At 61.2% G+C, this 110,902-nt stretch carries 114 protein-coding genes (1 of these 114 only partly in view); 54 read left to right on the forward strand and 60 right to left on the reverse strand.

Annotated features, from left to right (window positions below; genetic code table 11):
• Positions 1-29 precede the first annotated feature (29 nt).
• On the forward strand, positions 30-542 hold the full coding sequence (locus tag BR41_RS24050; protein WP_156970594.1) for a hypothetical protein: 513 nt from the start codon (positions 30-32) through the stop codon (positions 540-542).
• Positions 543-628: 86 nt separating this feature from the next.
• The gene (locus BR41_RS07110) at positions 629-919 is read left to right on the forward strand and encodes a helix-hairpin-helix domain-containing protein (RefSeq protein WP_035054605.1); all 291 of its coding nucleotides are present in this window, start codon (positions 629-631) and stop codon (positions 917-919) included.
• An 11-nt stretch (positions 920-930) separates the two neighbouring features.
• On the opposite strand, the gene BR41_RS07115 is transcribed toward BR41_RS07110, so the two are convergent.
• Entirely contained in the window at positions 931-3,027 is a 2,097-nt protein-coding gene (locus BR41_RS07115) for a prolyl oligopeptidase family serine peptidase (protein WP_035054607.1), read from the reverse strand.
• Positions 3,028-3,207: 180 nt separating this feature from the next.
• On the reverse strand, positions 3,208-4,098 hold the full coding sequence (locus BR41_RS07120) for a LysR family transcriptional regulator (protein ID WP_084186904.1): 891 nt from the start codon (positions 4,096-4,098) through the stop codon (positions 3,208-3,210).
• Positions 4,099-4,217: 119 nt separating this feature from the next.
• On the opposite strand from BR41_RS07120, the gene BR41_RS07125 reads away from it, so the two are divergent.
• Together BR41_RS07125 and BR41_RS07130 are read left to right on the forward strand one after the other, a co-directional pair.
• Entirely contained in the window at positions 4,218-5,144 is a 927-nt protein-coding gene (locus BR41_RS07125) for a DMT family transporter (RefSeq protein ID WP_084186905.1), read from the forward strand.
• 106 nt (positions 5,145-5,250) lie between these two features.
• On the forward strand, positions 5,251-5,673 hold the full coding sequence (locus tag BR41_RS07130; RefSeq protein WP_051710409.1) for a hypothetical protein: 423 nt from the start codon (positions 5,251-5,253) through the stop codon (positions 5,671-5,673).
• A gap of 175 nt (positions 5,674-5,848) precedes the next feature.
• On the opposite strand, the gene BR41_RS07135 is transcribed toward BR41_RS07130, so the two are convergent.
• Complete coding sequence (locus tag BR41_RS07135) at positions 5,849-6,664, reverse strand: polysaccharide deacetylase family protein (RefSeq protein ID WP_051710410.1); 816 nt, start codon at positions 6,662-6,664, stop codon at positions 5,849-5,851.
• Positions 6,665-6,878: 214 nt separating this feature from the next.
• Here BR41_RS07135 and panS point away from each other — a divergent pair, with 214 nt between their 5' ends.
• Positions 6,879-7,832, forward strand: a complete 954-nt coding sequence (gene panS, locus BR41_RS07140; protein WP_035054611.1) for a ketopantoate/pantoate/pantothenate transporter PanS — start codon at positions 6,879-6,881, stop codon at positions 7,830-7,832.
• 144 nt (positions 7,833-7,976) lie between these two features.
• Here panS and eutC read toward each other — a convergent pair whose 3' ends face one another.
• From eutC to BR41_RS23530, 4 genes are all read right to left on the reverse strand, one after another.
• Positions 7,977-8,786 (reverse strand): ethanolamine ammonia-lyase subunit EutC, encoded by an 810-nt coding sequence (gene eutC, locus BR41_RS07145; RefSeq protein WP_051710411.1) that lies wholly within the window; start codon positions 8,784-8,786, stop codon positions 7,977-7,979.
• The gene (locus tag BR41_RS07150; protein WP_035054613.1) at positions 8,783-10,168 is read right to left on the reverse strand and encodes an ethanolamine ammonia-lyase subunit EutB; all 1,386 of its coding nucleotides are present in this window, start codon (positions 10,166-10,168) and stop codon (positions 8,783-8,785) included. The genes eutC and BR41_RS07150 overlap by 4 nt, the downstream gene beginning before the upstream one ends.
• A 291-nt stretch (positions 10,169-10,459) precedes the next feature.
• Complete coding sequence (eat, locus tag BR41_RS07155) at positions 10,460-11,848, reverse strand: ethanolamine permease (RefSeq protein ID WP_156970595.1); 1,389 nt, start codon at positions 11,846-11,848, stop codon at positions 10,460-10,462.
• A gap of 350 nt (positions 11,849-12,198) precedes the next feature.
• On the reverse strand, positions 12,199-13,038 hold the full coding sequence (locus BR41_RS23530) for a DUF2846 domain-containing protein (RefSeq protein ID WP_084186906.1): 840 nt from the start codon (positions 13,036-13,038) through the stop codon (positions 12,199-12,201).
• A 292-nt stretch (positions 13,039-13,330) separates the two neighbouring features.
• Between BR41_RS23530 and BR41_RS07165 the strand changes: the two genes are divergently transcribed.
• Together BR41_RS07165 and BR41_RS07170 are read left to right on the forward strand one after the other, a co-directional pair.
• A complete protein-coding gene (locus BR41_RS07165) occupies positions 13,331-13,723 on the forward strand; it encodes a DUF2946 family protein (protein WP_156970596.1) in 393 nt (130 codons plus the stop codon).
• Positions 13,724-13,830: 107 nt separating this feature from the next.
• Positions 13,831-14,802: a lipoprotein gene (locus BR41_RS07170; RefSeq protein ID WP_035054617.1), complete on the forward strand. Its 972-nt coding sequence runs from the start codon at positions 13,831-13,833 to the stop codon at positions 14,800-14,802.
• Positions 14,803-14,892: 90 nt separating this feature from the next.
• Here the strand turns inward: BR41_RS07170 and BR41_RS07175 are convergent, their stop codons facing one another.
• Genes BR41_RS07175 through BR41_RS07190 form a run of 4 tightly spaced genes read right to left on the reverse strand, consistent with a single transcriptional unit; the run spans position 14,893 to position 16,811 of the window.
• Positions 14,893-15,390 carry a TlpA family protein disulfide reductase gene (locus BR41_RS07175; RefSeq protein ID WP_051710412.1) on the reverse strand — a complete coding sequence of 166 codons (498 nt, stop codon included), beginning with the start codon at positions 15,388-15,390 and terminating at the stop codon, positions 14,893-14,895.
• Complete coding sequence (locus tag BR41_RS07180) at positions 15,387-16,244, reverse strand: class I SAM-dependent methyltransferase (protein WP_035054619.1); 858 nt, start codon at positions 16,242-16,244, stop codon at positions 15,387-15,389. The genes BR41_RS07175 and BR41_RS07180 overlap by 4 nt, the downstream gene beginning before the upstream one ends.
• Position 16,245: 1 nt before the next feature.
• Positions 16,246-16,551 (reverse strand): type II toxin-antitoxin system RelE/ParE family toxin, encoded by a 306-nt coding sequence (locus tag BR41_RS07185; RefSeq protein ID WP_035054621.1) that lies wholly within the window; start codon positions 16,549-16,551, stop codon positions 16,246-16,248.
• Positions 16,548-16,811, reverse strand: coding sequence for a YlcI/YnfO family protein (locus tag BR41_RS07190; RefSeq protein WP_035054622.1), 264 nt, complete (start codon positions 16,809-16,811; stop codon positions 16,548-16,550). Before BR41_RS07190 ends, BR41_RS07185 begins: the two co-directional genes overlap by 4 nt.
• A 136-nt stretch (positions 16,812-16,947) precedes the next feature.
• On the opposite strand from BR41_RS07190, the gene BR41_RS07195 reads away from it, so the two are divergent.
• Entirely contained in the window at positions 16,948-17,157 is a 210-nt protein-coding gene (locus BR41_RS07195) for a SlyX family protein (protein ID WP_035054624.1), read from the forward strand.
• Positions 17,158-17,286: 129 nt separating this feature from the next.
• Here the strand turns inward: BR41_RS07195 and BR41_RS07200 are convergent, their stop codons facing one another.
• Positions 17,287-18,264 carry a LysR family transcriptional regulator gene (locus tag BR41_RS07200; RefSeq protein WP_051710413.1) on the reverse strand — a complete coding sequence of 326 codons (978 nt, stop codon included), beginning with the start codon at positions 18,262-18,264 and terminating at the stop codon, positions 17,287-17,289.
• A 236-nt stretch (positions 18,265-18,500) separates the two neighbouring features.
• On the opposite strand from BR41_RS07200, the gene BR41_RS07205 reads away from it, so the two are divergent.
• The 4 genes from BR41_RS07205 to BR41_RS07220 all read left to right on the forward strand — a co-directional run bounded on the left by BR41_RS07205 (position 18,501) and on the right by BR41_RS07220 (position 22,275).
• Positions 18,501-19,100 (forward strand): short chain dehydrogenase, encoded by a 600-nt coding sequence (locus BR41_RS07205; protein WP_035054626.1) that lies wholly within the window; start codon positions 18,501-18,503, stop codon positions 19,098-19,100.
• A gap of 340 nt (positions 19,101-19,440) precedes the next feature.
• Positions 19,441-21,642, forward strand: coding sequence for a YgiQ family radical SAM protein (locus tag BR41_RS07210; RefSeq protein ID WP_035054628.1), 2,202 nt, complete (start codon positions 19,441-19,443; stop codon positions 21,640-21,642).
• A gap of 67 nt (positions 21,643-21,709) precedes the next feature.
• The gene (locus tag BR41_RS07215; protein ID WP_035054630.1) at positions 21,710-21,907 is read left to right on the forward strand and encodes a type II toxin-antitoxin system VapB family antitoxin; all 198 of its coding nucleotides are present in this window, start codon (positions 21,710-21,712) and stop codon (positions 21,905-21,907) included.
• Positions 21,904-22,275, forward strand: coding sequence for a type II toxin-antitoxin system VapC family toxin (locus BR41_RS07220; protein ID WP_035054632.1), 372 nt, complete (start codon positions 21,904-21,906; stop codon positions 22,273-22,275). Before BR41_RS07215 ends, BR41_RS07220 begins: the two co-directional genes overlap by 4 nt.
• Here the strand turns inward: BR41_RS07220 and BR41_RS07225 are convergent.
• The 3 genes from BR41_RS07225 to BR41_RS07235 all read right to left on the reverse strand — a co-directional run bounded on the left by BR41_RS07225 (position 22,272) and on the right by BR41_RS07235 (position 24,732).
• A complete protein-coding gene (locus tag BR41_RS07225; protein ID WP_051710415.1) occupies positions 22,272-23,018 on the reverse strand; it encodes an SDR family NAD(P)-dependent oxidoreductase in 747 nt (248 codons plus the stop codon). The two genes, BR41_RS07220 and BR41_RS07225, sit on opposite strands and share 4 nt — an antisense overlap.
• Positions 23,019-23,080: 62 nt before the next feature.
• Positions 23,081-23,482, reverse strand: coding sequence for an alternative ribosome rescue aminoacyl-tRNA hydrolase ArfB (gene arfB, locus BR41_RS07230; protein ID WP_035054634.1), 402 nt, complete (start codon positions 23,480-23,482; stop codon positions 23,081-23,083).
• Positions 23,479-24,732: a TIGR03862 family flavoprotein gene (locus BR41_RS07235; protein ID WP_035054636.1), complete on the reverse strand. Its 1,254-nt coding sequence runs from the start codon at positions 24,730-24,732 to the stop codon at positions 23,479-23,481. The genes arfB and BR41_RS07235 overlap by 4 nt, the downstream gene beginning before the upstream one ends.
• A gap of 222 nt (positions 24,733-24,954) precedes the next feature.
• On the opposite strand from BR41_RS07235, the gene BR41_RS07240 reads away from it, so the two are divergent.
• The 3 genes from BR41_RS07240 (at position 24,955) to BR41_RS07250 (ending at position 27,969) form a co-directional block, all read left to right on the forward strand.
• Entirely contained in the window at positions 24,955-25,170 is a 216-nt protein-coding gene (locus tag BR41_RS07240; RefSeq protein ID WP_035054638.1) for a hypothetical protein, read from the forward strand.
• A 125-nt stretch (positions 25,171-25,295) separates the two neighbouring features.
• Complete coding sequence (gene aceK / locus BR41_RS07245; protein ID WP_245615824.1) at positions 25,296-27,149, forward strand: bifunctional isocitrate dehydrogenase kinase/phosphatase; 1,854 nt, start codon at positions 25,296-25,298, stop codon at positions 27,147-27,149.
• Positions 27,150-27,234: 85 nt separating this feature from the next.
• Positions 27,235-27,969 carry a substrate-binding periplasmic protein gene (locus tag BR41_RS07250; RefSeq protein ID WP_035054639.1) on the forward strand — a complete coding sequence of 245 codons (735 nt, stop codon included), beginning with the start codon at positions 27,235-27,237 and terminating at the stop codon, positions 27,967-27,969.
• A 35-nt stretch (positions 27,970-28,004) separates the two neighbouring features.
• On the opposite strand, the gene BR41_RS07255 is transcribed toward BR41_RS07250, so the two are convergent.
• On the reverse strand, positions 28,005-28,571 hold the full coding sequence (locus BR41_RS07255; RefSeq protein WP_035054640.1) for a flavin reductase family protein: 567 nt from the start codon (positions 28,569-28,571) through the stop codon (positions 28,005-28,007).
• A 73-nt stretch (positions 28,572-28,644) separates the two neighbouring features.
• Between BR41_RS07255 and BR41_RS07260 the strand changes: the two genes are divergently transcribed.
• On the forward strand, positions 28,645-29,142 hold the full coding sequence (locus BR41_RS07260) for a M48 metallopeptidase family protein (protein ID WP_035054641.1): 498 nt from the start codon (positions 28,645-28,647) through the stop codon (positions 29,140-29,142).
• A 45-nt stretch (positions 29,143-29,187) separates the two neighbouring features.
• Entirely contained in the window at positions 29,188-30,501 is a 1,314-nt protein-coding gene (locus BR41_RS22760) for an EAL and HDOD domain-containing protein (RefSeq protein ID WP_051710417.1), read from the forward strand.
• A gap of 25 nt (positions 30,502-30,526) precedes the next feature.
• On the opposite strand, the gene BR41_RS07270 is transcribed toward BR41_RS22760, so the two are convergent.
• A complete protein-coding gene (locus BR41_RS07270) occupies positions 30,527-30,754 on the reverse strand; it encodes an RNA-binding S4 domain-containing protein (RefSeq protein WP_035054642.1) in 228 nt (75 codons plus the stop codon).
• A gap of 408 nt (positions 30,755-31,162) precedes the next feature.
• On the opposite strand from BR41_RS07270, the gene BR41_RS07275 reads away from it, so the two are divergent.
• The gene (locus BR41_RS07275; RefSeq protein WP_156970598.1) at positions 31,163-32,254 is read left to right on the forward strand and encodes a hypothetical protein; all 1,092 of its coding nucleotides are present in this window, start codon (positions 31,163-31,165) and stop codon (positions 32,252-32,254) included.
• Between the two features lie 20 nt (positions 32,255-32,274).
• Here BR41_RS07275 and BR41_RS07280 read toward each other — a convergent pair whose 3' ends face one another.
• Both BR41_RS07280 and BR41_RS07285 read right to left on the reverse strand, forming a co-directional pair.
• The gene (locus BR41_RS07280) at positions 32,275-33,036 is read right to left on the reverse strand and encodes an enoyl-CoA hydratase/isomerase family protein (protein WP_035054644.1); all 762 of its coding nucleotides are present in this window, start codon (positions 33,034-33,036) and stop codon (positions 32,275-32,277) included.
• A gap of 148 nt (positions 33,037-33,184) precedes the next feature.
• Positions 33,185-34,570, reverse strand: coding sequence for an amino acid permease (locus tag BR41_RS07285; protein WP_035054645.1), 1,386 nt, complete (start codon positions 34,568-34,570; stop codon positions 33,185-33,187).
• A 502-nt stretch (positions 34,571-35,072) separates the two neighbouring features.
• Between BR41_RS07285 and BR41_RS07290 the strand changes: the two genes are divergently transcribed.
• Complete coding sequence (locus tag BR41_RS07290) at positions 35,073-36,953, forward strand: ABC transporter ATP-binding protein (RefSeq protein ID WP_211251690.1); 1,881 nt, start codon at positions 35,073-35,075, stop codon at positions 36,951-36,953.
• Positions 36,954-37,138: 185 nt separating this feature from the next.
• Here BR41_RS07290 and BR41_RS07295 read toward each other — a convergent pair whose 3' ends face one another.
• From BR41_RS07295 to BR41_RS07315, 5 genes are all read right to left on the reverse strand, one after another.
• Positions 37,139-37,741: a phosphorylase family protein gene (locus BR41_RS07295; protein WP_035054646.1), complete on the reverse strand. Its 603-nt coding sequence runs from the start codon at positions 37,739-37,741 to the stop codon at positions 37,139-37,141.
• A 224-nt stretch (positions 37,742-37,965) separates the two neighbouring features.
• Positions 37,966-38,322 carry a cysteine-rich CWC family protein gene (locus BR41_RS07300; RefSeq protein WP_035054647.1) on the reverse strand — a complete coding sequence of 119 codons (357 nt, stop codon included), beginning with the start codon at positions 38,320-38,322 and terminating at the stop codon, positions 37,966-37,968.
• 134 nt (positions 38,323-38,456) lie between these two features.
• On the reverse strand, positions 38,457-39,116 hold the full coding sequence (locus BR41_RS07305) for a DsbA family oxidoreductase (protein ID WP_035054974.1): 660 nt from the start codon (positions 39,114-39,116) through the stop codon (positions 38,457-38,459).
• An 84-nt stretch (positions 39,117-39,200) separates the two neighbouring features.
• Positions 39,201-39,608 (reverse strand): type II toxin-antitoxin system VapC family toxin, encoded by a 408-nt coding sequence (vapC, locus tag BR41_RS07310; RefSeq protein ID WP_035054648.1) that lies wholly within the window; start codon positions 39,606-39,608, stop codon positions 39,201-39,203.
• Positions 39,598-39,849, reverse strand: coding sequence for a type II toxin-antitoxin system VapB family antitoxin (locus BR41_RS07315; protein WP_051710419.1), 252 nt, complete (start codon positions 39,847-39,849; stop codon positions 39,598-39,600). The genes vapC and BR41_RS07315 overlap by 11 nt, the downstream gene beginning before the upstream one ends.
• Positions 39,850-40,072: 223 nt before the next feature.
• On the opposite strand from BR41_RS07315, the gene BR41_RS07320 reads away from it, so the two are divergent.
• From BR41_RS07320 to BR41_RS07340, 5 genes are read left to right on the forward strand one after another with little or no spacing between them, the layout of a single operon-like run.
• Entirely contained in the window at positions 40,073-41,728 is a 1,656-nt protein-coding gene (locus tag BR41_RS07320) for a DUF2138 family protein (RefSeq protein WP_169741264.1), read from the forward strand.
• Complete coding sequence (locus BR41_RS07325) at positions 41,725-42,363, forward strand: DUF1175 family protein (protein WP_035054652.1); 639 nt, start codon at positions 41,725-41,727, stop codon at positions 42,361-42,363. Before BR41_RS07320 ends, BR41_RS07325 begins: the two co-directional genes overlap by 4 nt.
• Before the next feature lie 6 nt (positions 42,364-42,369).
• Entirely contained in the window at positions 42,370-46,953 is a 4,584-nt protein-coding gene (locus BR41_RS07330; protein WP_084186908.1) for an MG2 domain-containing protein, read from the forward strand.
• The gene (locus BR41_RS24585; protein WP_035054654.1) at positions 46,934-47,314 is read left to right on the forward strand and encodes a DUF2300 domain-containing protein; all 381 of its coding nucleotides are present in this window, start codon (positions 46,934-46,936) and stop codon (positions 47,312-47,314) included. Before BR41_RS07330 ends, BR41_RS24585 begins: the two co-directional genes overlap by 20 nt.
• A complete protein-coding gene (locus tag BR41_RS07340) occupies positions 47,311-48,105 on the forward strand; it encodes a YfaP family protein (protein WP_035054656.1) in 795 nt (264 codons plus the stop codon). The genes BR41_RS24585 and BR41_RS07340 overlap by 4 nt, the downstream gene beginning before the upstream one ends.
• Before the next feature lie 299 nt (positions 48,106-48,404).
• Here the strand turns inward: BR41_RS07340 and BR41_RS07345 are convergent, their stop codons facing one another.
• Both BR41_RS07345 and metH read right to left on the reverse strand, forming a co-directional pair.
• Entirely contained in the window at positions 48,405-48,581 is a 177-nt protein-coding gene (locus BR41_RS07345) for a YhfG family protein (protein WP_156970600.1), read from the reverse strand.
• Between the two features lie 61 nt (positions 48,582-48,642).
• Positions 48,643-52,377, reverse strand: a complete 3,735-nt coding sequence (metH, locus tag BR41_RS07350) for a methionine synthase (protein ID WP_035054660.1) — start codon at positions 52,375-52,377, stop codon at positions 48,643-48,645.
• A 183-nt stretch (positions 52,378-52,560) separates the two neighbouring features.
• Here metH and BR41_RS07355 point away from each other — a divergent pair, with 183 nt between their 5' ends.
• Both BR41_RS07355 and BR41_RS23535 read left to right on the forward strand, forming a co-directional pair.
• On the forward strand, positions 52,561-53,025 hold the full coding sequence (locus BR41_RS07355; RefSeq protein WP_035054662.1) for a MerR family transcriptional regulator: 465 nt from the start codon (positions 52,561-52,563) through the stop codon (positions 53,023-53,025).
• Positions 52,970-53,755, forward strand: a complete 786-nt coding sequence (locus BR41_RS23535; RefSeq protein WP_084186909.1) for a carboxymuconolactone decarboxylase family protein — start codon at positions 52,970-52,972, stop codon at positions 53,753-53,755. The genes BR41_RS07355 and BR41_RS23535 overlap by 56 nt, the downstream gene beginning before the upstream one ends.
• 74 nt (positions 53,756-53,829) lie before the next feature.
• Here the strand turns inward: BR41_RS23535 and BR41_RS07365 are convergent, their stop codons facing one another.
• Positions 53,830-54,075: a GlsB/YeaQ/YmgE family stress response membrane protein gene (locus tag BR41_RS07365; protein WP_035054664.1), complete on the reverse strand. Its 246-nt coding sequence runs from the start codon at positions 54,073-54,075 to the stop codon at positions 53,830-53,832.
• A 136-nt stretch (positions 54,076-54,211) separates the two neighbouring features.
• Here BR41_RS07365 and BR41_RS07370 point away from each other — a divergent pair, with 136 nt between their 5' ends.
• Positions 54,212-54,535: a hypothetical protein gene (locus tag BR41_RS07370; RefSeq protein WP_035054666.1), complete on the forward strand. Its 324-nt coding sequence runs from the start codon at positions 54,212-54,214 to the stop codon at positions 54,533-54,535.
• A 125-nt stretch (positions 54,536-54,660) separates the two neighbouring features.
• Here the strand turns inward: BR41_RS07370 and hslU are convergent, their stop codons facing one another.
• Complete coding sequence (gene hslU, locus BR41_RS07375) at positions 54,661-55,986, reverse strand: ATP-dependent protease ATPase subunit HslU (protein ID WP_035054667.1); 1,326 nt, start codon at positions 55,984-55,986, stop codon at positions 54,661-54,663.
• Between the two features lie 216 nt (positions 55,987-56,202).
• Here hslU and BR41_RS07380 point away from each other — a divergent pair, with 216 nt between their 5' ends.
• Positions 56,203-57,783, forward strand: a complete 1,581-nt coding sequence (locus tag BR41_RS07380; protein ID WP_035054669.1) for a response regulator — start codon at positions 56,203-56,205, stop codon at positions 57,781-57,783.
• 266 nt (positions 57,784-58,049) lie between these two features.
• The gene (gene ilvA / locus BR41_RS07385; RefSeq protein ID WP_035054671.1) at positions 58,050-59,567 is read left to right on the forward strand and encodes a threonine ammonia-lyase, biosynthetic; all 1,518 of its coding nucleotides are present in this window, start codon (positions 58,050-58,052) and stop codon (positions 59,565-59,567) included.
• Positions 59,568-59,710: 143 nt separating this feature from the next.
• On the opposite strand, the gene rpoH is transcribed toward ilvA, so the two are convergent.
• From rpoH to ftsY, 4 genes are all read right to left on the reverse strand, one after another.
• The gene (rpoH, locus tag BR41_RS07390) at positions 59,711-60,562 is read right to left on the reverse strand and encodes an RNA polymerase sigma factor RpoH (RefSeq protein WP_035054673.1); all 852 of its coding nucleotides are present in this window, start codon (positions 60,560-60,562) and stop codon (positions 59,711-59,713) included.
• A 182-nt stretch (positions 60,563-60,744) separates the two neighbouring features.
• Entirely contained in the window at positions 60,745-61,650 is a 906-nt protein-coding gene (gene ftsX / locus BR41_RS07395) for a permease-like cell division protein FtsX (protein WP_035054675.1), read from the reverse strand.
• Between the two features lie 16 nt (positions 61,651-61,666).
• The gene (gene ftsE / locus BR41_RS07400) at positions 61,667-62,320 is read right to left on the reverse strand and encodes a cell division ATP-binding protein FtsE (RefSeq protein ID WP_035054677.1); all 654 of its coding nucleotides are present in this window, start codon (positions 62,318-62,320) and stop codon (positions 61,667-61,669) included.
• An 87-nt stretch (positions 62,321-62,407) separates the two neighbouring features.
• Entirely contained in the window at positions 62,408-63,460 is a 1,053-nt protein-coding gene (gene ftsY, locus BR41_RS07405; RefSeq protein WP_035054679.1) for a signal recognition particle-docking protein FtsY, read from the reverse strand.
• A 158-nt stretch (positions 63,461-63,618) separates the two neighbouring features.
• Here ftsY and BR41_RS07410 point away from each other — a divergent pair, with 158 nt between their 5' ends.
• From BR41_RS07410 to BR41_RS07430, 5 genes are all read left to right on the forward strand, one after another.
• Complete coding sequence (locus BR41_RS07410) at positions 63,619-65,070, forward strand: M16 family metallopeptidase (protein WP_051710424.1); 1,452 nt, start codon at positions 63,619-63,621, stop codon at positions 65,068-65,070.
• On the forward strand, positions 65,060-66,478 hold the full coding sequence (locus BR41_RS07415) for a M16 family metallopeptidase (RefSeq protein WP_035054681.1): 1,419 nt from the start codon (positions 65,060-65,062) through the stop codon (positions 66,476-66,478). Before BR41_RS07410 ends, BR41_RS07415 begins: the two co-directional genes overlap by 11 nt.
• Complete coding sequence (gene rsmD / locus BR41_RS07420) at positions 66,475-67,068, forward strand: 16S rRNA (guanine(966)-N(2))-methyltransferase RsmD (protein WP_035054683.1); 594 nt, start codon at positions 66,475-66,477, stop codon at positions 67,066-67,068. Before BR41_RS07415 ends, rsmD begins: the two co-directional genes overlap by 4 nt.
• Before the next feature lie 3 nt (positions 67,069-67,071).
• Entirely contained in the window at positions 67,072-67,491 is a 420-nt protein-coding gene (locus tag BR41_RS07425) for a potassium channel family protein (RefSeq protein WP_035054685.1), read from the forward strand.
• Between the two features lie 199 nt (positions 67,492-67,690).
• Complete coding sequence (locus tag BR41_RS07430; RefSeq protein WP_035054687.1) at positions 67,691-67,942, forward strand: YfhL family 4Fe-4S dicluster ferredoxin; 252 nt, start codon at positions 67,691-67,693, stop codon at positions 67,940-67,942.
• Between the two features lie 440 nt (positions 67,943-68,382).
• Here BR41_RS07430 and BR41_RS07435 read toward each other — a convergent pair whose 3' ends face one another.
• From BR41_RS07435 to BR41_RS07480, 10 genes are all read right to left on the reverse strand, one after another.
• Positions 68,383-69,591, reverse strand: coding sequence for a multifunctional CCA addition/repair protein (locus BR41_RS07435; protein WP_035054983.1), 1,209 nt, complete (start codon positions 69,589-69,591; stop codon positions 68,383-68,385).
• Between the two features lie 14 nt (positions 69,592-69,605).
• On the reverse strand, positions 69,606-71,822 hold the full coding sequence (locus BR41_RS07440) for a CHASE domain-containing protein (RefSeq protein ID WP_035054689.1): 2,217 nt from the start codon (positions 71,820-71,822) through the stop codon (positions 69,606-69,608).
• Positions 71,819-72,952, reverse strand: a complete 1,134-nt coding sequence (locus tag BR41_RS07445; protein WP_035054691.1) for a M14 family metallopeptidase — start codon at positions 72,950-72,952, stop codon at positions 71,819-71,821. The genes BR41_RS07440 and BR41_RS07445 overlap by 4 nt, the downstream gene beginning before the upstream one ends.
• Before the next feature lie 163 nt (positions 72,953-73,115).
• Positions 73,116-74,102, reverse strand: a complete 987-nt coding sequence (locus BR41_RS07450) for a Gfo/Idh/MocA family protein (RefSeq protein ID WP_035054694.1) — start codon at positions 74,100-74,102, stop codon at positions 73,116-73,118.
• A 12-nt stretch (positions 74,103-74,114) separates the two neighbouring features.
• Positions 74,115-74,747, reverse strand: a complete 633-nt coding sequence (gene metW / locus BR41_RS07455; protein WP_051710426.1) for a methionine biosynthesis protein MetW — start codon at positions 74,745-74,747, stop codon at positions 74,115-74,117.
• A complete protein-coding gene (metX, locus tag BR41_RS07460) occupies positions 74,744-75,877 on the reverse strand; it encodes a homoserine O-succinyltransferase MetX (protein ID WP_035054696.1) in 1,134 nt (377 codons plus the stop codon). The genes metW and metX overlap by 4 nt, the downstream gene beginning before the upstream one ends.
• Positions 75,874-76,896, reverse strand: a complete 1,023-nt coding sequence (locus BR41_RS07465) for a glycosyltransferase family 9 protein (protein WP_035054698.1) — start codon at positions 76,894-76,896, stop codon at positions 75,874-75,876. The genes metX and BR41_RS07465 overlap by 4 nt, the downstream gene beginning before the upstream one ends.
• On the reverse strand, positions 76,893-77,708 hold the full coding sequence (locus BR41_RS07470) for a glycosyltransferase family 2 protein (protein ID WP_051710429.1): 816 nt from the start codon (positions 77,706-77,708) through the stop codon (positions 76,893-76,895). The genes BR41_RS07465 and BR41_RS07470 overlap by 4 nt, the downstream gene beginning before the upstream one ends.
• A complete protein-coding gene (locus tag BR41_RS07475) occupies positions 77,705-78,916 on the reverse strand; it encodes an O-antigen ligase family protein (RefSeq protein ID WP_035054700.1) in 1,212 nt (403 codons plus the stop codon). Before BR41_RS07475 ends, BR41_RS07470 begins: the two co-directional genes overlap by 4 nt.
• Complete coding sequence (locus tag BR41_RS07480) at positions 78,913-79,785, reverse strand: glycosyltransferase family 2 protein (RefSeq protein WP_035054702.1); 873 nt, start codon at positions 79,783-79,785, stop codon at positions 78,913-78,915. The genes BR41_RS07475 and BR41_RS07480 overlap by 4 nt, the downstream gene beginning before the upstream one ends.
• 150 nt (positions 79,786-79,935) lie before the next feature.
• Here BR41_RS07480 and BR41_RS07485 point away from each other — a divergent pair, with 150 nt between their 5' ends.
• Positions 79,936-80,694, forward strand: a complete 759-nt coding sequence (locus BR41_RS07485; RefSeq protein WP_035054704.1) for a glycosyltransferase family 2 protein — start codon at positions 79,936-79,938, stop codon at positions 80,692-80,694.
• An 85-nt stretch (positions 80,695-80,779) separates the two neighbouring features.
• On the opposite strand, the gene aroG is transcribed toward BR41_RS07485, so the two are convergent.
• From aroG to BR41_RS07500, 3 genes are all read right to left on the reverse strand, one after another.
• Positions 80,780-81,835, reverse strand: a complete 1,056-nt coding sequence (gene aroG, locus BR41_RS07490) for a 3-deoxy-7-phosphoheptulonate synthase AroG (protein ID WP_035054706.1) — start codon at positions 81,833-81,835, stop codon at positions 80,780-80,782.
• 195 nt (positions 81,836-82,030) lie between these two features.
• The gene (gene dksA, locus BR41_RS07495) at positions 82,031-82,447 is read right to left on the reverse strand and encodes an RNA polymerase-binding protein DksA (protein ID WP_035054709.1); all 417 of its coding nucleotides are present in this window, start codon (positions 82,445-82,447) and stop codon (positions 82,031-82,033) included.
• Between the two features lie 144 nt (positions 82,448-82,591).
• Positions 82,592-82,906 carry a c-type cytochrome gene (locus tag BR41_RS07500; RefSeq protein WP_035054711.1) on the reverse strand — a complete coding sequence of 105 codons (315 nt, stop codon included), beginning with the start codon at positions 82,904-82,906 and terminating at the stop codon, positions 82,592-82,594.
• Positions 82,907-83,059: 153 nt separating this feature from the next.
• Here BR41_RS07500 and BR41_RS07505 point away from each other — a divergent pair, with 153 nt between their 5' ends.
• The 7 genes from BR41_RS07505 (at position 83,060) to BR41_RS07535 (ending at position 88,237) form a co-directional block, all read left to right on the forward strand.
• Positions 83,060-83,914 carry a TonB family protein gene (locus tag BR41_RS07505; RefSeq protein ID WP_051710431.1) on the forward strand — a complete coding sequence of 285 codons (855 nt, stop codon included), beginning with the start codon at positions 83,060-83,062 and terminating at the stop codon, positions 83,912-83,914.
• 12 nt (positions 83,915-83,926) lie between these two features.
• Entirely contained in the window at positions 83,927-84,448 is a 522-nt protein-coding gene (gene ruvC, locus BR41_RS07510) for a crossover junction endodeoxyribonuclease RuvC (RefSeq protein ID WP_035054713.1), read from the forward strand.
• A gap of 76 nt (positions 84,449-84,524) precedes the next feature.
• Entirely contained in the window at positions 84,525-84,821 is a 297-nt protein-coding gene (locus BR41_RS07515) for a TFIIB-type zinc ribbon-containing protein (protein WP_035054715.1), read from the forward strand.
• Positions 84,822-84,933: 112 nt separating this feature from the next.
• A complete protein-coding gene (gene ruvA, locus BR41_RS07520) occupies positions 84,934-85,533 on the forward strand; it encodes a Holliday junction branch migration protein RuvA (RefSeq protein WP_035054717.1) in 600 nt (199 codons plus the stop codon).
• 3 nt (positions 85,534-85,536) lie between these two features.
• Positions 85,537-86,130 carry a phosphatase PAP2 family protein gene (locus tag BR41_RS22765; protein ID WP_051710433.1) on the forward strand — a complete coding sequence of 198 codons (594 nt, stop codon included), beginning with the start codon at positions 85,537-85,539 and terminating at the stop codon, positions 86,128-86,130.
• 104 nt (positions 86,131-86,234) lie between these two features.
• The gene (gene ruvB, locus BR41_RS07530) at positions 86,235-87,266 is read left to right on the forward strand and encodes a Holliday junction branch migration DNA helicase RuvB (RefSeq protein WP_035054719.1); all 1,032 of its coding nucleotides are present in this window, start codon (positions 86,235-86,237) and stop codon (positions 87,264-87,266) included.
• A 218-nt stretch (positions 87,267-87,484) separates the two neighbouring features.
• Positions 87,485-88,237 (forward strand): substrate-binding periplasmic protein, encoded by a 753-nt coding sequence (locus BR41_RS07535; protein WP_051710436.1) that lies wholly within the window; start codon positions 87,485-87,487, stop codon positions 88,235-88,237.
• A gap of 9 nt (positions 88,238-88,246) precedes the next feature.
• Here BR41_RS07535 and BR41_RS07540 read toward each other — a convergent pair whose 3' ends face one another.
• The 5 genes from BR41_RS07540 to BR41_RS07555 all read right to left on the reverse strand — a co-directional run bounded on the left by BR41_RS07540 (position 88,247) and on the right by BR41_RS07555 (position 91,451).
• Positions 88,247-89,143, reverse strand: a complete 897-nt coding sequence (locus BR41_RS07540) for a metal ABC transporter substrate-binding protein (RefSeq protein WP_035054721.1) — start codon at positions 89,141-89,143, stop codon at positions 88,247-88,249.
• A gap of 133 nt (positions 89,144-89,276) precedes the next feature.
• Positions 89,277-90,149 (reverse strand): metal ABC transporter permease, encoded by an 873-nt coding sequence (locus tag BR41_RS07545; protein ID WP_035054723.1) that lies wholly within the window; start codon positions 90,147-90,149, stop codon positions 89,277-89,279.
• Positions 90,146-90,898, reverse strand: a complete 753-nt coding sequence (locus BR41_RS07550) for a metal ABC transporter ATP-binding protein (RefSeq protein ID WP_035054725.1) — start codon at positions 90,896-90,898, stop codon at positions 90,146-90,148. The genes BR41_RS07545 and BR41_RS07550 overlap by 4 nt, the downstream gene beginning before the upstream one ends.
• Positions 90,895-91,017: a hypothetical protein gene (locus BR41_RS25400; protein ID WP_281174000.1), complete on the reverse strand. Its 123-nt coding sequence runs from the start codon at positions 91,015-91,017 to the stop codon at positions 90,895-90,897. Before BR41_RS25400 ends, BR41_RS07550 begins: the two co-directional genes overlap by 4 nt.
• Entirely contained in the window at positions 91,014-91,451 is a 438-nt protein-coding gene (locus tag BR41_RS07555) for a Fur family transcriptional regulator (protein WP_169741265.1), read from the reverse strand. The genes BR41_RS25400 and BR41_RS07555 overlap by 4 nt, the downstream gene beginning before the upstream one ends.
• 252 nt (positions 91,452-91,703) lie before the next feature.
• Between BR41_RS07555 and tolQ the strand changes: the two genes are divergently transcribed.
• The 9 genes from tolQ to queC all read left to right on the forward strand — a co-directional run bounded on the left by tolQ (position 91,704) and on the right by queC (position 99,542).
• Positions 91,704-92,381 (forward strand): protein TolQ, encoded by a 678-nt coding sequence (gene tolQ / locus BR41_RS07560; RefSeq protein WP_444541686.1) that lies wholly within the window; start codon positions 91,704-91,706, stop codon positions 92,379-92,381.
• 11 nt (positions 92,382-92,392) lie between these two features.
• Positions 92,393-92,818, forward strand: a complete 426-nt coding sequence (gene tolR, locus BR41_RS07565; protein WP_035054729.1) for a protein TolR — start codon at positions 92,393-92,395, stop codon at positions 92,816-92,818.
• Positions 92,819-92,824: 6 nt separating this feature from the next.
• Positions 92,825-93,688, forward strand: a complete 864-nt coding sequence (locus tag BR41_RS22770) for an energy transducer TonB (protein WP_051710440.1) — start codon at positions 92,825-92,827, stop codon at positions 93,686-93,688.
• A gap of 28 nt (positions 93,689-93,716) precedes the next feature.
• A complete protein-coding gene (gene tolB / locus BR41_RS07575; RefSeq protein WP_035054731.1) occupies positions 93,717-95,021 on the forward strand; it encodes a Tol-Pal system beta propeller repeat protein TolB in 1,305 nt (434 codons plus the stop codon).
• Between the two features lie 97 nt (positions 95,022-95,118).
• A complete protein-coding gene (gene pal / locus BR41_RS07580) occupies positions 95,119-95,664 on the forward strand; it encodes a peptidoglycan-associated lipoprotein Pal (RefSeq protein WP_051710442.1) in 546 nt (181 codons plus the stop codon).
• Positions 95,665-95,735: 71 nt separating this feature from the next.
• Entirely contained in the window at positions 95,736-96,467 is a 732-nt protein-coding gene (ybgF, locus tag BR41_RS07585) for a tol-pal system protein YbgF (protein WP_035054735.1), read from the forward strand.
• Positions 96,468-96,708: 241 nt separating this feature from the next.
• Entirely contained in the window at positions 96,709-97,353 is a 645-nt protein-coding gene (queE, locus tag BR41_RS07590; RefSeq protein WP_035054737.1) for a 7-carboxy-7-deazaguanine synthase QueE, read from the forward strand.
• A 180-nt stretch (positions 97,354-97,533) separates the two neighbouring features.
• Positions 97,534-98,856 carry a chloride channel protein gene (locus BR41_RS07595; RefSeq protein ID WP_169741266.1) on the forward strand — a complete coding sequence of 441 codons (1,323 nt, stop codon included), beginning with the start codon at positions 97,534-97,536 and terminating at the stop codon, positions 98,854-98,856.
• A complete protein-coding gene (gene queC / locus BR41_RS07600; protein WP_035054739.1) occupies positions 98,853-99,542 on the forward strand; it encodes a 7-cyano-7-deazaguanine synthase QueC in 690 nt (229 codons plus the stop codon). The genes BR41_RS07595 and queC overlap by 4 nt, the downstream gene beginning before the upstream one ends.
• A 510-nt stretch (positions 99,543-100,052) precedes the next feature.
• Here queC and BR41_RS07605 read toward each other — a convergent pair.
• The 9 genes from BR41_RS07605 to msrQ form a co-directional block, all read right to left on the reverse strand.
• Complete coding sequence (locus BR41_RS07605; RefSeq protein WP_035054741.1) at positions 100,053-100,382, reverse strand: DUF2845 domain-containing protein; 330 nt, start codon at positions 100,380-100,382, stop codon at positions 100,053-100,055.
• 24 nt (positions 100,383-100,406) lie between these two features.
• Entirely contained in the window at positions 100,407-100,733 is a 327-nt protein-coding gene (locus BR41_RS07610) for a DUF2845 domain-containing protein (protein WP_051710446.1), read from the reverse strand.
• Positions 100,734-100,758: 25 nt separating this feature from the next.
• Positions 100,759-101,097, reverse strand: coding sequence for a DUF2845 domain-containing protein (locus tag BR41_RS07615; protein ID WP_051710449.1), 339 nt, complete (start codon positions 101,095-101,097; stop codon positions 100,759-100,761).
• 108 nt (positions 101,098-101,205) lie between these two features.
• The gene (locus BR41_RS07620; RefSeq protein ID WP_035054743.1) at positions 101,206-102,489 is read right to left on the reverse strand and encodes an HAD family hydrolase; all 1,284 of its coding nucleotides are present in this window, start codon (positions 102,487-102,489) and stop codon (positions 101,206-101,208) included.
• A gap of 241 nt (positions 102,490-102,730) precedes the next feature.
• Positions 102,731-103,975, reverse strand: a complete 1,245-nt coding sequence (locus BR41_RS07625) for a hypothetical protein (protein ID WP_035054745.1) — start codon at positions 103,973-103,975, stop codon at positions 102,731-102,733.
• Between the two features lie 145 nt (positions 103,976-104,120).
• Positions 104,121-104,885, reverse strand: a complete 765-nt coding sequence (locus tag BR41_RS07630) for an outer membrane lipoprotein-sorting protein (protein WP_035054747.1) — start codon at positions 104,883-104,885, stop codon at positions 104,121-104,123.
• 139 nt (positions 104,886-105,024) lie between these two features.
• The gene (locus tag BR41_RS07635) at positions 105,025-106,416 is read right to left on the reverse strand and encodes an ABC transporter permease (RefSeq protein WP_035054749.1); all 1,392 of its coding nucleotides are present in this window, start codon (positions 106,414-106,416) and stop codon (positions 105,025-105,027) included.
• A complete protein-coding gene (locus BR41_RS07640) occupies positions 106,413-107,108 on the reverse strand; it encodes an ABC transporter ATP-binding protein (protein WP_035054751.1) in 696 nt (231 codons plus the stop codon). The genes BR41_RS07635 and BR41_RS07640 overlap by 4 nt, the downstream gene beginning before the upstream one ends.
• Positions 107,109-107,364: 256 nt before the next feature.
• A complete protein-coding gene (msrQ, locus tag BR41_RS07645) occupies positions 107,365-108,000 on the reverse strand; it encodes a protein-methionine-sulfoxide reductase heme-binding subunit MsrQ (RefSeq protein ID WP_084186912.1) in 636 nt (211 codons plus the stop codon).
• A gap of 116 nt (positions 108,001-108,116) precedes the next feature.
• Here msrQ and proB point away from each other — a divergent pair, with 116 nt between their 5' ends.
• Positions 108,117-109,238, forward strand: coding sequence for a glutamate 5-kinase (proB, locus tag BR41_RS07650; RefSeq protein ID WP_035054753.1), 1,122 nt, complete (start codon positions 108,117-108,119; stop codon positions 109,236-109,238).
• A gap of 75 nt (positions 109,239-109,313) precedes the next feature.
• Here the strand turns inward: proB and BR41_RS07655 are convergent, their stop codons facing one another.
• On the reverse strand, positions 109,314-109,913 hold the full coding sequence (locus tag BR41_RS07655) for a CNP1-like family protein (RefSeq protein WP_035054755.1): 600 nt from the start codon (positions 109,911-109,913) through the stop codon (positions 109,314-109,316).
• A gap of 390 nt (positions 109,914-110,303) precedes the next feature.
• Between BR41_RS07655 and BR41_RS07660 the strand changes: the two genes are divergently transcribed.
• Together BR41_RS07660 and pyrC are read left to right on the forward strand one after the other, a co-directional pair.
• Complete coding sequence (locus BR41_RS07660; RefSeq protein ID WP_035054757.1) at positions 110,304-110,531, forward strand: sulfurtransferase TusA family protein; 228 nt, start codon at positions 110,304-110,306, stop codon at positions 110,529-110,531.
• A gap of 26 nt (positions 110,532-110,557) precedes the next feature.
• Positions 110,558-110,902: the beginning of a dihydroorotase gene (pyrC, locus tag BR41_RS07665; protein WP_035054759.1), read on the forward strand. 690 nt of this gene lie beyond the right edge of the window; 345 of the gene's 1,035 nt are visible here — the first part of the coding sequence; the start codon lies at positions 110,558-110,560; the stop codon falls past the right edge of the window.

A 110,902-nucleotide genomic window follows, 5' to 3' on the forward strand; every position in this document is an offset into this window, starting at 1 on the left:
TTCTACATCAATCTTCAGGATTAGCGAAAATGAAAACAAGGCACTTAATAGCTCTCGTGTTTTTAGTTCTGTGTGGATGTGTTTCTACGCCCAAATATGTAGAACCAACACAGAGCGATGCAGCAACACTACGATTTATCAATAAATCGGACGGGTATTTCGCCCCATTGTGGTTTGTTAATGCAAAAGACTGTTCTGGCGGGATACAAGGCTTTACCACCGATGCGTCCAAGGTACTCATAGGCAAAAATTCATTCAAAGCAATGAAAATCGAGCCTAATAAAGCATTCTCTTTTTGGATTTCCTATACAACCAAACCTGGCATGGCGACACTTCCAGACAAAGACAAAATGTATTGCAAAATCATTGGAACGTTCACACCAAAATCAAGTGGCTCTTATTCAGCAACGGTAACATCCACTTCAACCACCTGCTCAGTATCACTTACAGAAACTGTTGATGGCGTAGAAAGACCTGATCCTTCTTTCGAAAAAAGAGCCTGGAAAGAAGCGTTAAATGGTGCGGGCTCACATTGCCAATAATGTGATAAAGCGTGAGTTATCAGTAACCTGCGCATAACTCACGCAAGTAAACATCCCTTTCCACAGTATTCTGAATACTACTAGCTGTGCTCGCAGACCAATCCCACACCACCAAACTCGAAGACCTGCCCAATATCGGCAAGGCAGGTGCGGCCGATTTGCGTTTGCTTGGCATTCATGACCCGCAGCAACTCATCGGCCGACAGCCGTTCGAGATGTATGACGCGCTCTGCGCGAAAACCGGCACGCGGCACGATCCCTGTGTGATCGATGTGTTCATGGCGGTCGTTGCCTTCATGGAAGGCGGCCCGGCGTTGCCGTGGTGGTCGTTCACGGCGGAGCGCAAAAGGCTCGCCGAGCAACGCAAGGTGGGTTGAACACAGCGGCATCAGCGATGCGTATCGGGCGCTGCACCACTCAGGCAAGACCACAAAAACTCGTACACCATCGCATCATGCCTTGCGTGCTCGAGTGCATCAGAACCGCCGCCGTGCCCGCCATCCGTCTGCTCCCGGTACCACACGTGTGCATGTCCGAGCGCCTGCATCCGCGCGACCATCTTGCGAGCGTGTCCGGGGTGGACACGGTCATCGCTGGTGGAGGTTGTGAACAGCACGGGCGGATAAACCGCAGCGGCCGTCACGCGATGGTATGGCGAATAGGCGGCCAGGATGCCAGCGTCACCCGGATCATCAGGGTCACCGTACTCGTCGAGCCAGGAAGCGCCCGCGTGCAACAAGTGATAACGGCTCATGTCGAGCAGCGGCACTTCGCTGACGACTGCGCCAAACAGATCAGGGCGCTGCATCATGCACGCGGCCACCAGCAAGCCGCCATTGCTGCCGCCCTGGATGCCGAGTTGCGCCGCAGTGGTCACACCATCGGCAATCAATGCCTGCGCAACCGCGATGAAGTCGTCGAACGCGCGTTGTCGATGCTCCCCTTGCGCCGCCTGATGCCATTTCGGCCCAAACTCACCGCCCCCGCGAATATGCGCGAACGCAACCACCCCGCCCCGCGCCAGCCAGCCGATGCCCAGGCCGGTCAGATAGTGCGGTGTGAGCGGTATGCCAAAACCACCGTAGCCGGTCAGGTAACAAGGCCGTGGCACTTGCACGTCCCCCGACGCTGAGCGTGGTGCAATCAACGTCCACGGCACTTGCGTGCCATCTGCCGACTGCGCATAGCCACGTTTCACCTCGTAGGGGGTCGAGTCGAACTGGGTCGGCCAGCGGTCGATCAACTCCCATTCGTCCAACGCATCACGCGCCAAATCGGCCAGCCAGTACCCTGGCGGGAGCAGGTAATCGCTGGCAGAGACATACACCTCGTCGTCAAGCGTCGGTTCAAGCGCAGAGACTTCGATCTGCGAACCTTCGCGCGTCGGGAAAGCCCGCGATTTCCAATCCCAACGGCCATCTTCGGACTGCGTGGGCTGCCAAAGCATCGTGCGGCTCTGCACGTCATCCAGATAAGACACGATCAGGTAATGGCGCGTATGCCCCCATCCGCATTCCGACATTCGCGCCGTTGGCTTAAAGAGTGGGACAAAGCTGCGGCCACCGGTTAGAAATTCGGCTTCCCGCATCGCCAGCAAGGCACCGCCCGAATAACACACGCCGCCACACTGCCAGTCGAGTCGCGGCTGAAACAGCAACCAGCCGCGCCACGCGCTCACCGTGACGTGCGTGGGGATGTCGTAGCGGTGCCAAGTGCCTGCTGCATCGGCGTAATACGCGTGGCTATCGAAAGTGTCGACACCGCGATACGCAGCATGACGCTGTTCGATCGGGTCGTAGACCGCTACAGCGTAGTCATCGTCGAATTCGCCGCTGAACACAACCGGCGCAGATGCGAGCGCAGTACCGCGTACCCAGCGCCGTGCTTCGCGTGGGTAGCCGGAGCGCGTCAATGTCGCGCCGCCGTTATCCCATCCGAGATAAACCGTATTTCGGTCGATCCAGGAGATCGTGTGCTTGCCCGCTTCACTGATGACGAACCCGTCTTCGACGAAGCATTGCCGCTCTAGATCGAATTCACGTACCACGGTCGCGTCGGAACCACCGGGGGACAATGAGATCAACGCGCGATCGCCATCGGGATACAAGATATACGTGCCGACACATACCCACGACACACCCTCCGCAACGCCAAGCGCATCGATGTCGAGCAGGTTCTGCCAGACGGATTCACCGCTGCGCCAACTCGCCCAGGGCATGCGCCGCCAGATGCCTTTCGGATTGTGCTCATCCTGCCGGAAATCGTAGGCCCAGCCTTGCCAACGGCTCGGGATCACGGGCTGCTCATGCGGCAAGTAGGCATGCGCCAAGCGCTGTGCCAGCGTCTCGAAGCTCGGCTTGCTGCACCATGCAGCAAGCGTGTTTGCATTTTGCTGCTCAACCCATGCCAATGCGGCGGGATCATTGAGGGTTTCGAGCGACAGGAAGGGATCGGGCGATAAGGGCCAAGGGTCAGAACGCGGCATAGCGACACCTCATAAGTGCAGGGGAAGTGCCTGACCTTGCAGGAAAACCGTGTCCCACACACGCCAGAATTTACTATCTCGGTTCGCGGAACCTATCCAGCAAGCGAAACCGATCGACGGCGGATAGGCGCATAGATGCCCTCCGCAAGCAGGCTGAGGACGACCGTGCTCTCCCCCTCATCACACATCCGCCAGCACATGCCGTTGCACCAGCTCCAGCACGAAATCACGGATCGCCAGCACACGCTGGCTGGCTTTCAGATCACGGTGATAGACCATCCATAACTCGCGGTTGGTCGACATCTCTTCGTTGCACAGCCGGCGCAAGCCGGGGTCGGCGTCGCCGACGAAGCGCGGCAGCATGGTGGCGCCCAAGCCGCTGCGAGCGGCCATGTACTGCGCCTGGATGCTGTTGGTGCGCAAGATGGGTTCCTTCCCGGGGAATAGCGCCGTCAGCCATTGGCCCATCGGCAAGTTCATGCCGGCTTCATCCCACGAGATGTAATCCAGCTCGCGCCAGTGCGCGACATGCGTGAGCGCGTGGGGCGCGCAATAGAGGCCGAAGCGAAACGCGCCTAGATGGTGGGCGATGTAATCCTGCTCGCTGCCGCGTACCTCCGGGCCGACGGTCCGCAGGGCCAGATCGGCTTCGCGGCTGGAGAGATCGGCAAGCTTGAGACTGACCACCAGCTCGACCTGCACCTGCGGATAGCGGCGGGTGAATTCGACGAGGTTGGGGGCGATCAGATAGGTCGCCAGCGTTTCGGTGGTCGCCAGTTTGACCCGCCCGGCCACTTCGCCGCCAAATTGACCGCCATTGCGCTCGACCGCCTGCATGGCCCGCTCGACTTCCGCCACGTGCTCGAACAAGGCGCTGCCCTGATCGGTGAGCAGATAGCCACGCTGCTGCCGCAGGAACAGGCGCGCGCCCAGCCGGGCTTCCATTGCATCGATATGGCGGGAAACCGTCGAGGCGCTGGTGCGCAGCGCGATGGCGGCCGGGGTCAGACCACCGCCACGGGCAACAGCAAGAAAGTATTTGAGATCATTCCAATCGAGCATATTACTCATTGCTTTCTCATTTCCATATCTGGCAAATGGTTTTGCATATTCTCAAAATTCTTTGCGAATCTGGAAAATTATAATCGCCTCATAGCAGTTTCATCCGGTTTCAAGAAAGGGGAACGATCATGGGCAATACAATGACTTGGCTGCGCTTGGGCCTGAGCACTTTCTTCTGGGCGATGATGTTCCATCTGGGCAAGTACGCGGTGGCGTACGTCCACCCGGTTGCCGTCGGCGGCTGGCGCTTCCTGTTGGCTGGCCTGATCCTCTTGCCGCTGGTGGGATTACGCGAAGGTCTGGATTTCAGCGCGATGCGGCGCAACTTCCTGCCGCTGCTGGCGATGGCTTTTGTCGGCATCTGCGGCTTCAATATCTCGCTGTTCTATGGCCTGAAATCCACGTCGCCGGTGAATGCGGCGCTGATCATGGGGCTGAATCCGGCGCTGATCACACTGTTTTCTGCCGTACTGATTGGTGAACGCATCAACGGCCGGCAACTGGTCGGCCTGCTGCTGGGCTTGGTTGGGGTAGCGACGGTGGTGAGCGGCGGGTCACTGCATACGCTGTTGTCGTTGTCGTTCAAGCACGGCGACTTGCTGGTGCTGCTGTCGGCCATCGGCTGGGCGATCTATTCGATCATTCCGAAGCGCTTCATCCAGGGCATGGCGCCGCTGCAAATCACCGTGGCGACCATTGTGATGGGTGGCCTGTTGATGGGTGGTTTTGCCACTGCCATTACGCCAGACTTCATGGCCGTGCCGCCCATCGGCGTGATCATTGCGGTGATCGTCATGAGCGTGTGCGGTTCGGTGCTGGCCTACATGTGGTGGAACGACGGCGTGCGCAAGATCGGCCCGGCCAAGGCGGGGGTCTTCATGAATCTGGTGCCGATCTTTGCGACCCTGATTGGCGTGGCGCTGGGGCAACCGGTTGCGCTGGCGCAGGTCATTGGCGCGGCATTGGTCATCGGTGGTGTGCTGTATTCGTCCTACAAGCCGGGTGGGGTGGCAGGCGCGGTGCCGGCGGCAGTGATGCCCGCGACTGGGCGCTGATTCTGACGCTGGGGGGTAGCGAAACAAACGTTGAGCTAGCGCTGCAAGGGCTTACCGGCATGAGCACCTCCCTTTTTGCCTCATCTCTTTTGAAAGGAAAGTACATATGAACCGCCCACTGCTCGCCGCCGCGCTCCTCGCCTCGTTCACTGCCGCATTGCATACCTTTGGCGGCACGCCGGAAATTGAAGGCCCGCTATTGCAATCAGGCTTGAAGCCCGAAGTGAGTCTGTTGCTGTTGGCCTGCTGGCATTTAGTAACGGCGGCGCTCACTCTCTCGGCCATTACTTTGGGACTCGCGCTACGACCGTCAGCGGTGCGGTCGACGGCCACAGTCACGCTGGTGTCTTACTTGTGGCTGGGTTTTGGCGCGGTGTTTGTTCTCGTTGACCTGATTTACGCCGGGCCGCATATGCTGCTCCAGTTGCCGCAGTGGGCTCTGCTGCTACCCGTCGGCGCACTGGGACTGTGGGGTGCAAGACTCGAAATAGACCGTCGACCGCCTACCGCCCATAAAACGGCAACTTAAATCTACGTGCGCATCTTTGATGCGCACAGTGATGGATTCGCACGGCACAGGAGAGGAATAACGGTGCCGTCATCCCCTATGGCTAGTTACCAAATGCCAAGCCTCCATGCGTAAGGATGGTGCGGCGCAATGCCCTTTGGGGATTGCGCCCTACACGCTGTGCTAGCAGCTGCACTCACTGATAAGGCTTGGCCCCAATCAGCTGATCGACCGTGACGAACTCGTAGCCCTGCTTCTTGAGCGCCGGAATCAGCATATCGACCGCATCGACCGAGTCCTGCCGGTAACCGCCGCCGTCATGCATCAGGATGATGGCCTCGTCGTGGATATGCTCCTGCACGGTCTTGAACAATGAGTTGGCTGCCCCAAAGCGCTGCGCCACGTACCAGTCCTGCGTATCGATCGACCACAGGATGAGCTTGAAGCCTTTGTCCCGCAGCGTTTCGACCTGCCCATCAGTGAGGAAGCCATAGGGCGGGCGGAGCAGGGCCGGTTTGATGCCGAGCGTTTTCTGGAAGATGGCCTGGGTGCGGCCGAATTGGTCGTCCCAGAATTGCGTCGGGCTGAGCTTGGTCAGGTAGGGGTGGTCGTAACTGTGGTTGGCGAGGGTGTGGCCGGCTTTGAGCGTGGCGCGGGCGATGTCGGGGAATTCTTCGATATGCACGCCCATGACGAAGAACGTGGCTTTCACGCCGTATTTATCCAGCACCTTGAGCAGCTGCGGCGTATAGAGGCTGGGGCCGTCGTCGAAGGTCAGCGCGATGCGCTTGGTGTTGTGCAGCCCTTCCAGAAAATAGCTGCCGCGATACTTGGCGGCTTGCCTCTCCAGGTCTTCCAGCGGCACCTGCTCCCAGTTCTTGAGGAATTCGGTGCGCACTTTCTGGACGGGCTTTTCATCGGCGGGCACGGCGGCGAACACGGGCCTGGTCACATACAGACTCGCTGCGATCAACAGCATCGACAGCCAGGCAAGGCGTTTCAGGTGGCGCATGGGGATTGCTCCGGTTTTTTCAAAGGCGGCGATACACGGAGGCTAGAACAGCGTGCGGATTCCGTCGTGCCGAAATGGCAGGACGTTTGTGCGCAGCCGCAATGACTGCCGGAAGGCCGAAACGCCCGCTCATCCCCCTGTCCATCCAGTAACATGGCCGGCTGCCCCTGCAGCCAGCCACCCAGCCGACCAGCCCATCAAGGAGAGCCACCCTTTGCTTGCCAAGATCACCCGCCTGTTTCCGCTCTGGGCCATCCTGTTATCGACAGTGGCCTACTTCACCCCAGCCCGCTTCACGCCGATCCTGCCGCATACCGGCTTGATGCTGTCGGTGATCATGTTCGCGATGGGGCTGACACTCACGCCGGCCGACTTCAAGCGCGTGCTGACCCGGCCAGCGCCGGTGGCCGCCGGCATCGTGCTGCACTATCTGGTGATGCCCTTCGCGGCGTGGGTGATTGCCAAGAGCTTCCATATGTCACCGGAACTGACCACGGGCATGGTGCTGGTGGGCAGTGTGGCCAGCGGCACGGCCTCCAACGTGATCATTTATCTATCGCGTGGCGATGTGGCGCTATCGGTGACGATTTCGTCGCTGTCCACGTTGGTCGGAGTGGTGGCAACGCCGCTGCTGACGCGCTTTTATGTCGATGCATCGATTGCGGTGGATGTAACCGGCATGCTCACCGGCATCCTGCAGATCGTCATCCTGCCGATTGGTTTGGGGTTGCTGGTGTTCCGCTGCTTTGCCAAACAGGTCAAGCGCATCGAGCCGTGGCTGCCGCTGATCTCGATGCTGGCCATCGTGACGCTGATCGCCGCCATCGTGGCCGGCAGTCAGGCCCATATCGCCCAAGTGGGCCTGCTGGTGATCGTGGCGGTGATGCTGCACAACGGCATCGGCCTGTTGGGTGGCTATTGGGGTGGGCGACTGCTGGGCTTCGAGGAATCGGTGTGCCGCACGCTGGCAATCGAGGTCGGCATGCAGAACTCCGGGCTGGCGGCGCAGCTAGGGAAAACCTACTTCACCGTGCTGACTGCGTTGCCGGGCGCGCTGTTTTCGGTGTGGCACAACATTTCCGGGTCGCTGCTGGCGGGGTATTGGCAGGGGAAGCCGGCGGGGGTGCGGGCGGAGGGGGTGTTGCAGACTGCACCGGCCAAAGAATAGCCACTGCAAGATTTTTGTTCCCTCGCCCATTTATGGGAGAGGGTTAGGGAGAGGGTGGTGAGAAGGAAGTTGCTCTCGGCACACACCCTCACCCCCGGCCCCTCTCCCATAAATGGGCGAGGGGAGAAGAACAGCGGCCCTGCTTCACTCCACCGCAATCGCTAGGCGTGACTCCGCCGCAGCCAACGCCGACCCATCACTCTCATCCTTCAGCCCCACGCCAGTCAGCCCCAGCCGGCGACTGGCATCCAGCAACCATGCCAGCTTGCGCGCCGCAGCGGGGTAATCCAGCCCTTCCGGGCGCACGTTGGAGATGCAGTTGCGCTCCGAATCCATCCGCCCAACCCGTGGCCCGTGGGTGATGTAGATGCCCATGCTGTCCGGCGACGAGAGCCCCGGCCGCTCGCCGATCAGCATCACGACGATGGTCGGCTTGAACAACTCGCCCACTTCGTCCGCCAGCGCCACACGTGCTTGTTTCGCGACCACGACCGGGCCGATGCGCCAGCCGGAGGTTTCCAGATACGGCCGCAATTCGATCAACAAAGGCAAAGCATTGCGCTCTATGGCGCGGGATGACAGGCCGTCGCCAATCGTGAACAGGATGTCACACGGCATTTTGGGCAAGTCGGCGAGCGCATTGCGGCTGGCCGGGTCGAGCCGACGACCGAAGTCGGGGCGCTGTAGGTATTCGGTTCGGTCATGGGCACGGCTATGGGCTGGCAATGCCACGAATCCAGCTTCTTCCAGCGCATCGCTCAACGCGCCGACATCCAGCGGCGTATGCACTGCATCACGCGCTTGGGCGTGGGCGAGGGCGAATCCCAATGTTTCGGCCGTCGGCAGGCTGCCGCCACAGCGGCCGAGCGCAATCCGGGCGGCGGTATGGCGGGATAGCTCGGCCCACGGGTCGGGCGTCAGCGCTGGTTTTTCTTCGTCCATCATCGCGCTCATGCGGCCCCCGGCATCATCGCCAGCAGCGGTTGCTGCGCAGTCTGTTCCAGCAAGCGGCCGTTGAGGCCGGTGATGCGCATCGCTTCCAGCCAGGCCTCGAATTCCGGCGCGCGTTGCAGGCCGAGTAGCTGGCGCACGTACAGCGCATCGTGAAACGAGGTGCTTTGGTAGTTGAGCATGATGTCGTCCGCCCCCGGCACGCCAATGATGAAGTTGATGCCGGCGGCGGCCAGCAGCGTCAGCAAGTTGTCCATATCGTCCTGATCGGCCTCGGCATGGTTGGTGTAGCAGATATCGCAGCCCATCGGCAGGCCGAGCAACTTGCCGCAGAAATGGTCTTCCAGCCCGGCGCGGATGATCTGTTTGCCGTCGTAGAGGTATTCCGGCCCGATGAAGCCAACAACGGTGTTGATCAGCAAGGGCGAGAAACGCCGCGCCACCGCGTAGGCGCGCACTTCGCAGGTCTGCTGGTCGACGCCGTGATGTGCGCCGGCCGACAACGCGCTGCCTTGGCCGGTTTCGAAATACATGACGTTGCTGCCGACCGTGCCGCGCTGTAATGACAGCGCGGCCTCGTGCGCTTCCTGCAGGACCGCCAGACTGACACCGAAACCGGCATTGGCCGCTTCGGTGCCGGCAATCGACTGGAACACCAGATCGACCGGCGCGCCACGGCGGATCAGCTCGGTGGTGTTGGTCACGTGGGTCAGCACGCAGGTCTGGGTGGGAATGGCAAAGCGCTCGCGCACTTCATCCATCAGCACCAGCAGATCGTGGATGGCGGCCAGACTATCGCTGGCCGGGTTGATGCCGATGACCGCATCGCCTGCGCCGTACAGCAGGCCATCGAGCATCGCCGCTGCAATGCCATGCGGATCGTCAGTCGGGTGATTGGGTTGCAGCCGCACCGCCAACCGCCCCGGCAGTCCCAGCGTGTTGCGAAAGGCAGTCACCACCCGGCATTTCGCCGCGACCAGGATCAGATCCTGATTGCGCATCAGCTTGGACACCGCCGCCGCCATCTCGGGCGTAATGCCCGGGGCGATGCGCGTGAGTACTCCAGTGCTGGCGGCATCGGACAACAGCCAGTCGCGGAAGTCGCCAACCGTCAGGTGCGAGATCGGCGCGAAGGCGGCGGCATCGTGGCTATCGATGATCAGCCGGGTAACTTCATCGACTTCGTAGGGAATCAGCGCTTCTTGCAGGAAGGCCTTGAGCGGCACCGCTGCGAGCGCCATTTTGGCGGCGACGCGTTCTTCGGTGGTCTCCGCAGCAAGCCCAGCGAGGCAATCACCCGAGCGTAGTGGTGTGGCCTTGGCCAGCAAGGTTTTCAGGTCAGCGAACCGATAGGCCCGCGCGCCGACGGCGTGGGTGAAGGTCATTGGCGTTCTCCGATACTTACGGACTCGTTGAACTCAGCCAAGACTTTGAGTCCAGCGACGTCAAAATCTTGTTGAGCTGTTTGTTGAAGGCGCTGCAGATTTTCACCGCCCCCTTTTTTGCCGTGCGAATCGTTGATTCGTTCAGGTAGAGGGGATTGAGGGGGATTTCGACGTCATTGCAATTTGACGATGCCGCAGAAATCCCCCCTAGCCCCCTTCAAAAAGGGGGGAATAGAAACGCCGACTGTTGCTCTCATAGACCTTGCTTGAGCCCATTTCGGCCTCGGCCAATTACTCCGCTTGCACCGCCGCACTCAACAACGCATCCGCTGGCGCAGCATCGCGGTGATGCGAAGTCAGGCGGAAGTAACCATATCCAAAGGCAAAGAAGCCCGCAAAAATCGCTGCCAGCAACAAGTTGTAATACACCATAGCGACCAGACTCACGCAGGCCAGCACCAATGCGATGGCCGGCACGATCGGGTAACCCGGCGCGCGAAACGGGCGTTCCAGCGCGGGTTCGGTCTTGCGCAGTTTGAACAGTGCCAGCATCGAGATGATGTACATCACGATCGCGCCGAACACCGACAGCGTGACGATATTGGCCGTCAGCGGTTGGCCACCGATCACGATCAGGTTATCGCTGAAGATGGCGGCGATGCCAATCACGCCACCCGCTAGAATCGCCAGATGCGGCGTCTTGAAGCGCGGGTGGATCGTTGCCAGCACTGGCGGCAGGTAGCCGGCGCGACCCAGGGCGAACAGCTGGCGCGAGTAGCCCATGATGATGCCGTGGAAGGAAGCGATCAGGCCGAACAACCCCAGCCAGACCAGCATGTGCAACCAGCCGCTGCTTTGGCCGACGATCATCTTCATCGCCTGCGGCAACGGGTCGTTAATGTTGGCAAGCTTGTTCCAGTCGCCTGCGCCACCGGCAAAGATCATCACGCCGACCGCGAGCACCACCAGCGTGAGGATGCCGGCGATGTAGGCAACGGGAATGGTGCGCTTGGGGTCTTTGGCTTCTTCCGCAGCCATCGCCGCGCCCTCAATGGCGAGGAAGAACCAGATGGCAAACGGGATCGCCGCGAAAATGCCGGAGATCGCACCCAGGTGGAAGCCATCCTGACCGGCCCAACCAGCGTGGGTAAAGTTGGCCCAGGAGAAGCCCGGCGCGACCACGCCCATGAACACCAGCAACTCGAAAATCGCCAGCAGCGTGACGAACAGCTCGAACGCCGCGGCGATGCCGACCCCGGCGATATTCAGCCCCATGAAGATCACATAGGCGCCGACCGCCACCCACTTCGGGCTGATGTCCGGAAACTGCACGTTGAGATAAGCGCCGATCGCCAGCGCAATGGCCGGTGGCGCGAAGACGAATTCACACAAGGTGGCGAAACCGGCGATGAAGCCACCAGTCGGGCCGAACGCTCGCCGCGCATAGGCAAACGGGCCGCCGGCGTGGGGAATCGAGGTGGTCAGCTCGGTAAAACTGAAGATGAACGCGGTGTACATCACCGCGATGACCAGCGAGGTAATCAGAAAGCCCATCGTGCCGGCTTGCGCCCAGCCGTAGCTCCAGCCGAAATACTCGCCGGAAATCACCAGCCCGACCGCGATGCCCCAGAGTTGCCAGCTCCCTAATGTCTTGGAAAGTCCATGTCCTGCGTTGCTCATCATTTGCTCCCCGACGGATTTGATCCGCATTTCCGGATTAATTGGAATGATTGGCTGCATGCTCAAAATGGCCAAAATGACATACCGCGTCATCTGGTCGTCTGTGATCTGCCAGCACGTTCCATGCCAAATTGCATGTCACTGGGGATGTCATTGGTAAACGGCCGTTTCAGCGGGCGGAGGGGCAAAGATATGGAGAGAAAGCAGCGGAACCAGCACCAGGATCAAACTCGCTAACCAGCGCCTTGCACCAACAGCGGGCGCAGGCCGCTTGCCAATCGATCCACGCTGGTCACAAAAGCAAACAGCCCGTCGTGACGGGCTGTTTGGGTGGCGGTGTTCCAGCGAAATCAACTCGGGTTGCAAACCCCGTAGGAGCAAATCGCCGAGAACGGTTTGGCGTTAGTGCAGTACACGCGATACAGCTGCCCGCCGTCGCGCTCGGCCAGCAGCCATGCGCCACTGCCTTGGCAGCCTTGCTCGTGCGCCAGTTTTTCGACCACGTACGACCATTTGCCCAGCTTGCGCTCGGCTTGGTCTGGTGCGCTGGATAGGGCCGGTTCCGCGGCGGTTTGCACCGGTGCCGGTTCGGCTTGTTTGCTTGGCGCAGCTTGCTTGGCGGGTGCGGCCGGTTCTGGCATGTCGTCCTGTAGCGGGGTGGTTACCGCAGCGGGGGCGACGGCAACGGCGGCGGGCTTGGCATCGGATTTAGCCGCAACGGATTGCGACCCCATGCCAACGCTGGGCAAGGCGTTGTCCACCATCGTGCACTCGCGCACGCCCTTCTGGCCGGTGGCCTCGTCCACCAGATGCAGTTTGTTGCGCGCCACCAGCACACCCAACTTCACTTCCTGCCACACGTAATAGGATTTGCCGGCCTCGGCATTGAGCACCAGCGAATCATCGTTTTCGGCTTTGCTGAGCACGTTCTGGAAGCCGGGGTTCACTTCGAAGGCCATATAGGTTTTGCCGTTGGTAAAGCCGGCTTTCTGGCCATTCAGATTGACCTGCATCGGGATCGCGAAACCCATGAATTCGTTGCGGTAGACGTAGATATTCGCTTTGCCCGGCGTCACGGTGAAGGTCTTGGCTTTTACATCCAGCCCGGCGGGCACTTTGGACGTCGAGGCACACGCCCCGAGCAAGGCAAGCAGCCCGAAGGCGATACAGCAGCGCAGCAATTTCATCATGTCCCCAATCGGCAAGGTTGTTCCGGTTCCCGCCCGGAATTCGGCTTGGCTGGTTTTTAACAAGCAACCGCCGGCATTGCAAGCACAACGAAAGTTTTCATGCTGTTTGTGTATTTTCTGGCTACGGATGTGTGCGCAGCCATATCCAGTGATGTCTTCATTCATTCAACGTTTGCAGCACGGTTGGCTCAGGGCGTGGACGTAAGCAAAGTAATTACCTATGAATTAGCCAAAGCTGTCAGCGCAAAACCAGCAGGCCATGACGTTGTATTTGCCGCTAGAATCCAGCCCCATGAAGCGGCGAATCGTCCATTACCTGACGCTGCTGGGATTGCTGTTCCATTTGCTGATCCCGGCCAGCGTGCATGCCCACCCGCAACAAGTGGGCAGCGGGTCATTGCATGCGCTGTGCTCGACGATGATGGGCCAGTCCAAGGCAGCCAAGATCGACCTCGGCGCGCCCGCGCAACAAGACGAGCACGATTGCTGCGCATTCGGCGATTGCTTGATTTGCACCCATGCCGTTGGCGCTGAGCTGGTAAATAGCCACGTCATCGTTGTTGCGCCCATTCTGGCGAGCGGCCAATGGATTCCCGCTTTCATCGCCACGGCTGCGCCGCCATCGTCTCCCTTGCGGGCTAACCAGCCGCGTGCCCCGCCTGCCATCCGCACCGTTCTGCTCTGATTTCCAGTTCATTTCCTGAATGACGGCCTCACCGCGTTCTGCTTTGCGAAGCAGCGGCGGGCAGGCCATTGCCTCCCGCACGGACGCGGGAGCTTGCGAGGCATCTCATGTTTTCCAGTTCCTTCAAACCCTCCTTCCACCCACTCATGCTGACCGCTGCGCTGGCTGTCACCCCTGGCTGGGCGCTGGCTTGCTCCAGCTGCGGCTGCACCCTGAGTTCCGATTGGGAAAGCCAGGGCTTTGCCGCCAAATCCGGCCTGCGTTTCGATTTGCGTTATGACTATCTGGACCAGGGCCAGCTGCGCACGGGCACCGGCACGGTCGACAAAGGCAGCATCAGCCTGCCAACCGACCGCGAGATCGAGCAGTGGACGCATAACAACTACGTCACCGCCGGCATCGATTACAGCCCGAACCCGGACTGGGGCGTGAATCTGCAAGTGCCGTTCATTGATCGGGCGCACCAAACCATTGCGGCGGGCGATACCGATGTATCCGGCTCGCATACTTCCAATCTGGGCGATATCAAGCTGATCGGCCGTTATCAGGGCTTTAGCGGCGAGAAAAACTGGGGCATCCAGTTCGGCCTGAAACTGCCCACCGGCAACATCCACGAGACCTTCGATAGCGGCCCGCAAGCGGGTCAGGCGCTGGATCGCGGTCTGCAACCGGGCACCGGCAGCACCGACCTGATCTTGGGCGTGTATCACTTCAGCCCCCTGAACCAGAACTGGGATTACTTCGTGCAGGGCACGGTGCAGACGCCACTGGCCACGCGCGAGGATTTCCGGCCGGGCAATGCGTTCAATGCCAATGTCGGCGTGCGTTACATGGCGAACGACACCTTCATTCCGCAGCTGCAGCTCAACGCCAAGCACGGCCGGCCGGATTCCGGTGCGAATGCCGATACAGACAACAGCGGCGGCACGCTCGTCTATTTCAGCCCCGGCCTGACCGTGAAACTGAGCAAGCAATTGAACGCATTCGGCTTTGTGCAGGTGCCGCTGTATCAGAACGTGAACGGCTACCAGCTCGCGCCACGTTGGACGGCTTCGGTGGGGTTGCGGTACGTGCTTTGAGTGACTCTCGTCCCCTCACCCCCGGCCCCTCTCCCGCTATTGCTGAGCAAGGCAACAGCCTTGCACGCCAGGGCGAGGGGAGAACAGAAGCTATTTGAGCAGCGGCAGAACCGTGCTTTCCAACGTCGCCGCATCGATCAGCGTATCGCCCTGCCAGCCGTTGGTGCGGACGATGCCTTTGCGGTCGATGACAAAGGTGAGCGGCACGCGCCAGATGCGGCCGTAGCCGCTGAAACTGGCGTCGTCACTCATCGCAATCGGGTAGGAGACAGCCTGTGCCAAGGTCTTCACCAGCGGCAGATCGGCGTTGTCGTCCACGCTGACGCCGATCACTTCCAGTCCTTCCGCCTGATGCTGGCGATAGAAGGCATCCAGCGCGGGCATTTCCTGCCGGCATGGCGAGCACCATGTCGCCCAGAAATTGATCACCACCACTTTGCCGGCCAGCACCGCCAGATTGATCGACTTGGCAGCAAGCGACTTCGCCGTGAAGGCGGGCGCGGGTTTGCCGGCATCGATGGCGTAGCTCGGAATGGCAGTTGCGAGGCACAGCGCGGCGATGGCTAGCCAGTGGGCGTGGCACTTCATGCGTCGATGCTGCTCGGTGCGGTGTAGAAACGCTGCTGCAACGCCGCCAGCCCCAGCTCATCCAGCACGGCATGCAAGCGTTCTGCTGGCTTGCGACGCGGCAGGTTCTTGTAGCTGGCGACGATCAGCTCGTTCTTCATCGAATGTTCCCAGCCAACCAGTTCGGTCACGGTCACTTGATAGCCATGTGCTTCCAGCTGCAGGCAGCGCAATACATTGGTGATCTGGCTGCCGAATTCACGGGTGTGGATGGGGTGACGCCACAGCTCGGCCAGCGGGTTTTTCAACGCCTGTTGCTTGTTCTTGCGCAGCTCGGCGGCGACTTCGGCTTGGCAGCAGGGCACCAAGACGATGTGCTTGGCACGTTTTTCCAGCGCGAAGCGAATGGCGTCGTCAGTGGCGGTGTTGCAGGCGTGCAAGGCGGTCACGATGTCGATCTGGTCCGGTAGCGCCTTGGAGGTGATCGAATCGGCCACCGACAGATTGAGGAATTCCATCCCCTTGAAGCCGCAGCGTGCCGCCAGTTCCTGCGAGTGCGTGACTAGCGCTTCACGCGTTTCGATGCCGTAGATATGACCGGCCGGCGCGTGCTCCTTGAAGAACAGATCGTAGAGGATGAAGCCAAGGTAGGACTTGCCCGCGCCATGATCGACGAGGCTCACCGCCGGATGCTGCGTGAGCACGTCCTTGAGCAGCGGCTCGATGAAATTGAACAGGTGATACACCTGCTTGAGCTTGCGGCGGCTGTCCTGATTGAGCTTGCCGTCCCGCGTGAGGATATGGAGTTCTTTCAGCAACTCGACCGATTGGCCGGGGCGGATGTCATGTTTTTCAGTTGCGTGTTTTTCAGGCATTTCAGTAGTAATCCTCTTCCCTCTGGTGGCGCACAGCCAAGATGGAAACAGTCGCGTCGTTGTCGATTTCAAACAGCATCACGTAGCCGTTGCGACCGAACGGAATCAATAACTCGCGCAATAAGGGATGCTGCTCGGCACCCCGTGCCTTGCGGCAGGCGAAGGGGAAATCTTCCAGTAGCTGCAGGGCTTTTTGTACTGCGGCCAGCGCGCTTTCTGCCGCCGTCACATCCTGTTCAAGCAGGAAATCATATAAACGCAATAGATCGGCTTCAGCCTCGCGGGTAAAACGGATGCGATAGCTCATGCGTTACGTTTGGCGTCGAGCTTGGCTTGCATTTGCGCCAGTACCGCATCGGCGGGCACGTAATCATTGCTTTGCTTTGCTGCGGCTGCAGCGGCGAGGCCACGCTCGATGAACGCTTGCTGGGTTTGGCGCGACTCGATCTGTTGGCGCACGGCGGCTTCGACAAAACCGGAAACGGTTTCACCGGGCTGCAGTACTGTCTCTAGCGCGTTGCGTAGTTCCGGCGCGACCCGTAGCGATGGCAGTGTGGCGGTTTTCATTGGCATTCCAATGCGTTGCATTTGCAACACATTTTGGCATGTACCTGCGCCACGCGACAAGCGCACGCTGCTATCATCGCCAGCCCGCGTCGCCGCTGATCGCCCACCACTGGGCATTAAACAGGATGGAGCAGCCATGGAAGACCGCATCACCGAACTCGAAATCAAGCTCGCCTTGCAGGACGATCTGCTCGATACGCTGAACAGCATCGTTGCCACGCAACAGCAGCAGATCGATCGGCTGCAGCTCGATTTGCGGGCACTGGCCAATCACGTGCGCAATATGGAATCGCCGGGCGAGCCGGGGCGCAGCAAGCCTGAGGATGAGGTTCCGCCGCATTATTAAAATGCGCTGGCGAGCTTTGAATCAGTCAACCGCAGGATGTTGTTGGTAGGAGCGAGCTTGCTCGCGATGACACTGGTGAATTCGATGTCGCCATCGCGAGCAAGCTCGCTCCTACAGAAGTCACAGATCTCAGTGCGACTCTCGCGCGCCCAGCAGCGCCTGCTGTTGCGGCTGCATGAACCATTCCAGCAGAAAATCGATCAGCGCCCGCACCTTGGCTGGCTGCGGCAAGCGTTGCGGATAGACGAGATAAAGCGGCTGCCCCGTCAATTCGAAATCGGGCAACAGCCGGATCAACCGCCCGGCCGACACATCGGTTGCGGCCAGATAGTCCGGCAGGCGCGTGATGCCGGCCCCGGCCAACGCCAGATTGCGTAGAAAGTTGAAGTCGTTCACCCGCAGCGCGGCATGCACATCGACGGCATGCAGTTGCGCGCCTTGGCTGAAGGCCCAATGCGCAGCGTTGCGGAAGTGGCTGTTGATCAGGCAGGGCCAATCACGCAATCCCGCAGGCATGTGCGGCGGCGGCTGATCACCGAACAACGCCGGGCTGGCAACGACCCATTCCCGCATCACACTCAAGGGGCGGGAGACGAGCCGATCCGGCACGATGGCATTGGAGCGGATCGCCAGATCCCAGCCTTCCGCCTCCAGATCGCGCTGGATGCTGCTGAGATCCAGCTCCACTTCCACTTGTGGATAGCGGGCGCGAAACGCGAGCAACGCCTGCGCCATGAATACACCACCGAAGCTGGTCGGTACCGTCAGCCGCACCAGGCCGGCGACCTCCTCACGCAATTCCATCACCGCCTGCCGCGCCGCGCTGACCCATTGCGGCCATTGGCTGCAGTGCGCGAGATACACCCGGCCGGCTTCGGTGAGATGCAGGCGACGGGTGGTGCGAAACAGCAATTGCGCACCCAGCAACGCTTCAAGCTGCAACACCTGTTTGCTGGCAAGCGCCTTGGAGCAGCCGAGCACATCGGCCGCCTTGGTGAAGCTGCCATGCTCGACCACGCTGGCGAAGGTGATCGCCCATTGCAGCTGCTGGTTCAGGGTATCCGGCGACGGATGGGATGCTGGGTTGGACGAGGTGATTGTCTTCATAGGATTGACAGTGAATCCAATATTGCCCGGATTATCGGCGAATCCGATCGGGATAGGATAGCGTCCATGCACAGTTCAGTGCCGGGAGCCGTTCACAAAACCCTGCTGGCTGCGTTGTACTCGCTTGCCGTACGACTTGTACTGTCTGCGCTTCGTACGTCTTGCCAGCACCGCTACGCTGGATTTTGTGAACGGCTCAGCTCGCTATCCCAGTCAATTCACAAAGGAGCAACACCATGAAAATTCTTCTCATCGGCGCCAACGGTACTGTCGGCAAGGCAGTCGCAGCTGAACTCGGCACGCGGCATGAAATCATCGGTGCCGGTCGCAATAGCGGCGACTTGCGCGTCGATATCGAAAGCCTCGCCAGCGTTGAAAAACTGTTCAAGGAAGCCGGCCCGGTCGACGCGGTGATCGCCACTGCCGGCAGCGTGCATTTCGGCCCGCTGGCCGAGTTCACGCCCGAGCAATACGCCATCGGCCTGAACAACAAGCTGATGGGGCAGGTGAATCTGGTGCTGGCCGGCCAGAAAGTATTGAACGATGGCGGCAGCTTCACGCTCACCAGCGGCATCGTCACTCGCGATCCGATCCGTTACGGCAGCAGCGCCAGCATGGTGAATGGTGCAGTGGAAGGCTTTGCCCGCTCCGCCGCCATCGAATTGCCGCGCGGCCTGCGCATCAACGTGGTCAGCCCGAATGTGTTGGTGGAATCGCTGGCCGGGTATGCGCCCTATTTCCGCGGCTTCGAGGCAGTGCCAGCAGCACGCGTGGCGCTGGCGTACAGCAAGAGCGTGGAAGGCGCGCAGACCGGGCAGGTTTACGAGGTGCATTGATTGTTAAACCGAAAATCTTGAACCACAGAGGGCACTGAGAACACAGAGGTTCACAGAGAAAACCAAAACCGCTTGAGAGGAAAACCTGTAGGAGCGAGCTTGCTCGCGATGGCGTCGTTTGATTAACCATCGCTATCGCGAGCAAGCTCGCTCCTACAGAGACCGCTCTCCACGTTGCCTTTCTCTGTGCGCTCTGTGTTCTTACTGTTCTCTGTGTCTACAGGTTTTCGTCTTTCCGGCGTGCACCACTCATCACCCTATCCCGATGAAAAACAAGGCTTTTTTGGATCGAACCGGACAAATCTGCGACAATGCGCGATTAGTCTGACTCATCATCCGCATGAACGCCGCTCCAACTCCGATCTACGCCTACCCGAAACCCACCACGCTGCGCCCGCCCGCGCCCTTCCTGCCAATGAGCCGGGATGAGATGAACGCACTGGGTTGGGACGAGTGCGACATCATTCTGGTGACCGGTGACGCGTATATGGATCACCCCAGTTTCGGCATGGCGCTGGTCGGCCGCCTGCTGGAGGCGCAAGGCTTTCGGGTCGGCATCGTCAGCCAGCCGGAATGGGATAGCGCTGAATCCTTCAAAGCGCTGGGCCGGCCGCGGCTGTTCTTCGGCATTACCGCCGGCAATATGGATTCGATGATCAACCGCTACACGGCCGACCGCAAACCGCGTTCGGACGATGCCTATACCGCCAATGGCGTGGGCGGACGGCGACCGGATCGGGCGGTAACGGTCTACTCGCAGCGTTGCCGCGAAGCCTTCCCCGGCGTGCAGATCATGATCGGCAGTATCGAGGCTTCGCTACGCCGCATCGCCCAGTACGACTACTGGAGCGACAAGGTGCGCCAGTCGGCCCTCGTTTATGCCAAGGCGGACATCCTCTTGTTCGGCAATGCCGAGCGCGCCCTGGTGGAAGTTGCCCACCGCGCCAATGCCGGCGAAAAGCTGCGCGACATCCGCGATGTGCGCGGCACGGCGTTCATGACGTCGCACGGCTGGTTGCCGGCGCGGGATTGGGCGGTGCTGGATTCGTCCACTGTCGATACGCCGGGCCGGGTCGATCCGCACCCTGATCCGTATGCGATGGAAAGCGAAAAGCAATCCGGCGCGGCCTGTGATACGCCCGCTGATCCGAATGCGCCCAAGCCAATCCGCATTGTCTCGAAGGCTGAGCGCATCGCCGCCAAGCAGGCCGAGCGCCAAAAGACCGTAGTACGCATCCCGGCCTATGAAGCCGTCGCCTACGACCCGGTGCTGTACGCCCACGCCAGCCGCACGCTGCATCTGGAATCCAACCCGGGCAACGCCCGCGCGATGGTGCAGCTGCACGGCGAGCGCGATGTGTGGCTGAACCCGCCGCCGATTCCGCTGGAAACGCCGGAGATGGATTACGTCTACGGCCTGCCCTATGCCCGCCAGCCGCACCCGAGCTACAACGGCGCGCGCATCCCTGCGTGGGACATGATCAAGTTCTCGATCAACATCATGCGCGGCTGCTTTGGCGGCTGTACTTTCTGCTCGATCACCGAGCACGAAGGCCGCATCATCCAGAGCCGCTCGGAAGAATCGATCCTCAACGAAATCGTCGAGATTCGCGACAAAACGCCGGGCTTCAAGGGGCACATTTCCGATCTGGGCGGCCCGACCGCCAATATGTATCGGCTGGCCTGCAAAGACCCGGCCATCGAGCAATCCTGCCGCCGCCTGAGCTGCGTGTATCCGGGCATCTGCGAGAACCTGAATACCGATCACAGCCATTTGATCCAGCTCTACCGCAAGGCGCGGGCGATTCCAAGCGTGAAGAAGATCACCATCGGTTCCGGCCTGCGTTATGACATCGCGGTGGAATCACCCGAGTACATCAAGGAGCTCGTCACGCACCACGTGAGCGGCCTGCTGAAGATCGCGCCGGAACACACCGAGGACGGCCCGCTCTCCAAGATGATGAAGCCGGGCATCGGCACCTTCGAGCGCTTCAAGGACTTGTTCGATCATTACTCGAAGCAGGCCGGCAAGGAGCAATACCTAGTGCCGTACTTCATCGCCGCCCATCCGGGCACGACCGATGAGGACATGCTCAATCTCGCCTTGTGGCTGAAGAAACACAACTTCAAGCCCGACCAGGTACAGGCGTTCACGCCAACGCCGATGGCGCTCGCCACCACCATGTGGCACACCCGCCGCAACCCGCTCAAGAAGCTGGGCCGCTCGTCCGAGAAGGTCGAGATCATCAAGGACGCCAAGCAGCGCACGCTGCACAAGGCATTCCTGCGTTACCACGATCCGAAGAACTGGCCGATCTTGCGCGAAGGTTTGATCGCGATGGGCCGGCAGGATCTGATCGGCAACGGCCCGCAGCATCTGATTCCGCTGCCGACTGCGGCCGACCTCGCCAACGGCGAAAAACGCGTGCCGCACCGGCAAGTCGCCAAGCCGGCATCACAAGCGCGGGGCGCGCAGCGCAAGCTGGTGCTGCCGGGGCAGGGCAAGGGGAAGAAGACGGGTGGGAAGGCGCGGGGGCGGTAACGTCGGCACGGATTTCCGCATCAGACGGTGCTAAAATCGATGCCTGAATCGCACTCTGGAGCACCCCATGCGCACGACAATTGCCCTTGATGATGATCTGCTTTCCCAAGCTCAAGCCATGACCGGGCTTTCCGAAAAGTCCGCCTTGGTGCGCGAGGCGTTAAAGGCACTCATCGAACGCGAGAGCGCCCGACGCTTGAGCCGGCTCGGCGGCACCGAGCCAAATCTGGAGCCGATCGCGCGCCGTCGGCCGGAATCCGCATGATCCTGGTCGATACGTCCATCTGGATCGACCACCTACGCACCGACGACGCGACGCTCGCCACACTGCTCGAGCAGAACCGTGTCCTGACTCATCCATTCGTGATCGGTGAGATTGCGCTTGGCAGTCTGCGGCAGCGCGATATGGTGTTGGGAGCGTTAAGTGCACTTCCTCAAGCAACGGTCGCCCTCGATAACGAAGTGTTTCGCATGATTGGGGACGAAACGCTGCATGGCGTCGGAATCGGCTATATCGACGCGCACCTTTTGGCGGCGGTCCGGCTCACACCAGGCACCGCACTGTGGACACGGGATCGCCGGCTCCAGGCAGTCGCCGAGCGTTTGGGCATTGCCGCCCGCACCGCCCACTAGGCGTCTTCTTCCTGACCATTAATCAGATTGGGCAAACCGTCTTCCATGTCATAGCGGGCGCCGTTCTCCGCACACGCGACCACCGCAGCGATAAATTCCGCCACAGATTCCGGCGTACGCAACTTGCCGTGCTTCTTTCGTGCAATGAAACGGCCAACGTCGGGAAAATCGGTGGCGCTGGTCGAACGGATTTCTCCCTGCATGCGCGTATCCATCACATCCGGGTCAACACTGATGCAGGTAAACGGCTGAATTGCCTGCGCCTGCTCGACGGCCAGTGCGCGGATGAAGTTATCCATCCCGGCCTTGCCGGCACAGTACAGGCTCCAGCTGCCATAGCCGCGCTGCCCGGCACCGGAGGAGATTTGCACAATCGTCTTGCGGCACGGATGCGTATCGAACGCTTGCACAAACGCGGTGATGAGGTGGATCGCCGTCAATAGATTGACGTTGAGATTGGCGGTGATCGCCGCCGCATCCAGCCGCGTCACGAGCAGCAGCGGTGTGAGCACGCCCGCGTTGTTGATCAGCGCGATCTCGTCCCACGCTTGCCCGGCCAGATCGGTAAACAGTGGCTGGATCACGGCCAACGTCTGCGCCGGATCAGCCATATCGACCGAGACATGAGCTTCGCCTTGGCCGCTGCGCGATAGCTCCAACACGTGCCAGCCACGTTGCTGATAAAGCGCGACCAATGCCGCGCCCAAACCGTGTGATCCACCGGTAATCAGTGCCAGTTTCATACTTCAAGAATCCTGTTCAGATCGATTCGTGCGGCCACAAGCCACGCTGCGGGAATAACAACTCAATCGCCAACCTTCCCCCGCAACGACTTGATCTCGCCCCGCTTCGTCTTGCCATCCACGCGCCGGCGTTGCGAGGCGCGTGTCGGCTTGGTGGCGCGGCGGATGGTTGGCTCGACGGTCACGCTTTCCAGCAACACCATCAACCGCGCCAGACCGTCTTCGCGATTCTTTTCCTGGCTGCGGTATTGCTGCGCCTTGATCACGATCACGCCGTCCTTGCTGATACGGGCATCGTTTAGCGCCAGCAGGCGTTGCTTGTAGATATCCGGTAGCGATGAAGCATTGATGTCGAAGCGCAGGTGCAGCGCGGTCGAGACCTTGTTGACGTTCTGCCCGCCCGACCCTTGGGCGCGAATGGCGGACCATTCGATTTCATCGTCGGGGATAACCAGTTTTTTCACGGTTGGCTCGCCAGCCAATCCAGCACGCCCTGCCCCGCAGCACGGCCGGTCGCAAAGCAGGCGGTGAGCAGATAGCCACCGGTGGGCGCTTCCCAATCGAGCATCTCACCAGCGCAAAACGCACCCGGCAACGCATTCAGCATCAGGTGCTCATCAAGGGCGTGGAAAGTCACGCCGCCGGCCGTGCTGATCGCCTCATCCAATGGGCGAGCGGCAACCAGCTTGATCGGCAGGCTTTTGATGGCATGGGCCAGTTTAAGCGGGTCGTTGAAGTCTTCTTTGGATACACACTCGCGCAACAAGCCCGCTTTAACCCCCTCGATACCGACCTTGCTTTGCAGATGGCTCGATAGCGAACGGCTGCCGCGCGGCGCGGAGACTTCGCGGATCACGCGCTCCAGATCGCGATCCGGCACGAGGTCGAGGTGGATGGTCGCACTGCCATTAGCGGCAATCGCATCGCGCAAACCGGCCGAGAAAGCGTAGATCAGACTGCCTTCGACACCGTGCTTGGTCACGACGAATTCACCGCGTTTGTGCACTGTCTCGCCGTTCTGCGGAGTGAATGACAGCGCGATCGACTTGAGCGGGCTGCCGGCAAATTTGTCGACCAGGAATGGCGTCCAGTTCACGTCGAAGCCGCAGTTGGATGGCTGCAGCGGCGCGATATCGACACCACGCGCAGCCAGCAACGGTGCCCATGCGCCATCCGAGCCGAGCTTTTGCCAGCTACCGCCACCCAGCGCGAGCACGCTTGCGGCTGCATGCACAGCGATCTCGCCAGCCGGTGTGGCAAAGCGCAATGCGCCGTCATCCGCCCAGCCGAACCAGCGATGCCGCACGTGGAATACCACGCCTGCCGCCTTCAACCGTGCCAACCACGCACGCAACAAAGGCGCTGCTTTCATTTCCTTGGGAAAGACGCGGCCACTGGTACCGACAAAGGTCTCGATCCCCAGCCCGTGAATCCACGCCTGTAACGCGGCGGGATCAAAGTTGCGGATCAGCGCTTCCAGCTGCGGGCGGCGCGTGCCATAGCGGCCCAGAAAAGGCTCGAGCGCTTCGGCATGCGTGATGTTCATGCCGCCCACTCCGGCGAGCAGGAATTTACGCCCTACCGATGGCATGCCGTCATACACCGCGACGGATACACCGGCATCGGCAAGCACTTCTGCCGCCATCAAGCCGGCCGGCCCTCCGCCAATGATGGCGACGTGAGCGGTGAGCGGATGGGCTTTGGAATCAGTCATGGCGTAATCAGCAAGCAAAACGCCATTTTACGCTGCTAAGCACGGCAGCCGTGTCGACAACGCGTAATCAGGTCTGCGGCTTGAAATATAAGCGTCCAGTGATGGACATCACTATGTCACACGCATTATTTACTATTACTACGTAGTTGCACTACGCGTTTTAAATGTATAAACTACGTAGCAATACTACTTAATTAATCAACTTAACCAGGAGATAAAGCCATGACTACCCTCATTGCTGCCCTCTACGACCGGTTCTTCGGCACCACCGAAAACATCGTCGTGAATGCCCGCGTTAACCGTATCGCTGGTATCGAAGCTAACGAAAAGATTGATGGCCGTGTCCTCAAGCTGGACGGCGACCGCGCCAAGGTGTGCTGGCCGCGTGGCGAGAAGACCATGGAAAACGTGCGCAATCTGGTGCTGATCGCTGAATAAGCGCCACACCAGGCAACACACGTAGCAAGTCAGTCAAAAGCCGGGATCAACCCGGCTTTTTGCTTTTTGGCCCGGTCAATTTCATCGGCGATCCTTTATAAGCACGGCGGCGCGGGATTTTCCGCATGCGAAAGCGCCCCCCGCAAGCGCTACAGTGCAGTGTGAGCCACGTGCAAAAAGGACACGCCATGCTGCAGCAGACCCTGATCGCGGAACCACCGCATACCGAATTCGTGCCCGATCACGACGTCACCGCGACCGTAGCACGCGCCATTCTCGATGGCTTCGACCGCCACTACCGGTTGTTCCGCAATACCAGCCGCGTCGCCAAGCACAATTTCGAAGCCGCCAAAGTGCACGCCCAGCGCGATGCCGTCCGCTCGCGGATCGCCTTTTATGATCAGCGCGTGATCGAAACCACCGCCCGGCTCAAGCATGAGCACGATGCAGAGCGCCTTGATGACGCCACTTGGGTACGCATCAAGCTCGCCTACATCAGCCTGCTGATCAACCACAAGCAGCCGGAGCTGGCCGAGACCTTCTTCAACTCGGTGTGCTGCCGCATCTTGCACCGCACCTACTTCCACAACGAATTCATCTTCTATCGCCCGGCCGTATCGACCGAGTTCATCGAAGCCGACCAGCAGCCGGCCTACCGCACCTACTACCCGACCCGCGCCAATCTGGCCGCCACCCTGTCGGACATCGTCACCGACTTCGGCTGGAGCCTGCCCTTTGTCGACCTGCAGCGCGACATGAAACGCGTGCTGCGCGCGCTCTACCGCCATTTGGGCCACTGGCCGGAATTCGCGCTCAATACGCAGATTCAGGTACTCACGTCGCCGTTCTTTCGCAACAAAGCGGCTTATCTGATTGGCCGGGCGATCAATGGCGATCTGGAAATCCCCTTTGCGCTGCCGATCTGCCGCAGCCATCGCGGCGAGCTTTATCTCGATGCCGCTCTGTTCGCCCACGCCCACATCCGCAGCCTGTTTTCGCTGTCGCGCGCGTATTTCATGGTCGATATGGAAGTGCCGTCCGCCTTTGTGCAGTTCCTGCACGAGCTGATCCCGGACAAGAGCCGCGCCGAGCTGTACACCATGGTCGGCCTCGCCAAGCAGGGCAAGACGATGTTTTATCGCGAGCTATTCCATCACTTGCGGCACACCACCGACAAATTCAGCTTCGCCCCCGGCATCAAGGGCATGGTGATGATCGTGTTCACGCTGCCGTCCTTCCCCTTCGTGTTCAAGGTGATCAAGGACGTAATGGCCCCCCCCAAGGAAGTGACCCGTGAGCTGGTACAAACCAAGTACCTGATGGTGAAGCGCCACGACCGGGTCGGCCGCATGGCTGATTCGCTGGAGTTCTCCAACGTGGCCTTGCCACGCGAGCGCTTCGACGAAGGCCTGCTGGATGAGCTGCGCCGGCTGGCGCCCTCCATCATCGAAGAAGAAAACGACACCGTGGTACTCAAGCATCTCTATATCGAATGCCGCATGAAACCGCTCAACATCTTTCTGGATGAACACCGCGGCGAAGAAGTCGAAACCGCGGTGCGCGACTACGGCAACGCCCTGCGCGAACTGGCCATCGCCAATATCTTCCCCGGCGACATGCTGTTCAAGAACTTCGGCGTCACCCGCGCCGGCCGCGTGGTGTTCTACGACTACGACGAAATCGAATACATGACCGACTGCGACTTCCGCCGCATCCCCCCTCCACCGTCGCCCGAGTTCGAAATGAGCGGCGAACCGTGGTACACCGGCCACAAGGGCGAGGTCTACCCGGAGGAGTTCGGCACCTTCCTCTTGAGCCGGGCCGATGTACGCGCCGCGTTCATGAAATACCACGCCGACCTGCTCACTGCCGAATTCTGGCAACGCGCCAAGGCACGCATCAGTGCTGGCATCGTGGAGGATTTCTTTCCTTATCCGCAGGCGTTGCGGTTTGCACAGCGTTACGGCAAGACCGGTTAACGGAACGCAATTCACCCGGCCATTCACAAGCTCTGGTCGCCTGCTACTTTGAATGAATCATTTCACCAGCGATGAAGGCTGACCGATGCGAGCCCTGCTTCTGATTGCCGCATTTCCCCTGATCGCCCACGCCGCCGGCCCGATCCGCATCTGCGCGGAGGACGACTGGGCGCCGTTTTCCTTCATCGAAAAAGGCCACGCCCAGGGCGCTTCGGTGGATTTGGTGAATGCCGCGCTGCATAGCGAGGGGATGGATGTGCAGTTCGAGAGCGGCACCTACAACCGCTGCCTGAATCTGACCCGCCAAGGCAATTACCACGCGCTGGTGGATGTGGCGCAGAACAAGGAGCGGCGGCCACAGTTCCTTTGGCCGGAAAAACCGCTGTTGATCATGCGTTTGCACCTGGTGGCCCGCAAGGGACTCGCGGTGAAGACACCCGGTTACGCCGCCATGGCCCGGCACCGGGTGGGGATCACCAGTGGCTATGAATATCCGGATGTGATGCTGGGGCAACCGGGGTTGATGAAGGTCGAATCACATAGCGAGCTGGGCAACTTGCGCCAGCTGGCCAATGGCAAGATTGACTTCATGCTGCTCTCCGAAGGCACGATTGCCAGCTTGCGCAAGGAGCTCACCGAAGATGAACGGCAAGCGGTGCAAGACTTGGGCGAGATCGACCAACTCGCGCTCTACGTGGCCTTCAACAAGGATGCCCCGCAAGCCGCGGCCTGGGCGCAAGCACTGGATCGCGGCTTGACGACGCTGGGCCGCAACGGCGAGGCGCAACGCATCATGGCGCGCTGGAAAGCGGTGCCCTGATTCGCGCCACCTTGGCTAGATGCCCGCTCGACAATCTAGCCGCGCTGGCCAACGTTGAACGTCTCCCCGGTCTCGAAAAACGCGCCACCCGCCACGTAATGAATGCTGCGCGGCGCATCGGCCTCCAGATGCCAATGACCATCGTGGAACACACCCGGCTCTGCCCAGGCCGCGACCACTTCGCCAATGAATAAATCGTATTGCTGCTGATTATGCGGCTCGGGGATAACCTTGCATTCCAGCCAGGCCAGGCAGCCTTCCAGGAGCGGTGCGGCAATCTGCTCAGCCGCGAAAGTAGCCAGCCGATGCTCGGCAAACTTGTCGTAGTCCCGGCCCGAGGCCGAACCAACGGCAACTGTCGCTTCCGCCAATGCACGCGAAGGAATGTTCAGCGCGAATGTACCGCTCGCTTCGATCAACTCGCGGGTATAGGTGTTCTTGTCGATTACCACGGCGATTTTCGGCGGATCGAAGTCCAGCGCCATATTCCACGCCGCAGCCATGATATTGCGGCGCTCGCCGTGGGCGCTGGTCACCAGCACGGTCGGGCCGTGGTTGAGCAGGCGGTAGGCTTTAGGGAGGGGGACGGAAACCGGGGACATGGTTGCTCCTTGGCTTAGGGTAGGCTCCGAGGATAACGCGACATGCCGCTTTGGCGCTTTTACAATCGCACCCATGTCCCCCCTCAAATACCTCACCGGTTATCCGCCCCATCTGCTCGACCGCGTCCAGACCTTGCTCGATCAGGGCGAGCTTGGCCCGATGCTGGCGCGCAAATATCCGCAACGTCATGCCGTGCAGACCGATAAGGCACTGTACGACTACGTGAGCGGGCTAAAGCAGCAGTACCTGAAAAACGCCCCGCCGATTGCCAAGGTGTTGTACGACAACGCGCTCGATCTGGTCGGCGGCACGCTTGGCACCAACACCTTTGCGGCGCGGGTGCAGGGCAATAAGCTCAAGCGCAAGAACGAGATTCGTATCGCGACGCTGTTTCGCGAGGCACCGGCGGAGTTCCTGAGCATGATCGTGGTCCATGAGCTGGCCCACCTGAAAGAGAAGGATCACAACAAGGCCTTCTATCAACTGTGCTGCCATATGGAGCCGGACTATCACCAGCTGGAGTTCGATTTGCGGGTCTGGCTGATCTGGCGCGAGGCCGGCCAGACGTAGCGCAGTGGCTATGATGAATGAGTAAGCCACCACCGATGCCGCGCCATGTTCAAGCGCTTGAGGGGCTGGTTCCAGGCTGATGAACAGCCAGCGACAACGCCCGTCGTTCCAGAATCCACCACAGTACCGACCGCCGCCAGAACGGGCGGGCAGGGCTTGCTGCGTCGCCGCATGGTGCTCGATGCGCGGCGGCGAACGGTAGCGTATGCGATCTCGCTACGCCCCCTGCACCATGCCTTGGATAGTATCAACCAAGCGATGCGTGACGATGAAATCCTGTTGCACGAGCTGGCCGGCCAGCAAGAAGGCGCAGGGCCGCTCAAGCGCCCGATCTGGCTGGAACTGGACTGGCACTCGCTCGGGCCATCATTGTTGGCGCAACTCCCGGCCGGGCATCCCTACACCATTGTCGCGCATGGCATCCCGGCACTGCCGGGGGAACAACTGCTGGCACAGCTGGCACCGCTGCTTGGCGTTGTGCCGGTTGGCCTCGTGGTCGACAAGACCAGCCTGAATTATCCCGGCTTGTTACGCCGCATGAAGCTGCTGGCCTTGCCGGTCGATACGCCAGACATTGCTCAGTTCTCGCGGATATTGGCGCGCTGCCGTACCTTGGCCCCGGAAGCGGATATCTGGTGTGTCGGGCTGACCAGCCATGAAGCCAGCGAAGCCTGCCTCTCGCTGGGGGCCAATTATGTTTCCGGGCAATTGTTCACGGAGGAACTGCACCAGCCCATTCAGCTGCCGCTGCACTTCCTGCGCTTGAACGAAGCGCTGCAGCTGGCGCGCCGCGCGGCGCCGTTTGACGATATCGCGGATGCCATCCGCGTTGATCCGATGCTGAGCGTGCGGCTGCTGCGCTATGTGAATTCAGCCGGCATGGGCTTGTCGCGCCAGGTCACCCAGCTGGATCAGGCGCTGATTCTGCTCGGGCACACGCGCATTTATCGCTGGTTGTCTTTATTGCTGTTCGCGTCGGCCACGCCACGGCCGCTGGACGACACGGTGCTGGAAGCCGCCCTCACCCGTGGCCGGTTGATGGAGTTGGCCGGTGCGGTGCGACTGGATGCCAAGGACGGCGAAGCGCTATTTCTGATCGGCCTCTTTTCCTTGCTGCATTTCCTGCTGGGTGCGCCGCGTGAGCAATTGCTGCAGGAATTGCACCTGCCCGAAGCGGTACACGACACGCTGGCCGGCCAGCCGACGGTTTACGCGCCCTACCTGCTGCTCGGGGAGGCCAGCGAGCTGGGCCAAGACCCCGATCCAGCTTTGCTCACGCAATGCGGCTTGAACGAATACAGCTTCAATCGCATGCAATTCGAGGCGCTGAGCTGGGCGCTGATTACGCTCGCGAGCTGATGCCGCCCACGTCATCGACGCAGTATCAAGCCTCGGCAGCGACCACGCGAATTTCCACGTCATCCGCCACCTGCACCACCATGCCGGGACGAATCTTGTTGGTCTTGCGCAGCTCCTGCACGCCGTTCACGTTCACGACACCACTGGCGACCAGCGCCTTGCCGGCCCCGCCGCTATCGACCACACCGGAAATTTTCAGCAGGTCGTTCAGGGCGATGTATTCGGTGGAGATTTCGACTTCGAGGATTTGCATGGGCAACTCAGTATCCGACGGCAAAAGGGGATGGGGAAAAACGGCTTATCTTGCAAAGGCAGCGGCAGCCGCCATGCGAAATGCATACGAACGATACGAAATGGACTACAAATCGAGGTTGAGCCGCCCTGCATTGTCCTGCGGCAAGGGCATTGAAACAACACTCGGCCAACACACGGCGGCGAGCCAACGGATTTTTCGACAATGAGTTCTTCTTCGGGCAACGGGAATAACGGGCGTATGGGCCCGGCGTCCTCGTCTCAATCGCGGCTGACCCAGCCGACGCAATCCTCCGCGAACAAGCGGGTGACATCGTCGTCTTCATCCTCTCAAGCCGCTACCCCAACCCAGTCTGCCCTCCAACCGGCCGCGAAGCCCGGGCCCCGCAAGCCCGCCAAGCTGGCCCCGATGCAATCACCGCCGCAACCCAAGCCCGTCAGTCCATCCGCCAGCGCCTTGCCCGGGCCAGCGTTAGCCAGCGCTTCATCGTCAAGCCAGCCCGCCATGCAAGGCGGCCGCATGCGCGGGGTGAACAACGCCGACAAGGCCCGCCGCAAGCAGATCAAGTTTCCCGCCAACATCGACATGCAGCCCGGTGACCGGGTCTACGGCATCGATGCCACGCGTTCCTCGCTGGTCACCAGTTATGGCAACCAGCACAGACACGATGTCGATAGCGCCAATAATCTGGTCAGCGATAGCCAGCTCTCGCCGATGATCATCAACCCGCTCAACGACGCCCTCCTCGCCAAGTCCAAGGGGCTAAAAGATCTCGCGGCCAAGCGGGCAAAACCGTTCAAGGCCGAATTCAATCGCTACGAAACAGCCCTGTCGCAGATGCAGGAAGTACAGCAGCAGATGGCTCAGGTCAGTTCGTCGAGCTCAAGCGTCGATGCACGCAAGGATGAGAATGCCCGCCGCAGAACATTTGGCCTGCTGAGCAAGGGCGGCATCAATTTCGCCCATAACGAGGGAAGGCATATCTATTACGGGCTGGACGACATGGCCGTGGACAATGCCTTCAACCCCAGCGCGCCGCACTATCCAACCGTTTCATCCCAAGAGATTCGCCACATCCACGCCAACCAGGCCGTGCTGGCGCCCAACAACACGCTTGCGACACCCGCTGCCGGTTCCGCACAGACCACCGCGGCCAATACCGTGCGCTTTATCCGGGGCGGAGCGGAAGTCACCCCGAATGACGTGTTCCACGGGATTAACCCGGCGCTGGCGCAACGTCGCCTGTCTTATGGCGAGCTGGCGCTGCCACGGCCAGCGCAGCCGGTCGCCCCACAGGCCCTCGCCCCGGCCCAATCATCGGTGGGGGCGTTGCCATCGGTCCACGTGCCAGCGCAGGCATCGTCGTCCAGCAGCGCCATGCCCCATTCACCACAACAACCGCCGCCGCAATCACCACCGGGCATGCGCGCCCAAAGCAGCGTATCGTTCCCGCCGCTGCATGCGCCATCGGCCAACGTTCGGGACAAGAACGGGCAGTAAGCGCCGAGGGGCGGTGCGGACTAGGACGCCTTGTTCTTCACCCGCGCCACCATCGCCCGCAATGCCTGCTGGGTTTCCGGCGCGAACCAGTCATCGGTGAAGCGGTCCAGCTTCAACCCGGCCGGGTTGGCATAGGCGGCGATGATGTCAGCACGGGAAATAGCCCGGGTTTCCAGCATGGCACGACGTGGTACGGCCAACAGCGTCTGCAACCACTCCAGCGCCCGTGGCACCACCTGCTCGACGTCGACCAGTTCATCCACCATGCCGATCTCATGTGCCTGCTGCGCGGTGATCATCGCCCCCGCCACTAGCAAGCGTTCAGCGCGATAACGACCGACCAGGCGGCGCAGGCCGACCTGCACGCAATCCGGCGGCACCAACCCAACTTGCACCTCATTCAGCCCGATACGGAACGCGCCATTCGCCATCACGCGGTAATCGCAGAACACCGCCATCACCGCGCCGCCCGCTGGGCTGTGGCCGGTAATCGCCGCCACAACCGGGATGGGTGAGCGGGCCAATGCACCAAAGATGCCGAAGAAGTCCGTCCAGACGGCATCCAGCTCGGCTCGCTTCAATTCGAGCAGACTGGGCACATCCAGCCCGGCGCTGAACATGCCCGGCGCACCGGACAACACCAAGCCCTGCACACCGTCGGCAGGGGCAGTTTCGATGGCTTGGCGCAGGGCGCGGATCAGCGCTGGATTCATCGCGTTGACGGGCGGCAGCGCCATGCGCAATTCGCGGATGCCGTTGGCGTGGTCGATGGTTTGCAGCATGAGTTTCTCTGATAGCGGATGGGATACTGGATTATCGGCGTTGCTTTGCCATTGGCATGGGCGGGGCTTTCCCGAGCGGTAGCGTTTGAGTCCCTCAGAAACAAAACAGGGCGCGAAATTCGCGCCCTGTTGCTGATCTGGCTAGCGTTTATTGGCCTCCGGCTCCGGCCAGCGCCAACCGCGCCGCCGACCGCCGCTTCCACGCATAACCAATCCACATCAGCCCCAGCCACACCGGAATCGCCCAGACCGAGATCGACATCCCCGGCGTCATGGCCAGGATGTACAGGATCACGCCCACCCAAGCGATGCAGACCAGATTGCTGAATGGATACCACAGCGACTTGAATACCAATTTGGTGCCCAGCTTGGTCATCGCCTGACGGAATTTGAAGTGGGTCAGGCTGATCATCGCCCAGTTGATGACGAGCGCGGCCACCACGATGGACATCAGCAATTCCAGCGCCTTGTCCGGCAGCACGTAGTTCAGGATCACGCAAGCAAACGTCGCCAGTGCGGACAAGCCGATCGCCAGCAGCGGCACGCCGCGCCGATCCACATTCAGCAACGCCTTGGGGGCATTACCCTGATCTGCCAAGCCATAAAGCATGCGGCTTGTGGCGTAGACACAGCTGTTGTAGACCGACAGCGCCGCAGTCAGCACCACCAGATTGAGCGCGTTGGCGGTAAAGCCGGCACCGATCTGCGAGAAGATCATCACGAACGGGCTGCCGCCAGCGGCCACCTTGTTCCACGGGTAGAGCGACAGCAGCACCACCAGCGAGCCGATGTAGAAGATCAGGATGCGGAACAGCACCTGATTGACGGCCTTGGGGATGCTCTTTTGCGGGTCATCCGCCTCGGCGGCGGTCATGCCGATCAGCTCCAGCCCGCCGAACGAGAACATGATGATCGCCAGCATGGTGAACAGGCCGTGGAAGCCGTGCGGAAAGAAGCCGCCGTCGTTCCACAGATTGCTGACCGAGGCCTGCGGGCCGCCGTGGCCGCTTACCAACAAGTAGCTGCCGAACAGGATCATGCCGATCACCGCCAACACCTTGATGAGCGCGAACCAGAACTCGGTTTCGCCATACAGCTTCACGTTGGCGAGGTTGATGCCATTGATCAGCACGAAGCACACCAGTGCCGAGATCCAGGTCGGAATCTGCGGCCACCAGAACTGCACGTATTTCCCCACCGCCGTCAGCTCGGCCATGCTCACCAGCACGTACAGCACCCAGTAATTCCAGCCGGACATGAAACCGGCGAAATCGCCCCAGTACTTATAGGCAAAGTGGCTGAACGAGCCGGCCACCGGCTCTTGCGCCACCATCTCGCCCAGCTGGCGCATGATCATGAACGCGATCAGGCCGCCAATGGCATAGCCCAGAATCATCGACGGCCCGGCCGCCTGCAGCACGCTGCCCGAGCCAAGAAACAGCCCGGTGCCCACCGCGCCGCCCAGCGCAATCAGCTGGATATGCCGGTTCTTCAGCCCGCGTTTCAGGCCGTCTTGCTGTTGTGGATTGTTCATGATGTGAGTCCCACTGTTTTTGGCACCGATCAGGCACCGATTGCCAAGGCCATATGCCGACCTTGGCGCGAAAAACCACGGATTCTACTGGGGCGGGCCCGCCGGCTATACCGGGGAAATACGCAAGGGCACGGCTTGCCGCGCTGACCAGTGCTGTATGGACTAACTCAACCCGATTTGTGCCTTGCCGATGCAGTCAGGCAAGTCCAAGATAGCTGCCCACTCCACATGACATCGGTTTTATCCCGATTCGTCCCTTGGAGAGAACCATCTTGAATAAAGTCTTAGAGACTGTTCAAAGTCTCGCAAACTGCCAACTTGATGCGCCACAAGGTTTTACCTCCCCCTTTTCGAAGGGGGATTGAGGGGGATTTCGACGTCGGTAGATATTGAGATGCCGCAGAAATCCCCCCTAGCCCCCCTTCAAAAAGGGGGGATGGCAGCGTGACCCGTTGCCAAAAAAGACTTTGAACAAGCTCTTAGAAGCCGCCGGAGAACCATCTTGAAATCCACCCTGTTCAACTGGTTTGAAAAACGGGTCCAGCCCTACCCTGACGCCCCGCCCGCGCAACCGCCCAAAGGCTTCTTCGCCTTCGTCTGGGCCGGCACCACAGGCATGCGCGGCCTGATCCTGGCCGTGGCCTTGCTGACTGCCGCCACGGGCGCATTCGAAGCCTTGCTGTACAGCATGATGAGCACGGTGGTGGATTGGCTGAGCAAGGTGCCGCCAGCGCAGCTATGGGCGCAGCAGCAGACCAATCTGCTGATCCTGGCCGCCGTTCTGCTGGCCAGCCCGCTCGTCGTCGCGTTGCAGTCCTTGTGCAAATACCAGGCGCTGTCGGGCAACTTCCCGATGCGCCTGCGCTGGAATTTCCACCGCCATCTGCTCAACCAAAGCATGAGCTTCTATCAGGACGAATTCGCCGGTCGCGTCGCCGCCAAGGTGATGCAGACCGCGCTGGCCGTGCGCGAAACGGTGATGATCCTGACCGACATCATGGTGTTCGTGCTGATCTACTTCGTCACCATGCTGGCCGTGGTCGGCCACTTCGACCTGATCCTCGTCCTGCCTTTCCTCGGCTGGATGGTGCTGTACGGCGTGGCGGTCTGGTACTTCGTGCCGCGCCTGGGCAAAGCCGCCAGCGCGCAGGCGGATGCCCGCAGCCTGATGACCGGCCGCGTGACCGATGCCTATTCCAATATCGCCACCGTGAAGCTGTTCTCGCACGCCCAGCGCGAAGCCAGCTTCGCCAAGAGCGCGATGCAGGAATTCATGCAGACCGCCTACCGCCAGATGCGGCTGATCAGCGGCTTCGAGGTCGTCAATCACACGCTCAACATGTTGCTGATCGTCTGCACCACCGGCATGACGCTATGGCTGTGGAGCCGTGGCGAGGCCAGCATCGGCGCGGTCGCCGCCGCGACGGCGATGGCCTTGCGCCTGAACGGCATGTCGCACTGGATCATGTGGGAAATGGCCAGCCTGTTCGAACAGGTCGGCACGGTGCAGGACGGCATCAGCACACTCTCCCGCCCGGTGGCCGTCACCGATCGCAGCGACGCCAAGCCGCTTGAGGTCTCACGCGGCGAAATCCGCTTCGAGGACGTGCGCTTCACCTACGGCAGCCAGGATCGCAACAAGCAGCCGGTGGTAAACCACCTCAACCTCACCATCCGCCCCGGCGAGAAGGTCGGGCTGGTCGGCCGCTCCGGCGCGGGCAAATCCACGCTGGTCAATCTGCTACTGCGTTTTTACGACGTGGAACAAGGCCGCATCCTGATCGACGGGCAGAACATCGCCGACATCACCCAGAACAGCCTGCGCGCGCAGGTGGGCATGGTCACGCAAGATACATCGCTACTGCACCGCTCCGTGCGCGACAACGTGCTCTACGGCCGGCCGGATGCTGCGGAGGACGCCATGATCGCCGCCACCCGCCGCGCCGAAGCGTACGACTTCATCCAATCGCTCACCGACCCCAAAGGCCGCAGCGCCTTCGATGCCCACGTCGGCGAGCGCGGCGTGAAGCTCTCCGGCGGGCAACGCCAACGCATCGCCATCGCCCGCGTGATGCTCAAGGACGCGCCGATCCTGTTGCTGGACGAAGCCACCAGCGCGCTCGATTCGGAAGTGGAAGCCGCCATTCAGGGCAGCCTGTATCGCTTGATGGAAGGCAAAACCGTCGTCGCCATCGCCCACCGCCTCTCCACCATCGCCGCGATGGATCGGCTGATCGTGCTGGACAAGGGCGTGATCGTGGAGGAAGGCAGCCATGCCGAGCTGCTGGCACACGGCGGCTTGTATGCGCGCCTGTGGGCGCATCAGAGCGGCGGTTTTCTGGGGGAAGAGGCGGAGGATGGTTCGGTGGTGGTGCCGGCTTGATCGGATAGAGGCAAAACCCGAATCTTGAACCACAGAGGGCACAGAGAAAGGCAAGACGTGAGGTTTTTGTAGGAGCGAGCTTGCTCGCGATTGCATCGTCGATTGATGCGCGCCATCGCGAGCAAGCTCGCTCCTACATAAGACGATGCCTTTCTCTGTGCCCTCTGTGGTTCAAGATTTGGGGTTTATTGTCTTTGCGCCAGCAGGAAATCGATCAAGGTATCCACGCCCTGCGTGAGATTACGGATCGAGGTTTCGAAATCCCAATCGTCGTGTTCCAGCTTCACGTCATTGGAAATCGACCGCACTTCATAGAAGCGCTGCCCGGCCTGCAGGCAGGCGTGGAAGAACGCCGCGCCTTCCATGTTTTCCACATCCACGCCCTCCGTCGCCACGAACGGGGCAATGGCAGCATTCATCGAATTGCTGTGCGCCAAGGGCAGCGGCGGCTTGGCCGGAAGGTGCGGGCAATGCAATTCCGCACTCACTTCAAAATCCATATCCAGATCGAGCTTGGAAAGATGGCGGAAACCAGCCGGCGTGAAGAAGCCCAAGTCCGCCTCGCGTTCGCTCGCCACCAGCACGGTATCGCCGATCTTGAAACGGGAGCCCGGATACACGCCCGCAATCCCGGCCATGATCAGCACATCCGGTTTGCGCTCGTGGATCACCCTGCCAGTCGCATAGGCCGCCGATGTCAGCCCGACGCCGCAAAACGCGACCTCCGCCGCTGGATGATTGAAGTACTGCGCTTCGGTCTTGGTGGGGAAGAGGACGATGATTTTCATGGGCGTGGAATGGAGGCGGCAAAGTCGCCATTCTAGCCATAGGGCGGCAAGGCCAAGCGTCTCAGAAGCTATTCACGATCTTTTGTCCCCTCGCCCACTTGTGGGAGAGGGTTAGGAAGAGGGTACTAAAAAGGACATTGCCTTGGCATGCCCCTCACCCCCGGCCCCTCTCCCACAAGTGGGCGAGGGGAGAAAGGTGGCCGGCAAGAGATCGTGATCGGCCCTCAGGAACCAGATGCCTGCAGTTGCAGGCGCAAGCAGGTCGGGCAAAGGCAATCGCCCGCGCCGGAAATCGGCAACTCATGCGGCAAATCAGCGCACCAACATCCACCTGCTTCGCCGCCCGTCCCGCAACTGAACGATGACCCGCAACGCGAGCAAGCCTTGGCTTTAACGACCATCGGCAATGCCAGCAGCCGCTGCCACACCGCGAATTTCCCCGCCTCGCTCATCTGCGACCACGCGGCAATCTCGTCGATGGTGCGTCGGCAGCCGGTGCAGGTTTGCCCGGCATCGAGCGCACATTGGCCGATACAGGGCGACGGCACCGGTGTGGGTGGATCGGAATTGAAATGAGTCATGAAGGATTGAGGCATGAGCGCGGGGCGAATCCCATCTTGCCAGAGTCTGCGCTGTATCAAAAAAAGGCCTCGCCTGACGGCGAAGCCTTTTCTGTAATCGAGATGACTGATTCCCGGATACCTAGGTCATTCACTCAAGACTCGGCCTGACCGGCAATCTGCCGCAATGCATTGGCAAACACCTCGGGCGGCTGGCCACCGGAAATCAGGTACTGATCATTGATGATCACCGCCGGCACCGATGAAATGCCCTGCTGCTGATAGAAGTACTCCTGCTCACGCACTTCGGCCGCGTAACGGTCGCTCGCCAGAATCGCGTGCGCCTCATCAGCATCCAACCCCACCGACTGTGCCACCGCCACCAAGGTCGGGTGATCGCTCGGGTTCTGGCCGTGGCTGAAATAGGCCGCAAGCAGCGCCTGTTTCAGCGCCAATTGCTTGTCGTCACCCAACTCACCCGCCCAATGCAGCAAGCGATGCGCATCGAAAGTGTTGTAGATGCGGCTGCGCTGGCCCATGTCGAACGTGAAACCCAACGCCGCGCCGCGTTGGCGAATCGATTCCTGACTCTGCTTGAGCTGTTCATTGCTCATGCCGTACTTGCCGATCAGATGCTCGGCAATATCCTGCCCCTCTGCGCCCATCTGCGGATTCAGCTCGAATGGATGGAAGTGCAGCGATACGGCGACCTCGTCGCTTACCTGGGCTGCCGCTTTTTGCAGCGACTGCAGGCCAATGGCGCACCACGGGCAGGAGACGTCGGAAACGAAATCGATTTTTAGCGTGGTGGTCATGGCTGTGCTCGGTGCAAACGAGGCTGCCGGAGTGGCGGCCTGCAATGTATGGAACATTTGGCCGAGTGGGGCGGATTCAACTCACTAAGCGGACCGATCAACAGCAGCCAGCCGCAGCGCGGTGCATTCGGCAATCGACTGAAAATCCCGATCCTTGGTGAGCAGCGTTATTTGATCTCGCAAACAAAGCTGGGCGATCAGGCAATCGATCGTCGAGCGAATGGTAAAACCCTTGCTGCGACACAGCCGGTAGATGCGGGCGGCTGCCACATAGTCCGCATGCTGCGGTTCCAGCAACCGATCAAATGCATCAAGCAGATTGGCAATACGCTCGGCCTGCGCGTCAGTTTTGAGACCCAAAAGGATTTCGGTCAGCACCACACCCGGCACGACAATACGCTCGCCATCTGCAATGGCGGCGGCCAAACGATCTGCAGCAGGTGATTCATAACCGTTGAGAAAATCGATCCAGACACAGGTATCAACCAGCATCGTCAGCTGCCCGGTTGCTGCGCAACTGTTCTAAATCACCCTGCCACTGCACCTTGCCGCGCAAGGCGAGCAACTGTTGGCGTTTCAGGGTTTTGGCGAAGTCTGCCAGGGCAGCGTGAATCGCCGCTTTCTTGGTCGGGAACTGACCAAGCGCAATGACCTGCGCGAGCAAATCATCATCCAGTTCGACATGGGTTCTCATGGGATTCATCCAATCAAATTCATGCACATAGATTGCCATTATTTATGCACATAAAAAATCAGATTTTTCTGCTGAGATCAACAAATTGAGGATGACTGAAATAGAACGAACTGCTCCCGCTCCCTCTACCCGTCACTGTGCCTGCAATTTGATTACCCGATCCTTCATATTCTTGCCAGCTTCCGATATGAACTCACGCTAGAATCCTGACCACCCCAACCAGAACCGCCCCGATCCCAACGGGCATCCCGGATTGATCACCTTGCTCAACAAGAAAAAATGGATTGCCGCCGCCACGCTGCTTGCTGTCGCCGGTGCAGGCGGCTTGTGGTGGCACTGGCGGCCCCATGCGCTGCCGCCGAAGCTCGACACCCCCATCGTCAGCCTGCCATCCGACCTGACCGCCCCCGATGCGGTGATTGCCACGCCCAGCCTTGCCGAATTGCCACGTGCGCTGCTGGCAGTACCCTTCGCCAAGAAGGTGCTGACCGAGGATATGGTCGATTACTACGAGCACCACCCGGACAAGCTGGCGCTGGAAGGCAGCCTGCGCCGCATCGCGTTCGAACACGAGCTGACGCTGCAAGACCGCCTGCTGCAGCATCTGCTGGATAAACCGGCTGAGTTGGCACTGTGGAAAAGCCCGGATGGCAAGCTGCGGCATTGGGTCATCCGCATGCAGCGTGACGGGCTGGACGCCATGCTGGGCTGGGTCGCCAAGGCGGCGGCCAGCGATCGCCAGTTGAGCGAGGATGGCACCCTGCGCGTTGGCTCCGACACCGTACCGCTCTACAAGGTGGCCTACGGTGCGGACGAAACGCTGTGGTTTGCCGCGCATGGCCAGCAACTGCTGGTGCTGTCCGACAAGGACATGCTGGCGGGCGACCATCTCGGCCCGGCCAAGAAATGGACCGGCGTGTTCGGCAAATTGCTGGCCGATGGCAGCAACCCGCTGTTGCAGCATTACGGCATTCAGGCCGCCCAAGAGGGCCATGCCATGGTGCTGGGCGCACGCTACCTGTCCTTTGGTTATCAGCAGCTGTTCCCCAGCTTGCGGGCCGTACGTCTGGACGTGAACCAGAGCAGTTGGTTTACCCACGTGCTGATCGCCGGCCCGACGGCAGGCCAGACCCAATGGAATGCCGCGCCGTTGCTGGCCGCCGCCCCGGAGGGCGCCGCGCTGTGCCTGTCCGCCCCGGTGGAGTGGAGCAAGCTTGCCAAGACCAGCGAGGCCGCCGACGTGAAAGCCGGCTGGTTGAAGCAACTGGAACCGGCGGCAGCCATCTGCTGGTATGCCGACACCTCCCTTTACAGCCCGCTCCTGCTCGCCCGCACGCACGACCCGCAAGGCTTCGCCAAGCACGCTGCGACCTTGTTCGACTGGCTGATCGGCGTGCGTGAAGCCGGGGTCGATACCGACGAGCGCAAGTTGCCAGTCCGCCGCAGTGACAAGAATGGTGTGTTGTTGCTGCAACGTGCCGTGAGTGCCGACGACGGCGAGCTGCCCGTCACCAGCGAAGCGCACAAGCAGGCGTTTGGCCGCGTCGAACGCTACTTCGACGTCAGCATGGCGCAGGCTGGGCCGAGCATCGTGTTCTCGCCCAGCGCCAAGCTGGTGGAAACCGCGCTGTCAGTCCAGGCGAAAAGCTGGCCCGCGCTGGCCGATAAACTCGATCACGACGCAGCGCTCCAAGGCTACATCGCCCCCGCCGCCCTATCGGCCCTGCTGGAAAAAGCCACCGTCGCCACGCTGCCCGGCAAGCAGGAATCGCTGCTGCGACAAGCCGCCGTCAACTACCTGCTGCCCCATGTGAAGGCGCTGGGCGAGTTCGACCCGGTAGCGCTGAGCCTCGCCCCATCCAGCGACAAGCGCCAGGACCAGCACTGGGAACAACTACAATGGCGTAGCGCGAAATGAAGCGACGCCTTGCCTTGCTTAGCCTGCTGACTGCGCTGTGCCTGCCCGCCGTTCACGCAGCAGATGCGGAGCTGGATGCCACGCAAGCCCACGCCTTCCGCGCCTGGTTCGTTCGCCTCGTCAGCGAGCAATTGCGTCAGGGGCCAACGCCGCGCTGGCAGCAACGTGATTGCGCCGGTCTGGTGCGCTTCGCCGTGGCCGAAGCGCTGCGTGAACACGATGCCCGCTGGCGCAAGCAAAACGGCATCGGCCTCGCCAACCTGCCACCGGAAGTCGAACTCTCGTCCGGCCAGCGCCAAGCACTGCGTCACAACTGGGTCGGTAGCGATGCCAAACGCTCGGCCTATGTGCCGGCGTTTGCGCTGATCCAGCACAACAGCCAGCTGGTCTCGCGCGACATCAATCAGGCCCAGCCGGGTGATCTGCTGTTCTTCGATCAAGGCGACGACCAGCATCTGATGGTGTGGACCGGCCGCTACATCGCCTACCACACCGGCACGGTCACGCCCAAAGACAACGGCATGCGCGCCGTGCGGGTCGATCAGTTGATGAACTGGCAAGACAGCCGCTGGCGGCCCAGCAGCGACAACCCCAACTTCGCCGGCATCTATCGCCTGGCGTTTCTGCCCGCCTGATCCGCCATGCCAGTCACCACACAAACTTCCGCGCCCCTCACCGCCGCCCAAGGATTCGCAGTGCGCTCCAACTTCTTCCTTTCTGTCTGGTTCCGTTGCTGGGCCAGCGCCATCGTGCTCATGTTGTGCAGTTTCATCCCGGCACAGGCGGCCCAATTCGCCGAACCGGGCGCGTCGTTCTATCTGCTGGCCGATTCCGCTTTCGCCAGCAAGGACGAAGCCACCGTGCGGCTGGAAGCCGATACCGACGCCGCGAAGCGCTACGGCGGCGTGGATATGGTGGTGTATCGCGTGCCCGATGCGATGGCCTTTCTGAAGAAGCAGAAAGACCTGCACAAGCTCGACCTGAAAGGTGATTTCCGTGGCGATGGCGCGGCCAATGCCGCCGCCTTCCTGTGGGATGAGTGGTACGTGCGCTCCCGCCGTGCGTGGCAGCGCGTGTTCTCCTCAGACAGCCGCACCGCAGTCACCAAGGCCGCGCCGGCCCTGAAAGCGCCGGCCCTGGGCCACCAGCAGCATATTTATAAAGCGGTGCGGCAATACAAGCTGCTGGACGGCTTCGAGCTGGTCAGCGAATTCCGCTACCCCTTGCAGGTGGCCCAGCCGATCGATCCGAAGCAGGAAGCCCGCCTGCCCGGCAGCAGCAGCGAGTTCCTGCGCACCGTCTCCGGCAACGTGCGCATCCCGCTGGGCAAGCTCGCGCCGGGGCTGTACATCGTCGAAGGCTATATGGGCACCTATCGTGCGGTCACGCTGCTGTTCGTGTCGGATACGGTGTTGGTGACCAAGGTCTCCGGCGAACAGATGCTGGCGTGGACAGCACAAAAACAAACTGGCACGCCCGTCGCCAAGGCGGAGCTGGCGTGGAGCGACGGCAACGGCGTGCTCAAGTCCGGCAAGACCGATGAGCATGGCGTGCTGATCATGGAAAAGCGCGCCCCCGAGCAGAACAATGTGTTCGGCGTCGATCCGCAAGGCGGCGTGTTCATCGCCGAGAACTTCTACTACCCGGCCGAGGTGTACAACGCCAAGCTGTACATGGTGACGGACCGCCCGCTCTACCGCCCCGGCGATACCGTGCAACTGGCGGTGCACGCCCGCGAATTCACCAGCGCCCGCAAATCGACCAAGATCAAGCCGGCTACCGGCACGCTGGCCCTGCGCGACCCGGCCGGCACCGATCTGCTGTCGCAAAGCATGTCGCTCAGCGAAGACGGCGGCGTAGCCAGCGTGGTCATTCCGGATAACGCCGTGGCCGGCGGTTACGATCTGCGGCTGAACTATCGCGGCAGCATCTACGCCGCGCCGATCCGCGTGGCCGAATACACCAAGCCGCATTACGACATCGAGCTGACGCTGGATCGCGATGCCTACAAAGCCGGCGAAGCGCCCGGCGGCATCATCAAACTGCGGCAGGCCGACGGCAGCCCGGTCGGCAATGCCAGCGTGGATCTGATCCTGCGCAGCCAACGGCTGTCGATGGTCAATGGCGAACCGCAGTACCAGAGCGCTTTCCCGATCAAACTCAAGCAGGACACCATCACGCTGGACGCGCAGGGCCAAGCCCGTTTCACCCTGCCGGCGGCGACCGAGCCGAGCCGCTACGTGATCAAGGCCATCGCCAGTCAGGACGGCGCTTACCCGGTCAGCACCAGCCGCGAAATCCAGATCGGCAGCGCCCAGTCACGCTACCGCCTGCAGCCGGACAAGCTCTACACCGCCGAGAATGAGCCGCTGAAGGTGCAGCTAATGAGCGATTGGCCAGGGCAAAACCGCCCTGCCAAGTGGAGCGCCACCCGGCTGGAAGATCGCAGCCAGACCGGTAGAACCCTGGGTGGCACCATCACCGGCGACACCTTCACCGCCAGCTTCGCCAAGGCCGGCAGCTACCAGATCAACGTGACCGATGCTGCCGGCGTGCAACTGGGCCAGCTCAGCCACAGCGTCACCGGCCCTAGCCTCAAGACCGCCCCCGGCGCGATCTCCATCCTGTTCGACCGTGAGCGTTATCAGGTCGGCGATACCGCCAATGTCACCCTCACCTTCCCCGAAGACGTGAACGATGCCCTGCTCACCATCGAGCTGGAAAACGTCCAGCAAGTCGCAACGCTGCAAGCCGGCGCGGACTGGCTGAAAGCGGAGAAGATCAACGCCCGGCAATGGCGGCTGCGGCTGCCGGTGAGCAAGGATTACCAGCCCAACGTCACCTTCTCGGCCCTGTTCGTGAAGAACGGTGCGCACGTGTTCGCCAACCGTGGCTTTGCCGTGGCGCAACCGGGTGTCGAGCTGGCGATCAAGCCGGATAAACCGGTGTACAAGCCGGGCGACACGGTCACGCTCAACATCAGCACCCGCATCGACGGCAAAGGCGCGCCGGCCCGGCTGAGCCTGGGCGTGGTCGACGAGATGGTTTACCTGCTGCAGCCGGAAATCACGCCGGAGATCAGCGACTTCTTCTACCACCCGCGCCGCGATGCGGTGCGCACCAGCGCCAGCCTCAATTTCTATGGCTACGATCTGGCGTTCTCGCCGCGTATCCGCGAGGACGACGGCATGCGCTACAACAACCGTTCGCAGAAAATGCTGGTCCGCCCGCGCCGGGACAACATCGACACCGCCTACTGGAACGGCCAGCTCAAGACCGATGCCAACGGCCAGCTGCAGATCAAGTTCCGCATGCCGGATGCGCTCACCCGCTGGCGCATGACCGCCCGCGCCATCGACGACGACGGCGTGGTTGGCCAGCGCGTGGGCTACATCCAGTCCGATCTGCCGGCCTATCTGCAATGGAACGCCCCACAGCGCTACCGCGAAGGCGATGCCCCGGCGCTGACACTGGCGGTGCGCAACCAGGTGGACAAGGCCAGCTACACGCTGGTGGTACGCGCCGGCAACGGCCCGCAGCAGGAAAAGCCCCTGACGCTGCCACGCGGCACCAGCTACGTGGGCATCGACCCCGGCCCGCTGCGCAACGCGCAACTGGTCGCCGAGCTGAAGCAGAACGGCAAGCTGATCGACCGGCTGATTACCGATCTGCACCTGCAATCCGCCAACCCGGAACGCGGCGTCACGCAGCTGCTGACACTCAATCAGGGCGAGGCCAAGCTCAGCCTGCCGGCCGATGCCAGCCAGATTCGCCTGCGGCTGCTGGATGGCGAAGGCGCGGCGCTGAGCAAGGTGATCGACCAGTTGATCGACTACCCCTACGGCTGCGTGGAGCAAACCGCCAGCCGCCTGCTGCCGCTCACGCTGGCGTGGGATCGCCTCAAGGATCAACCGGCACTGCAGCAGAACCTGCGCGCCAACATCGCCCAGGCCCGCCTGCGCCTGCTGCGCATGAGCGGCCCGGATGCCAACTTCAGCTGGTGGGGCGACGAAACCGCCGGCGATCCACTGCTGAGCGCTTACGCCCGTCTGGCCGAGCAACGCGCCGCCGTTGCGCTGGGCGTGCCGCGCCGGCTGGAGCAAGACAAATCCTTCCTGCAGCTCTACGCCAAGCAGGCCGCCACCATGCCGGTCGCGCAACAGGCGCTGACGTTGTGGCTGGCGCAGGAAAGCGGTCAGGCGATCCGCACGCCGCTGCAAGGGCTGCTCGGCCGCTTGAACCCGTTGCCCGCGCCCAAGGCAGACAGCAGCTACCAATCGCTGATGAATACACCGGATTCGGGCTTAGGGCGTGCCACTGCATTTGCGCTGGCCGGCAAGCTGGCCGCCGTCCAGAAACTGCCACTGCCGCCGCAAACCGATGCCAAGGTGCAAGCCAGCATCGCCCTGCTGCAAAGCAGCCCGCAACCGTGGCTGCAAGCACTGGCGGGCTATGCCGGCGGCAAGAAAGGCGATAGCGCGGCGCTGCTCGGGCAGATCAGCGAAGACGCGCCGACGCTGGAACGCTCCCTCGCCCTGCTCTGGCTCGCCAGCGACAGCAAGCCGGCCAAATCCGGCATTGCGCTCACTGGCAACTGGCGAGTTCAGGGCACGCGTAGTGGCGACAAGCAATGGCTATGGAGCGGCAAGCCGGAGGCCATCAGCCTCAAGGCCACCGGCGCACCGGATACGCTGCAGGCGGAACTGCGCTACACCACCGCCGCACCATCGACCGGCACGCTGCCAGTCAAAGTCACGCGCCGCCTGTACGAGCTACAACCGGCCGGGGATGACGCCAGCTACACCGCCAGGAAACTGGAGTGGAACGCCAAGCTCTCCACGCAGCGGCTGTATCTGGACGAAATCGAACTGGAATCCGCCAAACCGCTCCGCTATGGCCTGATCGAAGCCGCGCTGCCGCCGGGTGCGCTGGTGGAAGAACAGCACTTCGGCCTGCATATCGCCAATCTGCCGGGCCAAGCCAGCTACACCGACAACGATGGCAACGAACAACCGCTGCTGCAGGTACAGCCGATGCAGGACATTCCACTCGGCTATGCCCAACCCGTCGCCCTGCTGGATGGCAAAGTCGTGCTGCGGCAGATCGTGCGCTTCACGCAGGGTGGCCGCTTCACCCTGCCGGCGGCGCGACTGTTCGGCATGTATGCGCCGCAGGATGTGGCCTACGACAACGAGGGCAAGCCACGTGCGCTGGAAATCCGTTAACCGTTTTGTCGTACTCGCCGCCGCACTGATCGCAGCCCAGGCCGGCGCAGCCAGCCGGCCCTGCACCCCCGCGCCGGAGATCAGCGCCCGGCTGGCGGAACTGGCCCGGCAATGGCAACCACGCCTGCAGCAAGAAGCTGGCTACGCGCCGGTCGGGCCGGTAACCGTCTGCCTGATCAGTCACGGCCGGCCGTTTGCCGACAAGGTGCTGCAACGCGTTTACGTCCGCCCCCTCACCAGCCTCGACGCCCAGATCACTCTTGCACACGAATACCTGCACCTCGCCTTTGCTCATCATCCGCATGGTGATGACGAGGTCTGGGTCGAATCGCTGGCACGCCAACTGGTAGAACAACCATGAACACATCCCTGCCCCTGCTTGCCAGCCTGCTGCTCGTCGCAACCGCCGCCGTCGCAGACGACGGGCTGCAACTGGATCAGCCCACCAGCGGCTGGCGCAACACGTCCGGCAAGACCGAGCGCTACACGCAAGCCGTCACTTACCCGGCCAACTTCGTCAACACGCCAGCCGGGCAAAGCCAGCTGGCGCTGATTCGCGGCCACATCGGCCGTCACCCGAAAACCGACGACAAAGGCAAAAACATCGAGCAACCGTATCGCCTGCTGGTCAACGGCGTGCCGATGCCGCTGCGCATCGACGAAGACGGCAGCTTCTCGCGCCCGTATTCATTCGGCAGCGGCAGCAACAGCGTGGAAATCCACAGCCCGGACGGCAAAGAAAGCGCCAGCGCGCAGTTCTACGACAGCAACAAGGACAAAGTGCAGCCCAAGCTGCGCGTGGTGCTGTCCTGGAGCACCAACGACACCGATCTGGACCTGCACGTGGTCAGCCCGGATGGTCAGCACTGCTATTACGGCAATCGGGTAGTGAAGAACGGCGGCGCGCTCGATGTGGACGTCACCAGCGGCTATGGCCCGGAAATCTACGCCAACCCCAGCCCGCCGCCCGGGCGCTATCTGGTCTACGTCAATTACTACGGCGGTTATGGTCGCTCGCAAAATGACATCACCATCGCGCAGGTCAGCATCATCAGCAATGAAAACACCCTGCACGAAAAGCAGCAGCTGGTGCGCGTCCCGATGCGCCGGCCGGGGGAATTGACGCTGGTGGGGAGTTTTGTTTATCCGTAGGAGTGACAAGCCGCTTCACTTAAAGCAAAAGCACCGCTCTCCATTTAGGAAACGCGGTGCTTTTTCCGTCTGGCAGGCCATTGTAGGAGCGAGCTTGCTCGCGATGGCGATGGTGAATGAAACAGTGCTATCGCGAGCAAGCTCGCTCCTACAGAAGGTCGCTTCGCAAGTCCGGCAGCCACGTAGGTTGGATTGAGCATAGCGAAGCCGAACATATCGCAGCGTCACCATTGTTGGGCTTCATTTCATTCAACCCAACCTACAAGTGTCGCCGCACGGCCCTTCGCCATACTTATCGATCACGGCTTTTGTGTGTATTTCAGTACCAGCTGCGCCTTGGCGATCGACAGTTCAGCACTGTTAACCACACGCGCAGTCGATGGCGCATAGCCTTCCAGTTGCAGGCTGGCGTTGTAGTTTGCCAACCGGGTTTGTGCGACGTAAGCACTTTTGAGTTTGTTGGGCGATTTGGGCATTTCGCTGCCCCACTCAAGGATCATTTCAATATATCAGCCGCGCCAAAAGGCGCGGCGATCATCACGCGTTGTACCCCAGATTCGGCGCCAGATCGCGCTCGGCTTGCACCACGCTCACGCCACGCCGCTTGGCGTATTCCTCGACCTGATCCTTGTTCACCTTGCCCACCGCAAAGTACTGCGATTGCGGGTGGCTGAAGTAGAAACCGCTGACCGCCGCGGTCGGCAGCATGGCGTAGCCTTCGGTCAGGAGCATGCCGATGCTGTTGGCGTCGAGAATCTCGAACAAACCCGTCTTGGCGGTGTGGTCCGGGCAGGCGGGGTAGCCGGGTGCCGGGCGGATGCCGCTGTATTTCTCGTCGGTGAGATCATCTACGCTTAGCTGCTCGTCGGCGGCGTAGCCCCACAGTTCCTTGCGAACTTTCTCGTGCATGTATTCAGCAAAGGCTTCGGCGAAGCGGTCGGCCAGCGCCTTGACCATGATGGCGCTGTAGTCGTCGTTGGCTTTTTCGAAGCGTTCCACGTGCGGGTCGATGCCGATGCCACCGGTGACGGCGAATGCGCCCAGATAGTCCGTTTGGCCGGATTCCTTGGGGGCAACGAAGTCAGCCAGACACCAGTTGGGCTTGCCGGCCGCCTTGATGTTTTGCTGGCGCAGGTTGTGCCAGGTCATCAGCGTGTTGCCGGTGGCCGGGTCGTAGATTTCGATGTCTTCGCCGTTCACGCTGTTGGCCGGGAACAGGCCGACGACGCCGTTGGCGCTGACCCACGCGCCGGCGATCATTTCCTTGAGCATCTTTTGCGCATCGGCGAACAGGGCGCGGGCGGATTCACCGACGACGGCGTCATCGAGAATCTTCGGATACTTGCCGAACAGCTCCCAGGCGTTAAAGAACGGGCTCCAGTCGATATATGGCGCGATGTCTTGCAGCGGCACGTTTTCGAACTTGAATACGCCGAGCTGCTTGGGCTTGGGCGGGATGTAGCTGGCCCAGTCGAATTCGCCTTCCGGTTTGAAACGGTTGTCTCGCGCGGCAGCGATGGACAGGAACTTGGTCTTGTCCTTGTTGGCGTGGATGGTGCGGATGTTGTCGTATTCGGCGCGCACCTTTTGCACGAAGTCCGGCTTGAGTTCATCGCTGAGCAGGTTGGAGCACACGCCGACGGCGCGGGAGGCATCCGGCACGTAGATCACGTTGCCGCTCGGATAATTCGGCTCGATCTTCACGGCGGTGTGTACTTTGGAGGTGGTCGCGCCGCCGATCAGCAGCGGAATATCGAAACCTTGCCGTTCCATTTCCTTGGCGACGTGGGCCATTTCTTCGAGCGATGGGGTAATCAGGCCGGATAGCCCAATGATGTCCGCGCCGATTTCGCGGGCGGTATCGAGAATCTTCTGCGCCGGCACCATCACGCCCAGATCGGTGACCTGATAGTTGTTGCAACGCAGGACAACGCCGACGATGTTCTTGCCGATGTCGTGCACATCGCCTTTCACCGTCGCCATCACGATCTTGCCCTTGGCTGGCGCATCGGCCAGACCCATGCGGATCTTTTCTTCTTCGATGAAGGGTTCGAGGTGGGCCACAGCGGCTTTCATCACGCGGGCGGATTTGACCACTTGCGGCAGGAACATCTTGCCGGCGCCGAACAGATCGCCAACGTGGTTCATGCCGGTCATCAGCGGGCCTTCGATCACGTGGATCGGGCGCTCGGCGGCCAGCCGCGCTTCTTCGGTGTCTTCAACGATGAAGGTGGTGATGCCTTTGACGAGGGCATGGGTGATGCGCTCTTGCAGGCTGCCGTTGCGCCAGCTCAAGTCCTCGCCCTTGGCTTGGTTGGCATCGCCACGGAAGGATTCGGCGAGGGTAATCAGGGCTTCGGTAGCAGCGAGCGGGTCCGGGCCTGCATCGCGCATCAACACCACATCTTCAATGCGGTCGCGCAATTCGGCCGGCACTTCCTCGTACACTTCCAGCGCGCCGGCGTTGACGATGCCCATGGTCATGCCGCGCTGGATGGCGTGGTAAAGGAACACGGCGTGGATCGCTTCGCGCACCTTGTTGTTGCCGCGGAACGAGAACGACACGTTGGACACACCGCCGGAAATCTTGGCGTGCGGCAGGTTCTGCTTGATCCAGCCGGTGGCTTCGATGAAATCGAGACCGTAGCGGGCGTGTTCTTCGATACCGGTAGCAACGGCGAAAATGTTCGGGTCGAAGATGATGTCCGCCGGCGGGAAGCCGACTTCATCGACCAGAATGCGGTAGCTCTTTTCGCAGATTTCGATCTTGCGGGCATAGGTGTCGGCTTGGCCGACTTCGTCGAACGCCATCACGATCACCGCCGCGCCATAGCGGCGCAGCAGGCGGGCCTGTTCGATGAATTTATCGACGCCTTCCTTCATCGAGATCGAATTGACGATGCACTTGCCCTGCACGCATTTCAGGCCGGCTTCGATCACGTCCCACTTGGACGAGTCGATCATGATCGGCACGCGGCTGATGTCCGGCTCGGCGGCGATCAGGTTAAGGAAGGTGACCATGGCCTTGTGGGCGTCCAGCATGCCCTCGTCCATGTTGATGTCGATGATCTGCGCGCCGGCTTCGACCTGCTGGCGGGCGACGTCCAGCGCGGCCGGGTAATCGCCGGCCAGGATCAGCCGCGCGAACGCCTTGGAGCCGGTGACGTTGGTGCGCTCGCCCACGTTCACGAACAGGTCGCTGTCGCCGATGTTGAACGGCTCCAGACCGGACAGGCGGCATTTGGGTTCGATCTCGGGCAGACGGCGCGGGGGGAGGTCTTTCACCGCCGCGTAGATGGCGGCGATATGGTCCGGCGTGGTACCGCAGCAGCCGCCGACGATGTTGATCAGGCCGGATTCGGCCCATTCCTTCACGTTGACCGCCATTTCTTCAGGGCCAAGGTCGTAGCCGCCGAAGGCATTCGGCAGGCCGGCGTTGGCGTGGACGGAGACGAAGGTGTCGGAAATGCGCGCCATTTCTTCCACGTACGGGCGCAGCAGATCGGGGCCAAGCGCGCAGTTCAGGCCGAAAGAAATCGCATCGGCGTGATGCAGCGAGTTGTAGAACGCCTCGGTGGTCTGGCCGGTGAGAGTGCGGCCGGATTGGTCGGTGATGGTGCCGGAGACCATGATCGGCAAGCGTTCGGTTTCCGGGTGATCGTCGAAGTATTTGTGGATCGCGAACACCGCCGCTTTGGCGTTGAGCGTGTCGAAGATGGTCTCGACCAGCAGCAGGTCCGCGCCGCCTTTGACGAGGCCATCGATGGCTTCGAGGTAGCTGGTGACCAGCGCATCGAAGGTCACGTTGCGATAGCCGGGGTCGTTCACATCCGGGCTGATCGAGCAGGTGCGGTTGGTGGGGCCGAGCACGCCGGCGCAGAAGCGCGGCTTGTCGGGGGTGGCGGCGGTCTGCGCCACGCACAGGTCTTTCACCAGCTTGGCGGCAGCGAAATTCAGCTCCCACACCAGCGATTCCATTTCGTAATCGGCCATCGCGATGGAGGTGCCGTTGAAGCTGTTGGTCTCGATGATATCCGCGCCGGCATCGAGGTATTGCTGGTGGATGGCGGCGATGATCTGCGGCTGGGTCAGCACCAGCAGGTCGTTGTTACCCTTCACGTCGCACTGCCAATCGGCAAAACGCTCGCCCCGGTAAGCCGCTTCGTCCAGCTTGTATTGCTGGATCATCGTGCCCATACCGCCGTCCAGAATCAGGATGCGGTCATTGAGCAGGGATTGGATGTATTCGAAACGCGGGGTGGGGCGGGTCATGGGTAATTCCAGTAGCGAGCCGGGGTGCCAGGCGAATTTATCTTTTGGATAAATTTATCAAAAGATAAACCGGCGATTCTAGCATGCGCATTTCCGTGGCTTACGGCCGCTGGGCAGCGGTGGGCATCCAACAGATATAGCGCTTGCGTTAGAGTGCACTCTAACTTTTACGCTGGGTGCCACATGATGCTTTCCATACGCGAAGTCGCCGCCCTCACCGGCCTGACGCCCCACACCCTGCGCTATTACGAGTCGATCGGCCTGATCGACCCGATTCTGCGCCGCAGCGGCCAACGCCAGTATCGGGATGCCGATCTGCGCTGGCTGGAGTTCCTGCTGCGGCTCAAGGCCACCGGCATGGGGATTGTCGACATGCAGCGCTATGCGATGTGGCGGCGCGAGGGTGCAACGGCCGAAAGTCTTGCCAACCGGCAGGCGCTGATGGAAACCCACGCGGATGCGGTCGAGGCGGAAATTGCGCAATTGCAGCAGCATTTGGCGTTGCTGCGCGACAAGATCGCCTATTACCGCGAGCAGTCTGCTGCGCTGGAAGCATCGTGTTCCCTTCAACCTGCGGTTTCAGGAGCACACGATGTCGAACACGAGCAACAGCACAACCTATCAATCCGGCCTGGCTCGGCTGCGTGAAGTGGATGCCGAGGCGGGCGATAAAGTCATCGCCAGCCTGGCCGGCATCGCCCCCGATCTGGGGCGCTACATCATCGAGTTCGGCTTTGGCGAAATCTACCGCCGGCCGGGGCTGTCGGTAAGCCAACGCGAACTCGCCACCGTGGCGATGCTGGCGGCGCTGGGCACCGCCACGCCCCAGCTCAAAGTGCACCTGACTGCCGCGCTGAACGTCGGGCTGACGCAGGAGGAGCTGATCGAGGTGCTGATCCAGACCGCCCTTTACGCCGGCTTCCCCGCCGCACTCAACGCCATATTTGCCGCTCGTGAAGTGTTCGATAGCTACCAGCCGCCCGCGCCGCCCCTGGCCCCGGTCCCGGTGGCTCGTGCCTTTGTCGCCAGCATGCAGGCTGGTACTCCGGCATTCGATTTACTGGCAGACGAGGTGATCTGGCAGGTGCCCGGCGATGCCGCGCAAGTGCCGTGGGCTGGCGCACGACACGGGCGGGACGGCGTTGCGAGCTTCTTTGCGCAAATCGCCGCCGCTGGCGAAGCGTTGCATTTCTCGCCGCAGCGTTGGTACGAGGGCGAAGATGAAGCACTGCTGCGCGGGCGCATCGGCTATCGCTATCGCAATGGTCACGTTTATGAAGGCGACTTCGTGATGCGCTTCGTTGTCGTAGATGGATTAATCAGGCAGTACAAGATCTTTGACGACAGCCACGGTATTGCACAGGCATTGCAGGCGTAAACCGTATCGCCCAAGCCGTATCGCCCAAGAAAAAGGGCCACCTCAAACGGGCGGCCTTTTTCGTTGCGGCCCATTCAAGCCCGCTTGATCGCCCGGATGATGGCGAGCAGGATCACCGCCCCCACAGTGGCGACCAGCACGCTACCAATGAAACCGCCGCTGGCATGCAACCCGAAATGGCTGAACACAAAACCGCCGACCATCGCCCCGACGATACCGACGCCAATATCGCCAAGCACCCCAAAACCACCACTGCCCATGATCTTGCCCGCCAGCCAACCGGCGACGAGGCCGACCAGAATGAAACCGATGAATGCCATTGTTTTCTACTCCCTTTAAATAACAGCCCGTTGCCAAGTCACTGAGCTGATTGAATTTTCCGTTGGTCTACTTGCGGTTTCCCCGTCTGTAGCGCGGCGTATGATGAATCAATGACGTGCAAGCGGAGGCATCGCCATGGACAGCATCAGCAACGTAACAACGAGTCTTCTGCAAAGCGTGCAGCCGCAGGCCAATGTACAGAACACGCCTAAACCAGCACCCGAAACGACCAAACCGACCACCGAGAAAGTCACGATTTCGAACCAGGCGCAGCAGCTTGCGCTCAACGCCAACCCGACCGCCACCACGCCAACCGGAAACGTCGGCGCGACAACCGGGCTCAAGACCACCCAGACCGTGCAAGGCCATGCGGCCACGGCAGCTGTCGCAACCTATGCGCAGCAGCAACCGGTGGAAAAACCCAAACCCGCAACCGGCGGCGTCAATCTGAAAGTCTGATCTGCTTCAAGCCATATTCAGCATACGGGCCGCTTTAAAGCGGCCTGTTTCTTTGCTGCCCTTCACCGTTGGCACACGGTGTCGGGTGGGTAGCCCTTTAGGGCTACCCACCCGACAAAAACTCATCAGAGCACGTAACGCGCCAAATCCTCGTTACCCGCCAGATCGCCCAGTTTGGCATCCACCGCCGCGCCATCCAGCGCGACCTTGCCGGATTTGGCATCGAATGAGAGGTCTTCCAGCAGCTTCTCCATCACCGTGTACAAGCGGCGTGCGCCGATGTTCTCGGTGGCTTCGTTCACCTGGAAGGCAATTTCCGCCAGCCGCTTGATGCCGGATTCGGCAAACTCCAGCTCAACATCTTCCGTCGCCAGCAGCGCCTGATACTGCCGCGTGAGGCAGGCATCGGTGCCGGTGAGAATCTGCGCGAAGTCCTCTACCGAGAGCGACGACAATTCAACGCGGATCGGAAAGCGGCCCTGCAATTCGGGGATCAGGTCAGACGGCCGAGTGAGCTGGAACGCACCACTGGCGATGAACAGGATGTGGTCGGTCTTGATCATGCCGTACTTGGTGGTGACGGTCGTGCCTTCCACCAGTGGCAGCAGGTCGCGCTGCACGCCTTGACGGCTGACTTCGCCACCGTTGCCCTCGGAGCGGCTGGTGACCTTGTCGATCTCGTCGATGAAGACGATGCCATTCTGCTCGACCGCTTTCAGCGCTTCGGCTTTCAGCTCGTCGTCGTTCACCAACTTGGCGGCTTCTTCATCGGTGATCAGCTTGAGCGCCTCGGGCACTTTCAGCTTCTGCGGTTTTTTCTTGTCGGCAAATGCACCCTTGAACAAGCCTTGCAACTGGCTGGAGAGGTCTTCCATGCCCGGCGGGCTGAAGATTTCCATGGTTGGCGCAGCGGCGGCGACTTCGATCTCGATTTCCTTGTCGTCGAACTTGCCCTCGCGCAGCATCTTGCGGAATTTCTGCCGCGTTTCCTTGCCCGGCTCACTGTCGTCGGCCGAGGCGTAGGGGCTCTTGGGCGGCGGGGGCAACAACACATCGAGGATGCGTTCCTCGGCGGCGTCTTCGGCACGGATGCGGTTGCGCTTGATCGCCAGATCGCGGGCGCTCTTGATGGCGATCTCAGCCAGATCACGAATGATGCTGTCCACGTCCTTGCCCACGTAGCCCACCTCGGTGAACTTGGTGGCTTCCACCTTGATAAACGGCGCATCGGCCAGCTTGGCCAGACGGCGGGCGATTTCAGTCTTGCCGACGCCGGTCGGGCCGATCATCAGAATGTTCTTAGGCGTAATCTCTTGCCGCAGCGGCTCGGCCACTTGCTGACGACGCCAGCGGTTGCGCAGCGCAATCGCGACCGCCTTCTTGGCCGGCCCTTGGCCGACGATGTGCTTGTCGAGTTCATGAACGATTTCGTGCGGGGTCATGGTGGTCATTGCGATTCCAAGCGTTACGCGTAGAGGGCGAAGATGATGGCGGCCGGTCGGATTTAAAGCGGCGACGATCGGCAGAATATTCAATTCATCGATCAATTCCGGCCGGTAAGCTCGTTCCGCCTGCGCAATGGAGTCGCGGGGCGGACAAGCGTCATGCAAACGCGAACATCTGGGGCCTATACTGGTATTCCTCGTAAGCAGATCGGAATACCGACGATGTCACAGGACGATGACTGGCTGATCGACGATAGCCATGAAGCCCCCGCCGAGGAGGCAGATAGTTTCTGGAATGTCCTGATCGTTGACGATGAACCAGACATCCATCGCGTCACGCAGCTGGCGCTGACTGGTATTAACTTCCTCGGTCGACGGCTTAAATTGCATTCGTGTTATTCAGGCGCAGATGCGCTTGCCTATCTGTCGCAGCAGAACGATATCGCGCTGATCCTGCTCGATGTGGTGATGGAAACCGAGGATGCCGGCCTGAAAACCGCGCGGGCGATCCGCGAGGAACTCGGCAATCGGCAAGTCCGCATCATCCTGCGTACCGGCCAGCCGGGCGTCGCGCCAGAACGCGAGGTCATCGAAAGCTACGATATCAACGATTACAAGGCCAAGACCGAGCTGACGCGCGACAAGCTCTACACCGCCGTGCTCGGCACCTTGCGCTCGTATCACGACATCATGCTGATCGATCAGCAACGCCAGATGCTCGATGCCAACCGGCGTGGCTTGCTGAAGGTGATCGAGGCATCGCGGGTGATCTTCCAGAAGCCGTCGATCGAGCAACTGGCGCAAGGTGTGCTCGAACAGCTGCAATCCTTGTTGTTCTTTGAGCAGGATGCGCTGTATGTGGTGGTTCACGGCAGCGTTGCGGCGCTCTCCGAGGATGAGCAGCAGGTCAAGGTGCTCTACGCAACCGGTGGCTACACCAACTTGCGCGGCAAGACGCTACCCGCCGCCGAACTGGCACGTTTCCGACCAACCATCGATCAAGCAGTCTCCGGCCAGCAGAGCATTTACGCTGATGACCACTTCATCGGTTTTTTCCGCACGCCGCACGGCCCAGTGAACCTGTTCATCATCGAGGGGCCGGTTTCCTTGTCGCATGGCGACCGGGACTTGATCGACATGTTCTGCCGCAATGTCAGCATCGCATACGAGAATCTGATGATGGCGCGCGAAATCGAGCACGCCCAGCGCAGCATCATTTATCAGCTGTCCGAGGTGGTGGAATACCGCTCCAAGGACACCGGCAACCATATCCGGCGGATGTCTGAATACGCGTATCTGCTTGCGTGTGAGCTTGGCATTCCGGATGAGGAAGCTAAGGAAATTCGCACTGCGGCGCCGCTGCACGATATCGGCAAAGTCGGCATTCCAGACCGTGTCCTGCTCAAACCGGGGCCGCTGGATACCGAAGAACGCAAGGTCATGGATCAGCACGCCAGCATCGGTTACGACATGCTGAAGGAAGCACGGCCACGCATCTTGCAGATGGCGGCAACCATCGCCCATCAGCACCACGAGAAATGGGATGGCAGCGGTTATCCGCAAGGCTTGTCGGGCGATGCCATCCACATCGCCGGCCGCATTACCGCGCTCTGCGATGTGTACGACGCCCTGTCGCAGGCGCGTTGTTACAAGGAAGAGTGGCCGCGTGAAGCCGTCCTCGACGCGATCCGCGCCGGCAGCGGCAAGCATTTTGATCCGAGCGTCGTCGATGCATTCTTCCGCATCCTGCCGGAAATCGAAGCGCTGAGATTGCTCTACCGCGACGACGCACCGCACTCCTGAACGACGCATTGAGGGCTACGGACAACCCGGCAACCTGACTCAGGGTTGTCCGCCCCATGCAAACCAAGACGTGGCTGGATTTGCGACCAATTCCCGCATGGCGCTACCAAGCTGGCGGCGCGGGCCGATCGGCGCTAAAGTCTGGGGTTCCCCCATCGATAAGCGCCTGTTTCGACAGTGATTCGTCATTGATTGCCGCCCATTGCATCAATTGGCGGCAATTGGCAGCGAATCCCTCGTAAAGACGGGCCCAAGGTCAAAGCCCAATGCCACTCAACGACTATCTTGAACGCATCCTCTCCGCCCGCGTGTACGACGTGGCGGTGGAAACCCCGCTCGAACTCGCCCCCAATCTGTCCCGCCGTGTCGGCAACCAGATTTACCTCAAGCGCGAAGATATTCAGCCGGTGTTCAGCTTCAAGATTCGTGGCGCCTACAACAAGATGGTGAAGCTCTCCCGCGCCGAGCTGGATCGTGGCGTGGTCTGTGCCTCTGCCGGCAATCACGCACAAGGCGTGGCGTATTCAGCTGCCCACCTCAAATGCCGCGCCATCATCGTCATGCCCGCCACGGCACCGCAGATCAAAGTGGATGCGGTATCGCGGCTCGGTGCGGAAGTCGTGCTGATCGGCGAGTCCTACTCGGATTGCTACGCCCACGCGATCAAGCTGTGCGAAGAAAACGGCATGACCTTCGTCCACCCCTACGACGATCCGGAAGTGATCGCCGGCCAAGGCACGGTAGGCATGGAAATCCTGATGCAACACCCGGACCCGCTCGACGTGATCTTCGTTCCTGTGGGCGGCGGTGGCCTGATCGCCGGCGTGGCGGCGTATATCAAGCGCTTGCGGCCAGAGGTGAAAATCATCGGCGTGGAGCCGACCGATGCCAACGCCATGTATCTGAGTCTGAAGCTCGGCGAGCGCGTGAATCTGCCGCAAGTCGGCATCTTTGCCGATGGCGTGGCGGTGAAGCAGGTTGGCGAAGAAACCTTCCGCCTGGCGCAGCAGTTCGTCGATGACGTGATCCTGGTCGATACCGACGCCATGTGCGCCGCCATCAAGGATGTGTTTGAAGACACCCGTTCGATCCTGGAACCTGCTGGCGCGCTGGCCGTAGCGGGCGCCAAACTGTGGGCGGCACGGCAGAAAGTCGAAGGCCAGACGCTGGTCGCCATCACCTCCGGCGCAAACATGAACTTCGACCGGCTGCGTTACGTGGCTGAACAAGCCGAAATGGGTGAAGAGCGCGAGGCGATCATCGCCGTCACGATCCCGGAAAAACCCGGTGCGTTCCGTACCTTCTGCGGCCTGATCGGCGCACGCAATGTGACCGAGTTCAACTATCGCTACGCGTCGGACGACATCGCGCATGTCTTTGTCGGCCTGTCGATCCAGAACCGCTCCGAAGTGGCTGATCTGATCGAGAAGCTCGCAAACGAAGGCATCATCGCGCTCGATCTGACCAACAATGAGCTCGCCAAGCTACACATCCGCCACCTGGTCGGCGGCCGTGCGCCACATGTGGACAACGAGCGCTTGATCCGCTTCGAATTCCCAGAGCGCCCCGGCGCGCTGCTCAACTTCCTCACCGGCATGAACGTGGGCTGGAATATCTCCCTGTTCCACTACCGCAACCACGGTGCCGATTACGGGCGCGTGCTGGTCGGCATCCAGGTGCCGGCGGAAGAAGATGCAGCGTTTGGCGACTTCCTGAAGAAGCTCGGCTACCCGTTCTGGCTGGAAAGCGGCAATCCGGCTTATCAGTTGTTCCTCGGCGCGTAGTTTTTTGTAGGAGCGGGCTTGCTCGCGATGGCTTCGTCGATTCGAGGCAAAGCGATCGCGAGCAAGCTCGCTCCTACAATGTTTTCAAGGCAAACAAAAAGGGCATCTTTCGATGCCCTTTTTGTTTGCCCGGGGAGACCGGATTACGCCGGTACCAGCGCCTGCTTCATCTTCTGCAGCGCCTTCACTTCGATCTGGCGAATCCGCTCGGCGGAAACGTTGTACTCGGCTGCCAGCTCGTGCAGCGTCAGCCCTTCGCCTTCATCCGCCAGCCAGCGTGTTTCCACAATGCGACGGCTACGGGCATCGAGGCTATCCAGCGCTACACCGATGCCTTCGGATTGCAAGCGATCATGGGCACGGCGTTCGATCGTGCGTACCGGCTCGTTGTCATGGTCAGCCAGCCAATCGATCGGCGCGAAGCCATCTTCATCGCCATCGTCGGCCATCAGCGCGACATCCTGACCGGACATGCGCGTTTCCATTTCCAGCACTTCTTCCGGTTTCACGCCGAGATCATCGGCGATTTCCTTGGCTTGTGCGGTGGTCAACGCGGAGAAGCTGGTTTTCATCGAGCGCAGGTTGAAGAACAACTTGCGTTGCGCCTTGGTGGTGGCGACACGTACCAGCCGCCAATTGCGCAGAATGTATTCGTGGATTTCAGCCTTGATCCAGTGCACGGCAAAGGAAAACAGGCGCACGCCGCGATCCGGCTCGAAACGCTTCACGGCCTTCATCAAGCCGATATTGCCTTCCTGAATCAGATCCGCATGCGGCAAGCCATAGCCGTTGTAGCCACGGGCAATCGACACGACGACGCGCAGATGCGACAGCACGAGCTGACGCGCCGCATCCAGGTCTTCCTCATCACGGAAGCGGGTAGCGAGGTCGGTTTCCTGCTCTTGCGTGAGCATCGGCACGGCATTGACGCGCTGGATATAGCTTTCAATGCTGTCGCCGGCAGTGATAACCGGCAAAGCCAGACTGGTTCCCATCGATGACTCCTTTCAACGCTTGAGGCCGCCAAGATCATTGGCGGCCATCAGATATTAGCACTCGCGAGGTTGGAGTGCTAAACCATGTGTCAGTTCCATCGATTCAAGCAGAAACAGTGACACTGCGCATGGCAATTATTCCTATGTCCTGAATAGTGCCGGGCTATGAGGCTAGCGCTGGGTCAGTGGTATTTGCGCAAATGGCGGCGTACTGCCAGCCCTGCGCCAAGCATGCAGAGCAGCAACGTAGTCGCGCAAACCGCCGCCACTTCCAGCGGGCCGGGCAGCGTCAACTGGAATTGCTGGCCATAAGCCGCAGCCAGCCCGGCGACGGCCGGATTGAGCCAAGCCACGCCGCCCGCGACAATGCCGCAAGCAATCAAGCCACCCAGCAATCCTTGGCCGATCGCGAAATAGAAGAATGGTCGGCGGATAAACGAATCCGTCGCGCCGATCAGCTTGGCGACTTCGATCTCGTCGTGACGGGTCAAAATCTGCATGCGGATCGCGTTGCCCGTGAGCAGTACCAAAGCCGCCGCCAGCAACGCCGCCAAGGCTTGCAGCACGTGCTGGCCCAGACTGATCAATTGCTGCAAACGTTGTGCCCAGGCCGAATCGAGCTGTGCGCTCTCCACCGCCGGATTGGCTGCCAGTTCCTTCTGCAAGGCATCAAGCCGCTCCACCGAGGCATCCAGCTTCGCCTTGACGACAATGGCATCCGGCAGCGGATTGTCGTCGAGCCCAGCCAACAGGTCATCCACACCGACCGCCGCCTGCATCTGTTTCAGCGCCTCGGCCTTGGGGACGAAATGTGCCGCCTGTACTGCCGGATCGGCCTTCAACTTGGCTAGCAGCGCGGTGCCGGTATCCGTCGGTGCGTCCGCCTTCAGGAAGATCGAGAGCTGTGGCTCGACCGGCAGCTTTTGCGCCACGCCGGCCAAGCTCACGATCACCATGTAGAGCCCAAGCGGAAACGCCGCCGCGATGCCGATCACCAGCAGATTCATGCCGTTGGAAAACGGCTGCCGCAGCAACGCTTTGACCGTACGGGCAAAAGCGAGGCCGTGGAGGCGGAACCAATGTTTCATGCGTTGCGCCCCTGCATCAAGCGGTGAATTGGCCGTTTTTCAGCCGCAGGATGCGGCGGCCATAGTCGGACATCAGGGTCTCGTCGTGCGCGGAAATCACCAGCGTCACGCCAACCTGATGGAAGGATTTGAACAGTTCGAGGATGTCATGCGCGTTGTCGCGATCCAGATTCGCCGTCGGCTCGTCCGCCAGCAGGATTGCCGGCCGGTGTACTACGGCGCGGGCGATGCACAGTCGTTGCTGCTCGCCGCCGGAGAGCGAAATCGGGTTCAGCTTTTCCTTGCCCGACAGCCCCACCTTATCCAAGGCCGCCTGCACACGCCGCCGTGCCTCTCGGCCGTCAAAGCCGATGATGTCGAGCGGCAGCTTCACGTTCTCATACACGCTGCGATCAAACAGGATCTTGTGATCCTGAAAGATCAGCCCGAAATGGCGACGCACATAGGGCAAGCTGGCGCGAGAGAGGCGCGCCACGTTCTGATTGTTGACCAGCACCGCCCCCGCCGTCGGCTTCTCAATCCCGGCGATCAACTTGAGCAGCGTCGATTTACCCGCGCCGGAATGGCCGGCAAGGAACAGCAGTTCGCCGGCCTGGATTTCAAAGCTCAGGTTGCGTACAGCCTCAAATCCGCCGGGATATCGCTTGGTGACTTGCTGGAACTGAATCATTGGCGTGTGAGGGGTAAGGCGTGAGGGGTGAGGTGTAAAGGCAAAACGTCCTTTGCACCACGCAGACCTGGCCGAACACCTGTCTCCTTATTCAAACAGTGCGTCCACATAGTCTTTGGCCGCGAACGGCCGCAAGTCATCGATGCTCTCGCCGACGCCGATAAAGCGCAGCGGCACCGGGCGTTGCTTGGCAATCGCGGCGATCACGCCGCCCTTGGCGGTGCCGTCGAGCTTGGTCAGTACGAGCCCCGTCAGGCCCAATGCGTCATCAAACGCCTTCACTTGGTTGAGCGCGTTCTGACCGGTATTGGCATCGAGCACCAACAGGATTTCGTGCGGGCCGGTTTCATCGGCTTTTTGCACCACGCGCTTCACTTTCTTGATTTCTTCCATCAGATGCAACTGCGTCGGCAACCGGCCAGCGGTATCGACGATGATCACATCCACACCCCGTGCCTTGGCGGCGTTGACGGCATCGAATGCCACAGCGGCGGCATCGCCCGATTCTTGGGCAATCACCTGCACACCATTGCGCTCGCCCCAAACGACGAGCTGCTCACGCGCAGCAGCGCGGAAGGTGTCGCCAGCAGCTAGCAGCACGCTCTTGCCTTGCGACTGGAAATACTTGGCAAGCTTGCCAATGCTGGTGGTCTTGCCCGCGCCGTTCACGCCGGCCACCATCAGGATGAAGGGCTGGTGGGTAGAGATATCGAGCGGCTTTTCCAGCGGGCCGATCAGCTCGTTCAACGAGTCTTTCAGCGCATCCTTCAGCTCGGCCGCATCCTTGAGGCCCCGCAGCGACACGCGATTGCGCACGTCGGTCAGCAGATGATTGGTGGCATCGACACCCATGTCGGCAGTCAACAGCACTGTTTCCAGCTCGTCGTACAGGTCTTCGTCGATCTGGCCGCCACCGAACAGACCAGCCAGGCTCTTGCCCAGTTTGTTACGCGTTTTGGCGAGCCCGGCCTTGAGTCTTTCAGTCCATGACAGGGTCGGGCGCTCTTGCGGCTGCGGTGCGGACGGGGGCAACTCGGCGGACTGAACGATCTCGGGGGTGGCTTCTGCGGGCGCGGCGATCGCCTCGTCAGGTTTCCCGACGGGCGGCGACGGGGTTTTCTTTTGGAAGAAACTGAACATTGCTCTGGGTTGGCTCCGGATTGGGGCGCGATACGCGCCGGGCAAAATTCTACCACCCGGTCAAGACTTGCCGGGACGATCCGATAAAACGTCATGTTTCAGTTAATATTCCACACTGTTTGGTTTTGCCTCTTGAAGTCATTGCGCGCGTACATTCCATGAATCTGTTTTCCTCTTTGGGCCTGGCAATTGCCTTGGCTTGCACTTCAAGCGCTTTCGCAGGCGGCAGCGGACACAAAGACGCGCCAGCCACATCATCAGAAGCTTCCGCCCCCAGCGCGACCGCCACCCCCATAGCTACCGCACCCGCCCCCGTTGCCGCACCGGAAGCCTTGCTCGATACCACGCTCGACAACGGCCTGCGCGTCGTCATCCAGCCCGACCACCGCGCCCCCATCGCCATGGTGCAGATGTGGTACCGCGTCGGCAGCATCGACGAGCCGACCGGCAAGAGCGGCCTGTCGCACCTGCTGGAACACATGATGTTCAAGGGCACACCGACCGTGCCGGCCGGGCAGTTCTCGTTCAAGACCAGCAAGATCGGCGGCTATACCAATGCCGCTACCACGCAGGACTACACCTATTACTACAACCAGCTGCCGGCGGCCAAATTGCCGGAAGTACTGGCGCTGGAAGCCGACCGGATGCAGCACCTCACCTTCGATCCGGAGTTGTTCAAGCGCGAAAAAGCCGTGGTCGAGGAAGAACGCCACTGGCGGGTCGATGACAACAGCTGGGGCGAATTCACCGAGAAGCTGGCAGCGGCCACGCTCAAGACCCATCCCTATCGCAACCCGGTGCTCGGCTGGCCGGCCGAGTTCGACACCATCACGCTCGACGACACCCGTAACTGGTATCAGGCGTGGTACGCCCCGAACAACGCGGTGCTGGTCATCCTCGGCGACGTCAACCCGCAAGCTGCACTCGCCGAAGCGAAAAAGCAGTTTGGTGCCATCGCCGCCAAAACACTGCCGGAACGGGTAAAGACCGACGAACCCGCGCAAACCAAACAACAAAAGCTGACCATCCCGGTGCCCGCGGATCGCGCCACCGTGGTGTTGCGCTGGCGCGTGCCGACGCTCACGCCGGGCCAGACTGATCGCCGCCCCTACACGCTGATGATGCTGGCCAATATGTTGAACAACGACCCTTACGTGGTCGACTCCAGGCTCTCTGATGTGGCCGACGAGGTTGGCGCGCTCTACGACAGCATGGGCCGCTCGTTTGGCGAATTCACGGTCTGGGCCACGCCATCGAAAGGCAAGAGCGCAGAGGACGTTGCCTCGGCCATGCTCACGCAGGCATCCCACCTGCGTTCGGTCTCGCTACATCAGGAAAACCTCGATAACGGCAAGCTCAACTGGGCCGCCAGCCAGGCGTTTTCCAACGACAAGATGTCCGAACGCGCCACCGCCATCGGCCAGCGGCTGATCTACGGCTTCCCGGCGAATTTCGATCTGACCGAGCTGGCGGAAATCCAGAAGGTCACGCTGAACGACATTGAAAATACGGCAGATCAACTCTTGGACGACAACACCGTGACGGTTGGCATCCTGCAACCGACGCCACGCGATCCGAAAGCCAAGAAGGGAGCGATCCATGTCCGCTAATCGCCTGCCTACCCTCATCGCTGTGCTGATTGGCAGTGCGCTGGGCCGCGCCGGTGCGATGCCACCCATCGAACACTGGACCACGCCGGAAGGCACGCAGGTCTATCTGGTACAGACCCCGAGCCAACCAACACTCGACCTGAAAATCGACTTCGACGCCGGTGAAGACCGCGCGCCGGTCAAGGAAATCGGCACCGCCACCTTCGCCGCCTCGGAGCTGCTCGACTACTCGTTTACCATCGACAGCAACGAAATGCGCACGCCGTTTGAAAAGCTGCGCGGCGCGGGCGCGCATTTCAACGTGTCCGTCACCACGGACCGTGCCAGCCTCTATCTGAGTGCGCTGTCGAGCCAGAAAGAAGTCGCCATTGGCATCCTCGGCAAGCAACTGACCGATGCAGCCTTCCCGCACCTGAATCACGATTGGCGGCGCAAAGCCTGGGTGACCCAGCTTGAGGCCAACTATGGCAAGCGCAATCAGGGTTCCACCGCCAGCATGGCCCGCCTGTTGTACGGCAGCCATCCATATGCGAATGCAGACCTGATCGGGGCGGATACGGTGGATGACATCGGGAGCCGCGATGTGCTGCACTTCCAGCGCCGTTATTACCGTGCTGCCGGCATGGTCGTATCGATGGTCGGCAATATCGACCGGCCCGGTGCCGAGCGCGTGGTCCGTCAGCTGATCGAGCACCTGCCCAAGTCGGATGCCCCCCCCGAGCTGCCCCCCCTGCCGTTACCGGCAGCCAAGCCGGGCCAGCTGAAGCTGATCAAGGACGATGGCGCGGCGCAGAGCCACATCCAGCTCGGCCAGCTATTGCCGCCCAGAAGCGATCCCGATTACCCGGCACTGGCGCTCGGCAACTACATCCTCGGTGGTGGCGAGTTCGAATCACGGCTGATGAACGAGCTGCGCGTCAAACGCGGGCTGGTGTATGGCGTGGATAGTTCGTTGACCGAACTGCGGCTGGGCACGGAATGGAATGTCGATGCACGCACCCGCCGCGAACAGACCGATGAGGTATTGGCGCTGATGAAAGACACCATCAGCAAGTTTGTTGCCGATGGCCCGACTGAAGAAGAAATGACGCTGGCCAAGGATTACTACCGCCACCGCATCCCGTTCTGGACCGACAGCAACAAGGCCACGCTCGAATGGCTATCGCGGCTGGGCTATCACAACCTGCCGGTGTCCTACCTCGACGACTACCCGAAGGTGCTGGAACAACTCACCGCCGCCGATGTAAAGGCAGCGTGGCAGCGCTGGCTGAAGCCAACCCAGCTCGCCACGGTGATTGTCGGCGGCCAGCCCAAGGTCGATGCCCCAGCCACACCGGATGCATCGAAAAAGGCCGAGACGGCCGCAGCAACCAGCGATACAGCGAAGCCGGAAAGCACCAAGCCATGACGTCGGCAGGTCACAAGAGCGGTCAAAAAAGCGCCCACAAGGGCAGCAACCAGATCCGCATCATCGGCGGTGAATACCGCCGGCGCGTGTTGCCGTTCCCGGATGGCGACGGCCTGCGCCCCACGCCGGATCGCGTGCGGGAAACGCTGTTCAACTGGCTCGGCCAGGAGCTGACCGGGCATAGCGTGCTCGACCTGTTTGCCGGCAGCGGTGCGCTGGGTTTCGAGGCAGCCAGCCGCAATGCGGCGCGGGTGGTGATGGTGGAAAAATCCAAACCGGTCCATGCCGCACTCGCCGCCAACAAAGCGCTACTGAAAGCGGAACGGATCGAGCTGGTCTGGGCCGATGCGCTGAGCTGGCTTGCCCGCTCAACCGAGCAATTCGACCTCATCCTGCTCGACCCGCCCTATGCCTCGGACTTGCTCGCACAGGCATTGCCGCTGGCCGCAGCCCACCTCACACCCGATGGCATCGTTTACGCCGAGTGCGCGGGCTGGTCGCAATTGGGCGCTGCGCTGACCGGCTGGGAAGTGGTCCGCGAAGGCAAAGCCGGGCAAGTACACCACGGGCTACTCCGCCGGGCGGTCTGACCCATGCTCATGCCAATCCTGCTCGCCTTGCTGATGCTCGGCGTCAATCTCGCGTTGCTGAGCGCCGGCATGGCCGGTTTCAGCCGCTGGCTGGCATGGCGCGAACACCACGGCATCCATACCCACAGCTTTGTGTCGCGCATGCTGTTGATGTATGTCGTGCTGCTCATGCTGCTGCTGGCCACGCTGGTGCAGGTGGCAAATTGGGCTGCGATCTATCAGGGGCTGGATGAGTTTGAGGATTTCACCACGGCGTTCTATTTCTCCGCCGTCAGCTTCGCCACGCTCGGCTATGGCGATCTGGTCTTGAGCAAACCATGGCGCTTGCTGGGCCCGATCGAGGCCATCAACGGCAGCCTGATGCTGGGACTGTTTGCCTCGGCGCTCTATGAAACGCTGCAAAAAATGCGCGGTGCTCGTTAGCCTGATTGCACCAACCGCCATCGCGGAGCCGGCAATGCATCCACCAGAAATAACCGCCGCGTCACGAAAACTTCGCCTCGCGGCAATATGATGAACACGTACAAATGCCAGACGGCATTGAGGCCCGCTCGCGAACGTGGGACAATTCGCCACATAAGCAACTGTTTTTACTTATCTTTTCGCTTGAGGAAGTATATTCATGTCGTTGATCATTACCGACGAATGCATTAATTGCGATGTTTGCGAGCCAGAGTGCCCGAACAACGCGATTTCGCAGGGTGCGGAAATTTACGAGATCAATCCGGATCTCTGCACCGAATGCGTCGGCCATTACGACGAGCCACAGTGCCAGCAGGTGTGCCCGGTTGATTGCATTCCGCACGACCCGACGCATGTCGAGAGCAAAGAAATGCTCATGGACAAGTATCTGAAGATTTCGGCCGTCGCCTGATCCAGCCCTTGTTCCACCGCAGGTGAAAAAGCCGCGCAATGCGCGGCTTTTTCATTGGTGTGGGAAAACCCCCAGCTATGCGCTTATGGCGCGACCAAAAGCATTACAGCGGGAATCCGTCCCGCGGCCGGGGAAAGGACTTTGTCTCGGGCTGTATATATTCCTTTGGGCCCTCTCCACACCAAAGGCGACCCTGCGCCTTACGCTCTGGCTGAACGAAGCAAAGCTTCGCACGCCACAGGCTACCCTCGGTCGGTCCGCTTTTATGAGAATGACCCCCTAAGGTCTCGCTCCACTCCCTCGGCGCTTAGCGAAAGGGGAGGAAAAGCCGCAGTGCAACCATTGCGAGGAAAACAATGGTCGCGGTATGCGACTGACCGTTATTTCGTAGGGCGCAATCCCCGAAGGGTATTGCGCCGCATCTGTAGGAGTTAACACTCTTAATTGCGTGTCGCTTCAATCGCCGCGACCCGAGCCTGCTTCACCCGTTGCGGAATCTGCGCCTTGGTTTCACACGCTTGAGCAATCGCGCCGGCATCAACCTCGCTCGCAGCCACCAGCAAGCGCAGCAAATACTCAGCCTGCGGATACTCAACGTTTTCAAAGCCGGTACGCCCACGCGCATCTGCCACGCAGGCATCCAGCATCTGATTGAAGCGCTCGGGCTTGCGCAAAGCATCGCAGCGGTGAAACAGCTCCAGCACCGTGTCGCTCCGCAACTCCATGGCCCGGTGCACGTGGGTGTGATCGCGGCACACCATCACCGCGAGGTCTTTACAGTCACTCGGCACGCGCAAGCGTTCGCACAGGCTTTCCACCAGCGGCACACCTTTGCCTTCATGGCCATGATGGCTGGGCAAAACGTCGGCCGGGGTGATTGCCTTGCCAAGGTCGTGGCACAAGGCGGCAAAGCGCGTGACCAGCGGCGCGTTCTGGCGGGCAGCGTAATCGAGCACCAGCATCACGTGCACGCCGGTATCGACTTCCGGGTGGTAATCGGCGCGTTGTGGCACGCCCCACAGCGCATCGATCTCCGGCGCAATGCGCGCCAATGCGCCGCAGCTGCGCAGCACTTCGAACATGCGGCTGGGGTGCTGCTCCATCAGCCCGCGGGCGATTTCCTGCCACACGCGCTCCGGCACCAGATGATCGACTTCGCCGTGATCTACCATCTGCCGCATCAGCGTCATGGTCTCGTCGGCGACACTGAAACCGAAGCGGGCAGCAAAACGCGCCAAACGCAGGATGCGTACCGGGTCTTCGACGAACGCGGGCGATACATGGCGCAGCACGCGTGCGGCTAGGTCGGCTTGACCATTGAACGGGTCGAAAACGTTGCCGGCTTCGTCCTCCGCCATCGCGTTGACGGTGAGATCGCGGCGGGCGAGATCTTCCTCCAGCGATACTTCCGGCGCGGCGAACACAGTGAAGCCCTTGTAGCCGTGACCGCTCTTGCGCTCGGTGCGCGCCAGCGCATATTCCTCGTGCGTTTTCGGGTGCAGAAAGACCGGGAAGTCTTTGCCGACCGGCTTGTAGCCGGCCTGTTCCATCTCGGCGGCCGTAGCGCCAACGACCACCCAATCGGTGTCTTGCACCGCCAGACCCAACAGGCGGTCGCGCACCGCGCCGCCCACCTTGTAAATACGCATGTTGCCTGTCTTTTTCACTTCGTCGCTGCCGTGTCTGTTTGGCCCACGCGCGCCCACCAATCGCTCACGTCGCGGAATACCAGCACACCGCCCACCAACTCACCCTGCACGTCGCGCAGCGGCGTGGCGGACTCCTGAATCACCAGCGTGAGGCCGAACTTGTTCAGCAACAGGCTGCGGCGCTGCATCGGCCCGGTTTCATGTGCATTGGCCAGCGTTTCCAGCAACAGCGGCGGGGAGGGCAGGCCGGTGGCTTCGTCCACGGTCTGGAAGATCCGATCGATGGGGCGGCCGAGCGCTTCTTCCGGCTGCCAGCCAATCAGCGCGGCGGCGACCGGGTTCAGGTATTCGATACGGCCTTGCAGGTCGGCGGTGATCACGCCATCGCCGATCGAATCGAGGATGGCCTCGATTTTTTGCCGCTCCGAATGTGCCTGCATTTCTGCCGCCCGGATGGCGGTGATGTCATAGCCGATACCGCGATAACCGAGGAACACATTGTGTTCGTCGAACACCGGCTTGCCGGACACACTGACCAGCGTGGGCTTGGCGCCGATGCTCAGCAGGTAGGTGAAGTCCTGGAACGGTTTGTGTTCGGACACCAGTTGCCGGAACTCGAACCATTCGCGCTCGGACAGACCGCCTTGGCCCAGATCCCAGCGTGTGCGGCCGATCAGGTCACGCGGCTCGATCCCCGCCCGGCGCAGGAATGAACCGGAGATAAACGTAAAGCGGAACTGGTCGTCCTGCTCCCAGAACCAGGCGTGGGCGAGTTCGATCAGGTCGGCAAAGCGGGCGTCATTGGTGCGCGCCTGTGCATCCAGCTGGTGCCGGTGCGAGATATCGTGCGCGAACAAGGCACTGCCTACGCGTCGGCCGACAGCATCGGTCAGCGGCTGGATCGACAATTCGAAATAACGCGGCTCGCCCCCCGGCGGGGTGAGTTCGCCATTCATCACCAGTTCCTGCTCGGCATCCGCCAATTCGGCCGAGCTGAATAACGGCTCGGTCAGCCCGGCCAACGGTTTGCCGAGATGCTCGAAAGCTTGCCGTGCCGTTTGGTTGGCATAGACGATGCGGCCATCGATATCCCGACTGACGATCAGATCGCGCGCGGATTCAGCCACCTGCGCCAGCCGCTGGTGCTGGCTCTCCTGCGCGCGGAGGTCTTCGGTAATCTCATTCGCCAGCTCAAGCGCCAGTGCGCGACTGCGGGCCTGGCGTTGCAGCACCCAGCCGATCAGCAGCGACAGGCCGATCCCCAAGCCCCACAGCAGCCCCCATTCGGCTTTGTAGCGGTCGATGTACTGCGTGCTGCCACCACTGAGCGTGAGCCGCCATTGCCGGCCCGGCAAGTCGATCAATTGCGATGCGACGAATCCGTCCTGTGCGGCATTCGGCGCAGCGGACGGAACCGGGTAAAGCCGTTGTGGCGGGGTGGCAGCACCGATGGCGGATTGGCCCTGATCCCACAACTCAAGCGTCGCACCCTCGCCCACCATGTGTGAATTGACGCGCGGCACCATGTCGTCGATGCGGAACACCAGGCTCACCGTGCCGACGAAGGCATCACGCCGCGCTGGCAGGGTCGCCAGCGAGCGATCCGGCAAATAGACCGGATAACGCAGTACGTAGCCCAGCGGTTCGCCGGCCAGCCCGCGCAGCGGCAGCGGCGTGCTGATCAAGCCGGTGTTGTGATCGCGCCCGTATTCGATCGCGGCGCGCGTCTCCGGCACCGTCGCGACATTGAGGCCGAAGTACAGGCCGGAGCGCGCATTGAGCGGAAACAGGTAATCGTGAATGTAGAGCGGGTCGGTTGGCCCTGGCGGCTGGAGTTTGAACGGCGGGTACAGCGTGCCGACCGTCGACTCGGCCACGGCGGCGGTAAACGCATCCAGCTGATCTTTCGGCACCGCACGCACGAACACCGCGGCAACGAAGCCGGGATAGCGGTCTTCGAGATTGAGCTGGGTCATCAATGTGCCGAAGCTGCGCCGATCCAGCTTCGGGTTGGCGAGGAACAGGCTTTGCACCCCGCGCAGCAGGCCCAGCTGCGACTTGACCCGCGATTCGATGCGATGGCCGACCAGCTTGGCCGTGGTATCGAAATCACGCTGGATATAGCCGCGTACCTCGTGCGCCAGCCACGCATGCACCAACGCGGTCATGACCATGCCGACCAGCAAGGCCAAGGCAATGGGGCGATAGCGCGTCAGCCACAGGCGTTTCATTTGAGCTGATCTGCCACGGCGTACAGCGCGGCCAACACCGACGCGCCGAACTGGCGGGAGCGCTCGCCGTTCCAGCCCACTTCCGGCAGCGGCCGGTTCGCGGTGTCCTTGAACGGCATCTCGATGGTGTAGGCCAGGCAGCCAAAACGGTCGCCGACCCAATTGGTGGCGAGCTTGAGCGTATCCGGCCCGAACTGGCCCTTGCCATAACCGTGCTCGGTCTGGAAATCCGGGCTGGCGGCCAGCCAAGCCGCCTTGAACGCCGCTTGCAGCGCGTCCTGGCGGGGCGAGAACGACGGGTTGCCCTCGCAACCGGCCACGAAGTTATGCGGGATGCTCTCGTCGCCGTGCACATCCAGAAACGCATCGACGCCGGTTTCCAGCATCTTTTGCCGCACCAGAAAGACTTCCGGGCTGCGCTCAAGCGTGGGGGTTTGCCATTCGCGGTTGAGATTGGCACCAGCCGCATTGGTACGCAGATTGCCGCGCACGCTGCCGTCCGGATTCATGTTCGGCACCACGTAGAACACCGCTTTTTCCAGCAATGCCCGGCCGAGCGCGTTTTGTTCATCGGTCAGGGCTTCGAGCAAGCCCTCGGCAAACCACTCGGCCATCGTCTCGCCCGGGTGTTGGCGGGCGATGATCCAGATGACGCGCTTGCCTGGTGTTTCGACACCGATTTTCAGCGCATCCAGATCACGGCCATCGAGCGTGCTGCCCAGATGCACCAGCTCGCACCACGGCGAGGCCTCGACCGCGCCGCCGATCAGGCGCAGATGGCGATCCCACGGGTAGGGCTCGAAATAGGCGTAATAGACCGAATCACGGGCTGGCGTGTGGCGGATGGTGAACGCCTTGCCATCGTATTCGCCGGGGACGCGGAACCACGTTTCCCGGTCATACGAGGCCACGGCGTTGTAGCCATCCCAACCGACAGGATAGGCGCTTTGGCTGGCGTTCTCGATCCGCAGCACGCAATCGCGATCCTTGCCGCCGATCAAGCGGAAATGGAACCACTGCGCAAATTCGCTGGCGTTGTCCGGCCGCAGCTTGAGGCGGATGTTGGCGGAATCGGCTGCGTCGACCACTTCGATCGCACCGGCGTCGAAGTGACTGGAAATCTTGGGCATCGTCAGTCCTTTGCGTCCTTTAAGTTGTAGGGCGGGTTAGCGGTCGGCGTGCGACGTTTATGTCGCTCAGCGAGTGCGTAACCCGCCGAATGTGCGATCTACCACGTCATTGTCCGGCGGGTTACGACGCACGGCGTCTAACCCGCCCTACGGCTACTGCGCTTCAATCCTGTGCCTCGAACGGAAACCGCAAGCCCAGCCCGGCCCGCGCAGCGTCGATGATCTGAATCATGGCACGCGAATGGGCATGCGGCAGGATCGGGCTTTCCGTTTTGCCATGCCGGATCAATTCGCAGAAGTGCGCCGTTTCGTAATTGAGGCCCGAGCCTTCGATCGGCATGTCGATATCGATCTTGCGACCGTCGCGATAGAACACCGTCGCCCGGCTCGGATTCCACCATTTTTCTGCAATGACCACGTGACCCGCCGCGCCGCCGATCAGCGCCTCGCCGCTGCCCGAGGTATCAAGCCCGCAGTAGATTTGCGCGATGCCATGCTCATGCTGCGACTGCATGCTGGCGAAGGTATCGACCCCACTCGCCCCCAACCTGCCCAGCGTTTGCACGTCCTTCGCAGCCCCCAGCCAATCCACGGCGAGAAAAGCGCTATAGATGCCAATGTCCAGCAAGCCGCCGCCCGCCAATAGCGGGTCGAGCACCGCGTGACCGGTGGGCACATTGGGGTTGGCAAAACCTGCGCGCACGAAGCGGATTTCGCCGATCGGGTCACGCGCCAGTTGCGCACGCAGCTCGCGATAGAGCGGGTAGAACGGCGGCTTCATCGCTTCCATGAACAGCTTTCCGCTGGTGCGGGCCAGCGCCAGCACCGGGTCGAGTTCATCCAGCGAAATGGCGGCCGGCTTTTCGCACAGCACGTGCTTGCCAGCCGTGAGTGCCGCGGCGGCCAGCGGTGCGTGACCGGTGTGTGGCGTGGCGATATAGACGGCGTCGACGTGTTCATCGGCCAGCAGGGCCTCAACGCTGTCATACACGGCCGCGGTTGAACCGAACTCGATGGCAAAGGCATTGGCCTTGGCGCGGTTGCGATTCCACACCGCGGCGAGCGTGGCACCGGAGACGTGCGTCAAACCATAGGCAAAGCGCCGGGCGATATTGCCGGTACCGATGATGCCGAAGCGGATGTTTTCCATGTCACGACCTTGTTACAGCGCCTCAAAACGCACGACGGCAAGGCTGCCGCGCAAATTGGGCAACAGCGAAATCTCATGCCCTTCGTTCAGCACCACGCGTGCGGTATTGCGCATGCCCAGCGTGGCCAGCAGTTGATCGAAGTCATTGAGGGTGCAGAAGTGGATGTTGGGGGTGTCGTACCACTGGTACGGGATGGTCTCGGACACCGGCATGCGGCCGATCAATATCTGCCAGCGATTTTCCCAGTAACCGAAGTTGGGGAAGGTGACGAGGCCGATCCGGCCGACCCGCAGCATTTCCCGCAGGATGCCTTCGACGTTGTGCATCGCCTGGATGGTGAGCGAGAGCACGACGAAATCGAAACTGCCGTCCTCGAAGTGCGTCAGGCCGGATTCCAGATCGGAATGAATGACGTTGATGCCTTTTTCGATGCAGGCCGTGACCGAATCGACATCGATCTCGACGCCGATGCCGCGCGCCTGCTTGTTGGCGGCCAGCCAAGCCAACAGCACGCCATCGCCGCAGCCCAGGTCGAGCACGCTGGCACCCGGCGTGATCCAGTCGGCGATGCGTTGCAGGTCGGGCCGCAACTGGTATTTATGATTGGTCGAGGGATTGGTCGGGGTGGTTGTGGGCGCGCTCATACATTCACCTCCGCAGCGATCCGGTTCAGGTAGGCCCGCATGATGTTGTGATAGGGCGCATCTTCCATCAGGAAGGCATCGTGGCCGTGCACCGAGTCGATCTCGGCGTAGCTCACATCACGCTTGGCGTCGAGCAATGCCTTGACGATTTCCCGTGAGCGGGCCGGCGAGAAGCGCCAGTCGCTGGTGAAGGAGATGACGAGGAATTTCGCCAGCGCATCGCGCAACGCGGCCACCAGATCACCACCGTAATGCCGGCCGGGGTCGAAATAATCCAGCGCCTTGGTCATCAGCAGGTACGTGTTGGCGTCGAAATAATCGGAAAACTTGTCGCCTTGGTAACGCAGGTAGCTCTCGATCTCGAACTCGACCTCGAAACCGTATTTGTATTCGCCCGAGCGCAACATGCGGCCGAATTTCTCGCCCATGCCGTCATCGCTCAGATAAGTGATGTGGCCGAGCATGCGCGCCAGCCGCAAGCCACGCCGGGGCACTACGCCATGACGGTAGTAGTCGCCGCCGTGGAAATCCGGATCGGTCAGGATGGCTTGGCGGGCGACATCATTGAAAGCGATGTTCTGCGCCGTGAGCTTGGGCGCGGAAGCAATCACCAGCGCATGCCGGACTCGCTCCGGGTAAGTGATGGTCCAGCGCAGCGCCTGCATGCCGCCCAGGCTGCCGCCCACCACGGCGGCCCATTGGCGGATGCCGAAATGGTCCGCCAGCCGCGCCTGCGTTTCGACCCAATCGCGCACCAGCACCAGCGGAAAGGTGGAGCCGAACGGTTTGTTGGTGGCCGGATCGATCGACGATGGCCCGGTGCTGCCATGACAACCGCCGAGATTGTTCAGTCCGATGACAAAGAAGCGGTCGGTATCGATCGGCTTGCCGGGGCCGATCATGGTGTCCCACCAACCGGGGGCCTTGTCGTCCTCGTGATGCTTGCCGGCGACATGATGGTGGCCGGACAGCGCATGGCAGATCAGGATGGCGTTGGACTTGGCCGCGTTCAGCTCGCCATAGGTTTCGACCATCAGGTCGTAGCGCGGCAGCGTGACGCCGGACGAGAGCGCGATGGGCGTTTCGAAAGCGATCTTCTGCGGGATGACGATGCCGACCGAGTTTGTCATGGCGTTGCACTTTCAAGTAAATCGAGGGCGACGCGGGCGCTTTGCGCTGCATCGAAATGGGCACTCGCCGGCCCTGTAGCCAGCAAGCCGGCATGCCGGGTACCGTGCGGCGCCCAAGAGGTCATGTTGCGTGCTTCCGCATACAGACCCAATACCGGTAAGCGTAGCGCGGAAGCGAGGTGTAGCCAGGCGGTATCCGTGCTGATCAACAGGTCAGCCGTCCGGACCTGGCTGGCGGCGTCGCCGATGGAGGCAAACGCCGGCAAGGCAACGGCGCCCGATTCAGTGGCCAGTCGTAGCGTGGCAGCCGTCTGGCCTGGCGCATCCAGCAGGAAGAGGCTGCTGTCCGGTGCTTGCTGCCGGAGTGCCTGCAGCAGTGCCAGCGCTGCATCGTGTTCCAAGGTCTTTTCCGCACAACTGCCGTAGCAGTTGAGCACGATGCGCGGGCCGGTAGCATTGGCAGCCAGTTCATTCAGCAGGCTTTTTTCAGCGGAAACAGGCTGGAAATCGTACGCCATATCGTCGGCTGCCAAACCCAGCCGGGCCAGGATGCTGCGGTATTTTTCGGTGATATGGCCGTGATAGGCGCCGTGTTCGAGCGACAGGTCAAACATCGGCCAGTGCGACTTGTAGAAGCCGAGGTTATGCCGCGCCGCGATGAGCTTGACCAAAGTCATCGTGGTGCTGGAATCGTGCTCTTCCAGCGTGATCGCCAAGTCGTAACGGCGTGCACGCAGACGATAGAGCAGGGCCAGCGTCGGCGCGGGTTTCTTGGTATAGCCAAAGACTTGTGCGACTGACGGGTTGCCACGCAACACCGCGCCGCAGGCCGGGCGGGTGAGGACGTCGATCTCGGCCTGCGGGCAACCGCGCTTCAAGTTGCGCAGCAGGCTGGTCGCCACCACCAGATCGCCGATCTTGTTGTCGACCTGGATCAGCAAAATGCGCCGCAAGCCCACGCTATTAAACGGAACGCGTTTGCGGGGTCGGGCGAGGGCGTAGCGCAACAGCGGATTCATTGGTTGAGCAGCTCAAGCTGGGCACGCACGGGAGCCGGCCATTTGTCATCGAGCGAGATCAGGTTGTCGCGGTCGGCGAAGGGCGGGTAGCCGGCTTTGAAGGTCAGGCGGATGTAGTGGTGCACGAACACATCCAGGCAAATCGATAGCGGCTTGATATCGCCCACTTCAGCGGCACGCTGCTTGGTACGCAGGTAGAGATCGAAATCGGCGGCCTGCACGCGTTCGTCCCACGGGCCGATCTTGGCCAGCGCATCGCGATGCAGCATCACGGTGTTGCCGACGAAACCTTCCTTGATCTGGCCAGCAAACCGTTGCTGGCGATCGCGGCAGAACGCCACCCAATTGCCATACATCAGCCGATGCATCAGCGCGAGCGCCGGCTTGCCGCTGCCGAACAGGCCGACGAAGTTCTTGATACGCTGCCAGCGCCGCTTGAGCCGCTTGGTGGCCGCTGCATTCTCGATCTGCTCGATCCCGCAAACCGTCGCGGCCAACAAGCCGTTTTGCGACATGCTGGCGATCAAGCGTTCATCCCAATCCGGCGAGACGATGATGTCGTTGTTCAAAAAGGCCAGCCAATCGTGCTTGGCCGCAGCGATACCGATGTTCTGGCTCTTCGGATACGAGTAATTGACACCATTGCGGATCACCGTCGCCCCAACCGATTCGAAGAACTCGGCGCTGCCGTCGGTGGAGCCGTTGTCGACGATGATGAGCTGGAACGGATTGCGCGTGTAGCGCTTGAGGTGCTCCCAAAACAGCTCGTTGACGGCCCGCTGGTTATAGACCGCCGTGATGATACTGATCATGCAGCGCTGTCCCGTCTGGTAAACCAAGGCCCTGCTGTCACTGCCGCGGCCAGCAGCACGAAACCGGTACCGGTGATGTTGTCGGTAAAAAAGGAATTGGCCAGCGTCGATACCGCGTAGCACATCAGCAGCACCAGACCGACCCAGCGCTCGGGTGGGGCAAGACGCATCGATTGGATGCCAAGCGAAACCAGCATCGCCAGGAACGCGGCAAGGCCCAGCGCACCCAGCTCCACGGCCACCCACAGGTAATCGTCATGTGGATTGGCACGCGCCAAAGTGCCGGTATACATGCCGGTCAGGCCGCGATACTGCTTTTCGTAGCTGCCGGTGCCGTGCCCCAGCACGGGGGCTTGTTTGAACAGGGTGAATGCGTTCGTCCAGAAAAACAGGCGATTGCCCACGGAGGTATCGGCGTTGCCTTGCTGATAGCTGGTGACATCCGCCTTTGCATTCGCGATTCCTTCCCGCACCTTGGCAGACCCGAAATAGATCGCCGGCACCAGCAACACCAGGCCCACCACGGCGATCACCGCACCGCGCCGTCCTTGCCAGAACACGACCAAGGCCGCCAGCAGCAGCAGCAAAATGCCCTGTGCAGTTCGGCCACCAACAAAGAACAGCACGTCGATCACGCAGATGACGAATACCAGCGCGGCCCATTTGCGATAACGCGGCGCAATGTGGCCGCTCAGCCAGAACGCAGCAATCGCGCACGCCACCAGGCTCAGAAAGGTGTTGTGGTAGGTGTGGGTCTGGAACACCGCATAGTCGCCCGGCCCGCCCTTCATCACCGGCGTTTGCAGCAGGCCGGAAATGATCGAAACCACCCCGCTGAGCACCGTCCCAATGGCAAAACCGCCCAGCAATGCCTGTCTCGCCTGTTGCGTGCCGCAAGCGGCGAACAACAGCGGCGCCACCAGGTAGGGACGCATCTTGCCCAGCATATGCAGGCCTGCCGTGCCCGGTTCCGCCGTCCACAACATGCCGAGCAGGTACGCGGCGTAAAAAATCAGGCAGCCAATCACCAGCGGCTCCCGTAGCGATTCGCCCAGTTTGGCCCGGGCAGCAGGCGTGGCGAGCACGGCGAGCACCATCAAGCCGGCCCCGATGTTGATCAGCGCGTTGGAAACCGGGATGGCGAAACCGGCCACGAAAGCCGCGATCACCAGCAGGACGTTTTCGCGGGAAAAAAGATTCAGGGTCATGTACGGGATACCTGCTTGTAGTTCTTCTTGGTCAGATCGACACCGCCGAGCAAGCGCTCAAGCCGCATCAGCCAGCGATGGCGACGTTCACGCTTGGAAAGCTGGTAGGACGAATCGGGGGTGAACGCAGGCTCGGCATATTCAGTGAGCCACTGCTGCACGACGGCCGGATGCGCGCCGGTAAAGGGCTGCAGGATGCTGGCATCGATCTGGCTGTAATCATGCGCCTTGGGCGTGTGGTTCCAATACTTGGAAACCCGCAGGACCTTTTCCTGCATCTTGGCGGAGGAACGTACATGGCCGTAGTGATAGATCGGGCAGCCGGCCAGCGCGGACTTGGGATAACGGCCACGGCGGTTCTGGTCCATGACCACCCAGAACAGGCCATCCGGCGCCCAGCTGCGGATGGTATTACGGATCACGCGCGGCGCGCGGCGATACCAGGCCGGGCTTTTTGCCACCAGATCGGGGCAGCCGTAGAAGTGGTGGTAATCGAAGACCAGCGCTTCGATTTCCAGATCGTCGACATGGCGCTCAAGCGCAGCGCGGATTTTTGGCGCGTCATCCTCGTGGATCACCTCGTCGCCTTCGAGATAGAACGCCCAATCGCCCGTGCAATTGAACTGGGCGATCATTTTCTGCTGCGCGTAGACATAACCGCGATCGCGCATGGCTTCGTTCCAGACCGTCTCGATCACGCGAATACGCGGATCACCGATGCCGCGCACCTGTTCCAGCGTATCGTCGTCACTCTGACCGACTGCGACGACGACTTCGTCGCACACCATGAGCAAGCTCTTCAGGCTCTCGATATAGGGGTAACCCAGAAGCGTGCCGTTGCGCAAAAAAGTAAAGCCGCTGACTTTCATCGGGGAGTGCGATCCTTGTAGGCCGGCTTGCAGCCTGTCGAACAATCGGGCGATTATAGCAGCCCATTTTGTCTGCCCCGGTTCGGCAATCCCGCAGGATTGCGCCGTGCAATGACATCACCTGCAGCAGCCGTCCCAGAGGTTTCTCGCATGCCGACATTGGGCGTCGCCCTGATCACCAAGAACGCCGCAAATCATCTGGCTGAATGCCTGGCGAGCGTCGCCTTCGCTGACCACATCGTGGTACTCGATTCGGGCAGTAGCGACGATACACTGGCGATTGCTGCTGCCCACGGTGCGCAGGTCGAGACGACGACGGACTGGCCCGGTTTCGGCCCACAAAAGAACCGTGCCTTGGCATCGCTCGATACCGACTGGGTACTCTCGCTGGATGCCGATGAAATCGTCAGCCCGGAACTCGCCAACGCGATCCGCGCTGCCATAACCAGCAACGCCGGCGCGGTCTTCACGCTACGCCGGCGCTCGTCGTTTTGTGGTCAATGGATTCGGCATTGCGGTTGGTATCCCGACGATGTACCGCGCCTGTTCAAGCGAGGTACGGCACGTTACAGCGATGATCTGGTGCACGAACGGCTGGTGTTTGACGGCGCAGCACCCGTGCTGGCCGGCGAACTGCTGCATTACTCCTATGACGACTTTGAAACCGTGCTCGGCAAGGTGAATCAATACTCATCCGCCGGTGCCGCGCAGCGGCATGGCAAGGGCCAGTCGAGCGGCGTCGCCAAGGCGGCATTGCGCGGCCTGTGGGCTTTTTTTCGTACCTATGTCATCAAGCGCGGTTTTCTCGATGGCGGGGCCGGCTTTGCCATCTCGGTGATGAATGCGGAGACGACGTATTACCGCTTTCTCAAGTTGGGTTTGTTGCATCGCCAGCGGCATATCGACTGACTCTATCCCCAAGACGCAAGACGTAAAAACGCCCCGACTCAGCGGGGCGTTTCTTCATGCAGCGATGCCGTACGGCGTAGCGAACTCAGCCCAGCTTGGCCAGTGCGCGGCGTTGCGCCACGGCGTTGGCCAGATTCTTGAGCGACTTCACCGTGTCGTCCCAGCCAATGCACGCATCGGTGATCGACTGGCCGTAGCAAACCGGCTCGTCCTGACGACCTTCGACCAGATGCGATTCGATCATCACGCCGAAAATCGCATCGTTGCCGGATTCGATCTGGGCGCAGGTGTCGGAGCAGACTTCCATCTGGCGACGATAATCTTTGCGGCTGTTGGCGTGGGAGAAGTCGATCATCAGCTTGTGGGGCAAGCCAGCAGCAGCCAGATCGGCCGTCGCGGCACGCACGTGGTTGGCGTCGTAATTCGGCTCTTTGCCACCGCGCAGGATGATGTGGCAATCCGGATTGCCAGCGGTCGAGACGATGGCCGAATGGCCGCTCTTGGTGACCGACAGGAAATGATGCGGCTGGCTGGCGGCACGGATCGCGTCGATGGCGATCTTGAGGTTGCCATCGGTGCCATTCTTGAAGCCAACCGGCGCGGACAAGCCAGAAGCCAGCTCGCGGTGCACTTGCGATTCGGTGGTACGCGCGCCGATGGCACCCCAGCTCATCAGATCCGCCATGTATTGCGGCGTGATCATGTCGAGGAATTCACCGGCAGTCGGCAAGCCCATGTCATTCAGATCAAGCAGCAACTTGCGCGCAATGCGCAGGCCATCGTTGATGTTGAAGCTGCCGTTCAGGTACGGATCGTTGATCAGGCCCTTCCAGCCAACGGTGGTGCGCGGCTTTTCGAAGTAGACGCGCATCACGATTTCAAGCTGGCCGTGCAGTTCTTCGCGCAGGGCCTTGAGCTTGTGGCCGTATTCGAGCGCGGCCTTGGTGTCGTGGATCGAACAGGGGCCGACGATGACCAGCAAGCGGTCATCTTCGCCTTGCAGCATGCGATGGATCGCTTGCCGGGTCTCGAAGGCGACTGCCGATGCGGTTTCGGTGACCGGATATTTTTCCAGCACCGCGATCGGGGGCAGCAGTTCTTTGATTTCGCGGATACGTACGTCGTCTGTCTGGTATTGCATGTTGATCGTCCCTGCGCTGCGCCGCGATGTTGCGTCGCACGATGAATTTTGTGGCGGAGGGCTAGATTAGCGTCTAAAACGCGCACGCGCAAACCGCACGGTCAACCAAGCACCGCGCGGACAAGGCGAAAAGGGCGGAAATACGGGAGCCGACGAGCGTCGGCCCGGGATGCGACTTAGTACCCGATGGGTAACTTAGTCGGCGTATTGCTTCTTGAGCCGCTCGCGCCGTTCTTGCGCTTCGATCGACAAAGATGCGGTCGGACGAGCCAGAAGACGCGCCAGGCCGATCGGCTCGCCAGTGTCTTCGCAGTAGCCGTAATCGCCACCATCGAGCTTGCGCAGCGTGGAGTCGATCTTCAGCAGCAGCTTGCGCTCGCGGTCGCGGGTACGCAGCTCAAGCGCGTATTCCTCTTCCAGCGTGGCGCGATCCGCCGGATCGGGCGTTGCTTCCTGCTCTTGCAGATGACTGGTGGTCTGATTGGCATTTGCCAACAGCTCGGCCTTCATCTCCACCAGCTTCTCGCGGAAGAACGCAAGGTGATCGGGGTTCATGTAGTCGTCATCCGACCCATTCCAGGCGAGGATGTCTTTTTCAGTCAGTTTGGCCATGATGCTACTCCCGATGTGAAACGCGGGCGGACAAGCTTATATATGCTTCTTACATATGCTTGATCCGCCAAATGGGCACGCAGCTTAATCAAGTCGCCCGCTCAACGCAATAAGGGCCCCACTGACTTAACCCCAGTGAAACAATTACTTCTGCGAGAGCACCCAACGCACAATCGTGCGCAAATCCTCATCTCCGATCTGTTGCGGCGGCATTGCCACCGGCCCGCCCCACTTGCCTTTGGTACCGGCGCGCACTTCGTTCATCAGCATCTGCTCGACACCTTGCTGGCCGCGATAGCGCGCCGCGACGTCCTTGTAGGCCGGCCCGACGATCTTGTGATCGGCCGAATGGCAGGCCAGACAATTGTACTTTGCAGCGACCTTGGCACCGTCCTCGGCGGCAAACGCTGGCAGTGCACAGCCGGCAAATACGGCCACGGCAAGCAGACTTGAACGCATTGCGACAAATTCCTTACAAGTTGGGTTAACGATCATCTTAGCACCGCCGTGGACAAAGGAAACGTCTCGCAAGTACAGCCCGGCAGCGACCAGGAAACGCTGTGCTAAACTCGGCCGATCTACAATTTTACCAATCGCGGGTTGGCTCGTCGCATGGATCGCTCGCAACGCTTCATGACTGCAGCGCTAGTGGTTTCGGCCCTGGTGCATGCGGTGCCGATATTCGGCATCAAATTCGTCATGCCGGACCCGAAAACGCTGTTTTCCAATCAGCCGCTCGACGTCGTCCTCGTCAATCAGAAGACCATCACCGCGCCCGCCAAGGCCGAGGCGCTGGCACAAGCGCAGCTCGATGGCGGTGGCAATACCGATGCCGCCAACAAGCGTGTAAAAAGCCCGCTGCCCTCGCAGAACAAGACCCCGTCGACCGAGCTGGAACAAGTCAAAGCGCAGCAACAGCAACTTGAAGCCACCGCCCAGACGCTGATGACCCGGGTCAAGGCGGAAGTCGCGCTGGCGCAGGATCAGGCCAACAAGGCGCAGGAAAAAGCCAAGGAAGGCCTCGACCCGGAAGCGCTCAAGCAGCAGGCGCGCGAGATCGCCGCGCAGGCCGCCCAGATCAGCAAGCAAAACGACATCTACCAGAGCCGGCCGAAAAAGACCTTCATCGGCGCTCGCACCAAGGAATACCGCTTTGCCCAGTATGTCGAGGACTGGCGCGGCAAGGTCGAGCGCTACGGCATGATGCTGATGCCCAAGGATGGTCACGGCCAGAAACTGCATGGCTCGCTGATGATGACGGTGGAAATCGATGCCAACGGCAATGTGGTCGCGGCCGAGATCACCAAATCATCCGGCAATCCGGATCTGGATGCCGGCGCGATGCGTATCGCCAAGATGGCCGCGCCATACGGCCGCTTCCCCGATGACATCCGCAAGGATACCGACGTGCTATCGATCAGCCGTACCTGGTACTTCGGCAAGGCCGGCATGTTCGATCAGGACTAAGGTCAGCGAACCGTGCGTATCCTCGGCATCGACCCCGGCTCGCGGGTCTGTGGCTTTGGCGTGATCGACATCGCAGGGCAGAACCGCAGCTATGTGGCCTCCGGCTGCATCAAGACCGGTGGCGGCACCTTGCCGGAACGCGTGAAAATCCTGCTCGCGGGGATTCGTGAAGTATCCGAAACCTACCGGCCAGATGTTGCCGCCGTCGAGATCGTCTTCGTCAACGTCAATCCCTCTTCCACGCTGATGCTCGGCCAAGCACGTGGGGCAGTCATCGCCGCCCTGGTTCTGGCTGAATTACCCATCGCCGAATACACCGCGCTGCAAGTCAAACAAGCCGTTGTCGGCAACGGCCACGCCGACAAGGATCAGGTCAGCCACATGGTGCAGCGTCTGCTGCGTCTGACTGGCAAGCCGCAAGCGGATGCCGCTGATGCGCTCGCCGTGGCGCTCACGCATGCCCAACACGGCACCGGCGTAGCGGGCAAGCTGCAACAGATGGGGCTGAACATCAAGCGTGGGCGGCTGGCTTAAGCGCGCAATAGTGCCGGGAACCGACTCGGCGAGATGCGGCTCGGAACTACCTCGTGCCAACCGAGGAGTCACCCACATGGATTGCCCCGTCTGCAAAACCACTCAACTCGTGATGAGCGAGCGCCAAGGCGTTGAAATCGATTATTGCCCGCAGTGCCGGGGCGTGTGGCTGGATCGCGGCGAACTCGACAAGATTCTGGAACGCTCGCAACAAGAAGCAGCGCAGAGCTATGCACCGGCACCACAGCCGCAAGCCGGTTATGGACATGGCCATCATGGTCAGCCGCAACCGGGTTATCGCGACGATCGCCAATACGGCCACGACCAGAAACCCTATCGCAAGAAGAGCATCTGGCAGGAAATCTTCGACTGATCCCCAACCCGCAATCGCAACTCGAATGACGGGCGCGGCATGACCACCTCCGCCGCGCCCCGTATACTCCCCCGCAGATTTCCCCTCTGATTCCACTTTCAGGCTCGCCATCATGATCGGACGCCTCACCGGCACGCTGCTGGAAAAACACCCCCCTCACATTGTCGTTGACGCTCAGGGCGTTGGTTACGAACTCGATGTCCCGATGAGCACGCTGTACGCGCTGCCTGCCGTCGGCGCGAAAGCCGAGCTGTTCACGCATCTTGTGGTGCGTGAAGACGCCCAACTCTTGTACGGCTTCGCAACGCGGGCCGAGCGCGATCTGTTTCGCGAGCTGATCAAGATCACCGGCATTGGCGCCAAGATTGCGCTGGCCATCCTCTCCGGCCTCTCCACCGACGAACTCGCACTGGCGATTGCCGGCGACGACATCGTGCGGCTTTCCAAGGTGCCGGGCATCGGCAAGAAAACCGCCGAACGGTTGGTACTGGAACTGAAAGGCAAGCTCGGCAGCCTGCCGACCAGTTCGGCGGTCACCGCCAAGCTCAGCGGGCCGCTGTTCGCCACCGGCGGCAATACCGACATCCTGCACGCGCTGTTGGCCCTCGGTTACAACGACCGCGAAGCTACCGCTGCGATGAAGACTTTGCCGGAGAGCGTGACCGTCAACGACGGCATCAAGCTCGCGCTCAAGGCACTAGCCAAGGTCTGATCCATGCGGCGCAAGACCTACTGGCTCGCCGCTGGCGGGCTGTTGGTATTTCTGTTGGTCTGGTTGTCGTTGGGCGATCACGTTCAGACTCGCTTTGATGCCAGTCTTTCTGCCTGGCTGTACGATCGGCCGCTGCTGGTGCAGGCCTCGCAACTATTGGGCTGGGCGGGCAATGTCTATGGCTCGCTCACCATTGCGCTCGGGATCGGCTGGCTCGCCCGCAAGCAGGGACGCATAGCATGGCCGGGACTGCCGGGGCTGGTATTCGCCAGTTGGTGCGTCAACGGTGCGCTCAAGAGGCTGGTGAACCGGCCACGGCCCGATCTGGAGCACCTGATGGCGGTGCATGGCCCATCCTTCCCGAGCGGGCACGCCATGGCGGCGATGACCTTGTATGGCGCATTGGGTTATCTGGCTTGCCGCCATTGGCCGTCCCGACGCGGCCTTGTGTTCCCGCTCACGCTACTGGCGATCCTGGCTGGCGGGATGGCACGGCTGGTGCTCGGGGTGCATTACGGATCGGATGTGCTGGCAGGGTACGCGGTCGGTTGCGTGCTACTGGCAGTGTATTTGCAGACAGCCACGTATTCGGCGTAGCCCGTTGGCGAATACCGCAGGACGATCGCTACCGACTGTACGTTCGTTCTACTGGTCGATCCGTTATCACGTTATCATCGCGGTTGAATTCACCCGAGCCAGCCATGATCGAAACCGACTCCCTCTCCGCCGCGCCGCCAGAGCGCCTGATTACCGCCAAGCAGATCTCGCAGCAGGAAGAACAGCTGGAGCGTGCGCTACGGCCCAAGGTGCTGGATGAGTACGTCGGTCAGGAAAAGGCCCGCGGGCAGCTGGAAATCTTCATCGAAGCCGCCAAGCGGCGCGGCGAGGCGCTCGATCACGTGTTGCTGTTCGGCCCGCCGGGGCTGGGCAAGACCACGCTGGCACACATCATTGCCCGCGAACTCGGCGTGAACCTGCGCCAGACCAGCGGCCCGGTACTGGAACGCGCCGGCGATCTGGCCGCCATCCTCACCAATCTTGAACCACATGACGTGCTGTTCATCGATGAAATCCATCGCCTCTCGCCGGTGGTTGAAGAAATCCTCTACCCGGCGCTGGAGGACTACCAGCTCGACATCATGATCGGCGAAGGGCCGGCAGCACGCTCGGTCAAACTCGATCTGCCGCCGTTCACACTGGTGGGTGCAACCACTCGCGCCGGCATGCTCACCAATCCGCTGCGGGATCGTTTCGGCATCGTGGCGCGGCTGGAGTTCTACACCCCGGCCGAGCTCACCAAGATCGTCACCCGCTCGGCAGCGTTGATGGAGGTGAACATCGTCGCCGAAGGTGCGTTCGAAGTCGCCCGTCGGTCACGTGGCACGCCCCGGATCGCCAACCGGCTGCTGCGCCGTGTACGCGACTATGCTGAGGTTAAACACGATGGCACCGTCACCGCCGACATCGCCGATGCTGCCTTGCTGATGCTCGATGTCGACCATGCCGGGCTGGACGTGATGGACCGCAAGCTGCTGAGCGCAGTGATCGAGAAATTCGGTGGCGGACCGGTCGGGCTGGACAACGTCGCCGCCGCGATCGGCGAAGCCAGCGACACCATCGAAGACGTGCTCGAACCGTATCTGATCCAGCAGGGCCTGCTGCAGCGTACGCCACGCGGGCGGATTGCAACCGCCTCGGCCTACGCGCATTTCGGGCTGGAACCGCGCGAGTAAATACCACTTCAGCCTCCCACCAACCCAACCCAGCAACCGACGAAAATTGGGTGGCCGCCTCCCAAGCGCTCGCCACCGCGATAGCCCCAGCATCACGCTATCTGCTTCGCCATTGCCCTGTGCTATCGTGCATCAACACAACGAGGGCAGCGCCAATGAAAGCGGGAATTCCTCGACGAAATCAGGGTCGGTTTGCAATCGCATTCTGGCTGGCACTATTGGCATGGCCGCTCGCGGCAGCCGGCGCGGAATGCAAGCGGGTGGTGGTCTCGGCCGACCCGAACTACAAACCGTTCCACTGGTACAACGGGCAAGCGCTGACCGGGGCCAGTGTCGAGCTGGTCAAGCGCGTTCTGGATGACCTGCACCGCCCCTACGAGATTCGCTATGCCGGCGCTTGGCCACGCGTGCTGAAGCAGGCCGAGACCGGCGAGATCGACATCGTCACCAGCTTGAAAGACACCCCCGAGCGGCGTGAATACCTGGTCTTTACCAGCGAGCCGGCCTTCCCCAACCCGATGGCGGTATTCGTGCGGCGCGACCGGGCGTTTGCCTTCAACCGTTGGGATGATCTGATCGGCAAGCGCGGCGGGGTGAATTCCGGGAATCGTTATGGCGAGGGTTTCGATGAATTCCTGCGCGACAAGCTGACGGTCGAGCCCGTCACCGAGCCGGCCCAGAACTTCAAGAAACTGGGTGCCGGCTATATCGACTACTATGTCGTCGGCCTGTATTCCGGCCGCGCCTATCTCGCCGATAACAAGCTCGACGACCAATTCATGGCCTTGCCCAAACCGGTCAATAACGGTGTGACCTATGTCGGCTTTGCCAAGAAGAGCCCTTGTCTGTCCCTGTTGCCGAAGTTCAACCAACGGCTGGGGGAGCTGAACAAGCAGGGCGTGCCGACGAAGTTGCTGGAGCAGTACCTCGGCGAGCTACGCGCGCCGGCCAAAGAGCCGGCAACGCACTAGCCGCCGAACTCAGTTCAGCTTCATCCCGGCGATCAAGGTAGTGATGTTGTAGCGATACATCGACAGATAAGTCGCTGCCGGGCCATCGGCCTTGGAGAGTGCATCCGAATACAAGCGGCCGCCGATGCTGATCTTGGCTTCGCGCGTCAGTTGTTCCAGCAGCTTCGGATTGCTGATGTTTTCCACGAACACCGCCTGGATATGCTCGTGCTTGATCTGCCGCACGAGGTTGGCAACATCCTTGGCAGAGGCCTCGGCATCAGTATTCATGCCTTGCGGCGCGAGGAATTCGATACCGAACCGGTTGGCGCAATAACCGAACGCATCATGCGAGGTGATCACCTTGCGCTTGGATGGCGGCACTTGCGTGAGCTGCTGCTGCACCCAGCCCTCCAGTTCAACCAGTTGCTTGGTGTAGTCGGCAGCGCGTTGTTGGTAATAGGCAGCGTTGGCTGCATCGGCCTTGGCCAGCGCGGTGGCGATGTTCTTCACATAGGTCTGCACGCGCTGCGGGTCTTGCCAGGCATGCGGATCGAAGTTGCCGTGATCGCGCTCATGCGCATCACCGCCTTCTTCGCCCTTGATCGGCTTGATACCGGTTGACGCAACCACTTGCGTGCCCTTGAAGCCGGACGACTTGATCAAACGCGGCAACCAGCCTTCCAGCCCCAGCCCGTTCAGAAACACGATTTTCGACTTCACCACCGACTGCGCGTCTTTCGGTGCCGGCTGGAACACGTGTGCATCCCCATCCGGGCCGACCAGTGTGGTGACTTCAACCTTGTCGCCCCCCACTTGCTGCACCAGATCGCCCAGCACCGAGAAGCTCGCCACGACGGGCAACTTGTCGGCCAGCGCCGAAGGGGCAATCAACAGCGCAAACAGAGCGGCATAAAGCTTACGCATGACAATCTCCTTTAACGAACAAGATGATTCAAAGAGACGCGAGCAAAACCCTGCTGGCTAGGCGTGCGAAGCGCAGACAGTACTATTCGTACGGCAAGCGAGCACAACAACGCGCAGGGTTTTGCTCGCGTCTCTAGGCTTCGAGATGTTTGAGTTTGAGCACCCGCCACACCAAACCACCCTGGCGGCCGAAGGCGAGCGACAGCAGGTAGCCAAGCCCGGCGACGAGAATGATGCTCGGGCCGGACGGCAGGTTGGCGTGGTAGCTGGCAAGCAGGCCGAAATAGCCAGCGGCGAGTGCGAACACGATGGCAGTTGCGAACAAGCCGGCCAGACTCTGCGCCCACAGGCGTGCGCTGGTGGCGGGCAGCATCATCAAGCCCACCGCCATCAAGGTGCCCAAGGCCTGGAATCCGGCCACGAGGTTCAGCACCACCAGCACCAGAAAGACGAAGTGCCCGACCGCGCCGCCCCCGCTGGCCACACGCAAGAACTCAGGATCGAAACTCTCGACCACCAAGGGCCGATAGAAGATCGCCAGTGCCAAGAGCGTGACCGTGGCGATGCCTGCCACCAGCATCAGCGCCGGTGGATCAACCGCCAGCACGGTGCCGAACAGGATGTGCATCAGGTCGACATTGCTGCCCCATTTGGACACCAGCAGCACGCCGGATGCGAGCGAAAGCAGGTAGAAGGCGGCAAAGCTCGCGTCCTCCTTCAGCTGGGTGAGACGAGTGACGAGGCCGGACAACAGCACCACCGCCAAGCCTGCCACCAAGCCGCCAATCGAGAGGGCAGTGAGCGACAAGCCATAGGCGATGAAGGCTATCGCCGCGCCGGGCAAGATGGCGTGGCTCATCGCATCGCCCATCAGGCTCATGCGCCGCAATACCAGCAACAGGCCGATCGGCGCGCAACCCAGTGCCAAGGCAAGGCAACCGGCGAGCGCAAGGCGCATGAAGGAGAACTCGGCGAACGGGCCGATGAAAAAATCGTAGAGGGTCATGCTTGGGTAACTTCTTCGTCGCGATGGCAGACCGCAGCATCGGCGAGCCAGTATTCGGCCATCGCGTTGGCGCGGCGCAAGTTGTCGTGAGTAAGCACATCGTGGCAATCGCCCCAGGCCACGCACTCCTTGGCCAGCAGCAATGCATGACTGAAGTGATTGCGCACCTGTTCGAAGTCATGCAGCACGGCGATCACCGTGCGGCCTTCTTGTTTCCAGTGCTCAACGATGTGCAGCAGATCATGCGTGGTGCGGGCATCGATCGCGGTGAAGGGCTCGTCCAGCAAGATCAGCTGGGCGTCTTGCACCAGAATGCGGGCGAATAACACGCGCTGGAACTGACCACTGGAGAGGGCGCCGATGCTGCGTTCGGCAAAGCCACTCAGGCCGACCCGCTCCAGTGCCGCCAGTGCGCGGTCCCGATCTGCGGCCTTCACACCACCGAACCAGCCAGCCCGGCCGGATGCGCCCAGCAGCACCACGTCCAGCACACTCACCGGAAAGCCACGTTCGATATTGGCTTGCTGCGGCAGATAGGCGACGTCGTCACGCTTGATGCCGTCAAAGCGGACTCGCCCGTGGTTGGGCGAGATCAGGCCGACGATCGCCTTCAGCAGCGTGCTCTTGCCGGCACCATTCGGCCCGACGATGGCGGTGCTCGAACCACGTCGGAACGCACCGGATACGTGATGCACCACCGGATGGCGGTTGTAGGCCAGCGTGAGGTTTTCCAGTGTCAGCGCGGTCATCGCAGTGCCCACCAGACGGCCAGCCACAGAAAAACCAGCAAGGGCAGCACCAGCAGCAAACGCTGCCAGACCGGCATGGCCAGCAAGGTGATCGGGTGCGTTGAGGTGCGAGGCTTCATGCGGTCGCCTCCTGGCAGGCGCGGCACAGCCCTTTGATTTCAAGTTCGTGCTGATTCATCACGAAGCCGGTCGCGGCAACTTCGTTGCGCAGCGTTTCCATCCAGCTCGGAGATTCAAGCTCCTCCACACCGTGGCAACGTTCGCACACCAGCATCACACCCTGATGCGGCGCGTGGAAGATCGGGCAGGCCACAAAGGACTGCAGACTATCGATCCGGTGCACGAGGCCCATGCCGACCAGGAAATCGAGGGTGCGGTAGACCGTGGGTGGCGATGCGCCCGGCCGGCCCTTTTGCAGCGCGGTGAGCAGTTCGTAGGCTTTCATCGGGCCGTGGGCATCGAGCAGATGCGAGAGCACCTCGCGGCGCAGCTCGGTGAGCTTTTCGCCCCGGTCGGCGAGCCAGGATTCGGCGTGATCGAGTGGCGTCATCATGGTCATGCCCACCGTAAAGCGGGCATGTGAATTCGGTTTGGATGCTGCAATGGTATGCCATTCGCCGGAAAAATGTAATGTTATTACATATTGGCCGAATGCGAAGCACGGTGAGCGCAGCAACGTTCAGAACTTTCTTACCCTAGCCACAGTCTTTTCACGGCGGATTTGCAAGATGTCACAGCCCGGGCGATACGCGAACGGTATACTGCCGGGCTGTTGAAGAACCCAACCTAATCCCGGAGTTTGGCAGTGGCCCCTACTTCTGAAGACATGTCGATCCTGTCGCTGGTCATGAACGCCAGCCTCGTCGTGCAGCTGGTGATGGGCCTGCTGTTGGTGCTCTCCTTGCTGTCCTGGTGGCACATTTTCAGCAAGCATTTCACCCTCTCGCACGCCACCAAGAAGAGTGAAGATTTCGAGGATCGCTTCTGGGGCGGCACCGATCTGAACGGTCTCTTTGACCAGACCCGCCGTGGTCATGCCATCGCAATGGAAAAGATCTTCATCGCCGGCTTCACCGAATTCCAGAAGCTGCGCCAGCGCGGCGGCATGGAACTCTCCAACATCATGGACGGCACCCGCCGCGCCATGCGCGCCTCGATGCAGCGCGAACTCGATTACCTCGACAAACACACTTCCTTCCTGGCCTCGGTCGGCTCGGTCAGCCCGTATATCGGCCTGTTCGGCACCGTGTGGGGCATCATGCACGCCTTCACCGGCTTGGCGAACGTCGGGCAAGCCACGCTGGCCACCGTCGCACCGGGTATTGCGGAATCGCTGGTCGCCACGGCCATTGGCCTGTTTGCCGCCATCCCGGCCACCGTCGCCTACAACCGCTTCGCGCATGATGTCGACGCGCTGGCGAACCGCTTCGATACCTTCATCGAAGAATTCAGCAACATCCTGCAACGGCAGGCTGCTCACTAAGGGGACGAGACATGGCCCGTTCCAGCCGCCGCCCGCGCCGCTCGATGAACCAGATCAACGTCGTACCGTATATCGACGTGATGCTGGTGTTGCTCGTCATCTTCATGGTGACTACGCCGATGATGCAGCCCGGCGTGGTCAACCTGCCGTCGGTGGCCAAATCCGACCACGAAATCAACGCCGAACCGTTGCGTGTCGAGATCGGGGCCGATGGTGGCATCAAGCTCTCGGACAAGGGCAAGAGCGAATCCGCCGCCGATGCCAAGGCATTGGTCGCGCTGGTGCAAGGCAAGCTCGGCACAGGCAGCGACCGCCCGGTCGTGATCGCCGCCGACAAGGCCGTGCGCTACGAGGCAGTGATCAACGTGATGGATGCGCTCAAGCAGGCGCAGATCGCGCGTGTCGGGCTGATGGTTCAGCCCAGCGCAGGGAAATAAGGCCGCATGAGCGATCCGCGCCAAGTCGACCGCGAAGAACACCAGACGCTATCGCTGTTTCTGGCGCTGCTGATGCATGGCTTGTTGGTGCTGGGATTGGTGTTGTCGGTGCAATGGAAAACGCAGAAACCCGCGGCGATCGAAGTCGAACTCTGGGGCGGCCCGCCGCCGGCTGCCATCAAACAGGCCGAGCCGGAACCCGAACCGGTCAAACCGGTGAAGCCATTGAAACCGGTCGTCGAAAAGCCCGAACCGATCGAAAAGAAGCCGGACATTTCCACCGGCAAGGCCAAGCCGACCCCGGTCGTCACACCCAAACCCGCGACGCCACGGCCGACCGTGCCGCCGACTCCTGCGCCCAAACCAACGCCGGCACCGAAGCCGACGCCAGGCCCTAAACCAACACCGGCACCAACAAAAGTACCGCCGGCCAAGGCTCCGCCCAAGGAAGACGCCTTCAGCGCTGCATTGAACGACAACGCGAAACCAGCGCCCAACGCGAAGCCTGCCGGCAAAACCGGTGGCACCGGCACCAACGTCGCCGCCAAGGCCAATAATGTTGGCACTGGTGTGGGCGGCGGCGGAGCTGGCAGCGACAAACTACGCGGCTATGGCGACAGCGTGGCACGCTTGATCAAGAGCCGGATCGTCTACCCCGGCAGCGATAATCCACGCGTGGAATTCAAAATTACCTTGTTCCCGGACGGCACGATCCGCGACATTAAAGAGATCAGCGGCGACGGCAACGAGGCCTGGAAGAGCGCAGTACAGCGCGCCATCGATGGACTCGGCGCATTCCCGCCGCCACCGGCTGGCGTGACTTACGACCAAGTCAAAACGCTGAATTTCTCGTTCCGCCCACGCGATTGATGAGCAGGGCCCTCACGGAGGAAACCGGATGAATTTAACCACCGCATTGCAAACACTGACCAAGCTGGCACGCCACGGCGTCGTCGCTTTTGCCCTCGGCAGCGTCGCCGCGGCAGCCCATGCCGACATGACCATCGAGGTCGTCGGCACCGGCGCGGATCAATTCCCGATCGCCATCGCGCCGTTCCAGAGTGAAGTGCAACAGAAACAACCCATCACGCCCGTGGTCGGCGATGACCTCACCCGCAGCGGCCTGTTCAAGGTGATCGGCGCGGGTGATCTATCACCGGTGCCGTATGCACCGGAACAAATCAACAACGGCCCGCTGAAGTCACGTGGCGCACAGACCGTGCTGGTCGGCAGCATCACGCCGGATGGCGATGCATTCATGGTCAAGGCATCGCTGGTCGATGTAGCGAGCAAGAACGTGCTGGTCAATTTCTCCCGCCGCGCCTCCGCCAACCAGATGCGTCGCACCGCGCACCAGATCGCGGACATGATCTACACCAAGCTCACCGGTGAAGGTGGCCTGTTCAACTCACGCATCGCTTATGTGCTCAAGATGGGCAAGCGCTACGAGCTGCAAGTGGCCGATGCGGATGGTTACGGCGCGCAAACGGTGCTGGCGTCCAATCAACCGATCATGTCGCCGAAATGGTCGCCGGATGGTGGCCGACTCGCCTATGTGTCGTTCGAAGAGCAAAAGCCGATCGTCTATGCGCAAGACCTCGGCACCGGAAAACGCTGGAAAGTGGCTGCGTTCAAGGGCAGCAATTCGGCACCGGCGTGGGCCCCAAACGGCCAACAGCTGGCTGTGACGCTGACCAAGGAAGGCGGCTCGCAGCTCTTTGTCGTCGGCGTGGATGGCGGCAATGCACGGCGCCTTAGCAACACTGGTGAAATCAATACCGAAGCCTCGTTCACGCCCGATGGCGGCAGCGTGTTGTTCACGTCCGACCGTGGCGGCAGCCCGCAAATCTATCGCCAGCCGCTCTCTGGCGGCGGCGCGGAACGGATGACCTTCCAAGGCAGCTACAACGCTTCCGGCAAACTCTCGCCAGACGGCAAGACCATGACGTTGATCAGTCGTGGCGATCGTGGCTATAGCGTCGCGGTGATGGATATGGCCTCCCGGCAAATCCAGATCCTGACGGACAGCGGCTTCGACGACGCGCCGACATTCTCGCCAAACGGGCGGATGATCCTCTATGAAACAGATATCGGCGGCCGTGGCCAGTTGGCGGCTGTATCGAGTGACGGCCGCGTGAAACAGCGGCTGCGTTCAAGCAGTGGCGATGTGCGCCAACCGGCATGGGGACCACTGCTGAGATAAGCGTGTATGCCAATGGAATCCTTACTGCGTTAACACCACGCACGATTCAAATGTTCTGTACCTTTTCGATGGATTAGAGATAGCTAAGGAGTCAATGATGAAAAAACTGGTATCCGGCCTCGTAATCACTCTGCTGCTCGCCGCGTGCGCCAGCCAGCCAAAACAAGAACCGGCTCCGGTCGTGGACAAGGGCACGCCCGGCTCCAGCACGACCACAACGCCGACAACCGTCGACCTGACCAAGGGCGACACCAGCGCAGCCAAAGGTTATAGCCCGCTGACCGACCCGAACAACATCCTCTCCAGCCGCCGGATCTATTTTGATTTCGATTCCTACGTGGTGCGCTCCGAGTTCAATGAAGTAATCGAAGCGCATTCGAAATACCTGCTCGATCACAAGGATGCCAAGCTGATCATCCAGGGCAATACCGATAATCGCGGCACTGCCGAATACAATCTGGCGCTGGGCCAGAAGCGGGCCGATGCGGTGAAGAAGCAGATGAGCGCGCTCGGCGTGGGTGAAAGCCAGATCGAAACCGTGAGCTTCGGCAAGGAAAAACCGCTGGAAAATGCCGATACCGAAGAAGCCTGGGCACGCAACCGCCGGGCCGAATTGGTATACGACGGCGAGCAGACCCAGTAAAATCTTCGCCTAATCAACCCCTTAACCCGCTACTGCCACCGTGGTAGCGGGTTATTACATTGAATCGCGCCATGAAAAAACTCGCCGCCATGATGTTGTTCGCTTTCGCCGTACAGGCCCACGCCGGGCTGTTCGACGACAAGGAAGCACGCCAGCAGATCGACGACCTGCGCACGCAGGTCACACAACAAGCGCAAGAAATCCAGCAATTGCAGGCCGGCAACCGCAAGGTGCTCGATCTGGTAAACCAGATCGAACAATTGAAGCAGGACAACGCCAACCTGCGTGGCCAGCTTGAAGTGCTGCAGTTCAACCTCGACGAATCCACCAAGCGCCAGAAAGACCTCTACGTCGACATCGACACCCGCGTGCGCAAGATCGAGGAAGCACGCCAGGAACACGCCCAGGCGCAAGAAGCCGCCGCGCAGCAGAGCGAGGCGCAAGCGCTGGAAGCCGCCGTCAACTTGTCCCGCGCCAGCAAGCACAAGGATGCCGTCGCGGCGCTGCGCCAGTTCATCGGCAACTACCCGGATAGCGTCAATACCCCCGCCGCCCAATACTGGCTCGGCAGCTCGCTGACCGCGCTCAAGGACTTCAAGGGCGCCAATGCCGCCTACGGCGCGATCATCAGCAAATACCCGCAAGACCCGATCGCGCCAGATGCGCTGTTCGGCCTCGCCGTGGTCGCCAACCTGCAGAAAGACAAGAAAACGTCGAAGCAATATCTGCTGCAATTGATCGAGAAATACCCGCAGTCGGAAAAAGCCGCCACCGCCAAGAAGGCACTGGTCGCGACCGACTGAACCCGTTTTACCCGTTAGTCCGGCGCGGGCCGTATCGCCTGCGCCGTTTTCGTTTCCGCCGGACTATCTATCCGGAGTGGGGACGGTTTTCTGGTCCACCTGTTTGGTTTCTGCAGGAGCGAGCTTGCTCGCGATAGCTGGCATTTCAAGCATCGCTATCGCGAGCAAGCTCGCTCCTACATGAGTCAAAACCGCGGGGCCCAATACCACCGGATTGTGCATCCGGTCTGGAGCATTTGAAGTGAACGACACCCTCCGCATTACGGAGATTTTCTTCTCCTTGCAGGGCGAGACCAGCCGCATGGGTCGCCCGACCGTCTTTGTCCGCCTTACCGGCTGTCCGCTGCGCTGCGGCTATTGCGACAGCGCCTACGCCTTTCATGGCGGCAAGACGATGACTTTCGACGACATCCTCGCCGAAATACGCCTTCATCCCACCCGTACCGTTTGCGTCACTGGCGGTGAGCCGCTGGCGCAAAAGTACAGCCTCGCCTTCCTCAAGCGCCTCGCTGATGAAGGTTTCGACGTCAGTCTGGAAACCAGCGGTGCGCTACCGATCGAGCAGGTCGATCCGCGCATTTCCCGCATTGTCGACATCAAGACACCCGGCTCGGGCGAGCTGGACAAGATGCGCTGGGAAAATCTCGATGCCATCCGCGCCGGCGATGAAATCAAGTTCGTGCTGTGTGACCGCAGCGACTACGAATGGGCGCGAGAACTGGTGCGCGACAAGCAACTGACCGACAAAGCCCCGGTGCTGTTCTCGCCGGTGTGGGAAACCCTGCCGCCGACCGATCTGGCGCAATGGGTGCTGGAAGACGGGCTGCCGGTGCGCATGCAGGTACAGCTGCACAAGATTCTTTGGGGCGAAAAACCGGGGGTGTAATCCCTTGCTGACCAAGCTTGCTGCCCGGAGCCCCGCGTTCATCGCAGGGCATAAGTGCAATCCGCGACCGCAAGCGGATCGTGCCGTGCTTTACTTGTGCCAGACTCCCAGCTCAACGTCATCGCTCCGAAAGGATTCGCCTTGATTTCACCCAAACGACTGTTGGCGCGGATGCGCCACATGCCGCATAAAACCCAAGCCACGCTTGCGCTTTGGGTCGGTGCGGCCGGTGTCGGCCTGATCGCCGTGCTGCTGGCCAAGGCCGCGGAATGGGCCTTTGCCGGCTTCGCCCTGTTGCAGCATCGCTGGTGGTGGTGGCCCTTCATCAGCCTGCCGCTGGGCGGCATACTGATCCGTTGGGTGATGACCCGCATCGGGCAGGGCGCCGAAGGCAGCGGAATTCCGCAAACCATGGCGGCACTGCAGGTGGCGGATGACCCCGGCAAAACCAGCAAGCTGATCGGCGCGCGCATTGCCATCGCCAAATTCGTCGGCATCGTCATGGGCATCGGCTGCGGTTTCGTGCTTGGCCGCGAAGGGCCTACCGTGCAGATCGGCGCCAGCCTGATGTACGCCTGCCGCCGCTTCGCCCCCATCGCCGACCCGGCTTTTCGCCGCCAGCTGATCCTGGCCGGCGGTGCAGCGGGTATCGCTGCCGCCTTCAATACGCCACTGGCTGGCATCGTCTTTGCGTTCGAAGAACTGGCCCGGTCGGTCGAGGAACGTACCAGTGGCAAGTTGATCGGCGCGGTTATCCTGTCCGGCGTCGTCTCCCTCGCTTTTCTGGGCAATTACACCTATTTCGGCCGCATCCACGTGCCGCAATTCACTTATTCGATCCTGATTCCCCTGTTGCCGATCTCCATCGCTGCAGGGCTGATCGGCGGCTTGTTCAGCTGGCTGTGCGTCCATCAAACCCGCTGGCTGCCCAGCACCTTGCTGGACTGGCGGATCAGGCATCCCTATTTTTTCGTTGCGGCCTGCGGCCTGCTGATTGCCTTATGCGGGCTGGGCGCCCCCATTTTCGGCAGCGGGGCAGAAGCCACCAGCCATGCCGTTTCCACCGGCGAGCCATTGCCGTGGCTGTTCCTGCCGCTTAAGTTCATCGGTCTGGTCGCAACCTTCCTGACCGGCCTACCGGGCGGGATTTTCGCGCCGGCCTTGTCGCTGGGCGCCGGGCTGGGCAGCTGGTTCGTGCCGCTGTTTGGCATGGAACTGCATGTGAAGCTGGTCGCCATCGGCATGACCGCCATGCTGGCCGCCGTCACCCGCGCACCGCTCACCTCGGCCGTGATCATGATCGAGATGACGGACGGCCACGAAATGGTGATCTCCACCCTGGCCGCCGCGATGGTCGCGTCGACCGTCGCCCGTGTATTCAAGACCCGGCTCTACCACGAAATCGCCGAGCGCTCGCTGGCGCAATTCGCGTCGCCACGCCTCGAAAACAGCGCGCCCCCAGACGAGCCATCAGACAAAAAACCGGAGTACCAACAACCATGACCACCCAAACCAAACCCGCCGTGATCCTGCTCTCGGGCGGGCTCGATTCCGCCACCTGCCTTGCCATCGCCAAGAGCAAGGGCTTTGCGCCGTATTGCCTGAGCTTCGATTACGGCCAGCGCCACAATGCCGAGCTGAAAGCCGCTGCCCGTGTCGCCAAGGCGCTAGGCGCAGTGGAGCATCGCATCGCCAAGATCGATCTGGCGGCATTCGGCGGCTCCGCACTGACCGACGCCAGCATCGCCGTGCCGGAAGACGGCGTCGTGCACGAGAACGAAATCCCGGTCACTTATGTGCCGGCGCGCAACACCATCATGCTGTCGTTCGCGCTGGCCTGGGCCGAGGTGTTGAAGGCTGATGACATTTTCATCGGCGTGAATGCGGTCGATTACTCGGGCTACCCGGATTGCCGGCCCGAATACATCTCGGCCTTTCAGGCGATGGGGCGGCTGGCGACCAAGGTTGGCGTGGAGGGCGCGTCGCTCACCATCCACACCCCGCTGATCCGGCTGACCAAGGCAGAGATCGTCGAGACCGGCACCAAGCTGGGCGTCGATTACGGCCTGACCGTCACCTGCTACCAAGCCGACGACGAAGGCCGCGCCTGCGGCGTATGCGACGCCTGCCGACTACGCCGCGCCGGGTTTGAAGCGGCTGGCTTTGCCGATCCGACGCGCTATCGTTGATTGCCCCGCCTCTCACATCCCGTGCAAGGCTTTGCCTTGTTCAGAGAAAGCGGGAGAGGGAGAGGGTGGTGAAAAGGATGCGGGCCGTGGTCGTGCCCTCACCCCCGGCCCCTCTCCCGTAAACGGGCGAGGGGAGAAAACCGGGCAGTGCAGCTCAACTTGAAACACTGCCGCATCAAGCCAAGTCACTCTCTCCTTCAAGGAGAGGGTCGGGGAGTAGATGGTTTGCCCCCCTTTCAAAAGCGCCCCGCCAGCCAGACCGGCGCGGGGTTTTCGGGGATCGAGTGTTTGAGGGCCTTGGCCCGAGTTTTCGATTCCCGCCCGTGACGGGCTGGCTGGCGGGGGGATCAGGCGCTTGCGCCAGACGCTTTTGCAGGGTCGCCTTGGGATTGTTAAGGGGCTTGGCGAGACAAGCCCCTTAACCCGTCCGCGCGGCGGAACGCGCTGTAACGCTTTTATCCGTACCGCAGGAACATAAACCCCAGCGCATAACCGGTAGCAGCGCCCTCGCTACCGCCCATACCCCAGCGTCTCAATCTGCGTGAGCTGACCATTAATAAACGTCAGCCGCGCGCCCAGCTTGTTCGGCCCGAAGTCATAGACCCAGACTTCCCTGATGCCGATATCCGCCGGATCAAGCTCGCTCTTGCGCCGCTCCCACCAATACGCCGCACCGAATTCCGGGGCTGAATATCGTTCCAGACTGGCTGGTTCGCCACATTTGGCGCGCACGGTGTATTTCAGGTCATCGGTATCGACTACGCCGCCGGAGCAGCGCAGCGTATCAGCCAGCACCGAGGGCGCAACGATGACCAAGAGCAAACCGATGCGGATCGGCATTACGCGCTTCTCAGGGCCGACAGATCAATGCCCATAGCCGAGGGTATCGATCTGCTTGAGCTTGCCGTTGACAAAAGTCAGCTGCGCGCCGAGCTTGTCCCGGCCGAAGTCATACACCCACACGTCCTTGACCACGACATCACGCGGCGCGCTGGCATCCTGGCGTTGCGCCTGCGTGTCGTCCGTCACCTCGTACCGATCCTGGCTGGCTGGCTCGCCACACTTGGCGCGTGCGATTTGCTTCACATCGCCGGTATGAACCAAGCCACCAGCGCAACGCAAGGTATCCGCCAATGCGGACGGCAACACCGCCGCCAGCAGCACACTCAGCAGTACGTGATTCAGACTCATGAAATCTCCTGATCGGGCGGACGCATCAATGCCCGTAATCCAAAGTATCGATTTGCGATAACTCGCCGTTCACGAAGGTGAGCCGGTTCATGAACTGAGTCGAGCCGAAATTGTAGATCCAGACTTGCACCTCGCCGCTGCCGCCAACGCGGCTATGCCGGCGATGGTGCCGGTCATACCAGTAATACACGTCGTATTCGGGCGAGCGACGGATGTCCACCCGCTCGGGTTCGCCGCATTTATCACGCACCCGCGAAATCAGATCGCCGGTATCGATCACCGCCCCGCCACAACGCAGCGATTCGCCATAGGCGGGCAGCGAGAGGCTGGCGATGCAAGCGGCAAAAACGAGGTGAAGCGTCATGATGGGCACCCTGAAACGGGCAATTGATATCTTTGTTCTACGCCGAGACGGGCCGCTTCACCAGCGGCACTAGCCCATGGCCGGCAATGCGCCATGGACCAGGGCCGATCACGCCAGCAGCTTGCGCTCGCTCTTGCCGTACTTGAGCGACTTCTCATCCGGCAGCATCAAACCAGTATGTTCGTCGCGCCCTTGCAGGATGAAACGGGCATTGGGCTGGCCGAGTTCTTCCGCCGCTTTCTTGCTATCCGCGCCGATCTCGCCCTTTTTCATGCGGTTGACGATCAGGCCGACAGCGGTGTCGTCGAAATCGCGCAGCATCCATGCGTCGCCATCGCTGTCGCCCGCCACCAGCACCGGGCCATAGCCTTTTTTCGACGCCAGTTCATTACGGATGCCGATGGTCTTGCCCGGCCCCCAGTTGAAGTGCCAGCCAGCCTTGTAGCGATTGAGGTATTTGCCGTCCTGCATCTCCAACCGCAGGCCGATGACGTTTTCCGGCGGTACGCAGTAGCCATAGTTGGCATTGCCGGCGAATACGCGCACCACGTCGTCGATCGATGCCGTGCTGACGTACACATCGATGCCATTGGCGCGCAGCGTGTGCATCAGACCGCGAATCTCCTCATGGATGCGCAGGCCGTGGAAATGGCTGGCCACCACCACACCCGCCTTGCCCGGGAGCGTCTTCGGGCTTTCGTACTTCACCTTGCGCAGTGCGTCGCCGATGCCGTTGTTGTTGGAGGCCTCGGCCATCGCCTGCAATTCGGCCGGGGTCATGTTCTTGTAGAAATAGATGATCCACTTGTAGCCGATCTCGAGCGGATGGCTGTCGCAGATCGCGTCGTACATGAAGTAAAGCTTGGCGCGGAAGTCCTTGAACTGATCGCTGGCCTGCACCTCATCCAGGCTCTTGCTGCCCGCGAGGCCCTGATAGTTGGCATACAGCCAGCGGTAGTTGGCCTCGACATCGGCGGCGATGTCTTCCATCTTCACCGGCTTGCCATCCACCGTAACGTAATCGGCCTTGAACGGCCCAGCCGGCACGTCCTGGCGCAGCACGGCGGCGAATTCGTCCGGCGTCAGTTTGTATTGCAGATGGTTGATCTGGTACATCAACAACGCTTCTTCGCAGTCGTTCATGATGCAGGTGTTGTCCCAGTCGAACACCGCGTACGGCCGTTTGTTCGCCCGGTAGGCCTTGCTGTTGACGCCGTATTGATCGAGCACCGACTGGATGCGCTTGGCGTTCAGTGCCGACCATCTGGCCGGATCAAGCGGGGTTGGCAGGATCGGCGGCGTGGGTGCGGTGGCAGCTTCGACTGCGCGTGCGCCCAACAGGCTGGTGGCCGACACGGCGGCGAGGGTATTCAGGAACTGGCGACGTTGCATGGCATTTCTCATTAACAAAATGCGCCTTTGCGGCGCTGGGGAGTAAGCAGCGTGATTGCCCCGCACTCGACACGTAGGCGATGTGCGATTGGCGGCCCAAGAGGGCTCGTCATGGCGGCCAAGGCAGCAGGCTCGGGCAGAATCGCACGAATCATGCCAAACAACACAGCTGCTTGTCTCCCGACTGACGACAAATCAGTGGGTGTGGTAAGCAATCTGGATTCGCGGGCGAATTCGCGCACTAGAAATAGCGCGTCAGCACCGCCTGCCAGATCTGCCGCTGCGATGCCGCACCATATTCGCTGCCCGCATCGCCCTGATTGAGTTGCCACTGCAGCGCGACATCGGTCTTGTCCCAGTGATAACGCGCTTCGAACCAGTGCATGCGGCTGGCGTCTTCGCCGTTACGACGCAGCATGGCGGTCAGGTCGAGATGGGTGATCAGGGCATCCTGCCAGGCGGCACGGAAAAACCATTCGCTGCGGGTGGGTTGTTCCTGCAGCCGTTGTACCCCGCCACGATAGAGGCCGTATTGCTGTGGCGCACCCACCTGCAAGGCTTGCCAGCCAGCGGAGTCCAGCCCGGCGCCGTTGTAATCATATTCGGCAGTCAGCGAGAGCTTGAACGAGGTCGTGTACGTTGCACCAAGCGCCCAGCGGTTACGCCATGCCACGTCGTCAATGCCGTTGAGCTGCCCAAGCAGAGACGACGCCCGCCCGCCGGACCACTCCAGATGCGCCACCGTCGCCGCACTCAGCAACACGGTGATGTTCGCGCCGAGCTGCGGCTCATGACCGGCCTCGCGGTAGACAAGCCATTCCGGGTTGAAATCATCGCTCAGCCGGGTCGATAGCGAAGCCAGCCAACGATCCGTGCCATTGGTCGCGCCCCAATCCGGGTTGAAACTGCCATCGTTGGCGTGCTCGGCCAGCTTGGGCGAGTAGAGCAGCGTGAGCGCTCCGCCATCCCACAGCTGCTGGCCCCGCAGCATCACGCTGCCTTGCCGGTTCTCGCGCAGGCTGCCCGGGTCTTCCGAGACGCGCACCCGAATGGCGTTGGCACGGAAGAAATCCGTCGGGTTGTAGCCCATCGCCACGCCGTAATGGGTGTTGATGCGTCCCAAGTCCAGACTGCGCTCCGGCGATGCCTGCCAGCTGAGATAAGCGTCCTTGATGGTGTTGGTGGCGCGGCCGTTATCGAAGCTGGCTTGCCAGTTCTGATCCAGCCGATCGGCGAACACCAGCCGCCAATCCGGTGAGAGCCGGGTATCGAGCTGCACACTGCCGGACAAGCGCTCGCTGCGGGTTGCGCCGCCATTGCGCAGTGGCGCATACCCGGCCGCACCTTCAACGAAGAAGCGCCAGTCGGAGGACTTTTCGGCGGCAGGGGCGGGTTGATCGGCCAGTGACAGGGCGTCGAGGTCGGCATCGCCAGCAGCGGTTGCGAATGCGGAAGCAAAGAGAAAGCTCAGTACAACAATATGCATGATGAATCCTTGGTCACCGACAGCCGGCGAGCGAGCGCCGCCTGAATCAAGGAACCCGGAGCACAGCAACCGGAACGTACGATTGGTACGTGAGGATTGCGAGCACCGCGTGACGCAGAGTCAGGCAAGCGCAGCCGCCGGATGCTCACTCCGGCTTGAAGCGTGGCAGGTAATCTCTTTGCATCCAGCTATCCGGAATATCGCGGTAGCCATAGTCAGCAAAGCGCATCACCGTGACCCAGTTCGGGTCGAGCCCGTCGATGATCACGGTTTCGGTCGGCCGGGTGACGCCAAGCTGGGTCTCGAAGCGGCGGTAATAGGCAGTTTTCAGCAGCCGGCCGCTCTCGGCGTAGAACTTGGCCTTGATCGGCCAGGTGCTCTTCGCGTCCACCCACATCTCGATCTTGTGGTACGTCACGTCCGCGCTGGCGGCGGCGAGGGCGAGCTTGTAGGCATGGTGCGGCTGGCGCTCACCGTCCTGCACGTCCTCTTCGCCATCCAGTTCGGCGTGATAATCCTTGGCCAGATTCACCGTTACCACGTCACCGTTGGCGGCCTGCCCCAGCAAGCGCTGCTGCGGCGAGATGCGGATGCTGGCCTTGGTGGACGGATCGAAAAACCACAAGTCGTTGCCGCTCTTGAGCATCAATTTGCCGGCATCCCGCGCCGGGGCGACGAAGCGGATCAGGCTACGGAACTCGCCGCCCACCTTGTCGGCCTTCGAGTACACCGCCAGCGTGTTGGCATCGGTCTGCTTGCCGTTGCGATACTCGATCAGCGTGGTCGTGAGCGAGAACGGTTTGTCCGGGTTGCGGATGGCGTCGGTCGCGGCCAGAAGTTGTTGGGCGTTGGGTGCTGCGTACGCCGTTGTTGCGATGAATGCCGCGATGGCAGTTAGTGTTTTCAACATGATGGTTCCTTCATTAAGAACGCTTTGGATTTTCGCTTCCCCCTTTATGAAGGGGGATGGAGGGGGATTTCGACGTCATTGCAATTTGAAATGCCGCAGAAATCCCCCCTAGCCCCCCTTCAAAAAGGGGGAACAAAGATCACACGTGCCGTAGCGCCTCGACGATCTCCAGCTTCGCCGCCCGCCGTGCCGGCCACCAAGCCGAAATGACCGCCACCACCATCAAGCCAATCGCTGTCCCGATAATCATCGGCACCTCGCCCCACACGCGCACCGTCAGCGGCACCGGGTCGGAATTGCCCGGCGGGGTCCAGGTCAGGCCGCCGTGGTTGACAAGGTAGGCCAGCGCCAGCGAGACCAGCACACCGAGCACCGCGCCAATCGCGCCAAGCAGCAATCCTTCGGTGACGAACAAGCGACGGATACCGCCCCGCCGCAAACCGATGGCACGCAGGGTGCCGATTTCAACCGTGCGCTCGACCACCGCCATGCTCATGGTATTGCCGACCGTGAACAGCACGATGGCGCCGATCAGGATCGCGATGAAACCGAAGATCGCGCTGAACATGCCGGTGATCTGGCCATAGCTCGGGTTGAGCGTGGCGTAGTCGTGCACTTCCAGCGGTTCGCTTTTCAGCGTGGTGCCAAGCAAGGCATCGAGCCGGGCCGTGGCGGCGGGAATCTGGCTGGTGTGCTTGAGCTGGATCGCAATCGCGGTCGCCTGCGGCTGTTCTGCACCGTAGACCAGACGTTGCGCCTGCGGCAGGTGCAGCCCGACGTAGAGGTCGTCGAACTCTTTGACGCCCTGGCTTTCAGCCTTAACCACCTTGAGTGAGGCGACGTTCGGCGCGCCGTGCGCATTGGCTGCCAGCAACTCGATGCGCGGGCTGGTATCGGTCGGTGCGGCATCTTGCACCCGCTCCTGATCGGATAGGGCGGCGATATCGCTGGGCGCATCTGCGCCACTGGCGACGGCAACCTGCGCTTGCGGGCAGTTCTTCACCTTGAGCGGGCCGCACAGTTGCAACACGCGGGCCACACCAGTGCCGATCACGGCGGAATCGGGCGCGGTGCCGGTCAGCGCGAGCTTCTTCGGGTGTAGCGGGAAGTCGTAGTCGTTCCATAAGCGCATGCGGTTCTGGTCGTCGACCAGCACACCGCTGCCAACGACAGTGCGCGATACACCTGCCGCGAAATTGCCGCCGATGCCGCCCAGACTCAGCACAGGCGTCACTACCGTCAGCATCGGCGCCAATACCGGGTCGTTCTTCACCACCTCGATCACGTGCTGGTAATTACGAATGCCATAGGCGGCCGGGTTGCCGCTGCCATAGAGAAAGTAATCCTTGTGCTGAATCTGCAGATGCCCGCTGTGCTGCACATAGCCAGTCTGCAGGCCGTAGTTGATGTTGCGGGCGTAACCGCCGAACAACAGGATCGATACCGCGCCAATGGTCATGGCAAGCAGGGTGGTCAGCGAGCGGCGGTGATTGCGCAGCAGGTTGCGCAGGGCGAGTTTGAAGGTGTTCATTGCACATCCTCCTGGCGGCGGATTTCAGTAATACGGCCATCGCGAATGCTCACCACATCGTCGGCCTCGGCCAACACTTGCGGATCGTGCGACGAGAACACGAAGGTGACTTTCAGCTCGCGCTGCATCTTGCGCATCAGCTGGATGATGGCGTCACCGGTATGGCTGTCGAGGTTCGCGGTCGGCTCATCCGCCAGCACCAGTGTCGGCTCGGTGGCTAGCGCGCGAGCAATGGCGACGCGCTGGCGCTGGCCGCCGGAGAGCTGACCGGGGCGGTTGCGTGCCCGATCGGCCAAGCCCACCGCATCGAGCAGGCTCAGCACACGCTCGCGCCGTTGCTTGGGCGGCGTTTTGTTGAGCAGCAGCGGGTATTCGACGTTTTCATACGCCGACAGCACCGGCAGCAGGTTGAAGTTCTGGAAGATGAAGCCGATACGGCGGGCACGGAAATCCGACAGTGCGTCGTCCTTGAGCGCCAGCACCGGCTCGCCGGCGACGATGATCTCGCCGCTATCCGGCCGGTCGACGCAGCCGATCAGGTTCAGCAGCGTGGTCTTGCCGCTGCCGGACGGGCCAGACAAGACCGTGAAGCGCTGCGGGTGGATTTCCAGATTGATGTCGGCCAATGCGGGCACATCGACCGAATCCAGCCGGTAGTGCTTGGCGACCTTGTTGAGAATGACCGGGTTCATGCTGACCTCGTCGGTTTGGGAGTGAGGTCAATATAAGGCCGCGCCAATCCAGTCTTATGACATTGCGATAAGCTGCGGTGAGGGAGGATGAACTGCTTGGGTAAGCGATGAATCAACTAGCCGAAAGTCGAGCGGGCTCCGTAGCCCGGACGGCTTTGCCGGCCGGGATGGGCAGATGAGAAGAACAACTCCGGTCGCGCTTTATTCACACAGCGCCCCCGGCTGGCGAAGCCATCCGGGCTACGAAATGCGCGCTTCAAGCCCGGTTGGCGGATTCAACCGCCTTGGCCGAGCTGGGAGCCTTCATCACCCCCTCAGCCGCCCGCCGCCGCTTGTACCAGCGGGCCACGCGCCACAGCAGCAGCACTGTGAGTAGCACGCCGTAGATCACCGGCACGGTCACATCGCGCTTCACCAGCCAGTAAAAATGCAGCACACCCAGTGGCGCAATCAGATACACCAGACGATGCAACCGCGCCCAGTTGCGCTTGAGCTTGCGCATCATGTTGTCGGTCGACGTGACCGCCAGCGGAATCAACAGCATCAGCGCGGTAAACCCGACGGTGATATACGGCCGCTTGATGATGTCCTTGCCGATGGTCGACAAATCCAGCTGCCGATCCAGGCCGAGATAGATACAGAAGTGCAGCACCGCATAGAAGAAGGCGTACAGCCCGAGCATGCGACGAAAGCGCAGCAACTCGGCGCGGCCGGTGTATTGGCGCAATGGCGAGATCGATAGCGTGATCAGCAACCCGGTTAGCGCCCAACGGCCGGTCGAGTGCAGCAGGAAGGCGATCGGATCGACTTCGCGCATGACGAGAAAGCCCATCCGCGCCAGCGGATACAGGCAGATGATGAAGACGATGATTTTCAGGGTTTTGATGGACATGGATTGAGGTCGCGTTCCGTGTGGCAGGAGGATGCCTGCCTGCTTCTGCTGCTTAGTCGGGCAAGTCCGTCTGATCTGACAGCGATATAATGGCCGCCGTTCATAAGGATAGTCCCATGCCCGTCAGCATCGTCCAGCCCGCTCATCGCATCGTCGTCAAAGTCGGTTCCAGCCTCGTCACCAACGAAGGTCGCGGCCTCGATCACGCGGCGCTCGCCCGCTGGGCGGCGGAGATCGCCGAACTCAAGCACATGGGCAAGGATGTGGTGCTGGTGTCGTCCGGCGCGGTGGCAGAAGGGGTGGCCCGGCTGGGCTGGACCGAGAAGCCATCGGCAATCCATGAGAAACAAGCAGCAGCAGCCGTCGGCCAGATGGGTTTGTGCCAAGCCTACGAATCCGCCTTTCGCGCGCATGGCCTGAAAACGGCGCAGGTGCTACTCACCCACGAAGACATGGCCGACCGCACGCGTTATCTGAATGCGCGCTCGACCCTGCTGACCCTGTTGAATCTGGGCGTGATCCCGATCATCAACGAGAACGACACGGTGGTCACCGCCGAGATCAAGTTCGGCGACAACGATACGCTCGGTGCGCTGGTGACCAATCTGATCGAAGGCGATGCGCTGATCATCCTGACCGACCAGCAGGGCTTGTTCACCGCCGACCCACGCAAAGACCCGAACGCGAAACTGATTCAGGAAGCAGTGGCGGGCACGGCGGAACTGGAAGCGATGGCGGGCGGGGCGGGGTCCAGCGTCGGCACCGGCGGGATGTTCACCAAGGTCATCGCCGCCAAGCGTGCGGCCCGTAGCGGTGCGGCCACCGTGATCGCCAGCGGGCGCGAACCCCACGTGCTGACCCGGCTCGCCAAGGGTGAAGCCATCGGCACGCAACTGATTGCACAAACCTCGCCGCTGGCAGCCAAGAAGCAGTGGATTGCCGATCACCTGCAGATCGCCGGCCGGCTGGTGCTGGATGCCGGCGCGGTGCGCGCGCTGCTGGAGAAGGGATCCAGCCTGTTGCCAATTGGCGTGGTGACCATCGAAGGCGAATTCCAGCGTGGCGACGTGGTGCGTTGCGGCGGCCCCGATGGCATCGAAATCGCGCGCGGCATCGTCAACTATTCCAGCCAGGATGCGAAGAAAATCATCCGCCTGCCCACCGGCCAGATCGAAGCCGCACTCGGCTATATCGACGAGCCGGAGCTGATTCATCGTGACAATCTGGTGGTGATTTAGCCAACGGTTGCTGGCCTGGAAGTAGCCCGGCCGGAATCTGCTCCATCCGGGCTACAGTTAATGCGCAGCGGCAGCTTACTTGCCGTTGCCGCCTTCACCGCGAGTCGGAGTGGCCTTCACATCGGCATCGAAGCCCTTGACGATGTCAGCAACCTTTTTCACACCGGTCAGGCCGCAAAACTCGTCATACAACGCGCCTTGATAGGCGTTACGTGTTTGCGAAACCAGCACCGGTTTCCAGGTCTGTTCCGCCTCGGCCCACGTGCCGTCCGGGTTGCCATAGGCATAGACGCGGTACTGGTTGTTGTCGCAAGCGATGCCTTCATAGCGGATGTTGCGCACCTTGCTGTCTTTGACCGATACCGACACTGCATAGCGGATGATCTTGTCTTCGCCGAGGGCCAGCGAATCGAGCGCCAGCTCGAACACGTTCTGACGCGAGGTATAGTTCACGCGGAACGGCGCCCATTGCTTGAGCGTTTTCAGATCCGGCTTGGTGAACGGCTTTTCGTCCGGCACGCCTTTATCGGTGCCAAAAATCAGATCCTTCAAACCGCCACTGCCAGTCCCGCCGGTATCCGACGGGCCATTCACGCCGGTCGCGCCGGAGCCGCCTTCAGCCAATGCAAGTACCGGGCTGACCATCAACAGGCCGGCGATAAGCCATCGTTTCATCGTGTGCTCCATTCAATCAGTCCAATTCATCGCCGCCATTATCCGGCAAGCCGGCGCAATCAGGTACTCAGGCTCTGTTGACGTAGGTTTTGTGGATCGCGTTTGCCCGGATTTGGGCCTATTGCCAGACGAAAGACGTGCAGCGTAATGGATTACGCAAGCGGCTTTCAACACCGCAAGAGGCCCAAATCCGGGCAAACCCTTCGGGCGAAGCCGCCTTTTGAGGTCACTCTGCGTAATAAGTCGCTGACATAACCGGTTATGCGGCGCGCCTTATGCCTTGATTGACCTCAAAATTCGGCGCCGCGCGACCACAAAACCTACGTCAACAGAGCCTAATGTTTGTAGCAAGCAGCGTAAAATGGCAATGACTCCCCGCGGAACCGCTCCATGCTTGCCGATCTCACCATTGACCTCTCCGGCCTCAATTGCCCCTTGCCCATCCTGCGCGCCAAAAAGGCGCTGGCTCAGCTGCAAAGTGGGCAAATGCTGGCAACCACTTGCACCGACCCGGCCACGCCGACTGATTTCGCCGCGTTCTGCCGCCAGACCGGTCACGAGCTGGTCGAATCGACAGCCAACAACGGCAAATTCCATTTCATCATCAAAAAACGCTGAAACACCAAGCCCATTTGAGTTCATCCATGTCCCAGACCCTCACCATTACCCGCCCGGACGACTGGCATCTGCACCTGCGCGACGGCGCGCTGATGGCATCCGTGCTGCCGCATACCGCCCGCGAATTCGCCCGCGCCATCGTCATGCCCAATCTCAAGCCGCCAGTTTCGAATGTCGACCTGGCCGCAGCCTACCGCGACCGCATTCTCTCAGCCCGGCCAACCGGCAGCGATTTTCAGCCCCTGATGACGCTGTATCTCACGGGCGGCCTGACGCCGGCCGAAGTGGTGAAAGCGAAAGAATCCGGTTTCGTGCAGGCCGTGAAGTTCTATCCAGCGGGCGCGACCACCAACTCCGAAGCCGGTGTGGCC

It is taken from the genome of Andreprevotia chitinilytica DSM 18519, from assembly GCF_000711875.1.
Lineage (GTDB): Bacteria > Pseudomonadota > Gammaproteobacteria > Burkholderiales > Chitinibacteraceae > Andreprevotia > Andreprevotia chitinilytica.

What these genes read in the sequence shown, in the direction of transcription:
- BR41_RS24050 (WP_156970594.1), top strand. Translation starts at nt 30, where the DNA reads ATGAAAACAAGGCACTTAATAGCTCTCGTGTTTTTAGTTCTGTGTGGA.
- BR41_RS07115 (WP_035054607.1), bottom strand. Translation starts at nt 3,027, where the DNA reads ATGCCGCGTTCTGACCCTTGGCCCTTATCGCCCGATCCCTTCCTGTCG.
- BR41_RS07120 (WP_084186904.1), bottom strand. Translation starts at nt 4,098, where the DNA reads ATGAGTAATATGCTCGATTGGAATGATCTCAAATACTTTCTTGCTGTT.
- BR41_RS07125 (WP_084186905.1), top strand. Translation starts at nt 4,218, where the DNA reads ATGGGCAATACAATGACTTGGCTGCGCTTGGGCCTGAGCACTTTCTTC.
- BR41_RS07130 (WP_051710409.1), top strand. Translation starts at nt 5,251, where the DNA reads ATGAACCGCCCACTGCTCGCCGCCGCGCTCCTCGCCTCGTTCACTGCC.
- BR41_RS07135 (WP_051710410.1), bottom strand. Translation starts at nt 6,664, where the DNA reads ATGCGCCACCTGAAACGCCTTGCCTGGCTGTCGATGCTGTTGATCGCA.
- eutC (WP_051710411.1), bottom strand. Translation starts at nt 8,786, where the DNA reads ATGAGCGCGATGATGGACGAAGAAAAACCAGCGCTGACGCCCGACCCG.
- BR41_RS07150 (WP_035054613.1), bottom strand. Translation starts at nt 10,168, where the DNA reads ATGACCTTCACCCACGCCGTCGGCGCGCGGGCCTATCGGTTCGCTGAC.
- eat (WP_156970595.1), bottom strand. Translation starts at nt 11,848, where the DNA reads ATGAGCAACGCAGGACATGGACTTTCCAAGACATTAGGGAGCTGGCAA.
- BR41_RS23530 (WP_084186906.1), bottom strand. Translation starts at nt 13,038, where the DNA reads ATGATGAAATTGCTGCGCTGCTGTATCGCCTTCGGGCTGCTTGCCTTG.
- BR41_RS07165 (WP_156970596.1), top strand. Translation starts at nt 13,331, where the DNA reads ATGAAGCGGCGAATCGTCCATTACCTGACGCTGCTGGGATTGCTGTTC.
- BR41_RS07170 (WP_035054617.1), top strand. Translation starts at nt 13,831, where the DNA reads ATGTTTTCCAGTTCCTTCAAACCCTCCTTCCACCCACTCATGCTGACC.
- BR41_RS07175 (WP_051710412.1), bottom strand. Translation starts at nt 15,390, where the DNA reads ATGAAGTGCCACGCCCACTGGCTAGCCATCGCCGCGCTGTGCCTCGCA.
- BR41_RS07180 (WP_035054619.1), bottom strand. Translation starts at nt 16,244, where the DNA reads ATGCCTGAAAAACACGCAACTGAAAAACATGACATCCGCCCCGGCCAA.
- BR41_RS07185 (WP_035054621.1), bottom strand. Translation starts at nt 16,551, where the DNA reads ATGAGCTATCGCATCCGTTTTACCCGCGAGGCTGAAGCCGATCTATTG.
- BR41_RS07190 (WP_035054622.1), bottom strand. Translation starts at nt 16,811, where the DNA reads ATGAAAACCGCCACACTGCCATCGCTACGGGTCGCGCCGGAACTACGC.
- BR41_RS07195 (WP_035054624.1), top strand. Translation starts at nt 16,948, where the DNA reads ATGGAAGACCGCATCACCGAACTCGAAATCAAGCTCGCCTTGCAGGAC.
- BR41_RS07200 (WP_051710413.1), bottom strand. Translation starts at nt 18,264, where the DNA reads ATGAAGACAATCACCTCGTCCAACCCAGCATCCCATCCGTCGCCGGAT.
- BR41_RS07205 (WP_035054626.1), top strand. Translation starts at nt 18,501, where the DNA reads ATGAAAATTCTTCTCATCGGCGCCAACGGTACTGTCGGCAAGGCAGTC.
- BR41_RS07210 (WP_035054628.1), top strand. Translation starts at nt 19,441, where the DNA reads ATGAACGCCGCTCCAACTCCGATCTACGCCTACCCGAAACCCACCACG.
- BR41_RS07215 (WP_035054630.1), top strand. Translation starts at nt 21,710, where the DNA reads ATGCGCACGACAATTGCCCTTGATGATGATCTGCTTTCCCAAGCTCAA.
- BR41_RS07220 (WP_035054632.1), top strand. Translation starts at nt 21,904, where the DNA reads ATGATCCTGGTCGATACGTCCATCTGGATCGACCACCTACGCACCGAC.
- BR41_RS07225 (WP_051710415.1), bottom strand. Translation starts at nt 23,018, where the DNA reads ATGAAACTGGCACTGATTACCGGTGGATCACACGGTTTGGGCGCGGCA.
- BR41_RS07235 (WP_035054636.1), bottom strand. Translation starts at nt 24,732, where the DNA reads ATGACTGATTCCAAAGCCCATCCGCTCACCGCTCACGTCGCCATCATT.
- BR41_RS07240 (WP_035054638.1), top strand. Translation starts at nt 24,955, where the DNA reads ATGACTACCCTCATTGCTGCCCTCTACGACCGGTTCTTCGGCACCACC.
- aceK (WP_245615824.1), top strand. Translation starts at nt 25,296, where the DNA reads ATGCGAAAGCGCCCCCCGCAAGCGCTACAGTGCAGTGTGAGCCACGTG.
- BR41_RS07250 (WP_035054639.1), top strand. Translation starts at nt 27,235, where the DNA reads ATGCGAGCCCTGCTTCTGATTGCCGCATTTCCCCTGATCGCCCACGCC.
- BR41_RS07255 (WP_035054640.1), bottom strand. Translation starts at nt 28,571, where the DNA reads ATGTCCCCGGTTTCCGTCCCCCTCCCTAAAGCCTACCGCCTGCTCAAC.
- BR41_RS07260 (WP_035054641.1), top strand. Translation starts at nt 28,645, where the DNA reads ATGTCCCCCCTCAAATACCTCACCGGTTATCCGCCCCATCTGCTCGAC.
- BR41_RS22760 (WP_051710417.1), top strand. Translation starts at nt 29,188, where the DNA reads ATGTTCAAGCGCTTGAGGGGCTGGTTCCAGGCTGATGAACAGCCAGCG.
- BR41_RS07270 (WP_035054642.1), bottom strand. Translation starts at nt 30,754, where the DNA reads ATGCAAATCCTCGAAGTCGAAATCTCCACCGAATACATCGCCCTGAAC.
- BR41_RS07275 (WP_156970598.1), top strand. Translation starts at nt 31,163, where the DNA reads ATGCAATCACCGCCGCAACCCAAGCCCGTCAGTCCATCCGCCAGCGCC.
- BR41_RS07280 (WP_035054644.1), bottom strand. Translation starts at nt 33,036, where the DNA reads ATGCTGCAAACCATCGACCACGCCAACGGCATCCGCGAATTGCGCATG.
- BR41_RS07285 (WP_035054645.1), bottom strand. Translation starts at nt 34,570, where the DNA reads ATGAACAATCCACAACAGCAAGACGGCCTGAAACGCGGGCTGAAGAAC.
- BR41_RS07295 (WP_035054646.1), bottom strand. Translation starts at nt 37,741, where the DNA reads ATGAAAATCATCGTCCTCTTCCCCACCAAGACCGAAGCGCAGTACTTC.
- BR41_RS07300 (WP_035054647.1), bottom strand. Translation starts at nt 38,322, where the DNA reads ATGACTCATTTCAATTCCGATCCACCCACACCGGTGCCGTCGCCCTGT.
- BR41_RS07305 (WP_035054974.1), bottom strand. Translation starts at nt 39,116, where the DNA reads ATGACCACCACGCTAAAAATCGATTTCGTTTCCGACGTCTCCTGCCCG.
- vapC (WP_035054648.1), bottom strand. Translation starts at nt 39,608, where the DNA reads ATGCTGGTTGATACCTGTGTCTGGATCGATTTTCTCAACGGTTATGAA.
- BR41_RS07315 (WP_051710419.1), bottom strand. Translation starts at nt 39,849, where the DNA reads ATGGCAATCTATGTGCATGAATTTGATTGGATGAATCCCATGAGAACC.
- BR41_RS07325 (WP_035054652.1), top strand. Translation starts at nt 41,725, where the DNA reads ATGAAGCGACGCCTTGCCTTGCTTAGCCTGCTGACTGCGCTGTGCCTG.
- BR41_RS07330 (WP_084186908.1), top strand. Translation starts at nt 42,370, where the DNA reads ATGCCAGTCACCACACAAACTTCCGCGCCCCTCACCGCCGCCCAAGGA.
- BR41_RS07340 (WP_035054656.1), top strand. Translation starts at nt 47,311, where the DNA reads ATGAACACATCCCTGCCCCTGCTTGCCAGCCTGCTGCTCGTCGCAACC.
- BR41_RS07345 (WP_156970600.1), bottom strand. Translation starts at nt 48,581, where the DNA reads ATGCCCAAATCGCCCAACAAACTCAAAAGTGCTTACGTCGCACAAACC.
- metH (WP_035054660.1), bottom strand. Translation starts at nt 52,377, where the DNA reads ATGACCCGCCCCACCCCGCGTTTCGAATACATCCAATCCCTGCTCAAT.
- BR41_RS07355 (WP_035054662.1), top strand. Translation starts at nt 52,561, where the DNA reads ATGATGCTTTCCATACGCGAAGTCGCCGCCCTCACCGGCCTGACGCCC.
- BR41_RS23535 (WP_084186909.1), top strand. Translation starts at nt 52,970, where the DNA reads ATGTCGAACACGAGCAACAGCACAACCTATCAATCCGGCCTGGCTCGG.
- BR41_RS07365 (WP_035054664.1), bottom strand. Translation starts at nt 54,075, where the DNA reads ATGGCATTCATCGGTTTCATTCTGGTCGGCCTCGTCGCCGGTTGGCTG.
- BR41_RS07370 (WP_035054666.1), top strand. Translation starts at nt 54,212, where the DNA reads ATGGACAGCATCAGCAACGTAACAACGAGTCTTCTGCAAAGCGTGCAG.
- hslU (WP_035054667.1), bottom strand. Translation starts at nt 55,986, where the DNA reads ATGACCACCATGACCCCGCACGAAATCGTTCATGAACTCGACAAGCAC.
- BR41_RS07380 (WP_035054669.1), top strand. Translation starts at nt 56,203, where the DNA reads ATGTCACAGGACGATGACTGGCTGATCGACGATAGCCATGAAGCCCCC.
- ilvA (WP_035054671.1), top strand. Translation starts at nt 58,050, where the DNA reads ATGCCACTCAACGACTATCTTGAACGCATCCTCTCCGCCCGCGTGTAC.
- rpoH (WP_035054673.1), bottom strand. Translation starts at nt 60,562, where the DNA reads ATGGGAACCAGTCTGGCTTTGCCGGTTATCACTGCCGGCGACAGCATT.
- ftsX (WP_035054675.1), bottom strand. Translation starts at nt 61,650, where the DNA reads ATGAAACATTGGTTCCGCCTCCACGGCCTCGCTTTTGCCCGTACGGTC.
- ftsE (WP_035054677.1), bottom strand. Translation starts at nt 62,320, where the DNA reads ATGATTCAGTTCCAGCAAGTCACCAAGCGATATCCCGGCGGATTTGAG.
- ftsY (WP_035054679.1), bottom strand. Translation starts at nt 63,460, where the DNA reads ATGTTCAGTTTCTTCCAAAAGAAAACCCCGTCGCCGCCCGTCGGGAAA.
- BR41_RS07410 (WP_051710424.1), top strand. Translation starts at nt 63,619, where the DNA reads ATGAATCTGTTTTCCTCTTTGGGCCTGGCAATTGCCTTGGCTTGCACT.
- BR41_RS07415 (WP_035054681.1), top strand. Translation starts at nt 65,060, where the DNA reads ATGTCCGCTAATCGCCTGCCTACCCTCATCGCTGTGCTGATTGGCAGT.
- rsmD (WP_035054683.1), top strand. Translation starts at nt 66,475, where the DNA reads ATGACGTCGGCAGGTCACAAGAGCGGTCAAAAAAGCGCCCACAAGGGC.
- BR41_RS07425 (WP_035054685.1), top strand. Translation starts at nt 67,072, where the DNA reads ATGCTCATGCCAATCCTGCTCGCCTTGCTGATGCTCGGCGTCAATCTC.
- BR41_RS07430 (WP_035054687.1), top strand. Translation starts at nt 67,691, where the DNA reads ATGTCGTTGATCATTACCGACGAATGCATTAATTGCGATGTTTGCGAG.
- BR41_RS07435 (WP_035054983.1), bottom strand. Translation starts at nt 69,591, where the DNA reads ATGCGTATTTACAAGGTGGGCGGCGCGGTGCGCGACCGCCTGTTGGGT.
- BR41_RS07440 (WP_035054689.1), bottom strand. Translation starts at nt 71,822, where the DNA reads ATGAAACGCCTGTGGCTGACGCGCTATCGCCCCATTGCCTTGGCCTTG.
- BR41_RS07445 (WP_035054691.1), bottom strand. Translation starts at nt 72,952, where the DNA reads ATGCCCAAGATTTCCAGTCACTTCGACGCCGGTGCGATCGAAGTGGTC.
- BR41_RS07450 (WP_035054694.1), bottom strand. Translation starts at nt 74,102, where the DNA reads ATGGAAAACATCCGCTTCGGCATCATCGGTACCGGCAATATCGCCCGG.
- metW (WP_051710426.1), bottom strand. Translation starts at nt 74,747, where the DNA reads ATGAGCGCGCCCACAACCACCCCGACCAATCCCTCGACCAATCATAAA.
- metX (WP_035054696.1), bottom strand. Translation starts at nt 75,877, where the DNA reads ATGACAAACTCGGTCGGCATCGTCATCCCGCAGAAGATCGCTTTCGAA.
- BR41_RS07465 (WP_035054698.1), bottom strand. Translation starts at nt 76,896, where the DNA reads ATGAATCCGCTGTTGCGCTACGCCCTCGCCCGACCCCGCAAACGCGTT.
- BR41_RS07470 (WP_051710429.1), bottom strand. Translation starts at nt 77,708, where the DNA reads ATGATCAGTATCATCACGGCGGTCTATAACCAGCGGGCCGTCAACGAG.
- BR41_RS07475 (WP_035054700.1), bottom strand. Translation starts at nt 78,916, where the DNA reads ATGACCCTGAATCTTTTTTCCCGCGAAAACGTCCTGCTGGTGATCGCG.
- BR41_RS07480 (WP_035054702.1), bottom strand. Translation starts at nt 79,785, where the DNA reads ATGAAAGTCAGCGGCTTTACTTTTTTGCGCAACGGCACGCTTCTGGGT.
- BR41_RS07485 (WP_035054704.1), top strand. Translation starts at nt 79,936, where the DNA reads ATGCCGACATTGGGCGTCGCCCTGATCACCAAGAACGCCGCAAATCAT.
- aroG (WP_035054706.1), bottom strand. Translation starts at nt 81,835, where the DNA reads ATGCAATACCAGACAGACGACGTACGTATCCGCGAAATCAAAGAACTG.
- dksA (WP_035054709.1), bottom strand. Translation starts at nt 82,447, where the DNA reads ATGGCCAAACTGACTGAAAAAGACATCCTCGCCTGGAATGGGTCGGAT.
- BR41_RS07500 (WP_035054711.1), bottom strand. Translation starts at nt 82,906, where the DNA reads ATGCGTTCAAGTCTGCTTGCCGTGGCCGTATTTGCCGGCTGTGCACTG.
- BR41_RS07505 (WP_051710431.1), top strand. Translation starts at nt 83,060, where the DNA reads ATGGATCGCTCGCAACGCTTCATGACTGCAGCGCTAGTGGTTTCGGCC.
- BR41_RS07515 (WP_035054715.1), top strand. Translation starts at nt 84,525, where the DNA reads ATGGATTGCCCCGTCTGCAAAACCACTCAACTCGTGATGAGCGAGCGC.
- ruvA (WP_035054717.1), top strand. Translation starts at nt 84,934, where the DNA reads ATGATCGGACGCCTCACCGGCACGCTGCTGGAAAAACACCCCCCTCAC.
- BR41_RS22765 (WP_051710433.1), top strand. Translation starts at nt 85,537, where the DNA reads ATGCGGCGCAAGACCTACTGGCTCGCCGCTGGCGGGCTGTTGGTATTT.
- ruvB (WP_035054719.1), top strand. Translation starts at nt 86,235, where the DNA reads ATGATCGAAACCGACTCCCTCTCCGCCGCGCCGCCAGAGCGCCTGATT.
- BR41_RS07540 (WP_035054721.1), bottom strand. Translation starts at nt 89,143, where the DNA reads ATGCGTAAGCTTTATGCCGCTCTGTTTGCGCTGTTGATTGCCCCTTCG.
- BR41_RS07545 (WP_035054723.1), bottom strand. Translation starts at nt 90,149, where the DNA reads ATGACCCTCTACGATTTTTTCATCGGCCCGTTCGCCGAGTTCTCCTTC.
- BR41_RS07550 (WP_035054725.1), bottom strand. Translation starts at nt 90,898, where the DNA reads ATGACCGCGCTGACACTGGAAAACCTCACGCTGGCCTACAACCGCCAT.
- BR41_RS25400 (WP_281174000.1), bottom strand. Translation starts at nt 91,017, where the DNA reads ATGAAGCCTCGCACCTCAACGCACCCGATCACCTTGCTGGCCATGCCG.
- BR41_RS07555 (WP_169741265.1), bottom strand. Translation starts at nt 91,451, where the DNA reads ATGATGACGCCACTCGATCACGCCGAATCCTGGCTCGCCGACCGGGGC.
- tolR (WP_035054729.1), top strand. Translation starts at nt 92,393, where the DNA reads ATGGCCCGTTCCAGCCGCCGCCCGCGCCGCTCGATGAACCAGATCAAC.
- BR41_RS22770 (WP_051710440.1), top strand. Translation starts at nt 92,825, where the DNA reads ATGAGCGATCCGCGCCAAGTCGACCGCGAAGAACACCAGACGCTATCG.
- tolB (WP_035054731.1), top strand. Translation starts at nt 93,717, where the DNA reads ATGAATTTAACCACCGCATTGCAAACACTGACCAAGCTGGCACGCCAC.
- pal (WP_051710442.1), top strand. Translation starts at nt 95,119, where the DNA reads ATGAAAAAACTGGTATCCGGCCTCGTAATCACTCTGCTGCTCGCCGCG.
- ybgF (WP_035054735.1), top strand. Translation starts at nt 95,736, where the DNA reads ATGAAAAAACTCGCCGCCATGATGTTGTTCGCTTTCGCCGTACAGGCC.
- BR41_RS07595 (WP_169741266.1), top strand. Translation starts at nt 97,534, where the DNA reads ATGCCGCATAAAACCCAAGCCACGCTTGCGCTTTGGGTCGGTGCGGCC.
- queC (WP_035054739.1), top strand. Translation starts at nt 98,853, where the DNA reads ATGACCACCCAAACCAAACCCGCCGTGATCCTGCTCTCGGGCGGGCTC.
- BR41_RS07605 (WP_035054741.1), bottom strand. Translation starts at nt 100,382, where the DNA reads ATGCCGATCCGCATCGGTTTGCTCTTGGTCATCGTTGCGCCCTCGGTG.
- BR41_RS07610 (WP_051710446.1), bottom strand. Translation starts at nt 100,733, where the DNA reads ATGAGTCTGAATCACGTACTGCTGAGTGTGCTGCTGGCGGCGGTGTTG.
- BR41_RS07615 (WP_051710449.1), bottom strand. Translation starts at nt 101,097, where the DNA reads ATGACGCTTCACCTCGTTTTTGCCGCTTGCATCGCCAGCCTCTCGCTG.
- BR41_RS07620 (WP_035054743.1), bottom strand. Translation starts at nt 102,489, where the DNA reads ATGCAACGTCGCCAGTTCCTGAATACCCTCGCCGCCGTGTCGGCCACC.
- BR41_RS07625 (WP_035054745.1), bottom strand. Translation starts at nt 103,975, where the DNA reads ATGCATATTGTTGTACTGAGCTTTCTCTTTGCTTCCGCATTCGCAACC.
- BR41_RS07630 (WP_035054747.1), bottom strand. Translation starts at nt 104,885, where the DNA reads ATGTTGAAAACACTAACTGCCATCGCGGCATTCATCGCAACAACGGCG.
- BR41_RS07635 (WP_035054749.1), bottom strand. Translation starts at nt 106,416, where the DNA reads ATGAACACCTTCAAACTCGCCCTGCGCAACCTGCTGCGCAATCACCGC.
- BR41_RS07640 (WP_035054751.1), bottom strand. Translation starts at nt 107,108, where the DNA reads ATGAACCCGGTCATTCTCAACAAGGTCGCCAAGCACTACCGGCTGGAT.
- msrQ (WP_084186912.1), bottom strand. Translation starts at nt 108,000, where the DNA reads ATGTCCATCAAAACCCTGAAAATCATCGTCTTCATCATCTGCCTGTAT.
- proB (WP_035054753.1), top strand. Translation starts at nt 108,117, where the DNA reads ATGCCCGTCAGCATCGTCCAGCCCGCTCATCGCATCGTCGTCAAAGTC.
- BR41_RS07655 (WP_035054755.1), bottom strand. Translation starts at nt 109,913, where the DNA reads ATGAAACGATGGCTTATCGCCGGCCTGTTGATGGTCAGCCCGGTACTT.
- BR41_RS07660 (WP_035054757.1), top strand. Translation starts at nt 110,304, where the DNA reads ATGCTTGCCGATCTCACCATTGACCTCTCCGGCCTCAATTGCCCCTTG.